The sequence below is a fragment of the Nocardioides okcheonensis genome (assembly GCF_020991065.1).
Classification (GTDB): domain Bacteria; phylum Actinomycetota; class Actinomycetes; order Propionibacteriales; family Nocardioidaceae; genus Nocardioides; species Nocardioides okcheonensis.
In genome coordinates this window covers 3,726,661-3,840,470 of record NZ_CP087710.1, presented here as the reverse complement: position 1 = coordinate 3,840,470, position 113,810 = coordinate 3,726,661, and the positions used below count along the sequence as shown (strand labels likewise).

General features: G+C 73.2%; 108 protein-coding genes and 1 pseudogene (2 of these 109 only partly in view). 63 read left to right on the top strand and 46 right to left on the bottom strand.

Going from position 1 to position 113,810, the window contains the following annotated elements; genetic code table 11:
- A protein-coding gene (locus tag LN652_RS18665; RefSeq protein ID WP_230442085.1) for an acyl-CoA dehydrogenase family protein crosses the window boundary here: on the bottom strand, positions 1-600 show its 5' portion. The gene continues 573 nt to the left of window position 1, outside the view; the window shows 600 of its 1,173 coding nt (coding positions 1-600); it begins with the start codon at positions 598-600; its stop codon lies off the left edge, out of view.
- A gap of 55 nt (positions 601-655) precedes the next feature.
- On the opposite strand from LN652_RS18665, the gene LN652_RS18660 reads away from it, so the two are divergent.
- Complete coding sequence (locus tag LN652_RS18660) at positions 656-1,087, top strand: CoA-binding protein (RefSeq protein WP_230442084.1); 432 nt, start codon at positions 656-658, stop codon at positions 1,085-1,087.
- Position 1,088: 1 nt separating this feature from the next.
- Here LN652_RS18660 and LN652_RS18655 read toward each other — a convergent pair whose 3' ends face one another.
- On the bottom strand, positions 1,089-2,072 hold the full coding sequence (locus LN652_RS18655) for a Gfo/Idh/MocA family protein (RefSeq protein WP_230442083.1): 984 nt from the start codon (positions 2,070-2,072) through the stop codon (positions 1,089-1,091).
- A 26-nt stretch (positions 2,073-2,098) separates the two neighbouring features.
- Here LN652_RS18655 and arfB point away from each other — a divergent pair, with 26 nt between their 5' ends.
- Positions 2,099-2,527 carry an alternative ribosome rescue aminoacyl-tRNA hydrolase ArfB gene (gene arfB / locus LN652_RS18650; protein WP_230442082.1) on the top strand — a complete coding sequence of 143 codons (429 nt, stop codon included), beginning with the start codon at positions 2,099-2,101 and terminating at the stop codon, positions 2,525-2,527.
- On the opposite strand, the gene purE is transcribed toward arfB, so the two are convergent.
- From purE to LN652_RS18630, 4 genes are all read right to left on the bottom strand, one after another.
- On the bottom strand, positions 2,524-3,063 hold the full coding sequence (gene purE / locus LN652_RS18645; RefSeq protein WP_230442081.1) for a 5-(carboxyamino)imidazole ribonucleotide mutase: 540 nt from the start codon (positions 3,061-3,063) through the stop codon (positions 2,524-2,526). The two genes, arfB and purE, sit on opposite strands and share 4 nt — an antisense overlap.
- Before the next feature lie 8 nt (positions 3,064-3,071).
- Positions 3,072-4,175 carry a 5-(carboxyamino)imidazole ribonucleotide synthase gene (locus LN652_RS18640; RefSeq protein ID WP_230444771.1) on the bottom strand — a complete coding sequence of 368 codons (1,104 nt, stop codon included), beginning with the start codon at positions 4,173-4,175 and terminating at the stop codon, positions 3,072-3,074.
- Positions 4,176-4,257: 82 nt separating this feature from the next.
- A complete protein-coding gene (locus LN652_RS18635) occupies positions 4,258-4,575 on the bottom strand; it encodes a winged helix-turn-helix domain-containing protein (protein ID WP_230442080.1) in 318 nt (105 codons plus the stop codon).
- A gap of 88 nt (positions 4,576-4,663) precedes the next feature.
- Positions 4,664-5,461: a MerR family transcriptional regulator gene (locus tag LN652_RS18630; RefSeq protein ID WP_230442079.1), complete on the bottom strand. Its 798-nt coding sequence runs from the start codon at positions 5,459-5,461 to the stop codon at positions 4,664-4,666.
- A gap of 78 nt (positions 5,462-5,539) precedes the next feature.
- On the opposite strand from LN652_RS18630, the gene LN652_RS18625 reads away from it, so the two are divergent.
- The gene (locus LN652_RS18625; protein ID WP_230442078.1) at positions 5,540-5,893 is read left to right on the top strand and encodes a nuclear transport factor 2-like protein; all 354 of its coding nucleotides are present in this window, start codon (positions 5,540-5,542) and stop codon (positions 5,891-5,893) included.
- A gap of 6 nt (positions 5,894-5,899) precedes the next feature.
- Here the strand turns inward: LN652_RS18625 and LN652_RS18620 are convergent, their stop codons facing one another.
- From LN652_RS18620 to LN652_RS18610, 3 genes are read right to left on the bottom strand one after another with little or no spacing between them, the layout of a single operon-like run.
- Complete coding sequence (locus LN652_RS18620; protein WP_230442077.1) at positions 5,900-6,904, bottom strand: adenylate/guanylate cyclase domain-containing protein; 1,005 nt, start codon at positions 6,902-6,904, stop codon at positions 5,900-5,902.
- The gene (locus tag LN652_RS18615; RefSeq protein WP_230442076.1) at positions 6,894-7,397 is read right to left on the bottom strand and encodes a PH domain-containing protein; all 504 of its coding nucleotides are present in this window, start codon (positions 7,395-7,397) and stop codon (positions 6,894-6,896) included. The genes LN652_RS18620 and LN652_RS18615 overlap by 11 nt, the downstream gene beginning before the upstream one ends.
- A gap of 15 nt (positions 7,398-7,412) precedes the next feature.
- Complete coding sequence (locus LN652_RS18610; RefSeq protein WP_230442075.1) at positions 7,413-8,213, bottom strand: biotin--[acetyl-CoA-carboxylase] ligase; 801 nt, start codon at positions 8,211-8,213, stop codon at positions 7,413-7,415.
- 102 nt (positions 8,214-8,315) lie between these two features.
- Between LN652_RS18610 and LN652_RS18605 the strand changes: the two genes are divergently transcribed.
- The 7 genes from LN652_RS18605 (at position 8,316) to LN652_RS18575 (ending at position 14,861) form a co-directional block, all read left to right on the top strand.
- Entirely contained in the window at positions 8,316-9,893 is a 1,578-nt protein-coding gene (locus tag LN652_RS18605; protein WP_230444770.1) for an acyl-CoA carboxylase subunit beta, read from the top strand.
- Between the two features lie 117 nt (positions 9,894-10,010).
- Positions 10,011-10,238, top strand: a complete 228-nt coding sequence (locus tag LN652_RS18600; protein WP_230442074.1) for an acyl-CoA carboxylase subunit epsilon — start codon at positions 10,011-10,013, stop codon at positions 10,236-10,238.
- A gap of 129 nt (positions 10,239-10,367) precedes the next feature.
- Complete coding sequence (locus LN652_RS18595; protein ID WP_230442073.1) at positions 10,368-11,372, top strand: type IV toxin-antitoxin system AbiEi family antitoxin domain-containing protein; 1,005 nt, start codon at positions 10,368-10,370, stop codon at positions 11,370-11,372.
- A 70-nt stretch (positions 11,373-11,442) separates the two neighbouring features.
- On the top strand, positions 11,443-13,128 hold the full coding sequence (locus LN652_RS18590; protein ID WP_230442072.1) for a DUF885 domain-containing protein: 1,686 nt from the start codon (positions 11,443-11,445) through the stop codon (positions 13,126-13,128).
- 8 nt (positions 13,129-13,136) lie between these two features.
- Positions 13,137-13,751: a Maf family protein gene (locus tag LN652_RS18585; protein ID WP_230442071.1), complete on the top strand. Its 615-nt coding sequence runs from the start codon at positions 13,137-13,139 to the stop codon at positions 13,749-13,751.
- Between the two features lie 10 nt (positions 13,752-13,761).
- Positions 13,762-14,403 carry a CDP-alcohol phosphatidyltransferase family protein gene (locus LN652_RS18580; protein WP_230442070.1) on the top strand — a complete coding sequence of 214 codons (642 nt, stop codon included), beginning with the start codon at positions 13,762-13,764 and terminating at the stop codon, positions 14,401-14,403.
- A complete protein-coding gene (locus LN652_RS18575) occupies positions 14,403-14,861 on the top strand; it encodes a VTT domain-containing protein (protein ID WP_230442069.1) in 459 nt (152 codons plus the stop codon). The genes LN652_RS18580 and LN652_RS18575 overlap by 1 nt, the downstream gene beginning before the upstream one ends.
- Before the next feature lie 10 nt (positions 14,862-14,871).
- Here the strand turns inward: LN652_RS18575 and LN652_RS18570 are convergent, their stop codons facing one another.
- The 5 genes from LN652_RS18570 to LN652_RS18550 all read right to left on the bottom strand — a co-directional run bounded on the left by LN652_RS18570 (position 14,872) and on the right by LN652_RS18550 (position 20,346).
- Positions 14,872-16,089: an ABC transporter permease gene (locus LN652_RS18570; protein ID WP_230442068.1), complete on the bottom strand. Its 1,218-nt coding sequence runs from the start codon at positions 16,087-16,089 to the stop codon at positions 14,872-14,874.
- Entirely contained in the window at positions 16,086-16,967 is an 882-nt protein-coding gene (locus LN652_RS18565) for an ABC transporter ATP-binding protein (protein ID WP_230442067.1), read from the bottom strand. Before LN652_RS18565 ends, LN652_RS18570 begins: the two co-directional genes overlap by 4 nt.
- A 55-nt stretch (positions 16,968-17,022) precedes the next feature.
- Positions 17,023-17,694: a response regulator gene (locus LN652_RS18560; protein ID WP_230442066.1), complete on the bottom strand. Its 672-nt coding sequence runs from the start codon at positions 17,692-17,694 to the stop codon at positions 17,023-17,025.
- Positions 17,691-19,037: a sensor histidine kinase gene (locus LN652_RS18555; RefSeq protein WP_230442065.1), complete on the bottom strand. Its 1,347-nt coding sequence runs from the start codon at positions 19,035-19,037 to the stop codon at positions 17,691-17,693. The genes LN652_RS18560 and LN652_RS18555 overlap by 4 nt, the downstream gene beginning before the upstream one ends.
- 112 nt (positions 19,038-19,149) lie before the next feature.
- Positions 19,150-20,346 carry an acyl-CoA dehydrogenase family protein gene (locus LN652_RS18550; RefSeq protein ID WP_230442064.1) on the bottom strand — a complete coding sequence of 399 codons (1,197 nt, stop codon included), beginning with the start codon at positions 20,344-20,346 and terminating at the stop codon, positions 19,150-19,152.
- Between the two features lie 151 nt (positions 20,347-20,497).
- Here LN652_RS18550 and LN652_RS18545 point away from each other — a divergent pair, with 151 nt between their 5' ends.
- The 8 genes and pseudogenes from LN652_RS18545 (at position 20,498) to LN652_RS18510 (ending at position 31,056) form a co-directional block, all read left to right on the top strand.
- A complete protein-coding gene (locus tag LN652_RS18545) occupies positions 20,498-21,526 on the top strand; it encodes an iron ABC transporter substrate-binding protein (protein ID WP_230442063.1) in 1,029 nt (342 codons plus the stop codon).
- Between the two features lie 98 nt (positions 21,527-21,624).
- A complete protein-coding gene (locus LN652_RS18540; protein ID WP_230442062.1) occupies positions 21,625-23,064 on the top strand; it encodes an ABC transporter permease in 1,440 nt (479 codons plus the stop codon).
- Positions 23,061-24,140 (top strand): ABC transporter ATP-binding protein, encoded by a 1,080-nt coding sequence (locus LN652_RS18535; RefSeq protein ID WP_230442061.1) that lies wholly within the window; start codon positions 23,061-23,063, stop codon positions 24,138-24,140. The genes LN652_RS18540 and LN652_RS18535 overlap by 4 nt, the downstream gene beginning before the upstream one ends.
- Positions 24,137-25,633: pseudogene (locus LN652_RS18530) on the top strand (AMP-binding protein); the annotation flags it as partial. The gene LN652_RS18535 and the pseudogene LN652_RS18530, both read left to right, overlap by 4 nt.
- A gap of 194 nt (positions 25,634-25,827) precedes the next feature.
- The gene (locus tag LN652_RS18525) at positions 25,828-26,676 is read left to right on the top strand and encodes an acyltransferase family protein (RefSeq protein WP_329958444.1); all 849 of its coding nucleotides are present in this window, start codon (positions 25,828-25,830) and stop codon (positions 26,674-26,676) included.
- Positions 26,677-26,743: 67 nt separating this feature from the next.
- Positions 26,744-28,522: an acetyl/propionyl/methylcrotonyl-CoA carboxylase subunit alpha gene (locus LN652_RS18520; protein ID WP_230442058.1), complete on the top strand. Its 1,779-nt coding sequence runs from the start codon at positions 26,744-26,746 to the stop codon at positions 28,520-28,522.
- 213 nt (positions 28,523-28,735) lie between these two features.
- The gene (locus LN652_RS18515; RefSeq protein ID WP_230442057.1) at positions 28,736-29,362 is read left to right on the top strand and encodes a TetR/AcrR family transcriptional regulator; all 627 of its coding nucleotides are present in this window, start codon (positions 28,736-28,738) and stop codon (positions 29,360-29,362) included.
- Entirely contained in the window at positions 29,359-31,056 is a 1,698-nt protein-coding gene (locus LN652_RS18510; RefSeq protein WP_230442056.1) for an FAD-binding dehydrogenase, read from the top strand. Before LN652_RS18515 ends, LN652_RS18510 begins: the two co-directional genes overlap by 4 nt.
- Here LN652_RS18510 and LN652_RS18505 read toward each other — a convergent pair.
- The 3 genes from LN652_RS18505 to LN652_RS18495 form a co-directional block, all read right to left on the bottom strand.
- On the bottom strand, positions 31,053-32,288 hold the full coding sequence (locus LN652_RS18505) for a hypothetical protein (protein ID WP_230442055.1): 1,236 nt from the start codon (positions 32,286-32,288) through the stop codon (positions 31,053-31,055). The genes LN652_RS18510 and LN652_RS18505 overlap by 4 nt on opposite strands.
- Positions 32,285-32,779 carry a SigE family RNA polymerase sigma factor gene (locus LN652_RS18500; protein WP_230442054.1) on the bottom strand — a complete coding sequence of 165 codons (495 nt, stop codon included), beginning with the start codon at positions 32,777-32,779 and terminating at the stop codon, positions 32,285-32,287. Before LN652_RS18500 ends, LN652_RS18505 begins: the two co-directional genes overlap by 4 nt.
- 106 nt (positions 32,780-32,885) lie before the next feature.
- A complete protein-coding gene (locus LN652_RS18495; protein WP_230442053.1) occupies positions 32,886-33,584 on the bottom strand; it encodes a TetR/AcrR family transcriptional regulator in 699 nt (232 codons plus the stop codon).
- A gap of 129 nt (positions 33,585-33,713) precedes the next feature.
- On the opposite strand from LN652_RS18495, the gene LN652_RS18490 reads away from it, so the two are divergent.
- The 4 genes from LN652_RS18490 to LN652_RS18475 all read left to right on the top strand — a co-directional run bounded on the left by LN652_RS18490 (position 33,714) and on the right by LN652_RS18475 (position 39,596).
- Positions 33,714-34,652: an NAD-dependent epimerase/dehydratase family protein gene (locus LN652_RS18490; RefSeq protein ID WP_230442052.1), complete on the top strand. Its 939-nt coding sequence runs from the start codon at positions 33,714-33,716 to the stop codon at positions 34,650-34,652.
- 63 nt (positions 34,653-34,715) lie between these two features.
- Positions 34,716-38,099, top strand: a complete 3,384-nt coding sequence (locus LN652_RS18485; RefSeq protein WP_230442051.1) for a pyruvate carboxylase — start codon at positions 34,716-34,718, stop codon at positions 38,097-38,099.
- 106 nt (positions 38,100-38,205) lie between these two features.
- Positions 38,206-39,174, top strand: coding sequence for an RNA polymerase subunit sigma-70 (locus tag LN652_RS18480; protein WP_230442050.1), 969 nt, complete (start codon positions 38,206-38,208; stop codon positions 39,172-39,174).
- Positions 39,171-39,596 carry a DUF6069 family protein gene (locus tag LN652_RS18475; RefSeq protein WP_230442049.1) on the top strand — a complete coding sequence of 142 codons (426 nt, stop codon included), beginning with the start codon at positions 39,171-39,173 and terminating at the stop codon, positions 39,594-39,596. Before LN652_RS18480 ends, LN652_RS18475 begins: the two co-directional genes overlap by 4 nt.
- Here LN652_RS18475 and LN652_RS18470 read toward each other — a convergent pair.
- Together LN652_RS18470 and LN652_RS18465 are read right to left on the bottom strand one after the other, a co-directional pair.
- Positions 39,577-40,521 (bottom strand): SGNH/GDSL hydrolase family protein, encoded by a 945-nt coding sequence (locus LN652_RS18470; RefSeq protein ID WP_230442048.1) that lies wholly within the window; start codon positions 40,519-40,521, stop codon positions 39,577-39,579. The genes LN652_RS18475 and LN652_RS18470 overlap by 20 nt on opposite strands.
- Entirely contained in the window at positions 40,518-41,744 is a 1,227-nt protein-coding gene (locus tag LN652_RS18465) for a SpoIID/LytB domain-containing protein (protein WP_230442047.1), read from the bottom strand. Before LN652_RS18465 ends, LN652_RS18470 begins: the two co-directional genes overlap by 4 nt.
- Before the next feature lie 97 nt (positions 41,745-41,841).
- On the opposite strand from LN652_RS18465, the gene LN652_RS18460 reads away from it, so the two are divergent.
- The 3 genes from LN652_RS18460 to LN652_RS18450 are packed head-to-tail and all read left to right on the top strand — an operon-like array spanning position 41,842 to position 44,266.
- A complete protein-coding gene (locus LN652_RS18460; RefSeq protein WP_230442046.1) occupies positions 41,842-42,642 on the top strand; it encodes a hypothetical protein in 801 nt (266 codons plus the stop codon).
- Between the two features lie 37 nt (positions 42,643-42,679).
- A complete protein-coding gene (locus tag LN652_RS18455; protein WP_230442045.1) occupies positions 42,680-43,333 on the top strand; it encodes a hypothetical protein in 654 nt (217 codons plus the stop codon).
- A gap of 24 nt (positions 43,334-43,357) precedes the next feature.
- Entirely contained in the window at positions 43,358-44,266 is a 909-nt protein-coding gene (locus LN652_RS18450) for a DNA-formamidopyrimidine glycosylase family protein (protein WP_230442044.1), read from the top strand.
- Here LN652_RS18450 and LN652_RS18445 read toward each other — a convergent pair.
- Both LN652_RS18445 and lpdA read right to left on the bottom strand, forming a co-directional pair.
- Positions 44,202-45,593 carry an NAD(P)H-quinone dehydrogenase gene (locus tag LN652_RS18445; protein ID WP_230442043.1) on the bottom strand — a complete coding sequence of 464 codons (1,392 nt, stop codon included), beginning with the start codon at positions 45,591-45,593 and terminating at the stop codon, positions 44,202-44,204. The two genes, LN652_RS18450 and LN652_RS18445, sit on opposite strands and share 65 nt — an antisense overlap.
- Positions 45,593-46,993, bottom strand: coding sequence for a dihydrolipoyl dehydrogenase (gene lpdA, locus LN652_RS18440; protein WP_230442042.1), 1,401 nt, complete (start codon positions 46,991-46,993; stop codon positions 45,593-45,595). Before lpdA ends, LN652_RS18445 begins: the two co-directional genes overlap by 1 nt.
- Positions 46,994-47,061: 68 nt before the next feature.
- Here lpdA and LN652_RS18435 point away from each other — a divergent pair, with 68 nt between their 5' ends.
- From LN652_RS18435 to LN652_RS18415, 5 genes are all read left to right on the top strand, one after another.
- Positions 47,062-47,514, top strand: coding sequence for a gamma-glutamylcyclotransferase (locus LN652_RS18435; RefSeq protein WP_230442041.1), 453 nt, complete (start codon positions 47,062-47,064; stop codon positions 47,512-47,514).
- A 147-nt stretch (positions 47,515-47,661) separates the two neighbouring features.
- Positions 47,662-48,471: a purine-nucleoside phosphorylase gene (locus tag LN652_RS18430; protein WP_230442040.1), complete on the top strand. Its 810-nt coding sequence runs from the start codon at positions 47,662-47,664 to the stop codon at positions 48,469-48,471.
- 1 nt (position 48,472) lies between these two features.
- Positions 48,473-49,270, top strand: coding sequence for an NAD-dependent epimerase/dehydratase family protein (locus LN652_RS18425; RefSeq protein WP_230442039.1), 798 nt, complete (start codon positions 48,473-48,475; stop codon positions 49,268-49,270).
- 56 nt (positions 49,271-49,326) lie between these two features.
- On the top strand, positions 49,327-49,701 hold the full coding sequence (locus LN652_RS18420; protein WP_230442038.1) for a MerR family transcriptional regulator: 375 nt from the start codon (positions 49,327-49,329) through the stop codon (positions 49,699-49,701).
- A gap of 57 nt (positions 49,702-49,758) precedes the next feature.
- Positions 49,759-50,751, top strand: coding sequence for an aldo/keto reductase (locus LN652_RS18415; protein ID WP_230442037.1), 993 nt, complete (start codon positions 49,759-49,761; stop codon positions 50,749-50,751).
- A 21-nt stretch (positions 50,752-50,772) separates the two neighbouring features.
- On the opposite strand, the gene LN652_RS18410 is transcribed toward LN652_RS18415, so the two are convergent.
- Complete coding sequence (locus LN652_RS18410; RefSeq protein ID WP_230442036.1) at positions 50,773-52,092, bottom strand: DUF2252 domain-containing protein; 1,320 nt, start codon at positions 52,090-52,092, stop codon at positions 50,773-50,775.
- Between the two features lie 56 nt (positions 52,093-52,148).
- Here LN652_RS18410 and tpx point away from each other — a divergent pair, with 56 nt between their 5' ends.
- Positions 52,149-52,646: a thiol peroxidase gene (gene tpx, locus LN652_RS18405; protein WP_230442035.1), complete on the top strand. Its 498-nt coding sequence runs from the start codon at positions 52,149-52,151 to the stop codon at positions 52,644-52,646.
- Between the two features lie 40 nt (positions 52,647-52,686).
- On the opposite strand, the gene LN652_RS18400 is transcribed toward tpx, so the two are convergent.
- Both LN652_RS18400 and LN652_RS18395 read right to left on the bottom strand, forming a co-directional pair.
- A complete protein-coding gene (locus LN652_RS18400) occupies positions 52,687-53,331 on the bottom strand; it encodes an MOSC domain-containing protein (RefSeq protein ID WP_230442034.1) in 645 nt (214 codons plus the stop codon).
- On the bottom strand, positions 53,328-53,771 hold the full coding sequence (locus tag LN652_RS18395) for a MarR family winged helix-turn-helix transcriptional regulator (RefSeq protein WP_329958443.1): 444 nt from the start codon (positions 53,769-53,771) through the stop codon (positions 53,328-53,330). Before LN652_RS18395 ends, LN652_RS18400 begins: the two co-directional genes overlap by 4 nt.
- A gap of 90 nt (positions 53,772-53,861) precedes the next feature.
- On the opposite strand from LN652_RS18395, the gene LN652_RS18390 reads away from it, so the two are divergent.
- Both LN652_RS18390 and LN652_RS18385 read left to right on the top strand, forming a co-directional pair.
- Positions 53,862-54,377 (top strand): sigma factor, encoded by a 516-nt coding sequence (locus LN652_RS18390; RefSeq protein WP_230442033.1) that lies wholly within the window; start codon positions 53,862-53,864, stop codon positions 54,375-54,377.
- The gene (locus LN652_RS18385; protein ID WP_230442032.1) at positions 54,374-54,688 is read left to right on the top strand and encodes an ANTAR domain-containing protein; all 315 of its coding nucleotides are present in this window, start codon (positions 54,374-54,376) and stop codon (positions 54,686-54,688) included. Before LN652_RS18390 ends, LN652_RS18385 begins: the two co-directional genes overlap by 4 nt.
- Here LN652_RS18385 and LN652_RS18380 read toward each other — a convergent pair.
- Entirely contained in the window at positions 54,619-54,990 is a 372-nt protein-coding gene (locus LN652_RS18380) for a VOC family protein (RefSeq protein WP_230442031.1), read from the bottom strand. The genes LN652_RS18385 and LN652_RS18380 overlap by 70 nt on opposite strands.
- Before the next feature lie 50 nt (positions 54,991-55,040).
- Between LN652_RS18380 and LN652_RS18375 the strand changes: the two genes are divergently transcribed.
- From LN652_RS18375 to yidC, 5 genes are all read left to right on the top strand, one after another.
- Positions 55,041-56,705 (top strand): phospho-sugar mutase, encoded by a 1,665-nt coding sequence (locus LN652_RS18375; RefSeq protein WP_230442030.1) that lies wholly within the window; start codon positions 55,041-55,043, stop codon positions 56,703-56,705.
- The gene (locus LN652_RS18370) at positions 56,698-57,879 is read left to right on the top strand and encodes a right-handed parallel beta-helix repeat-containing protein (RefSeq protein ID WP_230442029.1); all 1,182 of its coding nucleotides are present in this window, start codon (positions 56,698-56,700) and stop codon (positions 57,877-57,879) included. The genes LN652_RS18375 and LN652_RS18370 overlap by 8 nt, the downstream gene beginning before the upstream one ends.
- 64 nt (positions 57,880-57,943) lie before the next feature.
- Complete coding sequence (locus LN652_RS18365) at positions 57,944-59,920, top strand: CASTOR/POLLUX-related putative ion channel (protein WP_230442028.1); 1,977 nt, start codon at positions 57,944-57,946, stop codon at positions 59,918-59,920.
- Between the two features lie 28 nt (positions 59,921-59,948).
- Positions 59,949-60,239, top strand: a complete 291-nt coding sequence (locus LN652_RS18360) for a hypothetical protein (RefSeq protein WP_230442027.1) — start codon at positions 59,949-59,951, stop codon at positions 60,237-60,239.
- A 54-nt stretch (positions 60,240-60,293) separates the two neighbouring features.
- Positions 60,294-61,094: a membrane protein insertase YidC gene (yidC, locus tag LN652_RS18355; protein WP_230442026.1), complete on the top strand. Its 801-nt coding sequence runs from the start codon at positions 60,294-60,296 to the stop codon at positions 61,092-61,094.
- Here the strand turns inward: yidC and LN652_RS18350 are convergent.
- Positions 61,084-62,025, bottom strand: a complete 942-nt coding sequence (locus LN652_RS18350; protein WP_230442025.1) for an NAD(P)-dependent alcohol dehydrogenase — start codon at positions 62,023-62,025, stop codon at positions 61,084-61,086. The two genes, yidC and LN652_RS18350, sit on opposite strands and share 11 nt — an antisense overlap.
- Positions 62,026-62,107: 82 nt before the next feature.
- On the opposite strand from LN652_RS18350, the gene LN652_RS18345 reads away from it, so the two are divergent.
- Entirely contained in the window at positions 62,108-62,764 is a 657-nt protein-coding gene (locus tag LN652_RS18345; protein ID WP_230442024.1) for a TetR/AcrR family transcriptional regulator, read from the top strand.
- Here the strand turns inward: LN652_RS18345 and LN652_RS18340 are convergent.
- Complete coding sequence (locus LN652_RS18340) at positions 62,748-63,356, bottom strand: hypothetical protein (protein ID WP_230442023.1); 609 nt, start codon at positions 63,354-63,356, stop codon at positions 62,748-62,750. The two genes, LN652_RS18345 and LN652_RS18340, sit on opposite strands and share 17 nt — an antisense overlap.
- 78 nt (positions 63,357-63,434) lie before the next feature.
- On the opposite strand from LN652_RS18340, the gene deoC reads away from it, so the two are divergent.
- The 4 genes from deoC to LN652_RS18320 all read left to right on the top strand — a co-directional run bounded on the left by deoC (position 63,435) and on the right by LN652_RS18320 (position 67,698).
- Positions 63,435-64,412 (top strand): deoxyribose-phosphate aldolase, encoded by a 978-nt coding sequence (deoC, locus tag LN652_RS18335; protein ID WP_230442022.1) that lies wholly within the window; start codon positions 63,435-63,437, stop codon positions 64,410-64,412.
- Positions 64,413-64,417: 5 nt separating this feature from the next.
- Positions 64,418-65,857 carry an aldehyde dehydrogenase family protein gene (locus tag LN652_RS18330; protein ID WP_230442021.1) on the top strand — a complete coding sequence of 480 codons (1,440 nt, stop codon included), beginning with the start codon at positions 64,418-64,420 and terminating at the stop codon, positions 65,855-65,857.
- Positions 65,854-66,714 (top strand): aldehyde dehydrogenase family protein, encoded by an 861-nt coding sequence (locus LN652_RS18325; RefSeq protein WP_230442020.1) that lies wholly within the window; start codon positions 65,854-65,856, stop codon positions 66,712-66,714. Before LN652_RS18330 ends, LN652_RS18325 begins: the two co-directional genes overlap by 4 nt.
- Before the next feature lie 279 nt (positions 66,715-66,993).
- A complete protein-coding gene (locus LN652_RS18320) occupies positions 66,994-67,698 on the top strand; it encodes an alpha/beta fold hydrolase (protein WP_230442019.1) in 705 nt (234 codons plus the stop codon).
- A 76-nt stretch (positions 67,699-67,774) separates the two neighbouring features.
- Here the strand turns inward: LN652_RS18320 and LN652_RS18315 are convergent, their stop codons facing one another.
- A complete protein-coding gene (locus LN652_RS18315) occupies positions 67,775-69,451 on the bottom strand; it encodes a substrate-binding domain-containing protein (RefSeq protein WP_230442018.1) in 1,677 nt (558 codons plus the stop codon).
- Between the two features lie 94 nt (positions 69,452-69,545).
- Here LN652_RS18315 and LN652_RS18310 point away from each other — a divergent pair, with 94 nt between their 5' ends.
- Positions 69,546-70,157: a nucleoside/nucleotide kinase family protein gene (locus LN652_RS18310; RefSeq protein WP_230442017.1), complete on the top strand. Its 612-nt coding sequence runs from the start codon at positions 69,546-69,548 to the stop codon at positions 70,155-70,157.
- On the opposite strand, the gene LN652_RS18305 is transcribed toward LN652_RS18310, so the two are convergent.
- Positions 70,144-71,220: an adenosine deaminase gene (locus LN652_RS18305; RefSeq protein ID WP_230442016.1), complete on the bottom strand. Its 1,077-nt coding sequence runs from the start codon at positions 71,218-71,220 to the stop codon at positions 70,144-70,146. The two genes, LN652_RS18310 and LN652_RS18305, sit on opposite strands and share 14 nt — an antisense overlap.
- Positions 71,221-71,270: 50 nt before the next feature.
- On the opposite strand from LN652_RS18305, the gene LN652_RS18300 reads away from it, so the two are divergent.
- Positions 71,271-71,723: a MaoC family dehydratase gene (locus LN652_RS18300; protein ID WP_230442015.1), complete on the top strand. Its 453-nt coding sequence runs from the start codon at positions 71,271-71,273 to the stop codon at positions 71,721-71,723.
- 14 nt (positions 71,724-71,737) lie between these two features.
- Here LN652_RS18300 and LN652_RS18295 read toward each other — a convergent pair whose 3' ends face one another.
- Positions 71,738-73,021 (bottom strand): thymidine phosphorylase, encoded by a 1,284-nt coding sequence (locus tag LN652_RS18295; protein WP_230442014.1) that lies wholly within the window; start codon positions 73,019-73,021, stop codon positions 71,738-71,740.
- The gene (locus LN652_RS18290) at positions 73,022-73,399 is read right to left on the bottom strand and encodes a cytidine deaminase (protein WP_230444769.1); all 378 of its coding nucleotides are present in this window, start codon (positions 73,397-73,399) and stop codon (positions 73,022-73,024) included. It abuts the gene before it with no gap.
- Between the two features lie 232 nt (positions 73,400-73,631).
- Between LN652_RS18290 and LN652_RS18285 the strand changes: the two genes are divergently transcribed.
- The 5 genes from LN652_RS18285 (at position 73,632) to LN652_RS18265 (ending at position 80,313) form a co-directional block, all read left to right on the top strand.
- Positions 73,632-74,744 carry a BMP family lipoprotein gene (locus LN652_RS18285; protein ID WP_230442013.1) on the top strand — a complete coding sequence of 371 codons (1,113 nt, stop codon included), beginning with the start codon at positions 73,632-73,634 and terminating at the stop codon, positions 74,742-74,744.
- Positions 74,745-74,967: 223 nt separating this feature from the next.
- Positions 74,968-76,491 (top strand): ABC transporter ATP-binding protein, encoded by a 1,524-nt coding sequence (locus tag LN652_RS18280; RefSeq protein WP_230442012.1) that lies wholly within the window; start codon positions 74,968-74,970, stop codon positions 76,489-76,491.
- On the top strand, positions 76,488-77,756 hold the full coding sequence (locus LN652_RS18275; protein WP_230442011.1) for an ABC transporter permease: 1,269 nt from the start codon (positions 76,488-76,490) through the stop codon (positions 77,754-77,756). The genes LN652_RS18280 and LN652_RS18275 overlap by 4 nt, the downstream gene beginning before the upstream one ends.
- Positions 77,753-79,057: an ABC transporter permease gene (locus tag LN652_RS18270; RefSeq protein WP_230442010.1), complete on the top strand. Its 1,305-nt coding sequence runs from the start codon at positions 77,753-77,755 to the stop codon at positions 79,055-79,057. The genes LN652_RS18275 and LN652_RS18270 overlap by 4 nt, the downstream gene beginning before the upstream one ends.
- A gap of 65 nt (positions 79,058-79,122) precedes the next feature.
- Positions 79,123-80,313, top strand: coding sequence for a PAS domain-containing sensor histidine kinase (locus LN652_RS18265; RefSeq protein ID WP_230442009.1), 1,191 nt, complete (start codon positions 79,123-79,125; stop codon positions 80,311-80,313).
- Here the strand turns inward: LN652_RS18265 and LN652_RS18260 are convergent.
- From LN652_RS18260 to LN652_RS18245, 4 genes are read right to left on the bottom strand one after another with little or no spacing between them, the layout of a single operon-like run.
- Entirely contained in the window at positions 80,299-81,489 is a 1,191-nt protein-coding gene (locus LN652_RS18260; protein WP_230442008.1) for an amidohydrolase, read from the bottom strand. The genes LN652_RS18265 and LN652_RS18260 overlap by 15 nt on opposite strands.
- A 56-nt stretch (positions 81,490-81,545) precedes the next feature.
- The gene (meaB, locus tag LN652_RS18255) at positions 81,546-82,547 is read right to left on the bottom strand and encodes a methylmalonyl Co-A mutase-associated GTPase MeaB (RefSeq protein ID WP_230442007.1); all 1,002 of its coding nucleotides are present in this window, start codon (positions 82,545-82,547) and stop codon (positions 81,546-81,548) included.
- A complete protein-coding gene (gene scpA, locus LN652_RS18250; RefSeq protein ID WP_230442006.1) occupies positions 82,547-84,739 on the bottom strand; it encodes a methylmalonyl-CoA mutase in 2,193 nt (730 codons plus the stop codon). Before scpA ends, meaB begins: the two co-directional genes overlap by 1 nt.
- Entirely contained in the window at positions 84,736-86,565 is a 1,830-nt protein-coding gene (locus tag LN652_RS18245; RefSeq protein ID WP_230442005.1) for a methylmalonyl-CoA mutase family protein, read from the bottom strand. Before LN652_RS18245 ends, scpA begins: the two co-directional genes overlap by 4 nt.
- A gap of 261 nt (positions 86,566-86,826) precedes the next feature.
- Here LN652_RS18245 and LN652_RS18240 point away from each other — a divergent pair, with 261 nt between their 5' ends.
- From LN652_RS18240 to LN652_RS18230, 3 genes are read left to right on the top strand one after another with little or no spacing between them, the layout of a single operon-like run.
- Entirely contained in the window at positions 86,827-87,462 is a 636-nt protein-coding gene (locus tag LN652_RS18240; protein WP_230442004.1) for a succinate dehydrogenase cytochrome b subunit, read from the top strand.
- Positions 87,463-87,493: 31 nt separating this feature from the next.
- The gene (locus LN652_RS18235) at positions 87,494-89,491 is read left to right on the top strand and encodes a fumarate reductase/succinate dehydrogenase flavoprotein subunit (RefSeq protein WP_230444768.1); all 1,998 of its coding nucleotides are present in this window, start codon (positions 87,494-87,496) and stop codon (positions 89,489-89,491) included.
- Positions 89,492-89,493: 2 nt separating this feature from the next.
- The gene (locus LN652_RS18230) at positions 89,494-90,237 is read left to right on the top strand and encodes a succinate dehydrogenase/fumarate reductase iron-sulfur subunit (protein ID WP_230442003.1); all 744 of its coding nucleotides are present in this window, start codon (positions 89,494-89,496) and stop codon (positions 90,235-90,237) included.
- Positions 90,238-90,475: 238 nt separating this feature from the next.
- On the opposite strand, the gene LN652_RS18225 is transcribed toward LN652_RS18230, so the two are convergent.
- The 3 genes from LN652_RS18225 to LN652_RS18215 all read right to left on the bottom strand — a co-directional run bounded on the left by LN652_RS18225 (position 90,476) and on the right by LN652_RS18215 (position 93,297).
- Positions 90,476-91,417, bottom strand: coding sequence for a hypothetical protein (locus LN652_RS18225; RefSeq protein ID WP_230442002.1), 942 nt, complete (start codon positions 91,415-91,417; stop codon positions 90,476-90,478).
- A gap of 298 nt (positions 91,418-91,715) precedes the next feature.
- On the bottom strand, positions 91,716-92,783 hold the full coding sequence (locus tag LN652_RS18220) for a YihY/virulence factor BrkB family protein (protein WP_230442001.1): 1,068 nt from the start codon (positions 92,781-92,783) through the stop codon (positions 91,716-91,718).
- 4 nt (positions 92,784-92,787) lie between these two features.
- Entirely contained in the window at positions 92,788-93,297 is a 510-nt protein-coding gene (locus tag LN652_RS18215; RefSeq protein ID WP_230442000.1) for a 2'-5' RNA ligase family protein, read from the bottom strand.
- Between the two features lie 61 nt (positions 93,298-93,358).
- Between LN652_RS18215 and trpS the strand changes: the two genes are divergently transcribed.
- Both trpS and LN652_RS18205 read left to right on the top strand, forming a co-directional pair.
- Positions 93,359-94,405 carry a tryptophan--tRNA ligase gene (gene trpS / locus LN652_RS18210; RefSeq protein ID WP_230441999.1) on the top strand — a complete coding sequence of 349 codons (1,047 nt, stop codon included), beginning with the start codon at positions 93,359-93,361 and terminating at the stop codon, positions 94,403-94,405.
- 153 nt (positions 94,406-94,558) lie between these two features.
- Positions 94,559-95,776, top strand: a complete 1,218-nt coding sequence (locus LN652_RS18205) for a lipase family protein (RefSeq protein WP_230441998.1) — start codon at positions 94,559-94,561, stop codon at positions 95,774-95,776.
- A gap of 26 nt (positions 95,777-95,802) precedes the next feature.
- On the opposite strand, the gene LN652_RS18200 is transcribed toward LN652_RS18205, so the two are convergent.
- On the bottom strand, positions 95,803-97,890 hold the full coding sequence (locus tag LN652_RS18200) for a glycogen debranching N-terminal domain-containing protein (RefSeq protein WP_230441997.1): 2,088 nt from the start codon (positions 97,888-97,890) through the stop codon (positions 95,803-95,805).
- Positions 97,891-97,960: 70 nt separating this feature from the next.
- Here LN652_RS18200 and LN652_RS18195 point away from each other — a divergent pair, with 70 nt between their 5' ends.
- From LN652_RS18195 to LN652_RS18170, 6 genes are all read left to right on the top strand, one after another.
- Positions 97,961-99,136, top strand: a complete 1,176-nt coding sequence (locus LN652_RS18195) for a LacI family DNA-binding transcriptional regulator (protein WP_230441996.1) — start codon at positions 97,961-97,963, stop codon at positions 99,134-99,136.
- On the top strand, positions 99,133-100,389 hold the full coding sequence (locus LN652_RS18190) for a sugar ABC transporter substrate-binding protein (RefSeq protein WP_230441995.1): 1,257 nt from the start codon (positions 99,133-99,135) through the stop codon (positions 100,387-100,389). The genes LN652_RS18195 and LN652_RS18190 overlap by 4 nt, the downstream gene beginning before the upstream one ends.
- On the top strand, positions 100,386-101,399 hold the full coding sequence (locus LN652_RS18185; RefSeq protein ID WP_230441994.1) for a carbohydrate ABC transporter permease: 1,014 nt from the start codon (positions 100,386-100,388) through the stop codon (positions 101,397-101,399). Before LN652_RS18190 ends, LN652_RS18185 begins: the two co-directional genes overlap by 4 nt.
- Positions 101,396-102,223, top strand: a complete 828-nt coding sequence (locus LN652_RS18180; RefSeq protein ID WP_230441993.1) for a carbohydrate ABC transporter permease — start codon at positions 101,396-101,398, stop codon at positions 102,221-102,223. Before LN652_RS18185 ends, LN652_RS18180 begins: the two co-directional genes overlap by 4 nt.
- Before the next feature lie 77 nt (positions 102,224-102,300).
- Positions 102,301-102,804: a sigma-70 family RNA polymerase sigma factor gene (locus tag LN652_RS18175; RefSeq protein WP_230441992.1), complete on the top strand. Its 504-nt coding sequence runs from the start codon at positions 102,301-102,303 to the stop codon at positions 102,802-102,804.
- A gap of 246 nt (positions 102,805-103,050) precedes the next feature.
- On the top strand, positions 103,051-104,019 hold the full coding sequence (locus LN652_RS18170; protein ID WP_230441991.1) for a sialidase family protein: 969 nt from the start codon (positions 103,051-103,053) through the stop codon (positions 104,017-104,019).
- A 30-nt stretch (positions 104,020-104,049) separates the two neighbouring features.
- Here LN652_RS18170 and LN652_RS18165 read toward each other — a convergent pair whose 3' ends face one another.
- From LN652_RS18165 to LN652_RS18155, 3 genes are all read right to left on the bottom strand, one after another.
- Complete coding sequence (locus tag LN652_RS18165) at positions 104,050-104,211, bottom strand: hypothetical protein (protein ID WP_230441990.1); 162 nt, start codon at positions 104,209-104,211, stop codon at positions 104,050-104,052.
- Positions 104,212-104,319: 108 nt separating this feature from the next.
- The gene (locus LN652_RS18160) at positions 104,320-105,555 is read right to left on the bottom strand and encodes an MFS transporter (RefSeq protein ID WP_230441989.1); all 1,236 of its coding nucleotides are present in this window, start codon (positions 105,553-105,555) and stop codon (positions 104,320-104,322) included.
- A gap of 71 nt (positions 105,556-105,626) precedes the next feature.
- Positions 105,627-107,837, bottom strand: a complete 2,211-nt coding sequence (locus LN652_RS18155; RefSeq protein ID WP_230441988.1) for an NADP-dependent isocitrate dehydrogenase — start codon at positions 107,835-107,837, stop codon at positions 105,627-105,629.
- A 185-nt stretch (positions 107,838-108,022) separates the two neighbouring features.
- Here LN652_RS18155 and LN652_RS18150 point away from each other — a divergent pair, with 185 nt between their 5' ends.
- Positions 108,023-109,120 (top strand): MIP family channel protein, encoded by a 1,098-nt coding sequence (locus LN652_RS18150; RefSeq protein ID WP_230441987.1) that lies wholly within the window; start codon positions 108,023-108,025, stop codon positions 109,118-109,120.
- Positions 109,121-109,123: 3 nt separating this feature from the next.
- On the opposite strand, the gene LN652_RS18145 is transcribed toward LN652_RS18150, so the two are convergent.
- Positions 109,124-109,813, bottom strand: a complete 690-nt coding sequence (locus tag LN652_RS18145) for a hypothetical protein (protein WP_230441986.1) — start codon at positions 109,811-109,813, stop codon at positions 109,124-109,126.
- 98 nt (positions 109,814-109,911) lie between these two features.
- Between LN652_RS18145 and LN652_RS18140 the strand changes: the two genes are divergently transcribed.
- Positions 109,912-110,898 carry a malate dehydrogenase gene (locus LN652_RS18140; protein ID WP_230441985.1) on the top strand — a complete coding sequence of 329 codons (987 nt, stop codon included), beginning with the start codon at positions 109,912-109,914 and terminating at the stop codon, positions 110,896-110,898.
- Positions 110,899-110,992: 94 nt separating this feature from the next.
- On the opposite strand, the gene LN652_RS18135 is transcribed toward LN652_RS18140, so the two are convergent.
- The 3 genes from LN652_RS18135 to purH all read right to left on the bottom strand — a co-directional run.
- The gene (locus LN652_RS18135) at positions 110,993-111,373 is read right to left on the bottom strand and encodes a DUF3017 domain-containing protein (RefSeq protein ID WP_230441984.1); all 381 of its coding nucleotides are present in this window, start codon (positions 111,371-111,373) and stop codon (positions 110,993-110,995) included.
- Positions 111,370-112,224, bottom strand: a complete 855-nt coding sequence (locus tag LN652_RS18130; RefSeq protein ID WP_230441983.1) for a bifunctional methylenetetrahydrofolate dehydrogenase/methenyltetrahydrofolate cyclohydrolase — start codon at positions 112,222-112,224, stop codon at positions 111,370-111,372. Before LN652_RS18130 ends, LN652_RS18135 begins: the two co-directional genes overlap by 4 nt.
- A 100-nt stretch (positions 112,225-112,324) precedes the next feature.
- On the bottom strand, positions 112,325-113,810 hold the 3' portion of the coding sequence (gene purH / locus LN652_RS18125; RefSeq protein WP_230441982.1) for a bifunctional phosphoribosylaminoimidazolecarboxamide formyltransferase/IMP cyclohydrolase. It continues 92 nt past the right edge of the window; only the last 1,486 of its 1,578 coding nucleotides appear in the window; its start codon lies off the right edge, out of view — the gene reads right to left on this strand; the stop codon is at positions 112,325-112,327.

The window sequence follows — 113,810 nt, the reverse complement described above, 5'->3', positions numbered from 1 at the left end:
ACCGAAGGAGACGCCCTCGTCGGACTTCTCGACGACGAACGCCGAGATGCCGCCGCGGGTCTTCTTCTCGGGGTCGGTGACGGCCATGACGGTGTAGTACTCCGACTCGCCGGCGTTGGTGATCCAGCGCTTCACGCCGTCGAGCACCCACTCGTCGCCGTCGCGGACCGCGCGGGTCTTCATGCCGCCGGCGTCGGACCCGGCGTCGGGCTCGGAGAGGCAGTAGGAGAAGCCGCCCTCGCCCTTGGCGAGCTTCGTGAGGTAGGTCTGCTTGAGCTCCTCCGAGCCGGCGATCTGCACCGGCAGCGAGCCCAGCTTGTTGACCGCGGGGATCAGCGAGGACGACACGCACGCGCGGGCGACCTCCTCGATCACCAGCACGGTGGCAAGCGCGTCGGCGCCGGCGCCGCCGTACTGCTCGGGCACGTGGGGGGCGTGGAAGTCCGAGGCGAGCAGCGCCTCGGCGGCCTCGTGGGGGTAGCGCGCCTCCTCGTCGACGGCGGCCGCGAACGGCGCGATCTTGGCGTCGCAGAGCGCACGGACGGCCTCGCGGACCGCCTGGTGCTCCTCGGAGAGGGCGTAGAGGGGGAACTCGCTCATGACGACAGATTCTAGGACGTCCATGCATCTACGAGGAGGCGTCTACGGTGTGGTCATGGCCACGTCATGGCAGGACCCAGCGACCGTCGACCGGATGCTCGACGAGCAGCAGACCTGGGCGGTCGTCGGCCTGTCCGGCGACCCGACGCGCACCGCGTACAGCATCGCCTCGCTGCTCCAGCAGCGCGGCAAGCGCATCGTGCCGGTGCACCCGTCGTTCGCCGACCCGGCGACGCCGCCCGTCCTCGGCGAGCAGGGCTACGCGACGCTGGCCGACATCCCGTTCGCGGTCGACGTGGTCGACGTGTTCCGCCGCTCCGAGGCCGCCGGGCAGTTCGCCGACGAGGCGGTCGGGATCGGCGCGGGCGGGGTGTGGTTCCAGCTCGGCGTGGTCGACGAGGACGCGTTCGCCCGCACCCTCGCCGCGGGCGTCCCGATGGTGATGGACACCTGCCCCGCGATCGAGTGGCGCCGCCGGGGCGCCTGACTCACAGCTCGACCGCTGCCTCGGCCATCGGGATGCCGAGCTGGGCGAGGCACTCCTCCAGCACCCACATCACGTCGAGGGTGTCGTCGAGCGGCATCACCGGGCTCTCGGTGAGCCCGGCCGCGAGGCACCGGTGCACCTCGTCGGCCTGGTGGGTGTAGCCACGCCCGGTGGCGGGGTGCTCGAGCGTGCGCGGCTCGTCGTCGCCGCGGCGCACGACGAGGCGCTCGGGGTGGTGGAACGGCGGGCACAGCTCGATCGAGCCCTCGGTGCCGACGACGACCGCCGACCCGGGTGTGGCCGACGCCAGCGAGCAGGACAGGGCGGCCGCCCGCCCGTCGTCGTGGGCGAGGTGGATCGCGGCGGTCGCGTCGGCCCCGTTGGGGAAGCGGGTGCCGGTGGCCACGACCCGGTCGGGGCGCCCGAGGACGTGCTGGGCGAGCGAGATCGGGTAGACGCCGAGGTCGAGGACCGAGCCGCCGCCGAGCGCGAGGTCGAAGAGCCGGCTGGAAGGGTCGTACGCGCGGTGGGCCCCGAAGTCGGCCTGCACGAGGACCGGGTCACCGATCTCGCCCGCCGCGACGAGCTCGCGGGCCGCGACCACGGCCGGCTGGAAGCGGGTCCACATCGCCTCCATGCAGAAGACCCCGGCGTCGCGGGCCGCCGCGACCACCTCGCGCGCACCGGCGAGGGTCGCGGTGAAGGCCTTCTCGACCAGCAGCGGCGTCCCGCGCTCGATCGCGGCGAGGGCGATCGCGTGGTGCTGCGGGTGCGGGGTGGCGACGTAGAGCACGTCGAGCTCGGCGTCGAGCAGGTCGCCGTAGGTGCCGGACCCGGCGGCACCGACCCGGCTGGCGAACTCCGCGGCGCGATCGGCGTCGCGACTGCCGACGAAGGCGATCTCGGCGTCCGGCACCAGGGCGAGGTCCTCGGCGAAGGCGGCGGCCATCCGGCCGGTGGCGGCGATTCCCCAACGTACGGTCATGGGGCCACCCTAGGGACAATGGGGGCGTGCGCGACCTCCACGTCCAGGCCGGCCCCGGGCTCCCCGAGGGCCTGGTCGTGCCTGCCGCCGAGCTGGTCGAGCGGTTCTCCCGCTCCCCCGGGCCCGGCGGCCAGTCGGTCAACACCACCGACTCCCGGGTCGAGCTGGACTACGACGTCGCGTCCTCGACGGCGCTCACCGACACCCAGCGGCGGCGCGCCCTGCGCCGGTGGCCGGCCGGCGTGGTGTCGATCGCCGCGTCCGAGCACCGCTCCCAGCACCGCAACCGCGTCGCGGCGCGCGAGCGGCTCGCGGACCTGCTGCGCGAGGCCCTCGCCCCGCCCCCGCCGCCGCGCCGGCCGACCCGGCCGAGCCGCGGCGCGAAGGAGCGGCGGCTGAAGGCGAAGAAGGAGCGCGGCGCGACCAAGGCGCTGCGCGGGCGGGTCCGGGACTAGAAGCCCACCCGGCGGGTCTCCCCCGCCGCGGCCCGGCGGACGACCTCGCCCTTGGCGTGGGCGGTCTCGGCCAGCGCGGCCTGGTAGTCGACGAGCCGCTGCTGCAGGTCCGGGTCGCTGGTGCCGAGGATGCGCGCCGCCAGGATGCCGGCGTTCTTGGCGTTGCCGATCGCCACGGTCGCGACCGGGATCCCGCCGGGCATCTGCACGATCGAGAGCAGCGAGTCCATGCCGTCGAGGTACTTGAGCGGCACCGGCACCCCGATCACCGGGAGCGGCGTGAGCGACGCCAGCATCCCCGGCAGGTGTGCGGCGCCGCCGGCACCCGCGATCACGACCGACAGCCCGCGGGTGTGGGCCTGCTGGCCCCACGCCACCATCTCGGTCGGCATCCGGTGGGCGGAGACGACGTCGGCCTCCCAGGTGACGCCGAGCTCGGTGAGCACCTCGCCGGCGGCCTGCATGACCGGCCAGTCGGAGTCCGACCCCATCACGATGCCGACCCGCGCGCCCGCGTGCTGCTGCTGCTCGTCCATGGCCGTCCTCACTCGCTCTCGTTGCCCAGGTCGCCGCGGAACCACGCGGCGGCGTGCCGGGCGCGCTCGAGGCAGTCCTCGAGGTCGTCGCCGTAGGCGTTGACGTGACCGACCTTGCGGCCCGGCCGCAGGTCCTTGCCGTAGAGGTGCACCCGCAGCCGCGGGTCGCGCGCCATCGCGTGCGGCAGCCCGTCGTAGAGGTGCCCCGCGTCGGTGGGTCCGCCGAGGATGTTGACCATCACGGTCCAGGCGGCGCGCGGCGCCGGCGAGCCGAGCGGCAGGTCCATCACCGCCCGGAGGTGGTTCTCGAACTGTGACGTGACCGCGCCGTCCTGGGTCCAGTGGCCCGTGTTGTGCGGACGCATGGCGAGCTCGTTGACGAGGATCCGGCCGTCGGTGGTCTCGAAGAGCTCGACGGCGAGGATGCCCGTCACGTCGAGCTCGCCGGCGATCCGCAGCGCGATCTCCTGCGCCTGCCCGGCGAGGCCGGGGTCGAGGTCGGGCGCGGGGGCGACGACCTCGTGGCAGATCCCGTCGAGCTGGGTGGAGGCCACGACCGGGTACGCCGCGGCCTGGCCGCTGGGCGACCGGGCGACCAGCGCGGACAGCTCGCGCCGGAAGTCGACGAGCTCCTCGGCCAGCACCTCGACCCCGGCAGCGGCGGCCGCGTCGAAGGCGACCTGCGCCTCGCCGAGCGCCCGGACGACCCACACGCCCTTGCCGTCGTAGCCGCCGCGGGTCGTCTTGAGCACGCACGGCAGGCCGAACGCCTCGACCTCGGCGGTGGTGGTGACGACGGCGTTGCGCGGGCACGGCACGTCGAGCTCGGCGAGGCGGCGGCGCATGACGGCCTTGTCCTGGGCGTGGACGAGCGCGTCCGGCCCGGGGCGCACGGCGACCCCGTCGGCCTCGAGGGCGTGGAGGTGGTCGGTGGGGACGTGCTCGTGGTCGAAGGTCACCACGGCGGCCCCCGCGGTGACGGCGCGCAGGGCCGCGAGGTCGCGGTGGTCGCCGACGAGGTGGTCGGGGATCACCTGGGCCGCGGAGACGCCCTCGGCCTCGGCGAGCAGGCGCAGCGGCAGGCCCAGGCCGATGGCCGGCTGGGCCATCATCCGGGCGAGCTGCCCACCTCCGATGACGGCGAGCGTGGGGGCACGGTGCGAGCCGGTCGAGGACACGCGAGGGAGTCTAGGGTCAGGCTCCGCGACCGGCCGCGTGGGTCTCGAAGCGCAGCCCGCGACCACGGTGGGTGGTGATGAGCGTCGGGTTGCGCGGGTCGTCGCCGAGCTTGCGGCGCAACCAGCCCAGGTGCACGTCGATGGTCTTGGAGCTGGTGTAGAACGACGTCTGCCAGACCTCCGACATCAGCTCGCCGCGGGTGACGATGTCACCCGGACGTGCCATCAGCGCGCGCAGGAGCTGGAGCTCCTTGCGCGCGAGCCTGATCTCGTCGTCACCACGCCACACCTGACCGGTCTCGGGGTCGAGACGGACGTCCTGCACTGCCAGCACGGGCCCGACGGTAGGGACGAGCGGGCGGCGCGGAGGCCCGTATGGGCGAATTGTGGCGAACTGGTCTGGTCCACCGCGACCGTGGTGCTCACGCGCCGACCCGGAACACCGGCCACCCGATCTCGGTGCGCCAGCGCCGTTCGTCCGGGTCGTCGCGCGGCCCCACGAGGTAGCGCTCGTGGACCGGTCCGTCGACCGCCAGGGCGTTGTCGACGACCCACCTCCCGAGCTCGCCGTAGGTGACGTCGATGTCGTCGTGGGCGCCGACGTGGACCGTGACCGCGAGCTCGACGGCCGGGAGCGTGGCCCTGCGGACGCGTCCGCGCGGCGTCAGGGACGCGGGCGCCGGGACGTGCACCAGGGCACTGCCCCGGCCGGACTCGAACAGCTCGTTGCCGTAGACGCCGCCGACCGGTCCGGCCGGCTCCGGGACCACCGCGTCGAGCTCGGACACGGCCCCGGCGAACCACGACAGCACGTCGTCGAGCCCCACCTCGTCCTGCACGGCCGCGACGTCGCGCGCCGCCAGCGACCGCAGCTCCACGGCGAGCGCGGGTGGTTCGGGGGCCAGCAGCCGCCGCAGCGAGGCGACCGCCGAGCGGGTCCGCTCGAGCTGCGCCTCGAGCTGCTCGAGGTGCCCGCTGACGAGCTCGGCACGGTCGCGGTGGTCGCGTGCGTCGATGATCCGACGGACCTCCGCCAGCGGCACGTCGAGCTCGCGCAGGCGGTGGATGACCTGCGCCGTCGGGATCTGGGACGCCCCGTAGGAGCGGTAGCCGGTGGCGGGGTCGACGTGCTCGGGCACGAGCAGGCCCGCGTCGTGGTGACGGCGCAGCGTCCGCACGCTCAGGTGCGTCAGGCGGGAGAACTCGCCGATGGAGAGCATGCCCGCAGCATGCACCCTCCCCCCGGGGGAAGGTCGAGTGCTTGACCCTCTCCCCGCGGGATGCCCCACTGTCGGTCCATGGACACCTACACCACCGTCGCACCCGACCAGCTCCCCGCCGTCGTCCTCGACTTCCTGACCGCGCACGCCGCGCGGGAGGTGGGCGAGGCGATCGGGGCCTTCACCGCCGACGCCACGGTCACCGACGAGGGACGCACCTACCGCGGGACCTCCGAGGTGCTGGAGTTCCTCGGCTCGGCCGGATCGCAGTTCACCTACACGACGACGCTCGTCGGGGCCGGACGCGCCGACGGGGCCCGCTGGGTCGCGGTCAACCGCCTCGAGGGCGACTTCCCCGGTCGCGTGGCCGAGCTCCGCTACCGGTTCCGGCTCGTCGACGACCTGGTGGACGAGCTCGTGATCGCACCCTGAGCCGGCTCAGCGTCGCCGGACCGCCACCGGCTCGACGAGCCCGAAGCCCCGCACCGGGCGGGCCGGCAGCCGGCGGTGCTCCCACTCGTCGGCGGGCAGCAGGTCGGCGGTGTTCTGGTCGACGATCAGGCGGTTGCGCCGGGCCACCTGGGTGAGCCGGGCGGCCAGGTTGACCGGCGGGCCGAAGATGTCGCCGAGGCGCTGGACCACCGGCCCGCTCGCGAGCCCGAGGCGTACGTCGGGCATCTTCGCGTCCCGACCGATCACGTTGATGATCCCCTCGGCCACCCCCACCGCCTCCTCGGCGGTGTTGGTGACGAAGAGGACGGAGTCGCCGAGGCTCTTGATGATCCGGCCTCCGTAGCGGGCGACGACGTCCTGGCAGCGGCTCTCGAAGACCTCGACGAGGTCGCCGATCTCGTCGCGGTCGAGGGTGTTGGACAGGGCGGTGAAGGACACCAGGTCGGCGAAGCCCACCGACACGTCGATGGTGTGCAGGTCCTCGTCCTTGGCGCCCATCGCCTCGATCCGGCCGACGGCGGCGGCGAGGTGGCGGCGCCAGGCGTAGACCAGGAGGCGCTCGAAGGGCGGGTTGACCTCGTTGATGAGGCGCATCGCCGAGCCGATCCGGGACCCGGTCGCCTCGTCGCCGGACTCGAGCTCCTCGACCCGGCTCACCAGGGTCGAGACCTCCCAGTCGGCCAGGCGCGCCATCGTCTGCCCCACGCCGCGGGTCAGGTTGACGGCCATGTCGAAGTCGACGGCGCCGGCGTCGACGAAGCCCATGAGCGTCGCGACGGCCTCGACGTCGGCCGCGGTGTAGGCCTTCTCCCCCACGAACTCGGGGAACCCGAGCGCGCGCCACAGGCGTCGGGTCTGCTCGACGGTCAGGCCGGTCTCGGCGGCCACCTCGAGGGCGTTGAACTCCGGTGCGGCGCGCAGGATCGCGTCGTCGAGCCGTTCGCCGGGCGCGCGACCTGACGAGCCGCGCGCGGCGCGGTCAGGAGCCATCGTCGTGGCGGTCACCGCCGGAGAGCCGGTGCAGCTCGTCCGACACCTTGAGCTGGACCTGCTCCACGGCGGGGATGTCGGAGAGCTCGACCCGTCCCTCGGTGCTGGCGTCGGAGACCACGAGGGTGCCGCAGCCGAAGATCCGGTCGATCACGCCGATCTCGAAGTCGACGCCGCTGATCCGGTTGAGCGGGATCGTGCGGCCCTCCTTCGCGATGAACCCCGAGCGCTTGATGAAGCGGCGGTTGGTGAACGTGTAGGTCGTGGTGAACCAGCGCAGGAACGGTCCGGCGAGGAACCACACCACCGCGAGCGCGGCGACCACGCCGCAGACGACGCCGAGGGCCGTCGAGTCGGTCGTCGTGCTCAGCGCGATGACCGCGGCCGCGACGACGACCAGCACCAGGCCGGGCAGGATCAGCGCCTTGGGGTGCGTCCGGGTGGAGACGACGACGTGCTCACCCTCGTTGAGGAGCTTGCTGGGGAACGCCACGCGCCGATCATGTCACTACGCGGGCCGCACGTGCACGACATCGCCCGCGGCGACGGAGAAGGCGCCGTCGGCGGTGCCGACGACCAGCGCGCCCGAGGCGTCGACGTCGAGGGCCTCGCCGCGCCGCACCTCGCCGCCGGGCAGGTGCACGTCGACCGTGCGTCCGACCGTCACGCACACGTCGGCGTACGCCCGGCGCAGCGCCTCGGTGTCGTCGAGCAGGCCCATCAACCCGTGCAGCGAGCCCAGCACCTGGCTGAGCAGGCCGGTGCGCTCGACCGGCTCGCCGGTCTCCAGCGACACCGAGGTGGCGAGCGCGACCGGCAGCTCGTCGAGGGTCTGGTCGACGTTGATGCCGACCCCGACGACCGCGACCGGCCCGAGGTCGGTCTCGATCCGCTCGACCAGGATGCCGGCGACCTTGCGCCCGGCGCCGGTCTCGCCGACGTCGACCAGGACGTCGTTGGGCCACTTGAGCCCGATGTCGGGGAGCCGGTCGGCGAGCGCGGCCTGGACGGCGTAGCCGGTGAGCAGCGGCAGCCACGGCCACGCGTCGGCCGGCAGGTCGGGGCGCAGCAGCACCGAGAAGGTCAGCGACGAGCGCGGCGGCGTCTCCCACACCCGGTCGAGGCGGCCGCGGCCCGACGTCTGGTGCTCGGTGACCAGCACCAGGCCGGGCTCCTCGCCCGCCCGGGCGCGCGCGGCGAGCGCCGCGTTGGTCGAGGGCGTGGCCTCCTCGACCTCGACCCGCCAGCCCGCCGGGGCGGTGATCCGGTCGACGTCGAGGGGTGGGCGAGGTGGGAGCGCGGCGGTCATGGGCACTAGATTGCCGGACGGACCAGATTCGACCGACCAGGAGGCCACCGCGTGAGTGCACAGCCGGGTGAGGGCACCGACGTCCCCTCGCAGGACACAGGCATCGACATCCGCACGACCGCCGGCAAGCTCGCCGACCTCGAGCGCCGGCTGGACGAGGCCGTGCACGCGGGCTCCGAGAAGGCGATCGAGAAGCAGCACGCCAAGGGCCGCCGCACCGCCCGGGAGCGGATCGAGATGCTGTTCGACGAGGGCACCTTCGTCGAGCTCGACGAGCTCGCCCGGCACCGCTCCACCGCGTTCGGGCTGGAGAAGAACCGCCCCTACGGCGACGGCGTGGTGACCGGCTACGGCGAGGTCAACGGCCGGATGGTCTGCGTGTTCAGCCAGGACTTCACCGTCTTCGGCGGCTCGCTGGGCGAGGTCTACGGCGAGAAGATCACCAAGGTCATGGACCTCGCGATCAAGACCGGCTGCCCGATCATCGGCATCAACGAGGGCGCCGGCGCCCGCATCCAGGAGGGCGTGGTCTCCCTCGGCCTCTACGGCGAGATCTTCCGCCGCAACGTCCACGCCTCCGGCGTGATCCCGCAGATCAGCCTGATCATGGGCAACTGCGCCGGCGGCCACGTCTACTCCCCCGCCGTCACCGACTTCACCGTGATGGTCGACCAGACCTCCGCGATGTTCATCACCGGCCCCGACGTGATCAAGACCGTCACCGGCGAGGACGTCACGATGGAGGACCTCGGCGGCGCGCGCACCCACAACACCAAGTCCGGCAACGCCCACTACATGGCCAGCGACGAGGAGGACGCGATCGAGTACGTCAAGTCGATGCTGTCGTTCCTTCCCCAGAACAACCTGGACCCGGCGCCGACCTACGACGAGGCGCCGGACATGGAGGTCACCGACCTCGACCGCACGCTCGACGCGCTGATCCCGGACTCCCCGAACCAGCCCTACGACATGCACGACGTCATCACCGCCGTGCTCGACGACGAGGAGTTCCTCGAGGTCCAGGAGCTGTTCGCGCCCAACATCCTCATCGGCTTCGGCCGCGTCGAGGGCCAGTCGGTCGGCGTGGTCGCCAACCAGCCGATGCAGTTCGCCGGCACCCTCGACATCGACGCCAGCGAGAAGGCCGCCCGCTTCGTGCGGTTCTGCGACGCCTTCAACCTGCCGGTCCTGACCTTCGTCGACGTCCCCGGCTTCCTGCCCGGCACCGACCAGGAGTGGGACGGCATCATCCGCCGCGGCGCCAAGCTGATCTACGCCTACGCCGAGGCCACCGTCCCGCTGGTCACCACCATCACCCGCAAGGCCTACGGCGGCGCCTACGACGTGATGGGCTCCAAGCACCTCGGCGCCGACATCAACATCGCCTGGCCCACCGCCCAGATCGCCGTGATGGGCGCCCAGGGCGCGGCCAACATCCTGCACCGCAAGACCCTGAAGAAGGTCGCGGACGCCGGCGGCGACGTCGAGGCGAAGCGGGCCGAGCTCATCGAGGAGTACGAGACCACCCTCGCCAACCCCTACATCGCGGCCGAGCGCGGCTACGTCGACGCCGTGATCTCCCCCCACGAGACCCGCCTCGAGATCGTCCGCGCGCTGCGCCTGCTGCGCACCAAGCGGGAGACCCTCCCGCCCAAGAAGCACGGGAACATCCCGCTGTGATCAAGCGACTCGGGGCTCGCGACGCAGGAGCGAGCACCGAACGGAGACGAGGTTGAGCAAGCGGCCCCGGCTGAGCCTGCGAAGCCGGGCCCGCGCGACGAAACCCACGAGGTGAGCATGAACGCAGACATCGACCAGAACCAGCCACCCCTCCTCCGCGTCGTCAACCCCGACGCCACACCGGAGGAGGTCGCCGCGCTGGTCGCGGTCTTCTCGGCGCTGGGGTCGGCGGGCGGCGAGCCGCCGAGGAAGCCGCGCCCGTCGTGGAACCTCCCCGCCCGCGGCGTACGCCAGACCCACCGCCCCGGAGCGGGCGCCTGGCGCGCGAGCGGCCTGCCGCACTGAGGGACGACCTGACCGACGGTGGAGCGACGGGCCCGACCTAGCGGCCGCACGCTCCACCGTCGCCGGGACCGTCCACAGATCGGTCGCGCCCCGTGGTGTCCGGGGCGCCGCCGGGGCGATCGTCGGAGGATGCCGAAGCGCTCGACGAGCTCCCTGGACCAGGACCGCCTCGCACGCCTGCTCCGGGCGCAGGACGGCGTGGTCTCCCGGTCGCAGCTCGTCGAGCTGGGTGCCTCGCGCGCGGACGTACGCCGCCTGGTCGCGCGGCGCGAGCTGTTCGTCGTCCACCCGGGCGTCTACGTCGACCACGGCGCACGCCCCACCCGCGCCCAGCGCCGCTGGGCGGCCGTGCTCGCGTGTGCGCCGGCCGCACTCCACCGGGAGTCGGCCCTCGACGCGCACGGCATGACCCGCGACCGGCGGGCCGGCGGCACGGGGACCGAACCGGTCCGGCTGGTCGTGGGTCACGACCGACGGATCCGTCCGCCCGAGGGCGTCGTGGTCGAGCGGGTGGCGGAGCACGAGCAGTGGGTGCAGCCGAACCGGCGCCCACCGCGCGTGGCCGTCGAGCTCGCCCTCCTCAAGGCCGCGGCCGACCGGGACCCGGCCGGCGCCGTCGCGCTGCTCTCCGACGCGGTCCACCAAGGACTGACGACGGCCGAGCGGCTGGCGCAGACCGTCGGCCGGCTGCCCCGACTGCCACGGCGGGCGTTCCTGGGCGAGGTCCTGGCGGACGTGGCCTCGGGCGCCAGGTCCGTGCTGGAGCAGCGCTACCTGCGCGACGTCGAGCGCGCCCACGGCCTGCCGCTCGGTGAGCGCCAGCTGCGGCAGGACACCGCGTCCGGCGTCGTGCACCGCGACGTGCGGTACGCACCCGAGCGGGTCCTCGTCGAGCTCGACGGGGCCTTCGGGCACCGTGATGCGGTGGACCGGTGGTCCGACCTGCAGCGCGACCTCGACGCGTCGGTCGACGACCACCTCACCCTGCGCCCCGGCTGGGCGCAGGTCCTCGAGCCGTGCCGCCTGGCCGCGATCGTCGCGCAGGTGCTCCGGCGACGAGGGTGGGTCGGTGTGCCTCGACCGTGCGGCCCGGCCTGCGCGCTCGGCGACGGTGGAGCGACGGGCCCGACCTAGCGGCCGTCGGCTCCACCGTCGGCGACGAAACCGGCTGACCGACGTCCGAGCCTCGGCATAGGGTCGCCCCGTGACCCGGACCATCGATGCCCTCTGTGACGCCTTCGTCGAGGACTACTGCGCCCTCGACCCGCTGACCGCGACCTCCATCGGGGTCGCCGGCCACGAGCACGAGATGACCGACTTCTCGCCCGCCGGCTTCGACGCCCGCCTGAAGCTGGCGCGCCGCGTGGTCGCCGCCGTGGAGGCGGCCACCCCGGTCGACGACCGCGAGGCGGCGGCCCAGGACGCGTTCCTCGAGCGCACCCGGCTCGAGATCGAGCTCGAGGAGGCGGGCGTCAACCGGTCGCGGATGTCGGTGCTGTGGAGCCCGCTGCACGAGATCCGCGGCGTGTTCGACCTGATGCCGACCGAGGGCGACGAGGCCGTCGCCGCCATCGCGGCCAGGCTGGAGGCGGTCCCCGCCGCGCTGGAGGGGCTGCGGGTGACGCTGTCCGACGAGGCCCGCAAGGGCAACGTCGTCGCCGCCCGGCAGTACGCAGAGGTGGCCGAGCAGGTGCGCCGCTGGACCGGCCAGGCCGGCGACGCCGGCGACTTCTACCTCGGACTCGTCGAGCGCCTCGGCCGCGCCGACGACAGCGCGCTGCGCGCCGCCGCGGGTGCGGCGAGCGCCGCCACCGCCGCGTTCGGCCTCTTCCTCAGCGACGAGCTCGAGCCGCAGGGGCGCGAGAAGGAGGGCGTCGGCCGCGAGGCGTACGCGCTGGCCAGCCGCTACTTCCTCGGCGCCGAGGTCGACCTCGACGAGACCTACGCCTGGGGCTGGACCGAGCTGCAGCGCCTGTCCGACCTGATGCACGCGACCGCCGACCGGATCCTGCCGGGCGCCGACGTCGACGGTGCGGTGGCCCACCTCGACGCCGACCCCGCGCGGGTCGTCCACGGCCGCGAGGAGTTCCGCCAGTGGATGCAGCGGCTCGCCGACCGGACCCTCGAGGAGATGGCGGGGGTCCACTTCGACATCCCCGAGCCGGTCCGCCGGATCGAGTGCATGCTGGCGCCCACCAACGACGGCGGCATCTACTACACCGGCCCCTCGGAGGACTTCGAGCGGCCTGGCCGGATGTGGTGGTCAGTGCCCGACGGCATCGAGGACTTCCACCCCTGGCGCGAGGTGACGACCGTCTACCACGAGGGCGTCCCGGGCCACCACCTCCAGGTCGCCCAGACCGCCTACCGCAGCGACACCCTCAACCGCTGGCAGCGGCTGATGTGCTGGTGCAGCGGCCACGGCGAGGGCTGGGCCCTCTACGCCGAGCGGCTGATGGAGGACCTCGGCTTCCTCGACGACCCGGCCGACCTGCTCGGCATGCTCGACGGCCAGTCGCTGCGCGCGGCGCGGGTCATCGTCGACATCGGCATGCACCTCGAGCTCACCATCCCCGAGGACAACCGGCTCGGCGCCGGCGGCACGGCCTTCCACCCCGGCGAGACCTGGACCCCGGAGCTGGGCCTGGAGTTCATGCGGCTGCACTGCCGGATGGACGACGAGTTCATCCAGTTCGAGGTCAAGCGCTACCTCGGCCTCCCCGGTCAGGCCCCGTCCTACAAGGTCGGCGAGCGGATCTGGCTCGAGGCCCGCGACGAGGTCCGGCGGCGCCAGGGCGACGACTTCGACCTCAAGGCGTTCCACCGCGCCGCCCTCGACCTCGGCTCGCTGGGCCTCGACCCGCTGCGCACCGCGCTGGAGCGGCTGTGACGGCTCGGGTGCCCCTGGTCCTCGCCTCCGCCTCCCCCGCCCGGCTCGCCACGCTGCGGGCGGCCGGGGTCGACCCGACCGTCGTGGTCAGCGGCGTCGACGAGACGCAGGTCGCCGGCCTGCCGCCGGCCGAGCTCGCGCTCCAGCTCGCGGAGCTGAAGTGCGCGGCGGTCGCGGCGCGGCCGGACGTGCCCGTCGACGCCCTGGTGCTGGGCTGCGACTCGGTGCTCGAGCTCGACGGCGAGGCGCTCGGCAAGCCCTACGAGCCCGACGAGGCACGAGCGCGCTGGCGCACCATGCGTGGCCGGTCCGGCGTGCTCCACACCGGGCACTGCCTCCGCGAGGCGTCCTCGGGGCGCGTGGCAGCGGCCACCGGGTCCACCGTGGTCCGCTTCGCCGACGTCACCGACGACGAGATCGACGCCTACGTCGCCACCGGCGAGCCGCTGCAGGTCGCCGGTGCCTTCACGATCGACGGCCTGGGAGCGGCCTTCGTGACGGGCATCGACGGCGACCACAGCAACGTCGTCGGCGTCAGCCTGCCCCTCCTGCGCGAGCTCGTGCAGGAGCTGGGGCACGCCTGGCCCGACCTGTGGAGCGGGTCGGCCAGCGCCACCCGATAGCATCACGGACGTGGGGAACGTGCTGCTGGGAGGGGTGCAGGCGCAGCCTGTCAGCGACCCCGACGACCGGTACGGCGTCCGCGAGGAGCGACTGCTGACCGGCGCCACCGTGATCACGGCGGTCCGCACCGTCGCCTCCGTCGTGCTGGCCGCCGTCGCCGCCCACCAGCAGAGCCTGACGCTGCTCGTCGTGGCGCTGGTCGTCTACTGGGTCGGCGACATGCTGGACGGCTTCTACGCACGGGTGCGCGACTGCGAGACCCGCATCGGCGCCGTCCTCGACATCATGTGCGACCGGCTCAACGCCGCTGCCTTCTACGTCGGCCTCGCGTGGCTCCAGCCGGACCTCTCCCCCGCGATCTTCGTCTACCTCGCCGAGTTCATGGTCGTCGACTGCTTCCTGTCGATCGCCTTCCTGGCCTGGCCGGTGCGCAGCCCCAACTACTTCTTCGTGGTCGACCGTCCGACCTGGCTGTGGAACTGGTCGAAGCCCGCCAAGGCCGTCAACAGCGCGCTCTTCGCGGTGCTGCTGCTGGTCACCGGCTGGATGTGGGTCGGCCTGGTGATCGCCTCGGCCCTGCTGGTGCTCAAGTGCGTCTCGCTGCACCGCCTGGTCCGCATCGGGCTCCCGGTCCCGGGGACCCCGGCCTGATGCTCTTCTGGAGCGTGCTGGGCGTCTCCATCGCCTCCGCCCTCGTTCCCCTGATCAACATCGAGCTGTTCCTCGGTGGTGCGATCACCCAGGCTCCGACCCACTTCTGGGGGCTCGTCGTCGCGGCGACGATCGGGCAGATGATCGGGAAGATCCTCTGGTACTGGGGCGGCATGCACGTCGACCGCGCCCCGTGGGTGCACCGCCAGCTGCAGAAGCCGAAGGCGCAGGCGTCCCTGGACAAGTGGCACGCACGCGCAGAAGGCCGGCCGTGGTTCACGGCCGGCCTTCTGCTGTTCTCGGCGGCGACGGGCTTCCCGCCCTACGCCGTCACCGCGGTCCTCGCCGGGACCCTGCGGGTCAACTTCTGGATCTTCATCGCCACCGGCCTGATCGGTCGGGGCGTGCGGTTCTGGGCCGTCGTGGCCGGGACCTCGTCGCTGCTGCACCTCTGGTGAGGTGCGCGGGTCACTCCGCGGCGGACCACGCCTGGCGCAGGGTGACCCGGCCACCGGTCTGCAGCAGCGCCCGGCGGTAGAGCCGCTCGCCCGCCCAGACGGTGACCGCCGCGAACGCGGCCAGCAGCCCCAGCGCGAGCAGCGGCTCCCACCACTCGACGCCACCGGCGAGGATCCGCTTGGGCATCACGACCGCGGACACCGGCGGGACGTACGACGCGATCACCTGGGCGCGGCCCTCCAGCGACAGGCCGCCGAAGAACATCACCAGCATCAGCATCGTCAGGGGCGTCGAGGTCGCCTGCAGGTCCTCGGTGCGCGAGGCCAGCGACCCGGCGACCGCCCAGAGGCAGGCCAGCGCCACGAACCCGGCCAGGAAGAACGCGATGAACCACGCGGCCGGCCCGGAGAGGTCGGGGACGAAGGACTTGTAGGACGTGAACGACATGCCGATCAGTCCGACGACGGCGTAGACGAGGACCTGGATCAGGGCCAGGGCGGTGTTGCCGAGCACCTTGCCGGCGAGCAGCTGCCGCAGCGGGATGGCGGCGGCGATGATCTCCACGATCCGGCTCTGCTTCTCCTCGATCACCGAGTTGGCCAGCTGCATGCCGAAGACGAGCGCGGCGAAGTAGAAGAGGAAGACGAAGACGAAGCCGACCACCTCGGCCACCGCCGCCTTCTCCGCGTCGCCGCGCACGAAGTCGGTGCTGACGGTGCTGCCCGCCTCGAGCTGGTCGAGGGTCACGCCGGTCCCGGCGGCGTTGTCGGCCAGCACCTGCTGGCGCACCACGGCGGTCACCACGTCGGTGAGCGAGCCGTCCTCGCTCGACTCGGTGGTCAGCTCCCACCCGTCGTCGACGGGGTGCAGCCAGGCGTCGGCCTCGCCCTCGGTGAGCAGCGCCTCGGCGGCGTCCGCGTCGTCGACGTCGACGAGGGTCACGTCGACCTTCTCGTCGACGTCAGGGCCGAGGTCGACCACGGCCTCGCCCATCGCGACGGCGTCGGGGGTGACCGCGAGGGTGACCTCGTTGGTGCGCCCGTCCTGCCAGGCGGTGAACCCGAGGACGCCGACGATCATCGCGACCATGAGGACGGTGCCGATGACGAACGACTTGTCGGTGATGCGCGAGACGACCTCGCGCTTGGTGACGAGGAGCCAGGCGGGCTCGTCGCTGCGTGCGGCGGCCGGACGTGCCTCGTGCTGGTCGTGCGGTGCGGTGCTCATGCGGTGGCCTCCCGGTAGATCTCGCTGAGCGCCGGGCGGACCCGGACGAACTCGTGGACGGCGCCCCTGCGGGTCGCCTCGGTGATCAGCTGCTGCTCGGCGCCCTCGTGGTGGACCTCGACCAGCGCGGTGCTGCCGTCGAGGTCGAGGACGTCGAGGCCGGTGTGGTCGCGGACCCAACCGGCGTCGCCGCCGAGGACGAGCCGGAAGCGCGGCACCCCCGCGTCGCGCAGCTCCGACACCGTCCCGGCGGCGACCCGGCGTCCCTGGGCCAGCACGACCAGCCGGTCGCACAGGCGCTCGACGAGGTCGAGCTGGTGGCTGGAGAACAGCACGGGCACGCCGTCGCGGGTGTACTCGCGCAGCAGGTCGACCATCGAGTCGACGGCCACCGGGTCGAGGCCGGAGAACGGCTCGTCGAGCACCAGCGCCGCGGGGCGCGGCAGCACCGACGCGATGATCTGGACCCGCTGCTGGTTGCCCAGCGACAGCTTCTCCAGGTGGTCCTTGGCGCGCTCGCCCAGGCCGAACCGCTCGAGCAGGTCGGTGACCTCCGCGCGGGCGGCGGTGCGCGCCATGCCCTTGAGCTGGGCGACGTAGACGAGCTGGTCGAGGATCGGTTGCTTGGGGTAGAGGCCGCGCTCCTCCGGCATGTAGCCGATCGAGCGGCGGTCGAGCCGCGTGATCGGACGGCCCTGCCACAGCACCTCGCCCTCGTCGATGCCGAGCACGCCCATGACCATCCGCATGGTCGTGGTCTTGCCCGCGCCGTTGGCGCCGACGAAGCCGGTCATCTGACCGGCCGGCACCTCGAAGGACACGTGGTCGACTGCCGTGGCGTCGCCGAACCGCCTGGTGAGCTCCCTGATCTCCAACATGACGACGACGCTAGGCGCGCGCGCCGTCCGCGGGATCCCCCGCGCGACGGAACCGTCAGTCCGTCGGGTGGATGAGGCCGGCCTCGTAGGCGAAGACGACGGCCTGCACCCGGTCGCGCAGGTGCAGCTTGGCGAGCACGTTCGACACGTGCGTCTTGACCGTCGCCTCGCCCAGCACGAGCTCGGCCGCCACCTCGCCGTTGGACAGCCCGCGGCCGAGGAGCACGAGCACCTCCCGCTCGCGCGCGGTGAGCCGGGCGAGCTCCGCCGGCTCGGGGCGCTCCGCGCCGGTCCCCGACCGCGCGGCGGCCATCTTGCCGATCACCCGACGGGTCACCTCCGGCGCGAGGAGCGCGTGGCCGCGCCCGGCCGCGCGGACGGCGTCGAGCAGCTGCTCCGGGCCGGCGTTCTTGAGCAGGAACCCGCTCGCGCCCGCCTCGAGGGCTGCGAAGAGGTAGTCGTCGCGGTCGAAGGTGGTGACGATGACGACGCGGCCGAGGTCCTCGGCGACCAGGTGACCGGTGGCCTCGATCCCGTCCATCCGCGGCATCTGGACGTCCATGAGCACCACGTCGGGTCGTGCCTCACGGGCCCGCTCCAGCGCCTGGAGCCCGTCGGCCGCCTCGCCCACCACCTCGATGTCGTCCTCGACCGACAGCACCATCGCGAAGCCGGAGCGCACCATGGCGTGGTCGTCGACGAGCAGGACCTTCAGCGGCTCGGTCACCGGCCCTCCAGCGGGTAGCGCACCCGGACGCGGTAGCCGCCGGTGACGCGCGGCCCGATCTCGACGTGCCCCCCGTGGGTCGCGGCGCGCTCGCGGATGCCGAGCTGCCCCAGGCCGCTGCCCGAGGTGCCGTGTCGCGAGCGCCCGTTGTCGACCACCTCCACCTCGGCGTAGGAGCCCTCCGCGTCGACCCGCACCACCACCGAGACGGCGTCGGCGGTGGAGTGACGGCGCACGTTGGCGAGCGCCTCCTGCACGGTGCGGTAGACCGCGAGCCCGACGCCGCGCGGCACGCGTTCGGCGACGACCTCGCAGTCGGGCACCACGTCGAGGCTGACCGACAGGCCCTCCCCCGATACGGCGGCGACCAGCGACGGGAGGTCGGCGACGGTCGCCCCGGGCGCCCGCGCGGCGTCGTCGGCGGGGGCGTCGGCCCGGTCACCGACGCCCTCGCGCAGCGTGCCGAGCAGCAGCCGCATCTGGGTCACGGCGTCCCGGGAGGCGTCCTCGACGTTCGCGAGCGCCCGGCGAGCGGCGTCGGGGTCGCGGTCGAGGACGCGGCGGGCGGCGCCGGCCTGGATGCCCATCGCGGACACCCCGTGCGCGACCACGTCGTGGAGCTCGCGGGCGATCCTGAGCCGCTCGTCGACGACGGCCTGCTCGCGCAGCCGTCCGGCCTGGGCGGCGATGGTGCTGGCCTGCTCCTGGAGCCGGTGGCGCTGGCGCGCGGCCCGCCAGGACACGCCGCCGCCGACGATCGCGCCGCCGAAGTAGATGACGTTGATCAGCAAGGTGATGGCGATCGCGGCCGGGATCGGGGGGAACACCCCGATCTGCTCGCTCAGGTCCTCGTCGTCGAGCCACTCCTGGATCGAGGAGCCGAGGGCGAACTGCCACCCGATCCAGGCGAACATGAACAGCACGATGGTGCCGACGACGACCACCATCGCCCGGCGGTCGCGGGCCCACGCGACCCCGGACAGCAGGGCGACGAAGTAGACGATCTGCAGCGAGAGCTGACCCATCACCTCGGGCATCGTGACGCCCGCGACGAACATGTGCGCGGCCGCCAGGAGCGCCACCGTGAGCGGCCAGCGCCGGCGACCGAGCAGCAGCGCGGCGCCGCTGGAGACCGCCAGCCACTGCGCCCAGACCGGGACGTCGGTGTGCTCGAAGCCGCCGGAGCTGCGGACCAGCTCGAGCGCGAGCAGGCTCACCGACTCCACCGTGAGGGCGAGCACCGCGTCCGGGCGCCCGACCGGCGGGCGCGGTCGCTCCCACGCGTCGTCCACGCCGAACCAGTCGAGCAGGCGCTGGCTCAGGCGCTGGCTCAGGCGGGGCATGGGGGCGAGGGTACGACGCCCGCGCCCCGCCGGGATCCGTCGGGAGGGGGAGATCAGTGGAGCCCGCGGCCGCTAGGTCCGGCCGGGTGCTCCACCGTCGCGGGGAGTCCCCTCACTCGACCGGCAGGCCGAGCCCCCGGGCGATGAGCATCCGCTGGACCTCGGAGGTGCCCTCGCCGATCTCGAGCACCTTGGCGTCGCGGTAGAACCGGACGACCGGGTACTCCTCCATGAAGCCGTAGCCGCCGAAGACCTGGGTGGCGATGCGGGTCGCGGTCACGGCCGACTCGGTGGTGTAGAGCTTGGCGACGGCGGCAGCCTGCTTGAAGGCGGCCATCGAGACGTCCTTGCCGGCGTCCATCGCGTCCTTCATGGCAGCCGCCTTGTAGGTCAGCAGGCGCGAGGCGTCGAGCATGACCTGCAGGTCGGAGACCTGGAAGGCGAGGCCCTGCTTGCGACCGATCGGGCCGCCGAAGGTCTGCCGCTCGCCGGCGTACTGCAGCGACAGGTCGAGGCAGGCCTGGATGCAGCCGACCGCGAGCGCGGCGATCGCGACGCGGCCGTCGTCGAGGGTGGCGAGGAACTGGGCGTAGCCGCGACCGCGCTCGCCGAGCAGGTTCGACTCCGGCACGCGGGCGTCGGAGAAGGACAGCGGGTGGGTGTCGGAGGCGTGCCAGCCGAGCTTGTCGTAGGCCTTCTCGGCGGTGAAGCCGGGCGTCCCGGACGGGACGATGATCGTCGAGATCTCCGGGCGGCCGTCGGCGCGCTCGCCGGTGCGGGCGGTGACCGTCACGACCGACGTGATCGAGGAGCCGGAGTTGGTGATGAACTGCTTGGCCCCGTTGACGACCCACTCGCCGTCCTCGAGGACCGCCTTGGTGCGGGTCGCCCCGGCGTCGGAGCCGGCACCGGGCTCGGTGAGGCCGAAGCCGGCCAGCTTCTCGCCGGCGACGAGGTCGGGCAGCCAGGTCTTCTTCTGCTCGTCGGTGCCGTAGGTGAGGATCGGGTTGATGCCCAGCCCGACCGCGGCCTCGAGCGTGATGCCCATCGACTGGTCGACCCGCCCGATCTCCTCGATCGCCAGGCACAGCGAGGTGAAGCCGCCGTCCTCCCCGGCCATCCCGGCGCCGCCGAACTCCTCCGGCGCGGTGAGGCCCATCAGCCCGAGCGCGCCCATCTTCTGCACGACGTCGGTCGGGAAGTGGTGGTCGCGGTCCCACTGGGCGGCGTGCGGGGCGATCTCGGCCTCGGCGAAGTCGCGGACGCTGCGGCGGAACTGCTCGTGCTCGGGGGACAGCTCGAAGGTCATGACCGCGAGGATACCGGCCGAGGTTAGCGATCGCTAACCCTCGGTGTGACCCAGCCCATGCCGTGGCCGTCCGGGCGGGCGGGCCCGATTCCGTCCCGCACGGTGCGCGGCGCTAGAGTTAGGTGAGCCTAAGCAAACAAAAGGATCCCTCGTGTCGTCTTCCTCGCGTCCGACCCTGCGCCGCGCCGCCGTCTCGCTGGCCGCGGTCACCCTGACCGCCTCCACCCTGACCGGGTGCGGCCTGTTCAGCTCCCCCGATCTGGTCGTCTACAACGCCCAGCACGAGCAGCTGCTCGACGAGCTGGTGCCGCTGTTCGAGGAGGAGTCGGGCCTCGACGTCGAGCTGCGCAACGGCAAGGACCTCGAGATGGCCAACCAGATCGTCGAGGAGGGCGAGGACTCCCCCGCCGACGTGTTCCTCACCGAGAACTCCCCGGCCATGAGCATCGTCGACAACGCCGGCCTGTTCGCCGAGCTGCCCGACAGCGCGACCGCGACGATCCCCGACCAGTACGTCCCGGCCGACCGGACGTGGACCGGCTTCCTCGCCCGCTCGACCGTCGCGATGTACAACACGGACTCGATGACCGAGGCCGACATGCCCGCCTCGATCCTGGACTTCGCGAAGCCCGAGTGGAAGGGCCGCGTCGCCTTCTCGCCGACGGGTGCCGACTTCCAGGCGATCGTCTCCGCCGTCCTCGAGCTCGAGGGCGAGCAGGCCACGGCCGACTGGCTGGCCGGGCTGAAGGAGAACGGCGAGATCGTCCAGAACAACCTCGTCGTCATGCAGTCCGTCGACTCCGGCGAGGTCGACGCCGGCATCGCCTACCACTACTACTGGTACCGCGACCGAGAGGAGAACGGCTCGGACTCCGACAGCTCCGCGCTCCACTTCTTCGGCAACCAGGACCCCGGCGCGTTCGTGAGCATCTCCGGCGCCGGCATGCTCGCCAGCAGCGAGCACCAGGACGCCGCCGAGGAGTTCATCACCTGGCTCACCGGCACCGAGGCCCAGCAGGCGATGGCCGAGTCGTACGCCCTGGAGTACCCGCTCAACCCCGACGCGAGCCTCAACCCCGACGTGAAGCCGTTCGACGAGCTCGACCCGCCGCAGGTCGACGTGGCGAGCCTCAACGGCCCGCAGGTCACCGACCTGATGACCGAGGCCGGACTGCTCTGAGCGCCACCGAGCGCCGCACACCGCCCCTGCTGCTGGCAGCGGGGGCGGTCGTCGCGCTGCTCGCGCTCGTCCCGCTGGGCTACGTCGCGACCTACGTCGTGGTGATCGGCCCCGTCGACCTCTGGCAGCTCCTGGCCCGCCCGCGGATCGGCGAGCTGCTGCGCAACACCCTCACCCTCGCCGGGGCCTGCATGGCCGCGACCGCCGCCCTCGGCGTCGTGCTGGCGGTCCTCGTCGAGCGCACCGACCTGCCGGGGCGGCGCGCCTGGCACGGCCTGCTCGTCGCACCGCTCGCGGTCCCGGCGTTCGTCAACGGCTACGCCTGGGTCTCGCTCGACCGCAGCGTCCACGGCTTCGGCGGGGCGTTCCTGGTCGTGACGCTGTCCTACTACCCGCTCGTCTACCTGCCCGTGGTCGCGATGCTGCGCCGGCTCGACCCGGCGCTGGAGGAGTCGGCGTGGTCGCTCGGGCACTCCCGCGCCCGCACGCTGGCGACCGTCGTGCTGCCTCAGCTGCGCCCGGCGCTGCTGGGCGGTGCGCTGCTGGTCGGCCTCCACCTCCTGGCGGAGTTCGGTGCGCTGTCGCTGCTGCGCTTCCCGACCTTCACGACCGCGATCTACGACCAGTACGGCTCGACCTTCAACGGCGCCGCCGCGACCGCGATGGCCGGCGTGCTGGTCCTGCTCTGCCTCGTCCTGCTGCTCGCCGAGCTGCGGCTGCGCGGCGACCGTCGGTACGCCCGGGTCGGACGCGGCGCGGCCCGGAGCAGCGTGCCGCTGTCCCTCGGGGCGTGGCGCTGGCCGACGCTCGGGGTCCTCGCCGGCGTGGTGGCGCTGGCGGTCGGCGTCCCGGCCTGGTCCCTCGTGCGCTGGCTCGTGGTGGGCACCTCGACCGAGTTCCCGCTCGCCGACCTCACCGAGGCCCTGGTCGCCACCGTCGTCCTCGCGCTCGCCGGCGCGATCGCGGCGACCGTGGCCGCCGTGCCGGTCGTCTGGCTCGCGGTGCGCCACCGCGGACGGGTCTCCACCCTGATCGAGCGCAGCACCTACGTCGCCAACGCCCTGCCCGGCATCGTCGTAGGCCTGGCCCTCGTGGTCGCGTCGCTGCGCCTCGTGCCGCCGGTCTACCAGACCGCCGCGCTGCTCGTGGCGGCCTACGTCATCCTCTTCCTCCCACGTGCGGTCGTCACCGTCCGCGCCGGGCTGGAGCAGGCCCCGGCGGTGCTCGACGACGTCGCCCACAGCCTCGGCACCGGGCCGCTCGCCACCGCGCGCCGGGTCACCCTGCCGCTCATCGCCCCCAGCCTCGGCGCCGGCGCCGCACTGGTGTTCCTCGCCATCTCCACCGAGCTGACCGCCACGCTGATGCTTTCCCCGATCGGCACCCGGACCCTGGCCACCGAGTTCTGGTCGGCGTCCTCCGAGCTCCGCTACGGAGCAGCCGCCCCCTACGCCCTCCTGCTGGTGCTCGTCTCGATCCCCGCGACGGTGCTGCTCATGCGGCAGGAGCGACTCTCCCTCCAGGAGGCCACCCCATGAGCTCCCTGACGATCACCGGCGTCACCAAGACGTTCGCGGCGGGCGGCCCCGGCCGTACGTCCACGCGTGCCGTCGACGAGGTGTCGCTGCAGGTCCCGCACGGGTCGTTCACGACCGTCCTCGGCCCGTCCGGCTGCGGCAAGACGACCCTGCTGCGCCTGATCGCGGGCTTCCTGCTGCCCGACGCCGGCACCATCGCGTTCGGCGACACCGTCGTCGCCGGCGACGGCGTGAAGCCGATGCCGCCGCAGGTGCGCCGGGTGGGCTACGTCCCGCAGGAGGGCGCGCTGTTCCCCCACCTCGACGTCGCCGCCAACATCGCCTTCGGCCTGCCGCGCGAGGAGCGCGGGCGCGAGCGCGACGACCGCGTCGCGGAGATGCTCGACCTCGTCGAGCTCCCCGCCGACTTCCGGCACCGTCGCCCCGACGAGCTCTCCGGAGGCCAGCAGCAGCGGGTCGCCCTCGCCCGGTCGCTCGCCCCCAAGCCCGCGGTGGTGCTGCTGGACGAACCGTTCTCCTCCCTCGACGCCAGCCTGCGCGGCACCACCTCCCTGGCCGTGCGCCGCGCCCTCGCGGCGAGCAACACGACCGCGCTGCTCGTCACCCACGACCAGAACGAGGCGCTGTCCCTCGCCGACCAGGTCGCGGTGATGCGCTCGGGCCGGCTGGTGCAGTCGGCGAGCCCGAGCGAGGTCTACCTCTCCCCCTCCGACCCGCAGGTCGCGGAGTTCGTCGGCCGCGCCGTGGTCCTCCCCGGCACCGCCACCGCGAGCCGCGCGCAGTGCGCGCTCGGCGAGGTGGTCCTCACCGAGCCCGGCTCCGGACCGGTGTCGCTGATGATCCGCCCCGAGCAGATCTACGTCGACCTCGCCCACGCCGAGGGCGTCCGCGGCACGGTCGAGGAGCTCAGCTACTACGGCCACGACTGCGCCGTGCAGGTCCGTCTCGACGACGGCACGTCGGTCCTCGCCCGCATGGCGGGCGTACGCCACCCGGCCACCGGCGACACCGTGCACCTCCGCGTGACCGGCCTGGTCCGCGCCTACCGCCCCGCCGCTCCCCCCGCGCTGACGTGACGCTCACGCCCACCCGGCCGTCGGCGCGGCCGGTGCTCGACCACGCCCCCGCCGGCAACGCACCGGCGGTGGTCGTCGGCGACCGCACCCTCAGCCACGCAGACCTGGCCCGACGGGTCGCCGACCGCGCGCGGGCCTGGGGTCCGGCGCGACGGCTCGTGCTGGTGGAGGGCGCCAACCGGCTCGACGCCCTGGTCGCCTACCTCGCCGCGCTCCAGCACGGCCACGTCGCCCTCGTCGTGCCCGACGCCCGCCCCGCCCAGCGCGACGCGGTGGTCGCGGCCTACGACCCCGACGTGGTCTGCGTGTCCGGGGAGCCCGACGACGTGCGCCGCGCGACCAGCGCGCACGACCTGCACCCCGACCTCGCGCTGCTGCTCAGCACGTCCGGCACCACCGGCTCGCCCAAGCTGGTGCGGCTCTCGCGCGACAACGTCGCCAGCAACGCCGCCGCGATCGCCGACTACCTCCGTCTCGGCCCCGACGACCGCGCGATCACCGCGCTCCCGCTGCACTACTGCTACGGCCTCTCGGTCCTGCACTCCCACCTCGTCGCCGGCGCCAGCGTGGTGCTGACCGACCTGAGCGTGGTCGACGAGTGCTTCTGGGACCTCTTCGCCCGCAGCGGTGCCACCAGCCTCGCCGGCGTCCCGCACACCTTCGACCTGCTCGACGCGAGCGGGTTCGCCGACCGCGACCTCCCGACGCTGCGGCAGGTCACCCAGGCGGGCGGACGGCTCGCGCCCGAGGCCGTACGCCACTGGAGCCGCACCGGCCGCGAGCGCGGCTGGGACCTCGTCGTGATGTACGGCGCCACCGAGGCGACCGCCCGGATGGCGTGGCTGCCGCCCGACCTGGCCGAGGACCACCCCGGCGCGATCGGCGTCGCCGTGCCCGGCGGCCGGCTCTGGCTCGACGAGTCGGTCGACGAGCGCCCCGGGGTCGGCGAGCTCTGCTACTCCGGGCCCAACGTGATGCTCGGCTACGCGCACGCCCCCGCCGACCTGGCCCGCGGCCGCGAGGTCGAGGACCTGCGCACCGGGGACCTCGCGCGCGAGGTCGACGGGCTGTTCGAGGTCGTCGGCCGGCGCAACCGCTACGGCAAGGTCTTCGGCCTGCGCCTCGACCTCGACGCCGTCGAGCGCCACCTCGCCGCCGAGGTCGACCGCCACGCCCGGGTGGTCGCGACCGACCGCGCCGTGCACGTGTTCCTGCGCCACGGGCGGCACCGCGGCGCCGCCCGCACCCTCGTCACCGACCAGTGCGGCGTGCCGGCCCACGCCGTCGTCGTGCACCTGCTCGCCGAGGATCCGCTCACCGCCAGCGGCAAGGTCGACCGCGCCGCGCTGCTCGGGCTCGCCGCGACCGAGGAGGCCGCGACCCGCGGGCCGGCCGCGGACCGCGCGACCCGGGACGTACGGGCCGACTTCGCGCGCGTGCTGGGCCGCCCGGACGCCGGCCCCGACGACTCGTTCGTCGCCCTCGGCGGCGACTCGCTGTCCTACGTCGAGCTCGCCACGCGCCTCGCCGACCACCTCCCCGGCGGCCTCCCGGCCGGCTGGCACACCCGCACCGTGGGCGAGCTCCAGCGGCTGGCCGACGAGGCGGGCGCGGCCGGGTCCGCTCCCGCCGGCGCTGGGCCCGCCTCGACACGACGGTCGCCCTGCGGGCACTGGCGATCCTCTTCGTGGTCGCCAGCCACGTCGACCTGGTCCGCCTCGAGGGCGGCGCCCACCTGCTGCTGGCCCTCGCCGGCTTCAACTTCGCCCGCTTCCAGCTCTCCGCCGCCGGTGGCGCCGGCGTCCGGCTGCGCCACGGCCTCGCCGGGCTGTCGCAGCTGGTCGTGCCGTCGGTGCTGTGGGTCGGGACCGTCGCGCTCGTCCTCGGCAGCTATGACTGGGCCACCACGTTCTTCGTGCGCGAGCTGGTGAGCTCCTCGGAGTGGGACGACCGGTGGCAGCTGTGGTTCCTCGAGTCGCTCGTCTGGCTCACCGTCGGCGCGCTCGCGCTCACCTGCGTGCCGGCCCTGCACCGCCTCGAGCGGCGCGACCCGTTCCGCTTCGCGCTCGCCGTGCTCGCGCTCGCCGCGCTCGCGCGATTCGCCGAGGTCGGCCTGCGCGCGGGCCACACCGAGCGCTACACCACGCTCGTGGTGGCCTTCTTCTTCGCGCTCGGCTGGGCGGGCGCCCGGGCTGACAGCACCCGGCGCCGCCTGCTCGTGTCCGCGCTGGCGACCGCGCTGACCGTCGGGTTCTTCGGCCAGCCGCACCGCGAGGCGATCGTGCTGGGCGGCTTCCTGCTGATGCTGTGGCTGCCGCACGTGCCGGTGCCCGCGCGGCTGGCGCGGGCTGCGGGCGTGCTCGCGGGCGCGAGCCTGTTCATCTACCTCACCCACTGGCAGGTCTACCCCGCACTCGAGGACGCCGGCCACCCGTGGCTCGCGCTGGGGGCCTCGCTGGCCGTCGGCATCGCCTTCGGACGCGTCGTACGTCCGTTGCACCATGCTGTCGGTCGGGCCGTGCTCGGGTCGCGGTAGCCTGCCCAGCGGTACGCCACCCCGGCCACCCGGCCGCCCCATCCCGTGTCACCGCCAGGAGTCCCGCGTGAGCTTGAAGAAGGTCCTCATCGCCAACCGCGGCGAGATCGCCGTCCGCGTCATCCGCGCCTGCAAGGACGCCGGCATCGGCTCCGTGGCGGTCTACGCCGAGCCCGACCGCGACGCGCTCCACGTGCGGCTCGCCGACGAGGCCCACTCCCTCGGCGGCGCGACGCCGGCCGACTCCTACCTCGACATCGCCAAGATCATCAAGGTCGCCACCGACTCCGGCGCTGATTCTGTGCACCCCGGCTACGGCTTCCTCGCCGAGAACGCCGACTTCGCCCAGGCCGTCATCGACGCCGGGCTCGTCTGGATCGGCCCTCCGCCCGCCGCGATCGAGGCGCTGGGCGACAAGGCGAAGGCCAAGCACATCGCCGACCGCGCCAACGCCCCGCTCGCCCCCGGCACCAAGGACCCCGTCGCCGACGCCGACGAGGTCGTCGAGTTCGCGAAGGCCAACGGCCTGCCGGTGGCGATCAAGGCCGTCTTCGGCGGCGGCGGGCGCGGCCTCAAGGTCGCCCGCACGCTCGAGGAGATCCCCGACGCCTACGAGTCCGCGGTCCGCGAGGCCGTGACGGCGTTCGGTCGCGGCGAGTGCCTGGTCGAGAAGTTCCTCGACAAGCCGCGCCACGTCGAGACCCAGTGCCTGGCCGACCAGCACGGCAACGTCGTCGTCGTCTCCACCCGCGACTGCTCCCTGCAGCGGCGCAACCAGAAGCTGGTCGAGGAGGCGCCCGCGCCGTTCCTCACCGACGCCCAGCTCGCCGAGCTCTACGACTCCTCCAAGCGGATCCTCAAGGAGGCCGGCTACCACGGCGCCGGCACGTGCGAGTTCCTCGTCGCGCAGGACGGCACCATCTCGTTCCTCGAGGTCAACACCCGCCTCCAGGTCGAGCACTGCGTCTCCGAGGAGGTCACCGGCATCGACCTGGTCCGCGAGATGTTCCGCATCGCGGCCGGCGAGGAGCTCGGCTACGACGACCCCGAGATCCGCGGCCACTCCATCGAGTTCCGCATCAACGCCGAGGACGGCGGCCGCAACTTCATGCCCGCACCCGGCACCCTCTCGGCGTGGTCGCCGCCGTCGGGTCCGGGCGTACGCCTCGACGGCGGCTACGAGAACGGCGAGACCGTCCCCGGCTCGTTCGACTCCCTCATCGCCAAACTCATCGTCACCGGCACCACCCGCACCCAGGCGCTCGAGCGCTCGCGCCGCGCCCTCGACGAGTTCGTCGTCGACGGCATGCCGACCGTGATCCCGTTCCACCGAGCCGTGGTCTCCGACCCGGCCTACGTCGGCGCGTCGACCCCGTCCGGCGAGGGCGAGTTCACCGTCTACACGCAGTGGATCGAGACCGAGTTCGACAACCAGCTCGAGCCCTACTCCGGCGACGTCGCCGAGGGCGAGGAGGCCGGCGAGCGGCAGAAGGTCACCGTCGAGGTCGGCGGCCGCCGCCTCGAGGTCGTCCTCCCGGCCGGGCTCGGCGGACTGGCGGTCGGCGGCGCCGGCGGCGGTGCGAAGAAGGCCGGCAAGCGCTCGGCGAAGAAGGCCGGCGCCGCGGCCTCCGGCGACGCCGTCACCTCCCCCATGCAGGGCACCATCGTCAAGGTCGCGGTCGACGAGGGCGCCACCGTCGCCGAGGGCGACGTCATCGTGGTCATGGAGGCGATGAAGATGGAGCAGCCCCTCAAGGCCCACAAGGCCGGCACCGTCACCGGCCTCCAGGCCGAGGTCGGCGCCACCGTCACCAACGGCGCGGTCATCTGCGAGATCAAGGACTGACGTCCGCCGCCCGCCTGTTCTCCCCGCCGAGCGGTGTCCCACCCACACTCCGTCGTCCGAGAGTGTGGCTGGGGCACCGCTCGTGGCGTACCTGACCGTGGCGCACCCCCGAGCGGTGTGCCACCGACATTCCGTTGCCCGAAAAGGTGGCTGGGACACCGCCCCGGCAAACATTAGATAGCGAGCACTCGCTTTCTATGTGACACTGGGCGCATGACCACCGCGCCCGTCCGTCGTACGCAGGCCGAGCGCCGCGCCGGCACCATCGCCGCGCTCCTCGACGCGACGGCGGCGTGCCTGGCCGAGAGCGGGTACGCCGCCACGTCCACCGCGGCCGTCTGCGCGCGCGCCGGAGTCAGCCAGGGCGCGCTGTTCCGCCACTTCCCCACCCGCCAGGCGCTGCTGGTGGCGACCGCCGAGCACGTCGCGCGGCGCAACGTCGAGGAGTTCCGCACGACGGTCGGCTCCGACGTGGCGAGCGTCGACGCGGTCACGGACGTCCTCGCCCACCTGCGCACCGCCGTGCTCTCCCCCGCCAACCAGACCTGGCGCGAGCTGCTGGTGGCCGCCCGCGCCGACGCCGACCTCCGCGACGCGCTGGTCCCGGCGCGCGAGTCGCTGCAGGAGCGGATGCTCGCCGTCGCCGGCGACCTCTGGGCCGCCCGGCTGCCGGCCGACGACCTCGCCCCGGTGCTGAGCATCGTCGTCAACTTCCTCGACGGGCTGGCCTTCTCCGCCCTGGACCCCGACCCCGCGGCACCACCGGGCCGCACGGTGGAGCGGGCGCTGCGCCTGCTCGCCGAGATGATCGTCAGCCGCTACGAGCAGGAGACCCGATGAACGACTTCACCCCCGACGCGATCGTCGTCGGCGCCGGGCTGGCCGGCCTCGTCGCCACCCACGAGCTGGCGCTGGCCGGCAAGCGGGTCCTGGTGCTCGACCAGGAGAACCGCGCCAACCTCGGCGGGCAGGCGTGGTGGTCGCTCGGCGGGCTGTTCTTCGTCGACAGCCCCGAGCAGCGCCGGATGGGCATCACGGACTCCCCCGAGCTGGCCTGGCAGGACTGGCAGGGCTCGGCGCAGTTCGACCGGCTCGGCGACGGCACCGACGGCCCCGGCCGCGGCGAGGACCTCTGGCCGCAGCGGTGGGCCGAGGCGTACGTCCGGTTCGCCCACGAGGAGAAGCGCGACTATCTCCGCGCCCTCGGCCTGCGCTCGCTCCCGTTCGTCGGCTGGGCCGAGCGCGGGGACGGCCGGGCGCTCGGCCACGGCAACTCCGTGCCGCGCTTCCACCTCACCTGGGGCACCGGCCCCGAGGTGGTGCGGATCTTCGCCGAGCCGGTGCAGCGCGCCGAGGAGGCCGGGCTGGTGCGCTTCGCGTTCCGCCACCGCGCCGACGAGCTGGTGGTGGAGGACGGCGCGGTCGTCGGCGTCCGCGGCGCGGTGCTGGCCGAGGACGACGCGGCCCGCGGCGTACGGTCGAACCGCGACGTGGTGGGCGACTTCGACCTCCGTGCCCCCGCCGTCGTGGTGACCTCCGGCGGCATCGGCCACAACCACGAGCTGATGCGCCGCAACTGGCCCACCGACCGCGTCGGCCCGGCCCCCGACCACCTGATCTCCGGCGTCCCGGCCCACGTCGACGGACGGATGCAGGGCATCGCGGAGGCGGCCGGCGCGACGATGGTCAACAAGGACCGGATGTGGGCCTACGTCGAGGGCATCCACAACTGGGACCCGGTCTGGCCCGACCACGCGATCCGCATCCTGCCCGGCCCGTCGTCGATGTGGTTCGACGCCACCGGCAGGCGGCTCGAGGGGATGTCCGGTGTGCCGGGCGCGGACTCGATCGGCGCGATGAAGCAGATCCTCGCCGCCGGTCACGACTACTCGTGGTTCGTGCTGACCCAGTCGATCATCGAGAAGGAGTTCGCCCTGTCGGGCTCGGAGCAGAACCCCGACATCACCGGCAAGGACCTCAGGTTCCTCGCGCAGAGCCGGCTCGCCAAGGGCGCGCCCGGACCGGTCGAGGCGTTCAAGGAGCACGGCGTCGACTTCGTCGTGGCCGACTCGCTGGACGAGCTGGTGACCGGCATGAACGAGCTGGCGCGGGGGCCGAAGCTCGACGCCGAGTCCCTGGAGCGCGAGATCGTCGCCCGGGACCGCGAGGTGGCCAACGACTTCAGCAAGGACGTGCAGGTGATGGCGATCCACAACGCCCGCCGCAGCCGCACCGACAAGCTGATCCGGGTGGCGAAGCCCCACCGGATCCTCGACCCCGCCCACGGCCCGCTCATCGCCGTGCGCCTCAACATCCTGTCCCGCAAGACCCTCGGCGGCCTGGAGACCGACCTCGACGGCCGCTGCCTGGCCGCCGACGGCACCCCCGTCCCGGGGCTGTACGCGGCGGGCGAGGTCGCCGGGTTCGGCGGCGGCGGGGTGCACGGCTACAACGCGCTCGAGGGCACCTTTCTCGGCGGCTGCATCTTCTCGGGGCGGGCGGTCGGGCGGGCGCTGGGCGGGTCCCGGGCCTAGCCGGACGCGCGGAGCGCGCCGGTGGCGTAGACGAGGAGCGCCTCCACCGTCAGGTCGGTGGTGCTCACGACCGACAGCTCGCCGGTGCTGGGTCGCCAGGCGACCACGCGCGAACCGTGCCCGCCGGACCGGTCGATCTTCGCCACGCGCAGCAGGACGGTGCCGTCGTCGGTGAGGGCGAGGGTGCTGAGGCCCCAGTTGCTGTAGTTGGCCTCCGGGTCGAGCACGGGCAACCGGTGCTGTGGGGTCAGGGTCTCGCGGTCCGCGACCACCACGCTGTACTGCTGGTCGTCGTAGGTCGTCCCCACCACCGTGTCCGCGTTGGCCTGCAGGCGCGACAGCCGTCCGGTGAGGTCCATGCTCACCTCGCGCGGGGCGCCTCCCGCGTAGTCGGTGAGGACGTTGGGCTGGTCGAAGTCGGCGCTGGTCAGCCAGGCGCCGTCGGGGTCCAGGGTCGACTCGATCCCGCTCGGGGCGAACGTCTCCGAGGTCTCCCCGGAGGCGGCGTCGACGGCGTACGCCCGGGCGCCGGTGACCAGCAGCAGGGTGTCGTCGTCGCGGAACGACCAGCCGGTGTCGTCGCGCGGGACGAAGCCGTCCGGGACGGGGACGTACGCAGCACTGCCGCTGGCGAGGTCGTAGGTCGTGACGCCGTAGTCGTGGCCGGACGGGTCCCCGTCGGGGTAGTAGGAGATCGCCAGCCGGGTGCCGCTCGGGCTGAGCGCGAGGACGGGGTGCCGGCCGGCGACCGGCACGGTCCGCCACTCACCCCCGCTGCCGAGCACCTGCGCGACGCCGTCCTGCTCCACCGCGACGACCGCGGCGTCGATCGGGGCGTCGGCGAGCGGCGGGGACGACGCGGGGGGCGCGATCGTGCGCGGGAGCGCGGGGGCCACCCGGTCGGGTGCGGCCGGCAGCCGGTCGACCTCGCGGGGATCCCACTCCGGCCAGACCTTCGCGACGTCGTCGTCACGGACGGACGGGCTCGGCGCGGGGGTGGGGTCGGTGTGGGCGCCGTGCGCGTGGGGGGCGGCCGGCTGGGGCGAGCCGACGCGACCCACGCCCTGGACGCCGACGACGACCGCCACGGCCAGGGCGGACGCGGCCGCCGCCGCGGCGGCACCTCGCCGGCGCGTGCGCCGACGCCGCGCGACCCGGAGCGCCGCGTGCTCGAGGCGAGGGTTCTCGACGCGATCGGTCGCGCCGGCCAGCAGGTCGTGCAGCTCGTTCATGGGTGCCCTCCGGTGAGGTCGAGCAGTTCCGGGGCGCCGGTCCGCAGCCGCGCGAGGGCGGCGGCGTTCTGGCTCTTGACCGTCCCGATGCTGACGCCGAGGATCTCGGCGGTCTCGCGCTCGGAGAGGTCGTCGAGGTGCCTCAGGACGACGACCGCCCGCTGGGCGGCGGTGAGCCGCATCAGGGCCTGCCGCACCACCAGCGCGGCGGCGGGATCGCTGCTCGCTCCGTCGCCCACGGCGAGGTCGGCGTCGGTGCCGACGGTCTCCCGACGACGCCTCCACCAGCTCACGTTGTCGCGCACGACGATCCGGCGGGCGTACGAGGTGGGGTCCTGGTCGCGGAGCCGGTGCCAGCGCAGCGCGACCTTGACGAGCGCCTCCTGCACCAGGTCCTGCGCACGGTGCAGGTCGCCGGTGAGCAGGTAGGCCGACCGCAGCAGGGACTGCTGGCAGCCCGCTGCCCAGTCGGTGAACCCCTCGTCGTCCACTCCCCGGTCCCCCCGCTGGTGATGTCGTGCTGCAACCTCTCACAGGGAGAACGCTCCAGCGCCCCGTAGAGGTTGGCGCGACTTCGCCTCGCCCGACCTGGCGCCGCTAGCCGAGGCCGACCGTCGCCACCAGCACGTCGAGGTGGTGCTCGAAGATGTCCTTCGGGTCGGTGAAGGTGTCCGCGCCGTACTGCCCGAAGACCTCGAAGCTCACGCAGCCGAACAGCGCCGCCCACGCCAGCATGCCCCGCGCGACCAGCTCGTCGGGGGCGGTGAGGGCGAGGTCCCGGCGGAGCCGGGCGAGGTCGCGCGCGAGCCGCCGCGGCGCCACCCCGGCCCCGGGAGCGGGTGCGACTCCGGCCGCCCAGGCGTCCTCCCACACCGCGACGAGCCGGAGGATCACCCGCGTGCCCGGCACCACGGTGCGCTCGGCCGGCGCCTCGTAGCCCGGGACCGGGCTGCCGAAGAGCAGGGCGTACGTCGCCGGCTCGGCGACGGCCCACGCGCGCACGGCGCGGCCGATCGCCCGCATCCGGCCGGCGTGGTCGGCGCGGGCGACCTTCGCCTCGGCGGCGTCGACGGCGTCGCCGAGCTCGTCGTAGCCGTCGACGACGAGCAGGGTCAGCAGCTCGTCCCGGCTCGCGACGTAGCGGTAGACCGCGGACGACACGATGCCGAGGTCACGCGCCACCGCCCGCAGGGACAGGGCGGCTGCGCCGTCCGTGGCGAGGTGGGCCCGGCCGATCCGGACGATGTCGCGCATGGTCTGCTCGCGCGCCCGGGCGCGGGGCGAGGTCTCCGACATGCCGCCCAGTGTGCCACAGGAGCGAGCGGTGTTATCTGAAGAGAGCACCGCTCTTGCTTTCGCCCTTCCATCGATGCATGCTTGCTTCACCGAGAGCACCGCTCTCTCTTTGGATCCCGAGGAGCACCCATGTCCGTCCACGTCGTCACCGGAGCCGGTCCCGTCGGCTCGACCGTCGCCCTCCAGCTCGCCGAGGCCGGCGAGCAGGTCCGCCTGCTGACCCGCTCGGGCTCCGGGCCCGAGCACGCGGGCATCGAGCGGAGGAGGGTCGACGTGTCGCGTCCCGACCACCTCGACGAGGCCCTCGCCGGCGCGGTCGCGGTGCACCACTGCATCCACGGCTCGCGCTACGACGCCCGCACCTGGCGCGCCGAGCTGCCGCTGGCCGAGAAGGTCGTCCTCGAGGCCGCCGGCCGCGCGGGCGCCGTCGTGGTGTTCCCGGAGAGCCTCTACTCCTACGGCCCGGTGGACGGGCCGATCACCGAGGACCTCCCCCGCGCGGCGTCCGGCGGCAAGCTCGGCGTCCGTACCGACCTGCTCGCCCAGCGCGACGCCTCCCCCACGCCCACCGTCAGCGTCGCGGCGTCCGACTTCTACGGCCCGCTGGTCCGCAACGCCCACGCGGGCGAGCGCATGGTGCCGACCGTCCTGGCCGGGCGCACGATGCGCGTGGCCGGCAGCCTGCACCAGCCCCACTCGTTCACCTTCGTGCCCGACCTCGCCGCCGCGATGGTCCGCGCGGCGGCCCGCGAGGACCTGTGGAACTCGTTCCTGCACGCCCCGACCGCGCCGGCGCTCACCCAGCAGCAGCTCGTGGAGATGGTCGCGGCCGCCGGGGGCGTCCCGGTCCCGCGGACGTCCTCGATCCCGGGCGCGCTGATGACGGCGGTCGGCCTGGTCTCGCGCGACATGCGCGAGCTGGCGGAGACGTCGTACATGTTCACCGCGCCGTTCGTGCTCGACTCCAGCCGCAGCGAGGAGCGGCTCGGCCTCGCGCCCACCCCGCTCGCCGACGGGCTCGCGGCGACCGTCGCGTGGTGGCGCGCCCAGGTGCCGGCGGCGGCCTGAGCGGCCAGCCACGGTACGGACGAGTAACCCACGTCACACGCGTACCTCGGTAGGTTGCGCCCCATGTTCTCCAAGGTGCTCGTCGCCAACCGTGGCGAGATCGCAGTCCGGGCCTTCCGAGCGGCGCGCGAGATCGGCGTGCGCACGGTGGCCGTCTTCCCGCACGAGGACCGGGGCTCCGAGCACCGGATGCGCGCGGAGGAGGCCTACCAGATCGGCGAGGTCGGCCACCCCGTCCGCGCCTACCTCGACCCCGAGGCCATCGTGCGGGTCGCCGTCGACTGCGGCGCCGACGCGGTCTACCCCGGCTACGGCTTCCTGTCGGAGAACCCCGCCCTGGCCGAGGCGTGCGCGGCCGCCGGCATCACCTTCATCGGCCCCAGCGCCGAGGTCCTGACCCTCACCGGCAACAAGGCCCGCGCCATCGCCGCGGCGAAGGCCGCGGGCGTCCCGGTGCTGGAGTCGGTGCCTCCGTCGACCGACGTCGACGCGCTGGTCGCGGCGGCCGAGCGGATCGAGGCCCCGCTCTTCGTCAAGGCCGTCGCCGGCGGCGGCGGGCGTGGCATGCGCCGCGTCGACGACCGTGCCGACCTGCGCGAGGCGATCGAGACCTGCATGCGCGAGGCCGAGGGCGCCTTCGGCGACCCGACCGTCTTCATCGAGCAGGCGGTCGTCGACCCGCGCCACATCGAGGTGCAGATCCTCTCCGACGGGACCGGCTCCGAGGGCGGCGTGATCCACCTCTACGAGCGGGACTGCTCGGTGCAGCGCCGCCACCAGAAGGTCGTCGAGATCGCCCCGGCCCCGAGCCTCGACCCCGACCTCCGGGACCGGATCTGCGCCGACGCGGTCCGCTTCGCCCGCGAGATCGGCTACCGGAACGCCGGCACCGTCGAGTTCCTCCTCGACCCGTCCGGGAAGTACGTCTTCATCGAGATGAACCCCCGCATCCAGGTCGAGCACACCGTGACCGAGGAGGTCACCGGCGTGGACCTCGTGCAGGCGCAGATGCGGATCGCCGCCGGCGCCACGCTCGCGGACCTCGGCCTCACCCAGGACTCGGTCGCGCCCCGGGGCTTCGCGCTGCAGTGCCGGATCACGACCGAGGACCCGGCCAACGGCTTCCGCCCCGACACCGGCCGGATCACGATGTACCGCTCCCCCGGCGGCCCCGGCGTACGCCTCGACGGCGGCACGACCTACACCGGCGCCGAGGTCAGCCCCCACTTCGACTCGATGCTCGCCAAGCTCACCTGCCGCGGCCGCACCTTCGAGGCCGCCGTGCAGAAGGCCCGGCGCGCCCTGCTGGAGTTCCGCATCCGCGGCGTCTCGACCAACGTCGGCTTCCTGCAGGCCGTCCTCGCCGACCCCGACTTCGCCGCCGGCGGCGTCACCACCTCCTTCATCGAGGACCACCCGCAGCTGCTCAAGGCCCAGGTCGGCGGCGACCGCGCCACCCGGCTGCTGGAGTTCCTCGCCGACGTCACCGTCAACCAGCCCCACGGCGCGGCCCCGGTCACCGTCGACCCGGTCAGCAAGCTCGCCCGGCTCGACCGGTCGCAGCCGGTGCCGGACGGCACCCGCCAGCTGCTGCGCGCGGTCGGCCCGGAGGAGTTCGCCCGACGGCTGCGCGCGCAGACCACCGTCGCGGTCACCGACACCACCTTCCGCGACGCCCACCAGTCGCTGCTCGCGACCCGCGTCCGCACCCGCGACCTGCTCGCCGTCGCCGACCACGTCGCCCGCACCACGCCGCAGCTGTGGTCGGTCGAGTGCTGGGGCGGCGCGACCTACGACGTCGCACTGCGCTTCCTCAACGAGGACCCGTGGGAGCGGCTCGCCGCGCTGCGCGAGGCGATCCCCAACATCGGCCTGCAGATGCTGCTGCGCGGACGCAACACGGTCGGCTACACGCCGTACCCCACCGAGGTCACCGAGGCCTTCGTCCAGGAGGCGGCGGAGACCGGGATCGACGTGTTCCGGATCTTCGACGCCCTCAACGACGTGTCCCAGATGCGCCCGGCGATCGACGCCGTCCGGGCCACCGGCACCTCGGTCGCCGAGGTCGCGCTGTGCTACACCGGCGACCTCTCCTCCCCGGACGAGAAGCTCTACACGCTCGACTACTACCTCCGGCTCGCCGAGTCGATCGTCGAGGCGGGCGCCCACGTGCTGGCGATCAAGGACATGGCCGGCCTGCTCCGCGCGCCCGCCGCACGGACCCTGGTGACGGCGCTGCGCGAGCGGTTCGACCTGCCCGTGCACCTGCACACCCACGACACCCCCGGCGGCCAGCTCGCCACGCTGCTCGCCGCGATCGACGCCGGCGTCGACGCCGTCGACGGCGCCGCGGCCTCGATGGCCGGCGGCACCTCCCAGCCCGCCCTGTCCGCGCTCGTCTCCGCGACCGACCACTCCCCCCGCGAGACCGGCCTCTCGCTCGCGGCGGTCAACGCGATGGAGCCCTACTGGGAGGCCGTGCGCCGCGTCTACGCGCCGTTCGAGTCCGGGCTGCCCGCCCCGACCGGACGTGTCTACCGCCACGAGATCCCCGGCGGCCAGCTCTCCAACCTGCGCCAGCAGGCGATCGCGCTGGGCCTCGGCGAGAAGTTCGAGCAGGTCGAGGACATGTACGCCGCCGCCAACGACATCCTCGGCAACGTGGTCAAGGTGACCCCGTCGTCCAAGGTCGTCGGCGACCTCGCCCTCGCCCTCGTCGCCGCGGGCGCGGACCCGGCGGAGTTCGAGGCCGACCCGGCGTCCTACGACGTCCCGGACTCGGTGGTCGGCTTCCTCAGCGGCGAGCTGGGCGACCCGCCCGGCGGCTGGCCGGAGCCGTTCCGGAGCAAGGCGCTGGCCGGCCGGACCTGGAAGCAGCCCGCCGAGACGCTCACCGACGAGCAGCGCGCCAGCCTGTCGTCCGAGCGCCGCGCGACGCTCAACGAGCTGCTCTTCCCCGGTCCGACGGCGGCCTTCCACGAGTCGCGCGAGACCTACGGCGACCTCGGCGGCGTCTCGACCATCGACTACCTCTACGGCCTGCGCCGCGGCGAGGAGCACCGCGTCCGGGTCCGCGAGGGCCGCGAGATGCTGTTCGGCCTCGAGGCGATCAGCGAGGCCGACGAGCGCGGCCTGCGCACGGTGATGGCCACCGTCGACGGCCAGCTGCGGCCCGTGCAGGTGCGCGACCGGAGCGTCTCGGCCGACGTCGCCTCCGCGGAGCGGGCCGACGGCTCGGCGGGCCAGGTCGCGGCCCCCTACGACGGCGCCGTCACGGTGACGGTCGCCGAGGGCGACACCGTCGAGGCCGGCCAGACCGTCGCGACCATCGAGGCGATGAAGATGGAGGCCTCCATCACCGCCCCCGTCGCCGGCACCGTCCAGCGGGTGGTGATCGCTGCCACCAAGGCCGCCGAGGGCGGCGACCTGGTGCTGGTGATCGGCTGATCCACCCCCAGGCGATGAGTTCCGGCGCCCCGGACCGTCATACCCGTGACACCGACGTCACGAGAGGATGGCGAGAGCCGTGGAGACACTGGAACGGGAGCCGGTCGTGGACGACCTGACGGAGATCGACGAGGAGGCCTTCACCGCGCACGCGATGCGGCACCGCCGCGAGCTGCACGTGCACTGCTACCGCATGCTCGGGTCGTTCGAGGATGCCGAGGACGCCGTGCAGGAGACGTTCCTGCGGGGATGGCGACGCCGCGACACCTACGCCGGGCGCTCGACCTTCCGGGCGTGGCTCTACCGGATCGCGACCAACACCTGCCTCGATGCCCTGGCCGCGCGTCGGCCCGCCCCCGCGACCGGCGGCGAGGTGCCGTGGCTGCAGCCCTACCCCGACCGCCTGCTCGACGAGCTTCCCGCGCACGACGCGGACGGACCGGAGGCCAGCGCGCTCGCCCGCGAGACCGTCGAGCTCGCCTACCTGGTCGCCCTGCAGCACCTCGCCCCGCGCCAGCGCGCCGCGCTGCTGCTCCGCGACGTGCTGGGCTGGCCCGCGAAGGACGTGTCCGACCTGCTCGGCGACTCCGTGGCGTCGGTCAACAGCGCGCTGCAGCGGGCGCGCGCCGCGATGCGCGAGCGCCTCCCGCGCGAGCGCCAGGACTGGGCCGGGGCCGCCACCGACGGGGCCACCGTCGACCTGGTCCGCCGGTTCACCGACGCGAGCGTGGCCGCCGACGTCGCCACGATCGCCACCATGCTGCGCGAGGACGTGAGGTTCGCGATGCCGCCCACCGAGGGCCTGGTCGTCGGCCGCGAGGCGGTCGTCGCGACCTGGGTCGCGGACGGCTACGAGGGCATGACCGGGCTCCGGCCGCTGCCCACCGCGGTCAACCGGCAGCCCGCCGTCGCGTACTACCTGCGCGACGACGCCGCCGACGCGTGGCTGCCGCTCACCCTCGACGTGCTGCGGGTCTCCGGCGGTGCCGTCACCGAGGTGACCACCTTCGGGGCCGAGCAGTTCCCCCACCTCGGGCTCCCCGAGCGCCTCACCGACGGCGCGGTGACCCCGTGAGCGCGTCGACCCGCGCCCCGGTCCGCGCACCGAGCCGGCTGCTCCTCCCGGGCCTCCTCGCCGCGGCCGCGGCGAGCACCGTCACCGCGGCTGCTGCCGCGCTGCTGCGGGCAGCGGGGACCGACTACGTGGTGCAGGGCGGCGAGGTCGTCCCCGTCTCCGGCATCGCCGTCGTCACCGGGGTGTCGTGCCTCGCCGGGCTCGCCCTGGCCGGCCTCCTGTCGCGGTGGGTGTCGCGGCCGGCCGACCGGTTCCTCCAGGTGGCGACGGCCCTGACCGCGCTCTCGCTCGTCCCACCGGTCGTGTGGGCGGACGACGTCGCCACCGGGGCCGCCCTGGTGGGGCTGCACCTGCTGGCCGCGGCCGTGATGGTGCCGGTGCTGGTCAGGAGCCTCCGGGCGCTCAGCCCTCGGGCTCGTTGAGCACGACCACGTCGGGGTCGGGCTCGGCGTACTCGGTGACCTCCGGCTCCTCGCCGGTGACCGCGCGGTAGACCTCGGTCGCGACGGCCCGCATCCCGTTGATCTTGGGGTGGAACGGCGCGGCGACCCCGGCGCGGAAGCGCGGGCCGTTGACCCAGGCGCGCCCCTTGGCGCACACGTCGTGTCCCTCGGAGACCGCCTCCATGTCGACGTACTGCGCCCCTCCGCGGCGCGCGCCGCGCGCGAGGGCGTCGTTGAGCAGGCCGGCCACCTCGGCGACCGGGCCGAGCGTCGCGGCGTCGACGCCCACGGCGCCGCACGTGCCCTCGGTCGGCAGGATGTCGGGGTAGCCGACGACGTAGACGGTCGCGTCGGGCGCCCGGCGGCCGATCCGGCGGACCGCCTGCTGGACGTTGTCGGCGACCTTCGCGGTGTCGGCCCGGAGCCGGTCGACGGGGCACGCGGCGGCCGGACCCTCCTGGCAGCCGATGAGCGCGTCGTAGATGCCGAAGTCGTTGCCACCCATTCCCAGGGTGACCAGGTCCGTCCCGCGGGTCACCGCGTCGAGCTGCGGGCCGGTGGTGTTGCCGTCGAACATCGTCATCGTGCCGGTGAGGTCGGCCGTGGTGGCGGCGGAGCAGGTGACGTCGGTGTAGGAGGCGACGTCGAGCCAGTCGGCGAGGAACGCGGGGTAGTTGTCGTGCGAGCGCGCGCACCCGGTCGGGTCGGTGCGCATGGTGCCGATGAACGGTCCGGCCGAGAACGAGTCGCCGAGGGCGACGTAGTCGACGTCGGAGGTCACCTCGGTGTCGACCACGGGGTCGGGCAGCGGGTCGTCGTCCCCCGCGGCCTCCCCCGCCTGGCACCCGGCGGTGCCGAGGACGAGGACGGCGAGCAGTGCGGCGACCCGGCGCACCCGCCTCACGGGCGCGCCCGGCCGCTCTGCCGCGGCGTCACCGCGAAGGTGAACCAGTCCGAGGCCAGGCCGAACGCCGTGCGCACCGTGTCACCGTCGACCCGGACGGTGCCGGTGGTGCCGACGAACGCCATGTCACCCACCCGGCCGCCCCAGTCGCCGTTGCCGTCGCGGGTGGTGACCTCGATGCCGGTCAGGTCGCCGATCGCGGGCCACTGCGCCTCGACCTGCGTGTCGTCGATCGTCGTGGTCCACGTGGACCACTTCGGGTTGTCGACGCCGTCGTAGGGGTCGGGCTGGGCCACCAGGTAGGGCATCGAGCCGGCCGAGGAGAAGCCACCGTTGCTGGCGGAGAACTGGGTGAACGCCGGCCGTCCCTCGTAGGTCAGCCCCTGCTTCGCCGTGGCCTGGATCGCCGCGGTGGCGGCGGGGTGCTCGACGTCGACGCCGCCGTAGACCTGGCACTGCGAGGTGTCGCACAGGTCGTAGTGCCCGGCCGACGGGTGCGAGCGCTCGAACGCGGCGTAGGTCCGGGCTGCGACCGACTGGGCGCTCACCGCGGCGGGCTGCCACAGCGCCGGCACCTCCTGCGGGACCACGCCGCGCAGGTAGGCCTCCATGCCGAGCCGGTTGACGGTCTGCCGCTTGCCCTGCCGCGGCGCGACCGACTGCAGCGAGCCCCGGTAGTCGCGGCGCCCGGTGGGCGTGACGAGGGTCAGCGGCCCGCTGCGCGAGGAGAGCTCGGCCTCGCCGGGGACCCGCTTCCAGGTCCGCCAGCGCGAGCCGGTGGTGCGCTGGACGAGGGTGTCACCGCCCTTCGCGACCAGGCGCCACTTGCGTGCCGGGAGCGACGGGAGCCGCCAGGAGCGGTCGCGGGCGAGGCTGGTCACCTTGATGCCGGGGCGTGCGACGACCTGCACGTCGCGACCGGTGTCGGCGGTGATCAGCACCCGCACCTTGCCGCGCACCTCGCCCCACGTCGTGCCGGGGTAGTAGAACTCGACGATCTGCTGCCAGGTCAGCCCCTGGAGGGCGGCGCCCTGCGCGCCGTACTGCGAGAGCCCGTGGCCGTGGCCGTAGCCGTGCCCGGTGATCGTGATCGCCGTGCTGCCCGGGGTCGTCCAGGTCTCGACCTGACGGCGCTGCTGCTCGCCGGCGGCGGCCGGGGTGGCGAGCGCGGGCAGGAGCAGCGCGCTCGTGGCGAACGCCAGTGCGGTGCGGGTGAGCGTCATGTCGGCTCCTCCCCCGGGGGTCGGCAACAGAACCACCGAGCGTACAGGCGGTTGCTGAGAGCCCGCAGGGGGTCGGCGGAGGTGGGAGACTGGGCCGATGATGGGTCGGCGCCGTCGGGACAGGCGCGAGCGCGAGCTCGCCGAGCTGGACGCGTTCCGCCTGGTGCGCCGGGCCGCGGACGAGGACGTCACCCGCTTCGGCGAGGAGCTCACCGGCCTCCACCTCGACACCCTCGGCGCCGACCTGGACGACCGGGCCAGGGCCGACTACCAGCACGCCCTCGACGACTACGAGCAGGCCAAGGCCGTGCTCGCCCGCGCCTCCTCGACCGCCGACGTCGCGGGAGTGACCAGCACCCTGGCCGACGGACGGTTCCACCACGCCTGCGTGCTCGCGGCGCAGGCGGGCGACCCGCGACCGACCCGTCGACCGCCGTGCTTCTTCGACCCCGCCCACGGCCCGGCAGCCCGGGACGTCGAGTGGGCTCCGACCGGAGGGGTCGCCCGCAGCATCCCGGTGTGCTTCCGCGACGCCGAGAGGCTGGTCGCGGGCGAGCAGCCGGACGTCCGCCTGGTCCGCCTCGGCGACCGCCGCGTGGCGTGGTTCGCCTCCGGTCCTCGCTACGCCGCGTGGGCCGGCGGGTGGTACGCCGAGCTGGTCGCCGAGGGCCGGTTCGAGGCCGAGCGGCTCACCATGGCGTACGTCGGCAGGGCCCCCGGGCAGGCCGGTGCGCAGCTGCCTGCCGCGGCGGCGTGGAGCGACCCCGGCGCCTGGACCGACGGCGGGATGATCGGCGGCCACGACTACTCGGGCTGGGGTGACGGCGGCGGGGTCGGTGGCGACGGCGGCTTCGACGGAGGCGGGGGTGACGGCGGAGGCGGTGGAGGCGGCGACTGACCGGGCGCCGGCTGCCGCCCGTGGCAGACTGCCGGTCATGTTCGGGGGACGGCGCCGCAGGCGCGAGGAGGAGCTGGCCGCCACGGATCGCTGGCGGGTGGCGCGGCGGATCATGGACGAGGACGTCACGGTGCTGGGCGAGCAGGTCGCCGGGCTCCACGTCGACACCCTCGCCGACGACCTCGACCCCGCCGCGCGCGACCACTACCGCCGCGCGCTCGAGCACTACGACCAGGCCAAGGCCCGGCTCGCCGCCAGCACCACGGTCGAGGACGTCGTCGCCGTCGAGCAGCTCGCCGCGGACGCGCGCTTCCACCGCGCCGCCGTGCTCGCGCTGCGCGACGGCGAGCCGCTCCCCCAGCGCCGCGAGCCCTGCTTCTTCGACCCGCGCCACGGACCCGCCGTGCAGGACGTCGAGTGGGCGCCGCCGGGCGGTGTCGCCCGCACCGTCGCCGTGTGCGCCGCCGACGCCCGACGCCTCGCCGGCGACGAGCAGCCCGAGGTCCGGATGGTCCGCGTCGGCGACCGCTGGGTGCCGTGGCACGAGTCGGGCGGCGTCGCCGAGGTGTCGCGCCGCGCGCTCACCGCGGTCGGTCGCGGCCGGCACGGCGACGGAGCACGCCGCGTCGTCGACCAGGCCGCCGTGGAGATCAGCGCGCGCAGCGCCGGCGGCGGCGGCTTCGGGACCTGACCTCCCGCCTGTGACACTGGACGGGTGCCCGAGGGAGACAGCGTCTGGAAGCTCGCCCGCCGGCTGGACCGCCAGCTCGCCGGTCGCACGGTCGTGCGCTCGGACTTCCGCACTCCCCGCCTGGCCACCCGCGACGTCGCCGGCCGCACGGTGCTGGGCCACGACACCCACGGCAAGCACCTGCTGACCCGCCTGTCGGCCACGGACGGCTCCCCCGCGGCCACGCTCCACAGCCACCTCCGGATGGACGGCTCCTGGTCGACGCTCGCCGCCGGCAAGCGCCTGCCCGGTCGGGTCCAGCCTCACGTGCGGCTGGTGCTGACCCTCGACGACGACCGCACCGTCCACGGCGTGCGGCTCCACGACCTCGACCTGGTGCCGACCGACCGCGAGCACGACCTCGTCGGACACCTCGGTCCCGACCCGCTGCGGGAGGACTGGGACGCCGAGGAGGCGGTGCGCCGCGTCGGGTCCGACCCGGCCCTGCCGCTGGTGAGCGCGCTGCTCGACCAGCGCCGGATGGCCGGCCTCGGCAACCTGTGGGCCAACGAGCTGGCGTTCCTCACCGGTGTCAGCCCCTGGACGCCGGTGGGCGACGTCGACGTCGAGCGGCTGGTGGGGCGCGCCGCGACCATGCTGCGCCACTCGGCCACCGTCGAGGGTGCCTACCAGGTGACGACCGGGTCCTCGGCGAAGGGCGACGACCACTGGGTCGTCGGGCGGCAGCGGCGCGGCTGCCGCCGGTGCGGCGGGCCGGTCAGCACGGCCGAGGAGGTCGCCGGCGACGCCGCCAACCGCTGGTCGTGGTGGTGCCCGGCCTGCCAGCCCGGTCCGGGCCCCGAGGCCCGGGTCCGGTCCGGCTCCGGTGTCAGACCCGGTGCAGCCGGCGCGCGGCCTCGGCGATCGACCCGCTCATCGAGGGGTAGACGGTGAAGGCCTGCGCCAGCTGGTCGGCGGTCAGCGACTCGGCGACCGCGATGGAGACCGGGTGGATCAGCTCGGAGGCTCGCGGGCCGACCACGACGCCGCCCACCACGATGCCCGTGCCGGGGCGGCAGAACAGCTTGACGAAGCCGTCGCGCACGCCCTGCATCTTGGCCCGGGCGTTGCCCGCGAGCGGCAGGGTGACCACCTCGGCGGTGATCTCGCCGGCGTCGACCGCCTGCTGCGACCAGCCGACGGTGGCGATCTCGGGCGAGGTGAAGACGTTGCTGGAGACCTTCTTGAGGTCCAGCGGCGCGACCGCGTCGCCGAGGAAGTGCCACATCGCGATCCGGCCCTGCATCGCGGCCACCGAGGCGAGCATCAGCACGCCGGTGCAGTCACCGGCGGCGTAGACCCCGCGGGCAGTGGTGCGCGAGACCCGGTCGACGGTGATGAAGCCGCCCTCGTCGGTGGCGACGCCCGCCTCCTCGAGCCCGAGGTCGGCCGTGTTCGGGACCGAGCCGAGGGCCAGGATGCAGTGGCTGCCGGTCACCGTGCGGCCGTCGGTGAGGGTGACGGTGACCTCGTCGCCGTCGCGGGTCACCGACTGCATGCGGGACTTCCCGAGCACGTTCATCCCGCGCCGGGTCAGCACCTCCTCCAGCACGAGGGAGGCGTCCGCGTCCTCGCCGGGCAGGACCCGGTCGCGGCTGCTGACGAGGGTGACGTCGATGCCGAGGGAGAGGTAGGCGCTGGCGAACTCCGCGCCCGTGACGCCGGAGCCGACCACGATCAGCTTCTCCGGGACCTCGGTCAGGTCGTAGACCTGCTCCCAGGTGAGGATCCGCTCGCCGTCGGGCTGCGCGCTGGGCAGCGTGCGCGGCGCCGCGCCCGTCGCGACGATGATCGCGTCGGCCCGCAGCACCTCCTCGCCGTCCGCGGTCGTCGCGGTGACGGTGAGGTCGGGACCGAGCCGGCCGCGACCGGTCACGACGCGTACGCCGTCGCGCTCGAGGCGCGCGGCGATGTCGGCCGACTGGTCGGCGGCGAGCTGCTTGACGCGGGCGTTGACCCGGCCGAGGTCGACCGCGATCGACGTCGCCGCGTCACCCTCGTGGTCGCGGAAGTTCACCCCCAGCTCCCGCGCCCCGGCCAGGTCGGCCATGAGCTCGGAGGTGGCGATCAGCGTCTTGCTCGGCACGCAGTCGGTGAGGACCGCGGAGCCGCCGACGCCGTCGGTGTCGACGACGGTCACCTCGGCGCCGAGCTGGGCGGCGACGTGGGCGGCCTCGTAGCCGCCCGGACCGCCACCGACGATGACGATGTGGTCGGCCATCAGAAGTTGATCATGTGGCCGGCGATGCCGTGGACGGCCTCCTTGACGGCCTCGCCCAGGGTCGGGTGCGCGAAGACGTTGCGGGCCACCTCGTCGGCCGTGAGGTCCCACTGCTGGGCCATGGTGAGCACCGGGAGCAGCTCGGTCACGTTGGGGCCGATCATGTGGGCGCCGATGATCTCGTTGTGCTCGGCGTCGGCGACGACCTTGACGAAGCCGATCGGCTCGCCGAGGCCCATGGCCTTGCCGTTGGCGGTGAAGGGGAAGGACGCGGTCTTGACGTCGTAGCCCTTCTCCTTGGCCTGCGCCTCGCTGTAGCCGAAGGACGCGATCTGCGGGTTGCAGTAGGTCGCGCGCGGGACGAAGTCGAAGGCGACCGGCATGGTCTCGGCGCCGTTGATCGTCTCGGCGGCCACGATGCCCATCGCCTCGGCGACGTGGGCCAGCATCATCTTGCCGGTGCAGTCGCCGATCGCGTAGACGTTCTCGACGTTGGTGCGGCCGAAGTCGTCGATCTCGATCGCGCCGCGCTCGGTGACGGTGACGCCGGTGTTCTCCAGGCCGTAGCCCTTGACCCGCGGCGCGAAGCCGAAGGCCGCGAGGAACTTGCCGGCCTCGAGCACCTGCTCGTCGCCGCCCGCGGCCGGGGCGACGGTGACCTTCACGCCGGAGCCGGTGTCCTCGACGTTCTTGACGGCGGTGGAGGTCAGCACCTTCACGCCGAGCTTCTTGTAGTGCTTGGCGAGCTCCTTGGAGATGTCGGCGTCCTCGGTCGGCACCATCCGGTCGAGGAACTCCACGATCGTCACGTCGACGCCGAAGTTGGCCATGACGTAGGCGAACTCGACGCCGATCGCGCCGGAACCGCCGATGATGATCGACTCGGGGAGCTGGTCGGTGAGGATCTGCTCCTCGTAGGTGACGACGTTCTCGCTGAGCTCGACGCCCGGCACCAGGCGCACGGTCGCGCCCGCGGCGATGATCAGGTTGTCGAAGGTGTAACCGGTCTTCTGGCCGTCCTTCTCCACGTCGATCCCGGTCGCGCTGGTCAGCGTGCCCCAGCCGTCGATCTCGGTGATCTTGTTCTTCTTCATCAGGAAGTGGACGCCCTTGACGATGCCGGCGCTCACGTCGCGGCTGCGCTTGTGGGTCGGCCCGAACGCCATGGTGGCGTCGCCCTCGATGCCGAACTTCGCCTTCTCGTGCTGGAGCGTGTGCGCGAGCTCGGCGTTCTTCAGCAGCGCCTTGGAGGGGATGCAGCCGACGTTGAGGCAGACACCTCCCCAGTACTTCTCCTCCACCACGGCCACCTTCTGGCCGAGCTGGGCTGCGCGGATCGCGGCGACGTAGCCACCGGGGCCGGCGCCGAGGACGAGGGTGTCGAAGTGCGTGTCGGTCACACCCCCAGCCTAGTTGTCCGCCCCCGCGACGGCACACCGGGAGGCGACGGCTCGGTAGCCTTCATCCCGTGACGCTCTACGCCGCCTACGGGACGAACCTCGATCCCGCCCGGATGGGCGAGCGCTGCCCGCACTCGATCCTCCACTCCACCGGCTGGCTGACCGGCTGGCGACTGACCTTCGGGGGCGAGGAGCACGGCTGGGACGGCGCCCTGTCCACGATCGTCCAGGACCCGTTCGAGCAGGTCTTCGTGGCCGTCTACGACGTCACGCCCGAGGACGAGAAGGCCCTCGACGGCTGGGAGGCGGCCGACACCGGCCTCTACCGCAAGACCAAGGTGCGGGTGCAGACGATGACCGGCCCGCTCGTGGTCTGGGCCTACGTCCTCGACGCCTACGAGGGCGGCCTGCCCTCCGCGTCCTACCTCGGCGTGCTCGCCGACTCCGCCGAGGCCGCCGGGGCGCCCGAGGACTACGTCGCGGCGCTGCGCCGCCGCGCGTGCCGCTCGACCGGCCTCTGACCCGGCCCGGACGCGGCGCCGCGCCCGCCCCCGTGTGACCTTCCGCGCGGTCCCGCGTTGGACCTGCAGGGGCACCGTGTGCCGGCGGCGCCCGCTGCCGTGCAGGGGACGGCGGCGGGCGCCGTCGCACCGTCTAGAGTTCGCCGCGTGAACAGCGCTGACGCCCGCTCCCCGTACGACCTCGCCTCCGACGCCGCCGTGAAGCTCGCCGAGCTGACCGGCGTCGAGCGCCACGACATCGCCCTCGTGCTGGGCTCCGGGTGGCTGCCGGCCGTCGACGCGCTCGGCGAGGCCACCGCCGAGATCGACACCACCGACCTGCCCGGCTTCAGCGCCGCGGCCGTCGCCGGCCACAGCGGCAAGATCCGCTCGATCCGCAACGGCGACAAGAACCTGCTGGTCTTCCTCTCGCGCACCCACTTCTACGAGGGCAAGGGCGTCGCGGCGGTCGTCCACCCGATCCGCACGGCCGCGGCCGCGGGCTGCTCGACGATCGTCCTCACCAACGGGTGCGGCGGGCTCAAGCAGGGGTGGCAGCCCGGCCAGCCGGTGCTGATCTCCGACCACATCAACCTCACCGGCACCAGCCCGATCGTCGGCGCGAACTTCGTCGACCTCACCGACCTCTACAGCCCGCGCCTGCGGGCGATGTGCCGGGAGGTCGACTCCTCGCTCGACGAGGGCGTCTACGTGCAGTTCCCCGGCCCGCACTACGAGACCCCCGCGGAGGTCCGGATGGCCGGGATCCTGGGCGGCCACCTGGTCGGCATGAGCACCACCCTCGAGGCGATCGCGGCCCGCGAGGCCGGCATGGAGGTCCTCGGCATCAGCCTGGTCACCAACCTCGCCGCGGGCCTGAGCGGCGAGCCGCTCAACCACGAGGAGGTCCTCGAGGCCGGCAAGGCCGCCGCGAGCCGGATGGGCGGCCTGCTCAGCCAGGTCGTCACCCGGATCTGACGTGCGCGTCCTCGTCACCGGCGCCGCCGGCAGCCTCGGCCGCACCGTCTGCCCCGGCCTCGTCGCGGCCGGGCACGAGGTCGTCGGCCTCGACCTGGTGCCGGCGCCCGACGGCACCACCTTCGCGTGGCACGAGGCCGACTGCGCCGACGCCGACGCGGTCGAGGCCGTGCTCGCCGCCGAGCACCTCGACGCCGTGGTCCACCTCGCCGGGTTCCCCGACGAGGCGTCGCTGCCGACCGAGCTCACCTCCCACGTGGTGACCACCGCGGCGCTGCTCGACGCGATGCTCGCGCACCGCGTCCCGCGCATGGTCTACGCCTCCTCCAACCACGCCGTGGGCCGCACCCCGCGCGCCGACGGCGAGCTCACCGAGCACGCCCTGCCCCGCCCCGACACCTACTACGGCGTCGCCAAGGTGGCCGCGGAGGCGCTGCTGCAGCTGTTCGTCGACCGCCACGGCATCGACGCGGTGGCCTGCCGGATCGGCTCGTTCCTCGAGCAGCCCGGCACGGTGCGCGCCCTGTCGACCTGGCTCTCGCCCGGCGACGCCGTGCGGATGGTGCTCGCGGCGCTCACGGCCCCCTCCCCCGGCTATGCGGTCCTCCACGGCATCAGTGCCAACACGCGCGGCTGGTGGGACCTCGAGCCGGGGCGCCGGCTCGGCTACGAGCCGCAGGACGACGCCGAGGCGTACGCCGCCGAGGTGGTCGCGCGCGCCGAGGACGAGGACGAGGCTCGCTTCGTCGGAGGGCCGTTCGCGCTCGAGCGGTTCCACCGCCCCGCGCTCGGCGGCTGACCGTCCCGCACCGGCACGCTTGACTTGGAGCGCACTCCAGGTCGGACACTGGTGCGGTGACCAGCCTGAGCATCGCCGAGGCCGCCGAGCAGACCGGGCTGACCGCCCACACCCTGCGCTACTACGAGCGCGACGGCCTGCTCCTGCACTCCGTCGACCGTGCGCCGTCGGGCCACCGGCGCTACACCGACGAGGACCTGCGCTGGATCCAGATGGTCACCCGGCTGCGCTCGACCGGCATGCCGATCCGCGACGTGCGGCGCTACGCCGCGCTGGTCCGCGAGGGGGCCGGCAACGAGGACGAACGCCTGGCCCTCCTGCTCGCGCACCGCGAGACCGTCGAGCAGCAGCTCGCCGAGGTGACGTCGCACCTGCGCGCGATCGACCACAAGATCGCGATCTACGAGAACGCGGTGCGCCCGTCGGCGTGACGCACGCCGCCGACGGGGGTTGACTTGGAGCGCGCTCGAAGGCGTTGGGTGGAGGACATGACCCTCCAGAAGCGCACGCTCGGCACCACCTCCCCGCTCACCGTCAGCGCCCTCGGCCTCGGCTGCATGGGCATGTCGGAGTTCTACGGCACCCCCGACGAGCAGTCCGGCATCGACACCATCCACCGCGCGCTCGACCTCGGGGTGGGCTTCCTCGACACCGCCGACATGTACGGCCCGTTCACCAACGAGCGGCTCGTCGGCCGCGCGATCAAGGACCGCCGCGACGAGGTCCAGCTCGCCACCAAGTTCGGCAACGAGCGCAACCCCGACGGCTCGTGGGTGGGCATCAACGGCACCCCGGAGTACGTCCGGGCGGCCTGCGACGCGTCGCTCGGGCGGCTCGGCGTCGACCACATCGACCTCTACTACCAGCACCGCGTCGACAAGTCGGTCCCGATCGAGGAGACCGTCGGCGCGATGAAGGAGCTGGTCGAGGCCGGCAAGGTCCGCCACCTCGGCCTGTCCGAGGCGTCGGCCGCGACCATCCGCCGGGCGCACGCGGTGCACCCCATCACGGCGCTGCAAAGCGAGTACTCCCTCTTCACCCGCGACCTCGAGGACGAGGTGCTCCCCACGGTCCGCGAGCTCGGCATCGGGCTGGTGCCCTACTCCCCGCTGGGACGCGGCATCCTGACCGGCGCCGTGACACGCGAGTCGCTCGAGTCCGGCGACTCCCGCGCCGCCGGTCGCTTCCCGCGCTTCGAGGGCGACGCCCTCGACGCCAACCTCGCGCTGGTCGCCCAGGTCGAGCGGCTGGCCTCCGACAAGGGCTGCACGCCCGGCCAGCTCGCGCTCGCGTGGGTGCTCGCCCAGGGCGAGGACGTCGCCCCGATCCCCGGCACCAAGCGCGTGCGCTACCTCGAGGAGAACGTCGCGGCCGCCGACGTCGAGCTGAGCGCCGACGACCTCGCCTCGCTCGAGCAGGCGGTCCCCCGGGGCGCCGTGGCCGGCGAGCGCTACGGCGACATGTCGAGCATCGACGCCTGACGAGGGACCGCCCCGCGGGGGTCAGGTCGCGGCGATCCCGACCCGGCCCTCGCGGAAGGCGTCGACGAACAGCGCGTGGTCCTCGCGGACCCGCTCGGCGTAGGCGATGCCCCAGTCGCACAGCCAGCTGACGTAGTCCTTGCGGCGACCCTCGAGCGACTTCGCGATCGCCTCCTCGACCTGGAAGTCGACCAGGTCCTGCTGGCTGTCCTCGTCGGAGGCGCAGTGGATCTTCGCGGTCGCGCGTCCGAGCAGCTCGACGACGGCGCGCATGTCGGCGGGCTCGTTGATCTCGTCCCAGTCGAGGTCGACCTCGTAGGGCGAGACCTCCGCGACGACGAAGCCGACCCCGTCGATGCTGGTGTGCCCGAGCAGCGGGTCGGTGTGGACCTGGAGGGCCCGCTGGCTCACGACCGTGCGGTGGCCCTCGTGGCCGAAGTACGACTCCACCTCCCCGGTGTCGACGAACCGGCTCACCGCGGGGACGTTGGCCTGCTTCATGCTCAGCACCACGTCGTTGTCGAGGGCCTGGCTGTAGCCCTCGACGAGCACGTTGTAGGCCGGCAGCCCCGCGCTGCCGATGCCGAAGCCGGACTTGCCGACGACGTCGCGCAGCTCGTAGAAGAGCGCCCGGTCGAAGCGCTTGGACTGCGGGATCGTCTCCAGGTAGGCCTTGAACGCGGCCACGACCTTGCTGCGCTCCTCGCGGCCGAGCCGGCGCACCGAGGCGTCCTCGGCGAAGCGCCGGACGCCCTTCGTCATCACCGTCATGCCGTCGAGCAGCTCGGCCCGGCGCATCGCCCGGGCCTCCTCGAGCGCGATGAGCACCGGCCCGTGGGCGGTGCCGAGGGTGATCTCGAAGTCGTCGTCGGTGTCGGACTCGACGTAGTGGTTGACCTGGGCGAGGTAGGAGCGGGCGTAGTGGGCGATCAGCTTGCGGATCGCGTCCTCCGGCAGCGCCTTCTGCCACGCCAGCAGCGCCAGGCTCGCCGCGAAGCGCTGGAGGTCCCAGGTGAAGCGCCCGAGGTAGGCCTCGTCGAAGTCGTTGATGTCGAAGACGAGCCGGCCGTCGGAGTTGAGGTAGGTCCCGAAGTTCTCCACGTGCAGGTCGCCGTGGATCCAGATCCGCTCCGCGCCGTGGCGCGACCAGTCGTCGGGCTCGGCGGTGACGTCGTTGTAGAACAGGCAGGCGGTGCCGCGGTAGAAGGCGTGCGGGTCGCGCGCCATCTTGCGGTACTTCGCGCGGAACGCCGCGGGGTCGGCCCGCATGAGCGGGGCGAAGGCGTCGCGGAGCACCTCGACGATGACGGCGGTGCGGTCCTGCTTCTCGTCACGGGTCACGTCCGCACTGTAGGGCGGCGCGCAAGAGCCGTGCACTGCTGCGGCAGGATGGGCCCATGGCAACCACACAACTGGGTGACACCACCGTCAGCACCGTCGGCGAGCTGCCCGCGGTCGGCGCCAAGGCGCCGGGCTTCGAGCTGGTCGACGCGAAGTTCCAGCCGCTCACCGACTCCTCGGTGGCCGGCAAGCGCGTCGTGCTCAACATCTTCCCGAGCATCGACACCGGCGTGTGCCAGGCGAGCGTGAAGAAGTTCAACGAGCTCGCCGCCGGCCTCGACAACACGGCCGTCGTCTGCGTCTCGCGAGACCTGCCCTTCGCCCAGGCCCGCTTCTGCGGCGCCGAGGGCATCGAGGACGTCCTCGTCGGCTCGGCGTTCCGCTCCTCGTTCGGCCAGGACTACGGCGTCGCCATCGACGGCGGCGGCTGGGACCAGCTCTTCGCCCGCGCGGTCGTCGTCCTCGACACCGACGGCACGGTGCTGCACGCGCAGCTCACCGACGCGATCGGGCACGAGCCCGACTACGACGCCGCGGTCGCCGCGCTGTCCTGATCCACGGCGGTCCGTCCCCGGCTCCGGCCGGGGGCGGGCCTCACACCCGCGAGGCGAGCCAGTCGTGCTCGACCTGCGGCAGCACGCCGGCCTCCAGCAGCACCCGCGCCAGGTCGCGGTCGCCCATGCTGGCCCGGAAGAACATCGGCACCGTGAGCCCGTGGCCGGGTCGGTGCACGACCTCGATCGGGTCGTCGCGCTCGACGACCCCCGCCTCGCGGACGGCGAGGTAGGCGCCGGTGCGGCCACGCTCGGTGAAGCGCCGCACCCACCGCGGCTCGGCCATGTGGGCGGCGAAGGTCGCGCACGGGATGCGCGGGCCGCACACCTCGAGCAGCACGGCCCCGACGCGCCACCGCTCGCCGATCTCGGCGTCGTCGACCTCGTGGCCGCTGGTCGTCAGGTTCTCGCCGAACATCCCGTCGGCGAGGTCCCGGCCGGTCGCACGGCCCCACCAGTCGAGCTCCTCGCGGGCGACGGCGTAGACCGCCTGCGTCTCGCCGCCGTGGTGCTTGCGGCTGCCGATCTCGTCCCCGACGACCCCGCTGCCGAGGCCGCCGTGCTTCGGCCCGGGGTCGCGCACGGTGATCCGGTCGACGGGGTGCTTGCGGATGCCGCTGGGTCGGCGCAGGCCGGCGACCGGGGCCAGCGCCCCGGCGTTGACCGACAGGACGGTGGCGCTCACGACGTCGGGGACGAGACCCGGGCGGTCAGGGTGCGCAGGGTGTCCTGCAGCTCCTCGAACTCCGCCGGGGCGAGGCCGAGCTGGTCGACCATGTCGCAGTGGATCGCCTTGGCGTGGCGGCGCAGCGCCTCCCCCTTGCCCGCCAGCGACACGACGACCAGGCGCTCGTCGGTGTGGTCCCGGCGACGCTCGACCAGGCCCGCCGCCTCCATCCGCTTGAGCAGCGGCGTGAGGGTCCCGTGGTCCAGCCGGAGTCGCGCGGCCAGGTCGCGCACCGTGCGGCTCTGGTGCTCCCAGAGCACGATCAGGACCAGGTACTGCGGGTAGGTGATCCCGAGCTGGTCGAGGACGGGGCGATAGGCAGCCGTCACCGCGCGGGACGCGGCGTAGAGGTCGAAGCAGAGCTGGTCATCCAGCGGCGGCGCCTTGGTCGTCCTCATGCGCACAGTCTGCCCTACGCCGTATACCTTGTGCACCAGTGGTTTGTGCACAAGGCATGATGCCGCAGCAGGAAGTCTGGGAGGGCACCTGTGGCCGTTGGAGCTACACCCCACGTCGGTGACGGGCGGCCCCCGTCCCTCGACGAGCTGCTCGTCAGGTCGGGCCGGGGGGACCGCTCGGCCTTCACCGATCTCTACGACCGGCTCGCCCCTCGCGTGTTCGGCCTGGTCTCGTGCCTGGTGCGCGACCCCGGCGAGGCGGAGCGGATCTCCTGCGACGCCTTCCTCGAGGTGTGGCGCCGTGCGGCGACCTACGACCCCGCCAGCTCGGGCGCCGCGGCCTGGGTCCTCGGCACCGCGCGCCGGCTCGCCGTGCCGGCGAGCCGGCTCGCCCACCGCTCCCCCGGCGCGCCCGTCATGAGCCAGGTGCACGACCCGTTCCTGCGTGCGTCCGGCCTCACCCGCCCGCAGGCCCGCGCCGTGCACCTCGCGTGGTTCGACGGACTCGACCACCGGCGCATCGAGGCGGAGATGGGGTCGGGGGAACCGGCGGCTGCCCTGATCACGGGGGCGCTGAGGACGCTGGCACCGGCCGGTCCCCGATGACCGCGCCCGCCAGTGACGCGCAGGGTGCAGCGCAGACGGAGATCGAGCAGCTGCGCGCCGCGCTGGAGAGCCGGCTGGTCATCGGCCAGGCCCAGGGCGTCCTGATGGAGCGGCTCGACATCGATCCCCGCCAGGCCATGGACTACCTCAGGCGGGCGTCGAACGAGCTCAACCGCAAGCTGGCGCTGGTCGCCGCGGACATCGTCCGCACCCGCGAGCTGCCCACCCGCCTGCCGGGCGGTCAGGAGTCGCCGGAGTGGCAGACGGCCTCGACGTTGTTGCCCTCGGTGTCGCGGACGAACGCCCCGTAGTAACCGGGGTGGTACTCCGGCCACAGGCGCGGCTCGTGCAGCGACTCCGCCCCGGCGGCGACCGCCTCGGCGTGGAAGGCCCGCACCGTCGCGGCGTCGGGGGCGGTGAAGGCGACGTGGACCTCGCGGTTCGGGCCGACTCCGTCGAAGGTGCTGATCCAGAAGTCGGGGCCCTCGGTGCCGTAGCCGATGGCGACCTCGACGTCCATCACGCGCCGGTGGCCGAGCACGCCCAGGACCCGGTCGTAGAACGTCGCCGCGCGGGCGAGGTCGGTGCAGTTGATGCCCAGGTGATCGATCATCGTGACAGCGTGGCAGCACCGACCGACAGCGGTGGGGATACGGTGCCGCCATGACCGCACCGACCGAGCTGATCGAGCACGCCCGCGCATGGGCCGCCGAGGACCCCGACGACCAGACCCGAGCCGAGCTCGAGGCCGTCGTCGCCGCCGCCGAGCGCGGCGAGGACACCGACCTCGCCGACCGGTTCGCCGGCACCCTCGAGTTCGGCACGGCCGGCCTGCGCGGCGCGCTCGGTGCCGGCCCGAACCGGATGAACCGCGTGGTGGTCACCCGCGCCGCCGCGGGCCTCGCGGCCTACCTCCGCGACACCGGCCACGCCGGCGGCTCGGTCGTCATCGGCTTCGACGCCCGGCACAACTCCGACGTCTTCGCGCGCGACACCGCCGAGATCATGACCGGCGCCGGCTTCAAGGCGCTCGTCATGCCCCGGACGCTGCCCACCCCGCTGCTGGCCTTCGCCATCCGCGAGCTCGGCTGCGCCGCCGGCGTGATGGTCACCGCCAGCCACAACCCGCCGCAGGACAACGGCTACAAGGTCTACCTCGGCGACGGCAGCCAGATCGTGCCGCCCGCCGACAGCGGCATCGCCGAGCGGATCGCCGCCGTGGGCGCCCTCGCGGACCTGCCGCGCGGCAACGGCGGCACGCTGGTGTCCGAGGAGATCGTCGACCGCTACCTCGACACCGTCGCAGGCCTGGCCGAGGACGGCCCCCGCGACCTGTCCGTGGTCTACACCCCCCTGCACGGCGTGGGCGGCACCACCGTCGCCCAGGTGCTGGAGACCGCCGGCTTCGACGCGCCCCACGTGGTCGAGGAGCAGGAGCACCCGGACCCGGAGTTCTCGACCGTCTCCTTCCCCAACCCCGAGGAGCCGGGGGCGATGGACCTCGCCCTCGCGCTGGCCGCCGCGAAGCGGGCCGACCTCGTCGTGGCCAACGACCCCGACGCCGACCGCTGCGCGGTCGCGGTGCCCGACGCCCACGGCTGGCGGATGCTGCGCGGCGACGAGGTCGGCGCGCTGCTGGCCCACCACCTGATCGCCCGGGGCCGCACCGGCACCTTCGCCAACTCGATCGTGTCCTCGAGCCTGCTGGGCAAGATGGCCGCAGCCGCCGGGCAGCCGCACGAGGAGACCCTCACCGGCTTCAAGTGGATCGGCCGCGTCGAGGGCCTCGCCTTCGGCTACGAGGAGGCGCTCGGCTACTGCTGCGACCCCGAGCACGTGAAGGACAAGGACGGCGTGTCCGCGCTGCTGCTGGTCTGCGAGCTCGCCGCGCAGGCCAAGGCCGACGGCCGGACCCTCGTCGACCTGCTCGACGACATCGCCCGCGAGCACGGCCTGCACGCCACCGACCAGCTGTCGGTGCGCTTCGAGGACCTCGCCGACATCCCGGCCACGATGGACCGGCTCCGGTCCGCGCCGCCGCAGGAGCTCGGCGGGCTGGCGGTCGAGCGGGCCGAGGACCTGTCCCAGGGCACCGACCTGCTGCCGCCCACCGACGGCCTGCGGTATTCGCTCGCCGAGGGCGCCCGGGTCATCGTCCGTCCGAGCGGCACCGAGCCCAAGGTCAAGTGCTACCTCGAGGTGGTCGTCCCGGTCGAGGCCGGCGCCGACGACGGCGTCGACGCGGCACGCATCTCGGCCGCGGGACGCCTCGACGCGATCAAGGCCGACCTGCGCGGCGTCGCGTTCGGGCAGCCCCTCGGTGGCTGAGGTGCGGGCACAGCGGGCCTCCGCCACCACCGCCCTGGCCCTGGCCCTCACGTCGGGGCTGCTCGCCACCTCCCCCGCCCCTGCGGCCGTGCCCTCGGCGGCGGCCGAGCGGGCACCGCGGACCTGGTACGTCGGACCCGGCCGCGACCTCGCCACGCCGAGCGCCGCAGCCGCGGTGGCCGGCGACGGCGACACCGTGCTGATCGACGCCGGGACCTACTCCGGCGACGTCGCGACCTGGACCCAGGACGACCTCACGCTGCGCGGGGTCGGCGGACGCGCCCACCTGCGCGCCGACGGCAACGACGCCCAGGGCAAGGCGATCTGGGTGATCGCCGGCGACCGCACCCGGGTCGACCGCGTCGAGATGAGCGGCGCGGAGGTGCCGGACCAGAACGGCGCAGGGATCCGGCAGGAGGGCACCGACCTCACCGTCACCCGCAGCTGGTTCCACGACAACCAGGACGGCATCCTCACCGGCGCCGACCCGGCCAGCGACATCGTCATCCGCCGCTCGCGCTTCTTCCGCAACGGGGGCGGTGACGGCTACACCCACAACCTCTACGTCGGCGCCGTGCGCTCGCTCACCGTCACCGGCAGCTGGTTCTGGGGTGCGGACGTCGGCCACGAGCTCAAGTCGCGGGCCGCCCGCACCACCGTCGTCGGCAACCTCTTCGACGACGCGGACGCGACCGCGAGCTACTCCATCGACCTGCCGAACGGCGGCCGGTCGCTCGTGGCCGGCAACGTGGTCGTCCAGGGCCCGCGGTCGGAGAACTCCACCCTCGTCTCCTACGGCGCCGAGGGGTTGACGAACCCGTCGCACCGGATCGTCGTCGTGCACAACACCTTCGTGAACCGGCGCTCCAGCGGCACCTTCCTGTCGCTGGCCATCGGCAGCCGGGCGGTCCTGCGCAACAACCTGCTCGTCGGTCCCGGTGACCTGACCGCGGGCGAGGGCGCGGACGCCCGGGCCAACCGCCGCGTCCGGCGTGGCGCGTTCGTCGACCCCGCGTCGGGCGACTACCGCCTGGTCGCCTCCTCCCCCGCCGTCGACCGGGGCGTCCGCGTGCCGGCCCGCTGGCGCCCGCGGCTGGAGTACGTCCACCCGGCCGGCTCGACCCGCCGACCCGTCCGCGGTCGACCCGACCTCGGGGCGTACGAGCTGCGCTAGACGGATCTGCCCCATTCCGCGGAACGGCCTGCACGGCACGGGCCGCTGCCCCACCATGAGCGCCATGGGACAGACCGGTCGCCAGCTCCGCACGCGCACCACCCGCGCGATGGGTGAGCGCGCCTCCTCCAGCAGCGCCTCCACCAGCGCCACCGCCTCCACCGGCCGACGGGCGGTCCCCGCGCCGAGCTGGCGCGACCGGGCGCGCTACCTCTTCGACAACTCGATGTCGCGGGGGACGCCCGCCCTCATCGCCTGGCTCACTGCCCTGACCCTGGTGCTCATCGTCGTCTTCGCGCTGCTGACCATCGGCCTCGGCCTGCGCGGCGACGCGGGCGGGAGCCTCGGCGACGAGGTCTTCAACGCGCTCCTGCACGCCCTCGACCCGGGCACGGTGGCCGGCGACGCCGGCAGCCCGTGGCGCTACGTCCTCACCATGCTGGTGCTCACCGTCGGCGGCCTGTTCATCGTCAGCGCGCTGATCGGCGTCATCGCCGCCGGCATCGACGCCCGGATCGCCGAGCTCCAGCGCGGGCGCTCCCTGGTCCTGGAGCGCGACCACACCGTCATCCTCGGCTGGTCGGAGTCGATCTTCACGATCCTGCGCGAGCTCGCGATCGCCAACGAGAGCCGGCGACGCCCGGTGGTCGTGGTCCTCGCCGACCGCGACAAGGTCGAGATGGAGGAGGAGATCCGCGCCAAGGTGCCCGACCCGCGCGGCACCCGGATCGTGTGCCGCAGCGGGTCGCCGATGGACGTCGACGACCTCGCCGTCTCGGGCCACCACGCGGCCCGCTCGGTCATCCTGCTGGCGCCGTCGGGCTCGGAGGACCCCGACGCCGAGGTGATCAAGACGCTGCTCGCGCTCACCCACGAGGGTGGCGACGGGCCGCGGATCGTCGCCGAGATCCGCAACCCGACGAACCTGGAGGCGGCGCGGCTGGTCGGTGCGGAGCGCACCACCCTGCTCGACATCCGCGAGACCGTCGCCAAGCTGGTCGTCCAGACCTCGCGCCAGTCGGGTGCGTCGGCGGTCTACGTCGAGCTCTTCGACTACGACGGCGACGAGATCTACTTCCTCGCCGACCACGAGCTGGACGGGCTGACCTTCGGCGCGGCCCAGCACCGCTTCGAGAGCGCCTCGCTGATCGGGCTGGTGGGCCCCGGGGGCAGCCGCCTCTGCCCGCCGCCCGACACCGTGATCGCCGGGCACGCCCTCGTCCTGGTGGCCGAGGACGACTCCGTGCTGGACGCCGCCGGCGCCGCCCTGGCACCGCCGGTCGAGGCACACCTCGGGGAGACCACGGCGGTCGACCAGCACCCCGGCCGCGCGGTGATGATCGGCTGGAACGAGCGTGCCCCGCTGATGCTGCGCGAGCTCGACCGGTATGCCGCGCCGGGCTCGACGATCACCGTGCTCACCTCCCACGGCGAGCCTCGCGTCCCGCCGCTGGAGCACCTCGCGGTCGAGGTGGTGCGCGGGGTGACGACCGACCGCGCCACCCTCGACGAGCACGTCGTCGCCGGCCTCGACCAGGTCATCGTGCTGTGCTACTCCGACGACCTCGCGCCGCAGGCGGCCGACGCGCGCACCCTCGTCACCCTGCTGCACGTCCGCGACATCCTGGCCCGGCTCGACGGCGAGACCGCGGTGGTCAGCGAGATGATGGACGACCGCAACCGGGTGCTCGCCCAGGTCGCCGACATCGACGACGTCGTGGTCAGCGGCGAGTTCGTCAGCCTCATCGTCACCCAGCTCTCGGAGGACGCCCGGCTCGAGGCGGTCTTCGCCGAGCTCCTCGGTGCCGACGGCGCCGAGATCTACCTGCGGCCGGCCGAGTGGTACGTCCGTCCCGGCGTCGAGGTCGCGTGGGCCACCGTCGTCGAGGGCGCCGTCCGCCGCGGCGAGGTCGCGATCGGCTGGAAGTCCGACTCGCTGTCGGAGACCGGCGCGGAGTTCGGGGTCCGGGTCAACCCGTCCAAGTCGACGACCCTCACGACCGGGCCGGGCGACCGCGTCGTCGTGCTCGCCCAGGACTGACCGTCCGCGCACCGGCTAGGCTCGCGACGTGGTGAGGACCTGTCTCGACGTGGCGACGGCGCTCGTGCTGTCCGTCGTGGCCGGCGCGTCCCTCGCCCCGGCGATGCCCGAGCTGGCCGCGCAGGCGGTCGTGCTGCTGGCGGTCCTCGTCGCAGCCGCCGCACCGATCGGCCACGGCGCGCTGCGCGCCGTGCCGGCAGCAGGCGTCCACGCGCTCCGGCCACGCCGCCGCGCGGCGTCGGTGCCGCTCGTGCTGGCCGGCCGCACCACCGACGTGGTGCACCACCCGCTGCGTCCGCGCGCTCCTGGACTGGTCTGACCCGTCGCCCCGGCGACGTCCGCAGACCCCGTCCCTCCCGTCCCAGGAGCCCTCATGTCCCTGCTCGAACCCGTCAAGCACGCCCTCGCCGCGGTCCTCGCGACCGCCCACGACGCCCTCACCTCGCTCGGCGCGGACCCCGCGTCCGCGGTCACCTGGCTGGCCTGCGTCGCCGTGGTCGTCGTCCTCGTCCGCACCGCGATGCTGCCCTTCGTCGTGCACGGCGTGCGCCAGGCCCACGCCGGCGCCCGCGCCCGGCCGCACCTGCGCGAGCTCGCGGAGCGCTACCGCGGCCGGACCGACGCGGACAGCCTCCGCGCCATGGTCGAGGAGCGGCGCGCCCTCTCGGCCGAGCACGGCGTGAGCCGGCTCGGCTGCCTGCCGCTGCTCGTCCAGCTGCCCGTGTGGATCGGCCTCTACCACCTGCTGTCCGAGGTCGCGTCCGGCTCCGCGGTGGGGGCGATGACGCCCTCGCTGGTGTCGTCGCTCGGCACCGCCTCCGTGCTCGGCGTCTCGCTCGCCACCCACGGCTACCTCGGCTCGGGCGCCGCCCACCTCGTGGTCGTCGTGGCGCTGGCCGCCACGGCGGCCGCGCTGTCCTTCGCCACCCAGCACTTCTTCGTGCTGCCCAACACCGTCACCGACGGCCTGCCGGAGGCGATGGCCACCGCCCAGCGGCTGATGCCGACCCTGTCGGCCCTCGGCGTGCTGCTGTCGGCGGGGGTGGTGCCGGTCGCGCTGCTGGGCTACTGGGTGATGAGCTCGACGTGGACGCTGGCCCAGTCCGCCGTGGTCGCGCGCTGGTTCCCCACGCCCGGGACGGAGGCCGCCCGCCGGGCCGCGCTCAGGGCGTGAGGACCAGGCTCCCGACCTTGCGGCCCGAGTCGACCACGCGGTGCGCCTCGACGACCTCGTCGAGCGGCAGCGTGCGGGAGACCACCGGGTCGAGGTCGCCGGCGGCCACGAGGGCGAGCAGGCGGTCGAACACGGCGGGGTCCTCGGCGCTCGTGCCCGCCCGGACGTCACCGCGGGCCAGCACCACGTCGGTGAGGCCCGCGACCGCCAGGAGCACCACGCCGCCCGGCGCCAGCAGGCGTCGTCCGCTGTGCCGGTCGAGGTTCCCGACCGTGTCCAGGACCACGTCGTGGGTGGCGGGCAGGTCGAGCACCGACGTCGTGGTGTGGTCGACGACCTCGTCGGCGCCCAGCGACCGCACCAGGTCGGCGTTGCGGCCGCTGCACACGGCCGTGACGTGGGCGCCCGCGTTCCGGGCGAGCTGGACGGCTGCCGTGCCGATCGCCCCCGAGGCACCGTTGACCAGCACCCGCTGGCCCGGCCGCACCCGGTCACCCAGGAAGTGCAGGGCGGTGGCACCGCCGAACAGCACGCCGGCGGCGTCCTCGTGCGAGACGCCGGCGGGCTTGCGCGAGGTCTTCGCGGCGGGGACGCAGACCAGCTCGGCGTGGCCGCCGAACGAGACACCGGTCATGCCGCAGACCTCGTCGCCGACGCTGAAGCCGCTCACGCCGGGACCGACCTCCTCGACCACCCCCGAGAAGACACCGCCGAGCACGGTGCGCCGCGGTCGTCGTACGCCGAAGGCGAGCCGCGCGAACGGGCCGAACCCGCGCGGGAACCGGGCCGCCCGGATCCGGCCGTCGGCCGAGGTCACCGCCGTGGCGCGCACGCGCACCAGCAGCCGCCCGCGGCGCACGTCCGGCGCGGGGACGTCGCGCACCTGCACCACCTCGGGCGGTCCGTACCGCTCCACCACCGCTGCCCTCATCGCCACTCTCCCTTACACCCGTAAGCCTGGTGGCACCAGAGTAGCCTTACGGCCGTAAGTCACGCCACCCGAGGAGCACCACGTGTCCAGACCACCCCTCACCCACCAGCGCGTCGTCGAGGCGGCGGGCCGGGTCGCCGACGCCGCCGGCCTCGGCGGGGTGAGCATGCGCAGCGTCGGGCGCGAGCTCGGGGTCGAGGCGATGTCGCTCTACCACCACGTCGCCAGCAAGGACGCCCTGCTCGACGGCCTGGCCGACTGGCTCTTCGCCCAGATCGCGACGCCGACCGCGGGACTCCCCTGGCGCGCGGAGATGGAGACCCGCGCCCACTCCGCACGGCGCGTCCTCGCCGCGCACCCGTGGGGGCTCGGCCTCATCGAGTCGCGCCGCTCCCCCGGCCCTGCGTCGTTGCGCCACCACGACTCCGTGCTCGGCTGCCTGCGCACCGCGGGATTCACGGTGGCCCTGGCGGCGCACGCCTTCTCGGTGCTCGACGCCTACACCTACGGCTTCGTGCTCACCGAGGTGAACCTGCCCTTCGAGCCCGGCGAGTCCACCGAGGAGTTCCTGGCCGGGATCGCGGGGGCGCTGGTCGACCACCCGCACCTGGCCGAGATGGTCGCCGAGCAGGTGTCGGGGCGCGACTACGCCTACGGCAACGAGTTCGACCACGGCCTGGCGCTGGTCCTCGACGGCCTCGAGGCCCGGCACGACGCCGAGGTCAGAGCACGAACGTGAGCACCAGCACCACGACGGACGCGCCGATCAGCGCGAGCGGCAGGGCGTCGCGCCGACGCCGCACCGCGTCGGGCAGCGCGAGCTGCTCCGGCGACCCCGGCCGGACCCCGGCGGCGGTGCGGGCCTGGTCGACGAGCTCGTGGAGGCGGTGCTCGACGAAGTCGGCGTAGGCCATGCCCTCCGTGGGCTCCGCCCCCGCCCCCGGGCCGCTCCCCGAGCGGATGGCCTTGCGCCACGAGCGGCCGACGACGGTGGAGACCCAGCGCCGGTCGTCGGCGCGGACCGCGAGGACCTGGCGCACGGCCATCTCCTCGACGGCCGCGAGCCGGATGTGGACGGTCTCGGCGAGGTTGCGCATGACGAGGTGGTCGCCGGTCGCCCAGAGCGCCGGGCGCAGCATCGCGGCCCACGCGAGCACGCCGCCGAGCAGCGCGACGCCGATCACCCACGCCGGGAAGCCGTCGTCGAGGTAGACCACGCCGGCCACGACCACGATCGCGGCCAGGACCAGCGCCATCCAGCCGGTCACCCGGCCGCTGGTGGCGTGGAACCGCTCCACGACCGGGTCCTGGTCCTGCTGCACGCGTGACATGGAAGAGCCTCCGATTTGGGCAGACCTTGGCCCTCCGCGGATTGTCGGGCCGTTCGCGGCCAACTCTATGCTGGGTCGGTGACACCCACTCCCAGCTCAACGGCGAGCGCCCCCTCGACCCACGGTGCCTTCGACGACATCGTGCGGTCCGACTCCTCGCTCCGCCGCTTCCTCCACGGCCTCCCGGGGGTCGACCAGGTCGGGTGCGAGGCCCGCGCCGCCGGTCTGGCCACCCGTTCCATCAAGACCACGGCGAAGGCGTACGCCATCGACCTGGCCATCCGCATGGTCGACCTGACCACGCTCGAGGGCCAGGACACGCACGGCAAGGTCCGCGCGCTCGCCTCGAAGGCGATGCGTCCCGACCCCGCCGACCCGACCTGCCCGGCCACCGCGGCGGTCTGCGTCTACCCCGACCTGGTCGCCACCGCCAAGCAGACCCTCGGCGACAGCGGCGTCCACGTCGCGGCCGTCGCGACGGCGTTCCCGAGCGGTCGGGCGGCGATGGACATCAAGCTCGCCGACACCCGCGACGCCGTCGAGGCCGGCGCCGACGAGATCGACATGGTCATCGACCGTGGCGCCTTCCTCTCTGGCCGCTACCTCGAGGTCTTCGAGGAGATCGCCCAGGTCAAGGAGGCCTGTGGCGACGCGCACCTCAAGGTGATCTTCGAGACCGGCGAGCTCCAGACCTACGACAACGTCCGCCGCGCGAGCTGGCTGGCGATGATGGCCGGCGGCCACTTCATCAAGACCTCCACCGGCAAGGTGCAGCCCGCCGCCACCCTCCCGGTGACCCTGATCATGCTCGAGGCGGTCCGCGACTTCCGCGAGCAGACCGGCCAGATGGTCGGCGTGAAGCCCGCCGGTGGCATCAAGACCACCAAGGACGCCATCAAGTACCTCGTGATGGTCAACGAGGTCGCCGGGCAGGACTGGCTCGACCCCGACTGGTTCCGCTTCGGCGCCTCCACGCTGCTCAACGACCTGCTGATGCAGCGCACCAAGATGACGACCGGTCGCTACTCCGGTCCCGACTACTTCACGCTGGACTGAGGCCGATGAGCACCCCCTTCGAGTACGCCCCCGCCCCCGAGTCGCGCGCCGTCGTCGACATCAAGCCGTCCTACGGCCTGTTCATCAACGGCGAGTTCGTCGACGGCCACGGCAAGGCGTTCAAGACCGTCAACCCCGCCACCGAGGAGGTCCTGGCCGAGGTCGCCGAGGCCACCGACGCCGACGTCGACGAGGCCGTGAAGGCCGCCCGTCGCGCGTACACCCGTGTCTGGTCGCGGATGTCGGGCGCCGAGCGCGCCAAGTACCTCTACCGGATCGCCCGGATCATCCAGGAGCGCGGCCGCGAGCTCGCCGTCCTGGAGTCGATCGACAACGGCAAGCCGATCAAGGAGTCGCGCGACGTCGACATCCCCGTCGTCGCCGCCCACTTCTTCTACTACGCCGGCTGGGCCGACAAGCTGGAGTACTCCGGCTACGGCTCCACCCCGCTCGGCGTGGCCGGCCAGGTCATCCCGTGGAACTTCCCGCTGCTGATGCTGGCGTGGAAGATCGCCCCGGCCCTCGCGTGCGGCAACACCGTCGTGCTGAAGCCGGCCGAGACCACCCCGCTGACCGCGCTGCTGTTCGCGGAGATCTGCCAGCAGGCCGACCTCCCGCCGGGCGTCGTCAACATCGTCACCGGCGCCGGCGACACCGGCCGCGCGATCGTGGCGCACCCCGACGTCGACAAGGTCGCGTTCACCGGCTCGACCGAGGTCGGCAAGGCCATCGCGCGTGCCGTCGCCGGCACCGAGAAGAAGGTCACCCTCGAGCTCGGCGGCAAGGCTGCCAACATCGTCTTCGACGACGCCCCGCTCGACCAGGCCGTCGAGGGCATCGTCAACGGCATCTTCTTCAACCAGGGCCACGTGTGCTGCGCCGGCTCGCGCCTGCTCGTGCAGGAGTCCGTGGCCGACGAGGTCATGGAGCGGCTCAAGCGCCGCATGGCGACGCTGCGCGTGGGCGACCCGCTCGACAAGAACACCGACGTCGGCGCGATCAACTCCGCCGAGCAGCTCGCCAAGATCCGCGAGCTGTCCGACATCGGCGAGGCCGAGGGCGCCGAGCGCTGGTCGGCCCCGTGCGACCTGCCCGCCAACGGCTACTGGTTCGCCCCGACCGTCTTCACCGGCGTCTCGCAGGCCCACCGGATCGCCCGCGAGGAGATCTTCGGCCCGGTCCTGTCCGTGCTGACCTTCCGCACGCCCTCCGAGGCGGTCGAGAAGGCCAACAACACCCCGTTCGGCCTGTCGGCCGGCGTGTGGACCGACAAGGGCTCGCGGATCCTCTCCATGGCCAACCGGCTGCGCGCCGGCGTGGTGTGGGCCAACACGTTCAACAAGTTCGACCCGACCTCGCCGTTCGGCGGCTACAAGGAGTCCGGCTACGGCCGCGAGGGTGGCCGCCACGGTCTCGAGGCCTACCTGAAGGGAGCGGACGCGTGAGCCGCATCGACGTGCGCAAGACGTACAAGCTCTACATCGGCGGGCAGTTCCCCCGCTCCGAGTCCGGACGGTCCTACATCGTGAACGACGCCAAGGGCCGCCTGATGGCCAACGCCTCCCAGGCCTCCCGCAAGGATGCCCGCGACGCCGTCGTCGCCGCCCGCGCCGCGTTCGGCGGCTGGTCGGGGCGGACCGCCTACAACCGCGCGCAGGTCGTCTACCGCATCGCCGAGGTGCTGGAGGGCCGCCGCGAGCAGTTCGAGGCCGAGCTGCGCGCCGCCGAGGGCATCTCGCCCGCGAAGGCCCGCGCCGCCGTCGACGCCGCGATCGACCGTCTGGTCTGGTACGCCGGGTGGGCCGACAAGCTCACCCAGGTCGTCGGCAACGCCAACCCGGTCGCCGGGCCGTACTTCAACCTGTCGACGCCCGAGCCCAGCGGCGTGATCGCCGTGGTCGCGCCCCGCAGCCCGCTCCTGGGGCTGGTCAGCGTCGTCGCGCCGCTCATCGTCACCGGCAACACCGTCGTCGTGGTCGCGAGCGAGCCGCACCCGCTCACCGCCGTCACGCTCGGCGAGGTGATGGCCACCAGCGACCTGCCCGGCGGCGTCGTCAACGTGCTCACCGGCTCGCAGGCCGAGATCGCGCCCTGGCTGGCCTCCCACATGGACGTCAACGGCATCGACCTGACCGGCGTGGAGGACGAGGCGCTCGCCACCGACCTCGAGGTGGCGGCGGCCGACAACCTCAAGCGCGTGCGCCGCCCCGAGCCCGACACCGACTGGCTCGCCGAGCCCGGCCTCGACCGGATGACGCGGTTCCAGGAGACCAAGACGATCTGGCACCCGATCGGCGTCTGAGACGCCTCACCGCCAGCGACGGCCCCCGGAGTGATCTCCGGGGGCCTTCTGCTGCGTCACCCGCGCACCATGCAGGCAGTTCGCAGTCGTCAGAGCGGAGCGGAGCGTGGGAACCACCGGTCCTGCCCCGAACTGCCTTCATGGTGTCGGCACGCGCGTCCCACGCCCCTGGACCGACGGAAGTAGGCAGTTCGACGGCGCCGGTCGCACATCGAGCGTGGACCTCGACGGTCGACCGCCGAGCTGCCTACGTGGCGCGGGGGTCGGTAGCCTCGCGCGGTGGAGTCACGGTGGGTGGACGTGGACGGTGTCGTCCTGCACGTCGGGGTGACGGGCAGCGGGCCCGACGTGGTCGTGCTGACAGGCGGCCCGGGCTGTGTCCAGTACCTCGAGCGGGACGAGCTGGCCGTGCCGGGTCACCGGTGCTGGTTCCCCGAACCGCGCGGCGTCGGTCGGTCCGGGGGCGGCGCCCACGACATGCAGCGTGCGATCGCCGACCTCGAGGCCGTACGTCGCGAGGCTGGTGTCGAGACGTGGACCGTGCTCGGGCATTCGTGGGGCAGTGACCTCGCGGTCCGCTACGCGCTGGACCACCCGGAGTCGATCGCCCGGGTCATCGGCATCGCGGGACGCGGGCCGCAGCGCGACCGCACGTGGTCGGAGGCGTACGAGGCCGGTGCGCCCCTCGAGCCGGACGTGCCGATTGAGGTCGCCGCTGACGTGTGGAGCTCGCTCAGCGCGTCCTTCACCGACTGGATCCATCGGCCAGACCTGTGGCGGCGGCTGGCCGACTGCACGGTGCCGGTCAACCTCGTCGCAGCCGGAGCCGACGTACGTCCGTCATGGCCGCTGCAGCAGCTCGCGGAACTGCTGCCGAACGGGCGCTTCTCCGTCGTGCCGGACGCTCCCCACGACTTCTGGGCGACCCACCCAGAGCTGTGGGTGGACGTGGTCGGCCGCGCCTGCACGCCCCCTGTGGCGTGACACCCCGGCCAACAGCAGGCCCCGAGCACGACGAAGGCCCCCACGCGATGCGTGGGGGCCTTCGTCGTGTGCCGGGTCAGCGGTTGAGCAGCGCCTGGGCGAGCACCCCGAGGATCTCGTTGGGGTTGTTCACCAGGTAGTTCTGACCACCGGTCGCCGCGGCGATCTGGTCGAGCTCACCGGTGTCGGAGTCCTGCGAGATGCCGATGATGATCACCTTGACCGGCTTGGCCGGGTCGCGGACCGACTTGAGCTGGTTGACGAGCGACTCCAGCGACAGCGAGCTGGAGTCGTCGCTGGCGCCGTCGGTGAAGATCACCACGGAGTTGAACCACGCCGGGTCCCACTTCTCCTGCGCGTACTTGTACGCCGCGAGGGTGGTGTCCATCAGGCCGGTCGCGCCGCGGACCCGGCCGACGAGGGCGTCGGCCTCCTTGCGCACCACCTCGCCGTGGGTGCCGGCGGCGCCGGCGTCGGCGTCGAGCCGGTCGAGGGTGGCGTACTCCTGGTAGGAGACCCCGCCCTCGCCGCGGTTCTTCGAGAAGCCCCAGATGCCGATCCGGGCCTGGGCCGGGAACGCGTCGAGCGCCACCTGCGAGGCCTGCACCGCGAGCTGGATGCGGGTCGTGTCGCCGATCGCGGTCTTCATCGACCCGGAGAGGTCGACCACCGCGAGGATGCTGGACGGGACCGAGAGCACGCGCCACTGGCGCAGCGTGTCGTCGGTGGTCTTCTGCGCCACCTTCGCCAGCACGCGGGAGTCGCCGAGCCCGATGCCGTTGGGCAGCGGGGCGCCGTCGGGGCCGCGCAGCTCGGCGGCGGCGATGGCGTCGACGCCGGCGCCGGAGGTGAACCAGCGCCCGATCGCGCGGGCCACCCGGGCCGAGAGGTCACCGCCGGACGCCATCACGTCCAGGTTGCCCCGGTTCACGTCGACCAGCGGGTACTGCAGCATCGGCACGCCCGTCTGGGGCGCCACCAGGGTGAGCTGGTCGTTGCTGCGGCGGGCCGCGAGGTAGGCCTGCTCGGTCGCCGGGACGAGCTGGGTGCTGGACGCGGCGATCGTCGACAGGTCGGCCTCGGTGGAGGCGCCCTCGACGGCGCGCTCGCCGAAGGTCTGCGCGACCGGGACGGTCTTCTCCTCGATCGTCAGGGCGGTCTCACCGGTGGCCTTCATCTCGGCGTACGGCGCGAGCAGCGCGAGCGCGGAGGCACCCTGCGCGCTCGGATCGGACATCGCGAGCGAGCCCCCGTCGAGCGCAGCGGCCCACGAGGCGGGCGCCTTGGCGGCCGGGCCGCCGACCAGGCCGACGGGCGTCTGGGCGAGCACCTCGGCGACCGGCGTGCCGGTCCAGCCGGCGGAGGTGAGCTGGCCCTTCCAGGTCGGGCTGTCCGGGATCCAGATCTCGGGGAGCTCGGCGTTGGGGTCGGCCAGCAGCGCGACCACGTCCTTGACGGTGCCGGCGGTGACGACGATGTCGATGCACGGCTCGTCGGCGTTGACGTCCTTGACGGCCTGGTGGACCAGGTCCTCCATGACGGGCGCAGTCGTCAGGGTGACCTTCTCGGACACGCAGTCGGAGGCCTCGGCACCCTTGTCACCGCCCAGCGCGAAGAAGCCGGCCACGCCGACGACCAGCAGCAGGGCGAGGCCGCCCAGCAGCAGGGTGCGGCCGCCGGGACCGGCAGGCCGGTGCCGACCGCCGGTGGTGTCCGCGCCTTCGGGCGCGGTCGTCGAGTCGTCCAGACTCATGAGGTCCTCCCACAAGAACATCGATCCGGGGTCTGGGCGAGACTAGTCCTCGGCCACAGCCCCCGTGGGCGAACGAGGAAATGAGTACGTGAGCATGAGCACAGCCCAGGTGATCGTCCTGGCCGGGCCGAGCGGCGCCGGGAAGTCCCGCCTCGCCGAGCGGCTCGGCCTGCCGGTCCTCCGCCTCGACGACTTCTACAAGGACGGCGACGACCCGACCCTCCCCCGCATCGACCACGGCGCCAACGCCGGCCTGGTCGACTGGGACGACCCGGCGTCGTGGCACCGCGACGACGCGCTGGCGGCGCTGCGCGAGCTGTGCGCCACCGGTCGCAGCGAGGTGCCCGTCTACGAGATCGCGCAGAACGGCCGGTGCGGCTCCCGCACCGTCGACCTCGGGGGTGCCGACCGGTTCGTGGCGGAGGGGATCTTCGCGCCCGACGTGGTGGCCGCGTGCCGTGAGGAGGGCATGCTGGCGGCGGCGTACTGCATCACCCAGCACCCGGCGGTCACCTTCTGGCGCCGCCTGACCCGCGACCTGCGCGAGCACCGCAAGCCGCCGCTCGTGCTCGTCCGGCGCGGGCTGGCGCTCATGCGCGACCAGCAGCGCGTGGTCGCCCACGCCCTCCGCGCGGGCTGCCGCCGAGCGACCGGTGACCAGGCCTACGCCGAGCTGACCGCCGGTTCCTCGGCTACTCGCCGCTGAGCGCGGCGTAGCCCGGCTTGATGACGTCCTCGATGATCGCCAGCCGCTCGTCGAAGGGCAGGAAGGCCGACTTCATCGCGTTGATGGTGAACCACCGCAGGTCCTCGAGCGTGTAGTCGAAGGCCTCGACCAGCCCGAACATCTCCCGGGTCATCGACGTGCCGCTCATCAGCCGGTTGTCGGTGTTGACCGTCACCCGGAACCGGAGCTTGGTCAGCAGCCCGATCGGGTGCTGGTCGAACGACTCGGCGGCGCCGGTCTGGATGTTGGAGCTGGGGCACATCTCCAGCGGGATCCGCTTGTCCCGGACGTAGGCCGCCAGCCGACCGAGCTCGACCGAGCCGTCGTCGCCCACGGTGATGTCGTCGATGATCCGTACGCCGTGGCCGAGCCGGTCGGCACCGCACCACTGGATCGCCTCCCAGATCGACGGCAGCCCGAAGGCCTCGCCGGCGTGGATGGTGAAGTGGGCGTTCTCGCGCTGGAGGTACTCGAAGGCGTCGAGGTGGCGGGTGGGCGGGAACCCCGCCTCCGCGCCGGCGATGTCGAAGCCGGCGACCCCGCGGTCGCGCCACGCGATCGCCAGCTCGGCGATCTCCATCGAGCGGGCCTGGTGGCGCATCGCGGTCAGCAGCTGGCGCACCACGATCCGGCCGCCCGCCGCCGCCATGCCCGCGTCGAAGCCCTCCTGGACGGCGGCGACGACCTCGTCGAGGGTCATCCCGGCCGACACGTGCTGCTCCGGCGCGTAGCGCACCTCGGCGTAGACCACGCCGTCGGCGGCGAGGTCCTCGACGCACTCGCGGGCCACCCGCGCGATCGCCGGGCCGTGCTGCATCACCGCCACGGTGTGGTCGAAGGTCTCGAGGTAGCGCACCAGCGAGCCCGAGTCGGCGGACTCGGTGAACCAGCGACCGAGCGACTCCGCGTCGGGAGCCGGGAGCTCGTGGCCGATCTCGGCGGCGAGCTCCACGATGGTCTGCGGACGCAGCCCGCCGTCGAGGTGGTCGTGCAGCAGGACCTTGGGGGCGGCCAGCACCTGGTCGCGCGTGGGAGTGCTCATCCGCACATCCAACCAGTGCCCGTCATCGGGCGCGCACTATGTTCGTGCCCATGCGCACCTTCACCACGCTCGAGGACGTCGCGGCCGCCTCCGGGTCGGAGATCGGCACCAGCGAGTGGCTCACGGTCGACCAGTCCCGCATCGACGCGTTCGCCGACGCCACCCTGGACCACCAGTGGATCCACGTCGACGCCGAGGCCGCCGCGGCCGGCCCGTTCGGCACCACGATCGCGCACGGCTTCCTCACCCTCAGCCTGCTGCCCCACTTCGCCTCGCAGGTGTTCCGCCTCGAGACGCCGGGCGCGCGGCTGAACTACGGGATGGAGAAGGTGCGCTTCCCCTCCCCCGTCCCGGTCGACAGCCGGCTGCGCTCGCACGTCCGCTTCGGCGAGGTCCGCGACCTGCCCGCGGGCAAGCAGCTCGTCGTCGAACACACCGTGGAGATCGAGGGCCAGGCCAAGCCGGCCTGCGTCGCGCAGCACGTGGTGCTGCTGCTGGCCTGAGGGCGTACGCCCGGTCAGCCGATCCGGTCGAGGACGATCGGGCCGGGCGTGAAGGACGCGCCGTCCTCGATGTCGTAGCCGCCCTCGAGCGAGGCCAGCGCGCGGCCGAAGCGGTCCGCCTCGTCGGTGTGCAGGGTGAACAGCGGGTCGCCCTGGGTGACGGTGTCGCCCGGGCGCGCGTGCCAGACCACGCCGGCGCCGGCCTGCACCGGGTCCTCCTTGCGGGCACGACCGGCGCCGAGGCGCCAGGCGGCCATCCCGACCGCCATCGCGTCGAGGCGGGTGAGGGTTCCGGAGGACGGCGCGTGGACGACGTGGCTCTCGCGGGCCTGCGGGAGCGGGGCGTCGGGGTCACCGCCCTGCGCGCGGACCATCGCCTTCCAGGCGTCCATCGCCGAGCCGTCGGCCAGCTTGTCGGCCGGGTCGACGTCGCCACGCCCGGCGCCGGCGAGCATCTCGCGCGCCAGCGCGAGGGTCAGCTCGACCACGTCGGCGGGACCGCCGCCGGCGAGCACCTCGACGGACTCCGCGACCTCGACCGCGTTGCCGGCGGTGCGGCCCAGCGGGGTCGCCATGTCGGTGAGCAGCGCGACGGTGTGCACGCCGGCGTCGGTGCCGAGCGCGACCATCGTCTCGGCCAGCTCGCGCGCGGAGCCGAGCTCCTTCATGAACGCGCCGCTGCCGACCTTGACGTCGAGCACCAGCGCCCCGGTGCCCTCCGCGATCTTCTTGCTCATGATCGAGCTGGCGATGAGCGGGATCGCCTCGACCGTGCCGGTGACGTCACGCAGGGCGTAGAGCTTCTTGTCGGCCGGGGCCAGGCCGTCGCCGGCCGCGCAGATGACCGCGCCGACGTCCTCGAGGATCGAGAACATCTCCTCGTTGCTCAGCGCCGCGCGCCAGCCGGGGATCGACTCGAGCTTGTCGAGGGTGCCGCCGGTGTGGCCGAGGCCGCGACCGGAGAGCTGCGGGACGGCCACGCCGCAGGCCGCGACGAGCGGGGCGAGCGGCAGGGTGATCTTGTCGCCGACGCCGCCGGTGGAGTGCTTGTCGGCGGTCGGGCGGGAGAGGGAGGAGAAGTCCATCCGCTCGCCGGAGGCGATCATCGCCGCCGTCCAGCGGGCGATCTCGGTGCGGTTCATGCCGTTGAGCAGGATCGCCATCGCGAGCGACGACATCTGCTCGTCGGCGACCTCGCCGCGGGTGTAGGCGTCGATCACCCAGTCGATCTGGCTGTCGGAGAGCTCCTGCTTGTCGCGCTTGGCGAGGATCACCTCGACGGCGTCGTGTGCGGCCACTTAGCTGGTTCCTTCTTCTGTCGTCGTGCTGGTCGTGTGGGCGAGGTCGTCGGGCCCGAAGGCGTCGGGCAGCACCTCGGACATGGGCCGGACGCCGGTCACGGTCCAGACCATCAGGTCCCGGCCGCCGTGCTCGAAGAGCAGCTGGCGGCACCGGCCGCACGGCATGATCACCTCGCCGTCGCGGTTGACGCACACGAAGTGGGTGAGCCGGCCCCCGCCGGTGGCGTGGAGCTGCGACACCAGACCGCACTCCGCGCACAGCACGACGCCGTAGGCCGCGTTCTCCACGTTGCAGCCCACGACCGTGCGACCGTCGTCGACCCGCGCGGCGGCGCCCACGAGGTACTGCGAGTACGGCGCGTACGCGTGCCGCATCACGTCGGTCGCGGCTGCCCGCAGCTGGTCCCAGTCCGTCTGTTCCACGCGCACAGTGTGGCGCATACGCCGAAGCCACGGTCATCGGCAGGTTCCGCCGAAAGATGTCCGGCCGGTTTTAGGTCTCAAACGGATTTCGGAAGTCCCGGATCGCGTGACCTACACCTCCCCGCCCGGCATCATGACGCCCGAACGCTGACCCCACCCCGGGGTGCATGAATTTGGAGGCATTGTGACCAAGACGAGGAAGGTCGTCGCGAACGGCCTCGTGGCGCTGCTCGCGGGCGCCAGCCTGGCTGCGTGCGGCGACGCGCCCGCCGAGGACGGCAACGGCGACACCGGCAGCAACGCCGAGGCGAGCGACTTCCAGCCCTGCATCGTGTCCGACGCGGGTGGCTTCGACGACAAGTCGTTCAACCAGCTCGGCTTCGAGGGCGCCAAGCAGGCCGCCGACGAGTTCGGCGTGGAGCTGAAGGCGGTCGAGTCCAACAGCGAGAACGACTTCGCCCCCAACCTCGAGAGCCTCGTCGGCCAGGGCTGCGACGTCATCGTCACGGTCGGCTTCGCCCTCGCCTCGGCGACCAAGGAGTCCGCCAAGGCCAACCCCGACATCGAGTACGTCCTGATCGACGACTCCGCCGACGGCGGCGACGACGGCGCGACCTTCGACGGCAAGGCCGACGTCGAGAACATCAAGCCGCTGCTCTACGACACCGCGCAGGCGGCGTTCCTGGCCGGCTACGCGGCCGCCGACTACACCAAGACCGGCAAGGTCGGCACCTACGGCGGCATGCCCTTCCCGACCGTCACCATCTTCATGGACGGCTTCAAGCAGGGCGCGGAGTACTACGCCGAGGAGAACGGCAAGGACGTCGAGGTCGTCGGCTGGGACGGCAAGAACGGTTCCTTCACCGGTGGCTTCGAGGCCAACGAGGCCGCGACCAGCACCGCCAAGCAGGTCCTCGACCAGGACGTCGACGTGATCCTCCCGGTCGGCGGCCCGATCTACCAGGGCGCCATCACCGCCATCGAGGACTCCGGCAAGGACATCGCGATGATCGGTGTCGACGCCGACCTCTACGAGACCGACCCGTCCACCCAGGACTACGTCATGACCTCGATCCTCAAGGGCATGAAGGTCTCGACCTACGAGGCCGTCAAGGCCGCGGGCGACGACGAGTTCGACTTCGCGCCCTACATCGGCACCCTCGAGAACGACGGCGTGGGCATCGCGCCGTTCCACAACTTCGAGGACAAGGTCGACGCCGGCCTGGCCGACAAGCTGGAGACCGTGAGGGCCGGCATCATCGACGGCTCGATCAAGGTGAACTCCTACCTGGGCTGATCGCCCGCACACCTGCTCCACCACGGGGGAGGCCGACGCACGCGTCGGCCTCCCTCGTGCGTGTCACGGACCTGCCAGAGAACGCCGCACACCTTTGGCACATCTGCGGCACGAGCCGCGGGGGGCGCGGCGGTTACCCTTCTCCGCGCCCTCGCGGGCCCCTCCCCCGTACCAGACCCCGGAGATCATGTCCGGGACGTTCCGACCCCTAGGATGCGATGCCATGAGACTCGTCCTGCGAGGCATCACCAAACGCTTCGGCAGCGTGGTGGCCAACGACTCGATCTCCCTGACCGTCGAGCCCGGCGAGATCCACTGCCTGCTCGGTGAGAACGGCGCCGGCAAGTCGACGCTGATGAACGTCCTCTACGGCCTCTACAAGGCGGACGAGGGCGAGATCGAGCTCGACGGCGAGGTCCAGCACTTCACCGGCCCCGGTGACGCGATGGCCGCCGGCATCGGCATGGTCCACCAGCACTTCATGCTGATCCCGGTCTTCACCGTCGCCGAGAACGTGATGCTCGGCAACGAGTCCACCGGGTTCGCCGGCACCCTCGACGTCGAGGCCGCCCGCGCCCGCGTCACGGAGATCTCCGACCGCTTCGGCTTCCACGTCTCCCCCGACGCCGTCGTCGAGGACCTCCCCGTCGGCGTCCAGCAGCGGGTCGAGATCATCAAGGCGCTCTCCCGCGACGCCGAGCTGCTCGTCTTCGACGAGCCGACCGCGGTGCTCACGCCCCAGGAGACCGACGAGCTGATGGACATCATGCGCCAGCTCCGCGAGGCCGGGAAGGCCATCGTCTTCATCACCCACAAGCTGCGCGAGGTCCGCGCGGTCGCCGACCGGATCACGGTCATCCGCCACGGCAAGGTCGTCGGCGAGGCCGACCCCAAGGCCAGCAACGCCGAGCTCGCCTCGATGATGGTCGGCCGCCCCGTCGAGCTGGTGGTCCACAAGGACGCGCCTACGCTCGGCGCGGACGCGCTGGTCGTGAAGGACCTCCGCGTCGTCGACGCGGCCGGTCACGTCCAGGTCGACGGCATCACCTTCACCATCCGCGCCGGCGAGGTGCTGGCGGTCGCCGGCGTGCAGGGCAACGGCCAGACCGAGCTCACCGAGGCGCTCCTCGGCCTCCAGGACGACGTGTCCGGGTCGATCACCCTCGACGGCCACGAGCTGGTCGGCCGCAGCACCCGCAAGATCCTCGACGCCGGCGTCGGGTTCATCCCCGAGGACCGGCAGGTCGACGGCCTGGTGCCGAACTTCACCATCGCCGAGAACCTCATGCTCAACCGGAGCTTCAAGTCCCCCTTCGTCCGCAACGGCTCGCTGCGCATCTCGGCGCTGCGCGCGTTCGCGGAGAAGAAGCTCAAGGAGTACGACGTCCGCGCCCGCGACATCGACTCCCTGGCCGCCAACCTCTCCGGCGGCAACCAGCAGAAGGTCGTCGTCGCCCGTGAGCTCTCGCGCGACCTGCGCCTGCTGGTCGCCGCGCAGCCGACCCGCGGCGTCGACGTCGGCTCGATCGAGTTCATCCACAAGCAGGTCGTCGCGACCCGCGACAGCGGCATCCCGGTCCTCGTGGTCTCCACCGAGCTCGACGAGGTGGTGGCCCTGGCCGACCGCATCATGGTGCTCTACCGCGGCCACGTCGTGGGCATCGTGCCCGCCGACACCCCCCGCGAGACCCTCGGCCTCATGATGACCGGCGAACGCCCGAAGGACCTGAAGGACGTGGTCGCGTGACCGACACCGACAAGCCCCAGCCCGACCCGACCCCCGAGCCCGGCACCCCCGAGCCCGGAGACACGAAGGTCGACGCGGCCGAGGACGCCAGCGCCGCGCCCCGCGAGCGCTCCAGCAGCGTGCTGCGCGAGATCGCGTCCGGCGACGCGCTGTCCGGCGTGCTCGCGGTCCTCCTCGCCTTCCTCGTCGGCTCGGTGATGATCGCCAGCACCGACGCGAACGTGCGCGAGACGATCGGCTACGTCACCGCCCGGCCGAGCGACTTCTTCAGCGCCGTCTGGGACGCCGTCTCCGGCGCCTACAGCGCGATGTTCCGCGGCGCGGTCTTCAACAACCTCGTCGACGACCCGGCCCAGCAGTGGCGTCCGCTCACCGAGACGCTGAAGTTCGCCGGACCGCTGATCCTCGGCGGCCTCGGCGTCGGCATCGCGTTCCGCGCCGCGCTGTTCAACATCGGTGGCCGCGGCCAGATGCTGCTCGGCGGCGGCGCCGCGGCGTGGGTGGGCTTCCAGCTCGACCTGCCGATGATCGTCCACCTGCCGCTCGCCATCCTCGTCGGCATGGTCGTCGGCGGCCTGTGGGGCGGCCTGGCCGGACTGCTGAAGGCCCGCACCGGCGCACACGAGGTGATCGTCACGATCATGCTCAACTACGTCGCCTACTACCTGCTGTTCTGGGCGCTCACCAAGGAGTGGCTGCTCGCCACCCCGGGGTCGGTCAACCCGAAGTCGCCGCCCATGAAGGAGTCGGCGATCCTCCCCAAGGTGCTGGGCGACCGGTTCAACCTGCACCTCGGCTTCGTGCTGGCGCTCGTCGCCGTGCTCGTCGTGTGGTGGCTGCTCTCCCGCTCCACCCTCGGCTACCGCATCCGCGCCGTCGGCGAGAACCCGAACGCCGCGCGCGCGTCGGGCATCAACGTCGGGCGCACCTACGTCGTCGTGATGATGATCGCGGGCTCGCTCCTCGGCCTCGCGGGCGTCAACCAGGTGCTCGGCACCGTCACCAGCGGCGTCTCGACCGACATCGACGCGGGCATCGGCTTCGACGCCATCACCGTGGCGCTGCTCGGTCGCTCGCGCCCGCTCGGCATCCTCGCCGCGGGCATCCTGTTCGGCGCGTTCAAGGCGGGCGGCTTCACCATGCAGGCCTCCGAGAACATCTCGGTCGACCTGGTCCTGGTCGTCCAGTCGCTGATCGTCCTCTTCCTCGCCGCGCCGCCCCTGGTGCGCGCCATCTTCCGGCTCCCCGCCCAGGAGGCCAAGTGAGCACCGTGACCGAGCAGCCGACGCCCGAGAGCGGCGGCCTCGCCCCCGACCCCGCCGTCACGCCCGTCCGCACCGCCGGCACCCGCAAGCTGCCGGTCGTGCTGGGCGCGATCACCGTGCTCCTCGCGCTCCGGTTGCTGCTGACCTCCCGCTCGGGCGACACGACGTTCCGGCTGGCGACCGACAGCGACTTCGTGACGCTGCCCGACATCGTCGTCCCGGCCGTCGCCACCGCCTGGGTGATGCTGGTGGTGTGCCTGGCGCTCACCGCGGAGGCCGTGCGCCGGATGCTCGCCCACGTCCGCCAGCCGATGTGGCTGCCGATCGCCTTCGCGGTGGCCTGGATGGTCGGCTTCCTCGGCTGGGAAGCCGCGGGCAGCCGGATCCAGGTCGTCAGCCTCCTCGGCGGCGCCATCTCGCTGGCGATCCCGCTCGTGTTCGGCGCCCTCGGCGGCGTGCTCGGTGAGCGCGCCGGCGTCGTCAACATCGCCATCGACGGCCAGCTGCTGTTCGGCGCCTTCGCCGCGGCGGTCACCGCGTCCCTCACCGGGTCGTTGTGGGCCGGCCTGGTGGCCGCGATGGTCGCCGGCGCCCTGATCGCGCTGGTCCTCGGGCTCTTCGCGATCACCTACTTCGTCGACCAGGTCATCGTCGGCGTCGTGCTCAACGTGCTGGTCGTCGGCATGACGAACTTCCTGTTCCGCCAGGTCCTGACGCCCAACGCCGACTCGCTCAACTCCCCCGAGCGGTTCCGCGCGGTGCCGCTGCCGGTGCTCGGCGACATCCCGCTCATCGGTCCGATCCTGTTCCGCCAGACCGCGCTGGTCTACGTGCTCTACGCCGTGGTCGCGCTGGTCGCCTTCGCCCTCTACCGCACCCGGTGGGGCCTGCGCGTCCGCGCCGTCGGCGAGCACCCGAAGGCCGCCGACACGGTGGGCATCAAGGTCAACCGGACCCGCTACCGCACGATCCTGCTCGCCGGCGCGATCGCGGGCATGGGCGGCGCGTACTTCAGCCTCGTCTCGGTCGCCGGCTTCAACCGCGAGATGACCGGCGGCGCCGGCTACATCGCGCTCGCCGCCGTGATCTTCGGCAAGTGGGACCCGATCCGCGCCACGCTGGCGGCGCTGCTGTTCGGCTTCGCGTCCAACCTGCAGGGCGTGCTGTCGGCGATCGGCTCCGACATCCCGAGCCAGTTCATGCTGATGCTCCCCTACCTCGTCACCATCTTCGCGGTGGCGGGCCTGGTAGGCCGGTCGCGGCCGCCCGCGGCCGACGGGGTGCCCTACAAGTCGCAGTAGCGTCCCCGTTCCTCCGTCGTGGTTGACTGGGCCGGTCGGCTCGGCGGCACACGACGGAGGAACGGATGGCGGATCGACGGCGCCCGCTCGGGGAGCGGGACTCGCTCGGCGAGAGCGCGTTGGCCCAGGGCAGCGCGCGCTACGCGTCGATGGTCGCCCACCACCCGCACGCGGTGTTCTCGGTCGACCGCGACGGCTTCTACACCGAGGCCAACGCGCACGCCTGCGCGATGACCGGCCTGAGCCTGGAGCAGATGCGGCGGACGCACTTCGCCGACACGATCCACCCCGCCGACCACGCGGTGATGCAGGACGCCTTCGAGCACGTCATGACCGGTGAGCCGGTCGTGGTCGAGGCGCGCGTCGTGCGGGTCGACGGCGCCGTCGTCGACTTCCGCTGCACCGGCATCCCGATCCTCGAGGGCGGGGAGGTGGTCGGCGTCCACGGCGTCACCGAGGACATCACCCGGGAGAAGCAGGTGCTGCGCGAGCTCGAGGAGGCCAACGCCGCCAAGACGCTGTTCCTCGCGACCGTCAGCCACGAGCTGCGCACCCCGCTGGCCGCCCTCGTCGGCGCCACCGACCTGCTGGTCCACGCCGACTCCCCCGCCGGGTCGGGCCACTACCTCGACATGGTCCAGCGCGCCAGCCACCAGCTGATGCACCTGGTCGACGAGCTGCTGGAGTTCTCCGGGCTGCAGACCCACCAGACCGTGCTCGACGTACGCCCCTTCGAGCCGCGCGCGGTCGTCGACGCGGTCGCCGCGTGGGCGGTCCCGCTCGCCCGGGAGCGCGGGCTCGACCTCGTGCTGTCGGTCGACGACGCGGTGCCGGCGAACGCTGCCGGTGACGTGCGCCGGGTGCGGCAGGTCGTGGCCAACCTGGTGCGCAACGCGCTGACCTTCACCGCGACCGGACGGGTCGAGGTGCGGGTCCGGACCCGCCCGCACTCCCTCGACCCCGGCGACGTCCACGCCGCCGACGAGTGGGTCGAGTTCATTGTCACCGACACCGGTCCCGGCATCGACGAGGAGCACCTCCGCACGCTCTTCGCGCCGTTCGCCCGCTCGACGGCCCGCGACGCCCGCCCCGGGGCCGGGATCGGGCTGGGGCTGGCGATCTGCCGTGCGCTCGCGGACCTGATGGACGGGTGCCTGCAGGTGGCGTCGACGCCCGGCGAGGGCAGCACCTTCACCTTCGGCGTGCCGCTCGGCCGGTGCGCGCCGTCGCGCACGGAGGCGTCAGCCGGCGGCTGACAGGGCGGTGACCGCCGCCTCGGCCAGCACGCGCGCCGCGATGCCGGTCGCGGCCTCGTCGACGCGCAGGTTGCCCTGGTGCAGGTCGTAGGTGGGGCCGCCTGGCGTGCGGGTGCCGAGGCGCGCCATCGCGCCGGGCAGCGAGTCGAGGTACCAGCCGAAGTCCTCCCCGCCGAGGCTCTGGGCGGTGGACACGTGGCCGTGGCGGCCCAGCACGGCGTCGACGGCGGTGCCGAGCATGGCGGTCGAGACCGGGTGGTTGACGACCGGCGGCACGCCGCGCTGGTAGGTGACCTCGGCGGCGACGCCGTAGGGAGCGATGATCGTGGTGATCAGCTGGCGGATGAGGTGCTCGGCGTCGGCCCACGCGACCGCGTCGAGCATCCGCACGGTGCCGGCGACGACACCGGTGTGCGGGATGACGTTGTGGGCCTGCCCGGCGCGCACGGCTCCCCACACCACGCTGACCCCGGCGCGCGGGTCGAGGCGGCGGCTGAGGATCGCGGGCAGCTCGGTGATGACCTTCCCGAGCGCGAAGGTGAGGTCCTCGGTGAGGTGCGGGCGCGACGTGTGCCCGCCCTTCCCGGTGAGCTTGACGGTCAGCGCGTCGGCGGCGCCGGTGAGCGGACCCTCACGCAGCCCGACGCGTCCGACGTCGAGGCTGGGGTCGCAGTGCAGGCCGAAGATGTGGTCGACCCCGGCCAGCGCCCCGCTGCTGATCAGGTGCAGCGCGCCGCCGGGCATGACCTCCTCGGCAGGCTGGAAGACCAGCCGCACCCGACCCGGCAGCAGCCCCCGCGCGGCGACCTCGGCCAGCGCGAGGCCGGCCCCGACCAGGCCGGTCGTGTGCACGTCGTGGCCGCACGCGTGGGCCACGCCCGGCACGGTGCTCTTCCACGGGTCGGAGGTGAGGTCGTCGACGGGCAGGGCGTCGAGGTCGGCCCGCAGCGCCACCAGCCCGCCGCCGCTGCCGATCTCGGCGAGCACTCCCCCGCCGTCGGGGCGGGTGACGGTCCAGCCGCAGCCCTCGAGGGCGGACTCGACGACGTCGGAGGTGCGGGACTCGGTCCAGCTGAGCTCGGGGTGGGCGTGCAGGTCGCGACGCATCGCGAGCAGGTCGTCGGCGTACTTGTCGACGGTCTCGGCGATGACGAGCGTGGAGGGGGAATCGGCCATGACCTTCCCAGAGTAGCGACTGGCCCGGGCACGCCGGACCGGACCTGGACAACCGGTCAGCGGGGATCGGCGTCGTAGGCCGCGAGCAGCCGGTCCGCCGCGAGGGGCGCAGGGAGCTCACCGGCGAGCACCGCGCGGCGTACGTCGTCGCGCACCGCGGCGACCCCCGCGGAGGAGCGCAGCCGCTGGTCGAGCTCGTCGCGGACCAGCGCCCAGGTGAACTCCAGCTGCTGCTCGGCGCGCTTGCGGGCCAGCCCGTCGGCGCCGAGGTGGTCGCGGTGCTGGCCGATACGGTCCCAGACGTCGTCGACGCCGTCGCCGGTGAGTCCGGAGCAGGTCACCACGGGCGGCGCCCACTCGTCGTGGCCGCGGACCAGCCGCAGCGCGCCCGCCAGCTCGCGGGCGGCGACCCGGGCGTCCGCCGCGTGGTCCTGCCCGCCCTGGGCGTCGGCCTTGTTGACCGCCACCACGTCGACGATCTCGAGGATGCCCTTCTTGATGCCCTGGAGCTGGTCGCCGGTGCGGGCGAGGGTGAGGAACAAGAAGGTGTCGACCATCCGCGACACGGTGACCTCGGACTGGCCGACGCCGACGGTCTCGACGAGCACGACGTCGTGGCCGGCCGCCTCCAGGACCAGCATCGCCTGGGCGGTCGCGCGGGCGACGCCGCCCAGCGTGCCGGCCGACGGCGAGGGCCGGATGAAGGCCCGGGGGTCGACCGCCAGCGTCGACATGCGGGTCTTGTCGCCGAGCACCGAGCCGCCGGTGCGCACCGAGGACGGGTCGACCGCCAGCACGCCGACCCGGTGGCCGGCCGCCGTCAACCGTCCGCCGAGGGACTCGATGAAGGTGGACTTGCCGACCCCGGGGACGCCGGAGATCCCGACGCGCACCGCCGGCGGACGCTCGACCTCGGCCAGCGCGGTCAGCAGCTCGCGGGCCGCGAGCCGGTGCTCGGCGCGCGAGGACTCCACCACGGTGATGGCGCGCGAGACGGCGGCACGCTGCCCGTCCCGCACCCCCGCGACGAGGGCGTCGACGTCGACCGGACGGGGCATCAGGCTCCCGGGCCGGCCCCGTGCTGCTCGCGCAGCCGGGCGATCAGGTCGAGGGCCGACTCGGCGATGACGGTGCCGGGGAGGAAGACCGCGGCGGCGCCCATCTCCCGGAGCGTCTCGACGTCGTCGGGCGGGATCACGCCGCCGATGACGACCATGATGTCCGGACGCCCCTGCTCGGCCAGCGCCTGCTTGAGCGCCGGCAGCAGGGTGAGGTGGCCGGCCGCCAGCGAGGAGACGCCCACGACGTGCACGTCGGCGTCGACCGCCTGCTGGGCGACCTCCTCGGGCGTGGAGAACAGCGGCCCCACGTCGACGTCGAAGCCGAGGTCGGCGAACGCGGTCACCACGACCTTCTGACCGCGGTCGTGGCCGTCCTGGCCCATCTTGGCGACCAGGATGCGGGGGCGGCGGCCCTCCTCGGCCTCGAACTCCTCCGTGGCGGCGATGACCTCGGCGACCTTGCCGCCGGGGGCGGTGCCTGCCTCGTCGCGGTACACGCCGCTGATCGTACGGATCACCGCCTGGTGGCGGCCGTAGACCTTCTCCAGCGCGTCGGAGATCTCCCCGACCGTGGCCTTGGCGCGCGCCGCGTCGACGGCGAGCGCGAGCAGGTTGCCGTCGAGCGAGCCGTCCCCGGCCGGACCGCGCTCGGCGCTCGCCGTGATCGCGTCCAGGGTGCGGCGCACGTCGTCGTCGTCGCGCTCGGCGCGCAGCCGCTCGAGCTTGGCGACCTGCTGGCGGTAGACGTCGTCGTTGTCGACGCGGAGCACGTCGAGCTTGTCCTCGGCGGCGAGGCGGTAGGTGTTGACGCCGATCACCTTCTGGTGGCCGGCGTCGATCCGCGCCTGGGTGCGGGCGGCGGCCTCCTCGATGCGCATCTTGGGGATGCCCTGCTCGATCGCCTTCGCCATGCCGCCGGCGCGCTCGGCCTCCTGGATGTGCCCCCACGCGCGCTCGGCGAGGTCGTGGGTGAGCTTCTCGACGTAGTAGGAGCCCGCCCACGGGTCGACGACCTGGGTGGTGCCGGACTCCTGCTGCAGCAGGAGCTGGGTGTTGCGCGCGATGCGTGCCGAGAAGTCGGTGGGCAGCGCGATCGCCTCGTCGAGGGCGTTGGTGTGCAGCGACTGGGTGTGGCCCTGGGTCGCGGCCATCGCCTCGATGCAGGTGCGCCCGACGTTGTTGAAGACGTCCTGCGCGGTCAGCGACCAGCCGGAGGTCTGGCTGTGGGTGCGCAGCGAGCGCGACTTGGGGTTCTGCGGGTCGAAGTCGTCGACCAGCCGCGCCCACAGCGCCCGGGCCGCCCGCATCTTGGCGACCTCCATGAAGAAGTTCATCCCGATCGCCCAGAAGAACGACAGCCGCGGCGCGAACTGGTCGATCGTCATCCCGGTGCCGAGGCCGGCGCGGATGTACTCGACGCCGTCGGCCAGCGTGTAGGCCAGCTCGAGGTCGGCCGTCGCCCCGGCCTCCTGGATGTGGTAGCCGGAGATCGAGATCGAGTTGAAGCGCGGCATCCGCTGCGAGGTGAAGGCGAAGATGTCGCTGATGATCCGCATGCTCGGGGCCGGCGGGTAGATGTAGGTGTTGCGGACCATGAACTCCTTGAGGATGTCGTTCTGGATGGTCCCCGCGAGCTGCTCCGGCTTGACCCCCTGCTCCTCCGCCGCCGCGATGTAGAGCGCGAGCACGGGCAGCACGGCGCCGTTCATCGTCATCGACACCGACATCTCGTCGAGCGGGATGCCGTCGAAGAGGGTGCGGGTGTCGTAGATCGAGTCGATCGCCACGCCCGCCATGCCGACGTCGCCGCGCACCCGCGGGTGGTCGGAGTCGTAGCCGCGGTGGGTGGCGAGGTCGAAGGCGACCGAGAGCCCCTTCTGCCCGGCCGCGAGGTTGCGGCGGTAGAAGGCGTTGGACTCCTCGGCGGTGGAGAAGCCGGCGTACTGCCGGATCGTCCACGGCTGGGTGGTGTACATCGTCGGGTAGGGCCCGCGCAGGAACGGCGCGAGGCCCGGCCAGGTGTCGAGGCCGTCGAGGCCCTCGAGGTGCTCGGGACCGTAGACCGGGAGGATGTCGATCCCCTCCGGGCTGGCCCAGGACTCGCCAGCGCTCTCGGTGGTTGAGGTGCGAGCGGAGCGAGCCTCGAAACCTCCGAGGGCGACGTCGGCGAAGTTCTTCGGGATGCTCACTTCGAGAGCTCCTCTCGGATCCGGCCGAGGAAGCCGAGCGCGTCGACCCCCAGGGCGCACGAGTCGTCGACGTCGGTCACGGTCCGCTCGCCCGGCTTGCCGGCGAGCACCACGTAGGACGCCCCGGCCGCCCGCAGCGCGGCGACGAGGTCGCCTCCCCACTCGGCGTAGGCCGCGTCGGTGCCGGCGAGCACGGCGACCGGCTGACCGGCGTAGGCCGCCGTCACGTCGTCCACGGACGCGGTGGCGCCGGCCGCCTCGACGGCGACGCCGCCGGCGGCGAGCAGGTTGGTGGCGAAGGTGGCTCGCGCGGTGTGGGCGGCGACCGGGCCCATCGTGGCGAGGAAGGCCGGGCGCTCGGCGGGCTCGCTCCGCATGTCCTGGAACGCCCAGTCGTAGTGGCGGGCGTGGCGGAACGGGACGGGGTCCCGCTCGGGCAGCACCTCGCCGAGGTTCGGGAACTCCGAGACGCCGGTGATCGGGCGCGAGCGGTCGGCGACCTGGGCGTCGCGCGCCGCGCGGACCGCGCGGTAGCGCTCCTTCACCCCCGCGCGGGCCTCGTCGGCGAACGCCCCGCCCGCTGCCTCGATCCGGCCGAGCTCGGCCCAGGCGGCGACCGCGAGGTCGTCGGTCAGCCGCTCCACGGCGTAGGACCCACCGGCGGGGTCGGTGACCGCGGCGACGTGGGACTCCTCGATCAGCAGGGAGGAGGTGTTGCGGGCGATCCGGCGACCGAACGCGTCGGGCATGCCCAGCCGCTCGTCGAAGGGGACGACCGTGACCGCGTCGGCGCCGCCGACACCGGCCGCGAACGCGGCGACGGTGCCGCGCAGCATGTTGACCCACGGGTCCTGCTTGCTGGTCATCGGGCGGCTGGTCACGGCGTGCAGCGACACCGCGCCGTCGGCGCCCGCCACTCCACTCGCCTCCAGCACCCGCGCCCAGACGCGCCGGGCCGCGCGGAGCTTGGCGATCGTGGGGAACTGCTCGTCGGTCGCGGCCAGGCGGAGCTCGACGAACCGCGCGGCGTGCTCGGCGGAGAAGCCCTCGTCGGCGAGCAGGCGGAGGTACGCGACGCCGGTCGCGGCGGTCCAGCCGAGCTCCTGCGCGTCGCTCGCGCCCTGGTCGTGGAGCGCGGTGCCGTCGACCACGAGCGCCCGGACGCCGAGCTGCATCGCGCGGCGCACGACGGGGACGAGCAGGCTGCGACCCGTCACGCCGTCCTCGCGCACCGGGTGCGGCAGCATCTCGAGCGTCTGCGGGTCGAGGGACAGGTTGGTGGCCGGGTGCAGCGCACCCTCCACGCCCTCCAGGAAGGCGGCGAACGACTCGACCTGGGCGAGCGACGGGCGGTCGAGCACGACGGGCGCGAGGTCGAGCAGCACCCCGTCGAGCACGGCGGCCCAGTCGGGGGCGTCGTCGCCGTCGAGGTGCAGCAGCACGGAGGTGGCGCCGTTCTCGAGGTCCTGGAGGATGGCCTCGTTGGTGGCGCGGGCGTCGACGACCTCGACCTGGGTGCGGACGTCCCAGGGGCCGGAGCGGGTCGGGCGACCGGCGGTCGTGCGCCCCTCGAGGTCGGACGGCTGGCCGATCGGGGGCACCTCGATGCCGTCGAGCGTGGTGCGGGTCAGCGCGCCCCACACGTCGGCGTCGGGCGCGTCCTCACCGAGCCGGCGGGCCTTGCGCAGCACCGCAGCGGTGGCGGCCTCCCAGGCGTGGACGTCGTAGGCGTCGCCGTCGCCCACCAGCCGGAGCGAGCCCTCCTCGGGCTGCAGCTCCTCGGGCTCGTCGAGCCCGCCGTCCAGGCCGCGATCGGGGTCTGTCATGAGCGCAGGATAGGACGCTCGTCACCCGACGGACACCGCCCGCACCTATGGGATAGGTCTCACCGGCGCCCCGCCCGGCCCGTGGCGTACGTCACACCCGACGCGCGCACGAAAACCTCACACCGACTCGGCGCGTCGCGAGGGCGGAGGCCGCGATACCGTGAACATGTGGCAACCCAAATCAACGGCCCCCGAACCCAGGGTCCGACTCTCGTCAAGGGTGCGCGGGCTTCTCGCACCACCATCGCCCTGAAGCTCGGGATGGCGGTGAGCGGCGTCGTCTTCATCGGCTTCGTCCTCGCGCACATGTACGGCAACCTCAAGGCGTTCGCCGGGCACGACGCGTTCAACGACTACGCCGAGCACCTGCGCGAGATCGGCGAGCCGATGCTCCCCCACAGCGGGGTGCTGTGGATCCTGCGCGTCGGGCTGATCGCGGCGCTGGTCGTGCACGTCTACTGCGCCGTGACGCTGTGGCGTCGCGCCAGCAGCGCGCGCTCGACGAAGTACGTCGTGAAGAAGAACCCGGGCGCCAGCCGCTCGAGCCTGATGATGCGCTGGGGTGGCGTGACCATCCTGGTCTTCCTCGTCTGGCACCTGCTCAACTTCACCATCGGCAAGGTCAACCCGCAGGGCGGCGCCACGAACGACCCGTACAACCTGCTCGTCGACACCTTCGACGTCTGGTGGCTGACCGTGATCTACCTCGTCGCGATGGTCGCGCTCGGCCTGCACCTGCACCACGGGGTCTGGAGCGCCGCGCAGACGCTCGGCTGGACCGGCAACGCCGCCAAGCGCCAGCGCGCCAAGGCCGCCGGCCTCGTCGTCGCGCTGGTCATCTCGATCGGCTTCTCCCTCGTCCCGCTCGGTGTCCTCGCGGGCATCATCACCAAGTAAGGGGTCCGTGCTCGTGAGCAACGACATCGACATGAAGGTCACCACCGGCCCGTCCGGCGAGTCCTACGACGACGCCGCCGGCTACTACACCCCCGGTGAGCCGATCGTCGACACCAAGGCGCCCGCCGGCCCGATCGCCGAGCGCTGGCAGACGCGCCAGTTCGAGGCCCGCCTGGTCAACCCGGCCAACCGCCGCAAGCTCGACGTGATCATCGTCGGCACCGGTCTGGCCGGCGCGTCCGCCGCCGCCACCATGGGCGAGGCCGGCTACAACGTGAAGTCCTTCTGCTACCAGGACTCCCCGCGCCGGGCGCACTCGATCGCCGCGCAGGGCGGCATCAACGCCGCCAAGAACTACAAGGAGGACGGCGACTCGGTCCACCGCCTCTTCTACGACACCGTCAAGGGCGGTGACTACCGCTCGCGCGAGTCGAACGTCCACCGCCTCGCCGAGGTCAGCGCCAGCATCATCGACCAGTGCGTCGCGCAGGGCGTCCCGTTCGCCCGCGAGTACGGCGGCCTGCTCGACAACCGCTCCTTCGGCGGCGTGCAGGTCTCCCGCACGTTCTACGCCCGCGGCCAGACCGGCCAGCAGCTGCTGATCGGCGCGTACCAGGCCCTCGAGCGCCAGATCTCGGCCGGCACGGTCTCGATGTACTCGCGCCACGAGATGCTCGAGCTGATCGTCGCCGACGGCAAGGCCCGCGGCATCATCGCCCGCGACATGGTCACTGGCGAGGTCGAGACCCACCTCGCCGACGTCGTCGTCCTCGCCTCCGGCGGCTACGGCAACGTGTTCTACCTGTCCACCAACGCGATGGGCTCCAACGTCACCGCCGCGTGGCGCGCGCACCGCAAGGGCGCCTACATGGCCAACCCCTGCTACACGCAGATCCACCCGACCTGCATCCCGGTCTCGGGCTCGCACCAGTCGAAGCTGACCCTGATGTCGGAGTCGCTGCGCAACGACGGCCGGATCTGGGTGCCGAAGAACCAGGCCGACTGCGACAAGGACCCGCGCGACATCCCCGAGGAGGACCGCGACTACTACCTGGAGCGGATCTACCCCTCGTTCGGCAACCTGGTCCCCCGCGACATCGCGTCGCGCGCGGCCAAGAACGTCTGCGACGAGGGCCGCGGCGTCGGCCCCGAGGTCGACGGCGTGCGCCGCGGCGTCTACCTCGACTTCGCCGACGCCACCCAGCGCCTGGGCAAGGACGCGGTCGCCTCGAAGTACGGCAACCTGTTCGACATGTACGCCCGGATCACCGGCGAGGACCCGTACTCGGTGCCGATGCGCATCTACCCCGCGGTCCACTACGTCATGGGCGGGCTGTGGGTCGACTACGACCTGCAGTCGACGATCCCGGGCCTGTTCGTCACCGGTGAGGCCAACTTCTCCGACCACGGCGCCAACCGCCTCGGCGCCTCCGCGCTGATGCAGGGCCTGGCCGACGGCTACTTCGTGCTGCCGCACACGATCCGCGACTACCTCGCCGACGGCCCGTTCGAGCCGATCGCCGAGGACCACCCCGCGGTCGTCGAGGCGCGCGAGTCGGTGCAGTCGCGCATCGACCACTTCCTGTCGGTCAACGGCACCCGCAGCGTCGACTCGTACCACCGCGAGCTCGGCAACATCATGTGGGAGTACTGCGGCATGGAGCGGTCCGAGGACGGGCTGAAGAAGGCGATCGACCTGATCCGCACCCTCAAGGACGACTTCTACCGCAACGTGAAGGTCCTCGGTGCCGCCGAGACCATGAACCAGTCGCTCGAGAAGGCCGGCCGCGTGGCCGACTTCATCGAGCTCGGCGAGCTGATGTGCATCGACGCCCTCAACCGGCGCGAGTCCTGCGGCGGGCACTTCCGTGCCGAGTCGCAGACCGAGGACGGCGAGGCGCTGCGCCACGACGACGAGTACGCCTACGTCGCCGCGTGGGAATGGGCCGGCGCCGACGCCGCGCCCGTCCTGCACAAGGAAGACCTCGTCTACACCGCCATCGAGATGAAGCAGCGGAGCTACAAGTGAGCATGAACCTGACCCTGAAGATCTGGCGCCAGCCGGACGCTGCGTCCACCGGCGCGATCCACACCTACCAGCTCGCCGACGTGTCGCCCGACATGTCGTTCCTCGAGATGCTGGACGTGCTCAACGAGCAGCTCAACGAGCAGGGCGAGGAGCCCGTCGCGTTCGAGCACGACTGCCGCGAGGGCATCTGCGGCTCGTGCGGGCTGATGATCAACGGCGAGGCGCACGGCCCGGAGGTCACCACGACCTGCCAGCTGCACATGCGCTCGTTCTCCGACGGCGACACGATCACCATCGAGCCGTGGCGCTCGGACGCCTTCCCGGTCATCAAGGACCTCGTCGTCGACCGCAGCGCCTTCGACCGGATCATCCAGCAGGGTGGCTACGTCTCGGTCAACACCGGCGCGGCCCCCGAGGCGCACTCGGTGCCGGTCCCCAAGGACGACGCCGACCGCGCGTTCAACGTCGCGACCTGCATCGGCTGCGGCGCCTGCGTCGCGGCCTGCCCGAACGGCTCCGCGTCGCTCTTCATGGGCGCCAAGATCACCCACCTCGGCCTGCTCCCCCAGGGCCAGCCCGAGCGCGACACCCGCGTGGTCAACATGGTGGCCCAGCACGACGCCGAGGGCTTCGGCGGCTGCACCAACATCGGCGCCTGCACCGCGTCCTGCCCCAAGGAGATCCCGCTCGACGTGATCTCCCAGCTCAACAAGGACCTGCGCACCGCGATCCGCCACGGCCACTGAGCCGTACGCTCCACCGCACGAGGGCCGGGGGGTCTCCCCCGGCCCTCGTCGCGTCTCCGTCCGCCCGCTCCCTCGGCCCGAGCGGTGCGCCACCCGCCCGAGCGGTGTCCCACCCACACTTTCGTGCTCCCGATTGTGGGTCGGCCACCGCTCGTCGGCGCGCCCCGTACGACACGCGGGCAGGGCGGTGCGCCACCCACATTCCCGATCGCCCGACTGTGGCTGGGACACCGCCCGATCACGCGATGCGCACCCGGCGGACGATCTCGGACAGGGGACGGAACAGGTCGAGCCACAGGCCGTCGAAGTCCGGCGGCGGACCGTCGTACCCCCGCGCGACGAGCGCTGCGTGGATCCGCCGGACGGTGGCCCTCGGTGCGCGCATCAGCTCCTTGGTCACCTGCTCGTACGCCGTGGAGGTGCGGCGGTAGGCGGCGTACCGGTCGATGTCGGCGAGGTACTGCGGCCGGTCGTCCTGGTGGTGACCGCCCTCGTACTCGACCGCGAGCTGCTGCGCCGCGAACCACAGGTCGGGCGTCAGCACGGTGCCGTCGGGGAGCTCGACCTCCTGGTTGACGTCCGGCATCGCGATGCCGGAGAAGGTGACGTAGGCCAAAAGCTCGGCCTCGGGGATCGAGCGCGGCCGGTCGTCGAGGAACGGGCCGACGTACGACGCCTCGCGGGCGCCGGCGCGCCACGGCTCCGCGTCCAGCAGCCGCTCGAGGAGGGTCCCGTCGAGGTGGTGCTTGTTCAGCAGGAAGCAACCGAGACCGATCGCGTCGATCAGCCTGGCCTCGGCGCAGAACGCCACGAAGGCCGCCTCGATGCTGACCCCGGACTCGTCGTGCGGCGGCATCTTCACCGTGCGGTGGAGGAAGACGCCGTCGAGGACGAGGTGCAGGTCGCCCTCGACCACGAAGTGCAGCGGGAACGGCGCGCCGACCCCGAGCCCCAGCTGGCGGAGTCGGGTGGTCCCGGTCGTGCGGGCACCGTCCGGCAGGGCGAGCTGCGCGGCCTGCACGTGGTCGGCCCAGGACATCTCGTGGTCGCGGTGGACGTAGACGCCCTGGTGGATCCGGTGGAACCGCGTGCCCTCGAGCACGCGCGCCGGCACACCGGCGTCGAGCGCCGCCGAGCGGGTGACCGGACCGTGGAGGACGAGATCGGGGAGTCGGAGCATCCGCTGATTCCGCCACCCCGGAGCCGGGCGCGCACCCGGCCGCCGGGCACCCTGGGGACGACCGGCTCGTACGCGCCCCTGTGGACGGCCAGCGGCCCACGTACGTCCGTCCCCCAGCGGTGCGCCACCCACACTTCGGCCCCCGGAAATGTGGCTGGGACACCGCTCAGGCGGGCGGCACGGTGGACAGGCCGAAGGGGCGGTGGCTGACCCACACTTCGGCCCCCGGAAATGTGGCTGGGACACCGCTCAGGCGTGCGGCGGCCCCAGCGGCAGGCAGGCGAGGCCGGGGGCAACCTCAGCGGCGGCGGCGCACCAGCGCGACCAGGCCGAGCATCGAGGCGGCACCGGCGGCGAAGGCGGCCTTCGAGGAGCGGTGGTCCGCGGCGGGCGCGGAGGGGCGTACGCCGCCGGCCGCTGCTGCGGCGACGTCGATCTGCGGACCCTCCGCGCGCCCCGCGGCGGCGGCCTGCGCGGCGCGGCGCTCGCGCGACTCCACCGAGGTGTGGGCCCACGCGGCGGCGAAGAGGACGACGCGAGAGAAGTAGTTGATCCAGATCAGCAGCACCAGGGCGATGCCGAAGACCGCGAACGCGGGCTGGCCCTGCGTGGAGGCCAGGAGGAAGGCCGCAGCCTGCTTGAGCAGCTCGAAGGCGACCGCGCCGAGCAGGGCGCCGCTCCACAGCGAGCGGTCGGGGGTGTCGTGGTCGGCGAGCACCTTGAAGATGGCGAAGAACAGCAGCGAGTTGGCCGCGAGGCCGACCGCGACCCCGATGAGCCCCACCAGCGGCGCCAGCTCCTGGTCGAGCCCGATCCAGGAGAGGATCTCGCCCGAGAGCCAGTTGACCGCGGCGGACACCGCGACGGCGACCATCAGCACCACGCCGACCAGCACCAGCGCGAGCAGGTCCTTGAGCTTGCCGCCCACGAAGCCGGGCTGCTCGCGCCGCGGCGTCTCGAAGACCGCCTGGAGCGCGGTGCGCAGGCCGGACACCCAGCCGAGCCCGGAGTAGAGCAGACCGACCACGCCGAGCCCGGCCGCGGCGCCGGCGCCGGTCTGGAAGGCCTCGATGGAGATCTCCCCGGGCTTCGGGTCGTCCTCCACGACCATCGGCAGGACCGACTGGATGGCGTCCACCAGCTGGCCCTGCGCGTCGGGATAGACCCGCGCGGCCCAGCCGACCACCGCGAAGCCGAGCGCGAGGATCGGGAAGAACGAGAGGAAGCCGAAGAACGTCACGGCGCCCGCGAGGGCGCTGCCGTTGACGAAGCCGTAGTGCTCGACCATCCGGACGAGGTGGTCGATGAAGGGGCGGCGCTCGCGAACCTCCGCGACGCGCTGCTTGACGGTGTCGAGGAGCGGCATCAGGTCACCCGAGGTCGTAGTGGGAGGTGGGCTGCCAGCCCGCCTCGTCGTCGTGGACGTAGAGGCTGAAGGAGTCGACGGCGAAGCGGCACTCGAAGTCGGCGAGCTCGTCGAAGGCGCGGTCGAGGGCGGGGTCGTCGAGGTGGTGGGCGACCGTGACGTGCGGGTGGTACGGGAACTCCAGGTCGACCGCCAGCGGCCCGCTGCGGACCGCGTCGGCGAGCAGCTCGCACGAGGAGATGCCCTCCGCGAGGGTCACGAAGACGACCGGCGAGACGGGGCGGAAGGTGCCGGTGCCGCGCAGGTGGATGTCGAAGGGCTCGACGGCGCCCGCGGCGCAGGCCAGGTGCCGGGTCACCGACGCCAGCTCCTCGTCGGAGACGCGCGCGGGCGGGACGAGGGTGATGTGGGTCGGGATCTGGGTCGCGGTGGTGTCCCCGACGGAGGTCCGGTAGTCCTGGAGCTCGCTCCCCCACGGCTCGGGGATCGCGATGGCTACTCCGATGGTCGGCACCCCACCGACCCTACATAACCGGTTCGCCGGGCCCGACGGCCGCTTAGTAGGCTCGTGCGTCGTGAGTGACACCTTCCGCGCCGCCCAGTCCCGCAGCGAGGCGATCGAGCAGCAGATGGCCACCGACCCGGCCTCGCTGCGGATGCTGACCGGGGACCGTCCGACCGGAGCGCTGCACGTCGGCCACTACTTCGGCTCGATCCGCAACCGCCTCCGCCTCCAGGACAGCGGCGCGGAGATCTGGCAGCTGATCGCCGACTACCAGGTGATCACCGACCGCGAGGTCGCCGGTGACATCGCGGGCAACGTGCGCAACCTGCTGCTCGACAACATCGCCGCCGGGCTCGACCCCGAGAAGGCGACGATCTTCACCCACTCGTCGGTCCCCGCGCTCAACCAGCTGATGCTGCCGTTCCTGAGCCTGGTCAGCGTCGCCGAGCTGCAGCGCAACCCCACGGTCAAGGACGAGGCGAAGTCGGCCGGGATCACCTCGATCGGCGGGCTGCTGCTCACCTACCCGGTCCACCAGGCCGCCGACATCCTGTTCTGCAAGGCCAACGTGGTGCCGGTCGGGCGCGACCAGCTCCCCCACCTCGAGCAGACCCGCGTGATCGCGCGGCGCTTCAACGACCGCTACGCCCCGGTGTTCCCCGAGCCGGGCGCGCTGCTGTCCGAGGCACCGCTGATCCTCGGCACCGACGGCACCAAGATGAGCAAGTCCAAGGGCAACGTGGTCGAGCTGCGGATGAGCGCCGACGAGACCGCGAAGAAGCTCAAGGGCGCCAGGACTGACAGCGACCGGGTCATCACCTACGACCCCGACGCGCGCCCCGAGGTCGCCAACCTGCTGACCCTCATCGGGCTGTGCGAGGGCCTCGACCCGGCCGTCGTCGCCGAGGAGATCGGTGACGGCGGCGGCGGCGCGCTCAAGGCCCGGCTGACCGACGCGATCAACACCGAGCTCGCCCCGCTGCGCGCCCGACGCGCCGAGCTCGAGGCCGACCCGGGCCACCTCGAGGACGTCCTGCGCCGCGGCAACGAGCGGGCCAACGAGGTCGCCGAGGCCACACTGGCCGAGGTCCGCGAGGCGATGGGCATGGTCTACTGACGCACTGCAACGTGACGGACGTCACACTGCGGTGTGATGTGACTCACCAGTAGGTTCCGAGCGTCGGTCGGGTGGTCCGGCCGAGGAGGGAACCCATCCATGGCAGTCGCTGCATCTCGTCGTCGTACCCGCTCTCGGGGTCGGACGGCCCGCGTGATCGCGTCACTCGTCACCCTGCTCACCACCACGCTCGCCTTCGGCGCGCTCGGCACGACGTCGGCCGGCGCCGTCGTCCCCGAGCCACCCCGCCCGGCGTTCTACGAGGCCCCGGCCACCCTGCCCGCGACCAACGGGGCGGTGATCCGCAGCGAGAAGATGACCTTCCTGCTCGACCCGCTCGACGCGACGAGCCTGGTCCGCAACGCCAACCGGGTGCTCTACCGCACCACCAACCGCGCGGGCCGGCCGATCGCCGCCTCCGGCACGGTGCTGGTGCCGACCACGCCGTGGATCGGCGTCGGGTCGCGGCCGGTCATCGGCTACGCCCCCGGCACCCAGGGGCTGGCCGACCGCTGCGCGCCGTCGCGGCTGTTCTCCGAGGGCATCGAGTACGAGGGCATCGGCATCGAGGCGCTGCTGCTGCGCGGCTACGCCGTCGCGATGCCCGACTACGAGGGCCTCGGCACCGCCGGCGTGCACACCTACATGGACCGGGTCTCCCAGGGACGCGCGACCCTCGACGCCGTCCGGGCCGCCCAGCGGCTCCCCGGCACCGGCCTGAGCAGCAGCAGCCCGGTGGGGATCATGGGCTACTCCCAGGGCGGCGGCGCGGCCGCGTCGGCCGTCGAGCTCGCCTCGACCTACGCCCCCGACCTCAGGGTCAGGGGTGCGGTCGTCGGCGCTGTCCCCGCCGACCTGGCGACGGTCGCCACCACGCTCGACGGCGGGCTCTACTCCGCGTTCGCGTTCTTCGCGCTGCGCGGGCTGTCCGCGAGCTACGACGTCGACCTCGGCCCGTACCTCAACGCCCGCGGCCGCGCGGTGAGCGACCAGATCGAGCAGGAGTGCGTGTTCGACCTGCTCAACCACGCGTTCGTGAAGTCGTCGACGCTCAGCGCGAGCGGCAAGCCGATGTCGACGCTGATCCAGCAGGAGCCGTTCAGGTCGATCGTCGAGGCGCAGCGGATCGGCACCATCAGGCCGACCGTGCCGGTGCTGGTCACCCACTCCGCCCTCGACGACGTCATCCCGTACGCCGTGGGCAAGCAGCTGGCCCGGTCGTGGTGCGGCAAGGGGGCCAACGTGCGCTTCTCCACCAACCTCGCACCGCTCCACGTCGGCGGGATCGTGCCGCAGACCGCCGAGGCGCTGCCGTTCTTCGAGGCGCGCTTCGCCGGCCTGCCCCAGCTGAGCAACTGCTGGGCGATCTGACCGCGGGCTGAGGGGCCCGAGCGGCCTCAGGCGTCGTCGGCCCGCTGCTCGACCACGAGCGGGCTGCCCGGCGGCAGGGTGATCCCCACCCTGCCGTCGGGGTCGACCGACAGGTCGAACGCGTCGGGCCCGAGCCGCAGGCCGCGCAGCGTCCAGCCGCCCAGGGCCCCGGTGGTCCGTGCCGGGTGGCTGAGCGTGCGCGTCGCCGGATCGGTCCGCAGGCCGCTGAGCGCGACCAGGCAGGCGACCGGCGCGGCCGCCGCCCACGCCTGCGGTCGGCACGCGGCGGGGTACGCCGTCGGCTGGGCCACATCGGCCGCCGCGTCGCCGCCGTAGAGCTCGGGCAGGCGGTGGTCGACGAACTCCGAGGCGCGCACGATCCCGGCCGCCAGCGCGCCGGCCTCGTCGTAGCGGCCCTCCGCGGCGAGCCCGCGCACGGCGATGGCGGTGTCGTGGGGCCAGACCGTGCCACCGTGGTAGCTGAGCGGGGAGAACCGCGGCGACCGCGACGTCAGCGTGCGCAGGCCGAAGCCCGAGTCGAGCACCGGGTCGGCGAGCAGCGCGGCGACGCGTGCGGTGGCGTCCGGTGCCAGCAGCCCGGTGCCGAGCAGGTGCCCCATGTTGGACGCGACCGAGTCGACGCGCTCGCCGTCACGGTCGAGCGCGACCGCGACGTGACCGCCGTCGTCGGAGTCCACCCAGAAGTCCCGGGCGAACCGGGACCGGAGGTCGGCGGCCCACGCGTCGAGGCCCGGCACCGGCTCGGCGCCGAGCTCGGCGAGCAGCGCCGCGCCCCGCACCGCCGCCTCGTGGGCGTAGGCCTGGACCTCGCTCAGCGAGATCGGAGCCTCCGCCAGCCGCCCGTCGGCGAACTGGATGCTGTCGTGGCTGTCCTTCCAGCCCTGGTTGGAGAGCCCCTCCCCCGTGTGGTCGACGTAGGTGAGCCACCCGGACTCGCGGGCCTGGGCGAGCACCCACTCCAGGCAGGCGCGCGCCGCCGGCACGAGGGCGCGCACCTCGTCGCGGTCGGCGCCCCACTCCAGCGCGTCGGCCAGCACGCACACGAAGAGCGGGGTGGCGTCGACGGAGCCGTAGTAGAGCGGGGGCAGCCGCTGCTCGCCGAGGTCGAGGACCTGCCCGCGGACCTCGTGGAGGATCTTCCCCGGCTGCTCCTCGGTGGCCGGGTCGTCGACCCGGCCCTGGCGTCGGGCCAGCACCCGCAGCGTGGACAGCGCGAGACCCGTGTCGAGGGGCAGCAGCATCCGCGCGGCCCACAGCGAGTCACGGCCGAAGAGGGTGAGGAACCACGGGCTGCCGGCGGCCAGGAAGGCGTCGCCGTCGTCGTCGAGGAGCAGCCCGGCGAGGTCGGCGAGCCCCTGCTGCACGACCCGCTCGAGGCGTACGTCGCCGGCCTCCACCGCGGTCGCCCACGGCGCCGGTCGCCCGCTGCCGAAGAGGGCGGGCACGGTGGTCGTCGCGCGGAGCCGGACCACCTGCGGCACGCCCCGCTCGAGCACCAGCCGCCAGGCCAGCCGGCCCGCGCCGGGGTCGACCTGCGGGGGCTGGCCGTCCGCCACCACCCGCACCGACCCGTCGGGCCCGTCCCACGCCAGGCCGTCGTCGGTGGCGGCGGCCGTGCGGGGCTCGGTCGCGTGCCCCTGCTTGACGTGGGGCATCGGGGCGAGGTCGGTGCCGAGGTCGACCCGGAGCTCGACCGCGACCGGCTCGGGCGCCGTCGAGAGCAGCGTCAGCTCCTCGCGGACCTCGTCGGCCGCGAGGACGCGGACCCGGTCGATCCGCACGGTCGGGTCGGCGATCGCGAGGTCGCCCAGCGAGCGGGCGAGGTAGGTGAAGGCGTGCCGCTCGGCCCCGCGGTTCTCCGCCCGCACCACGTCGAGGTCGGACCCCGCGACCGACACCTCCCAGCGGTCCAGCAGGCGGGTGTCGGCGACGTACCAGCCGCTCACCCCACCACGCCGCAGCTGCCCGTCGAGCGCCGTCAGCAGCACCCCCGGCGCGGCCACGCAGGACGCCAGGTCGTGCAGCAGCGGCTGCAGGGAAGGCGCTCCCGAGGGGGTTGTCGTGGGCGCGATGTCGTGTGTAGCCTCCGTCACATCCGCGATTTTATCGCTAAACATCCATCGCACCGCAACCCCTGCCCCGACCCGGACGAGAGGAGGCACCGTGTCCGCACCCGACGACCGCCCCGACGAGCAGCCGACGGCGGACGCCCGCCCCCACGGCCGCGGACCGGTCCCCCACGGCCACGTCACGCTCAGCGACGTCGCCCGCTTCGTCGGGGTGTCGGCGCAGTCGGTGTCGAACGCGCTCAACAACCCCGCCCGGGTCGCACCCGAGACCCGCGCGAGGATCCTCGCCGCCGTCGAGCAGCTCGGCTACCGCCCCAACCGGTCGGCGCGCGCCCTGCGCAACCAGCGCTCGCGGCTGATCGGCATCCGGGTCGAGCCGTCGCGCGACGACCGCGCGGCCCTGCTGTTCGACCAGTTCCTGCACGCCCTCGCCGAGTCGGCCGCCGCGACCGGCTGCCACCTGATCCTGTGCCAGGCCGACGGCGAGGACAACGAGGTCGCGGCCTACCGCGAGCTGCTCAGCACCACCTCGGTCGACGCCTTCGTGCTCACCGGGGCCCATCGGGGGGACTCCCGCGTCGCCGCCCTGCGCGACGTCGGCGTGCCCTTCGCCATGTTCGGTCGCTCCTGGGACGGCGATGCCGACCTCGCCTGGGCAGACGTCGACGGACGGGCGGGGCTGCACGCCGCCACCGCCCACGTCGCCGCCCAGGGGCACCGGCGCATCGCCCACGTCGGCTGGCCCGAGGAGTCCGACACCGGTCGCGACCGTCGGGCCGGCTGGCGTGGCGCCTGTGCCGAGCTCGGCCTCGCCGACGACCTGCTCGAGGAGGTCGCCGACGACTTCGACCAGGGCCGCGCCGCCGCCCACCGGCTGCTCGACCGGACCGATCCCGCGACGGCGATCACCTGCTCGTCCGACACCCTCGCCCTCGGCGTGCTGCGCGCGCTCGCCGACCGCGGGCTGCGCCCCGGCGGCGACGTCGCCGTCACCGGCTTCGACAACTCCCCCGCCGCCGCCCTCACCACCCCCGGCCTGACCAGCCTGCGCCAGCCGCTCGAGCAGGTGGCCCAGGACCTCGTCACCGCGATCGAGGAGATGGTCCGCGGCGCGGACCAGCCCCCGCAGACGCTGCTCCAGCCCGAGCTCGTCGTCCGCGAGTCGAGCCTGCGCGGGCCGTCCGGCAGCGGCACCCACCCGTCCCCCACGCCACCCCCCACCCCATCCCCCACCCCATCCCCCACCCGACCCTCGGAGGAGACACCATGAAGCGCCTGCCCGGCCACCGCGCCGTACCCGCCCTCGCCCTGGCCCTCGCCACCTCGCTCACCCTCGCGGCGTGCGGAGGCAGCGGCTTCGACGACGGCGGCGGGTCGTCCTCCGACGGCGGCGGTGACGGCGGCCCGCTGAAGGTCCTCATCGGCTCCTCCGGCGAGGCCGAGACGGCCGCGGTGAAGGAGGCCGTCGCCGCCTGGGCCGAGGAGAGCGGCACCGACGCGACCGTGCAGGCCGCGACCGACCTGCCCCAGGAACTGAGCCAGGGCTTCACGTCCAACAACCCGCCCGACGTCTTCTACGTCTCGACAGACACCCTGGCCGGCTTCGCCGCCAACGGCTCGCTGCTGGCCTACGGCGACCAGCTCGACAACGCCGACGACTTCTACCCCACCCTCGTCGACGCCTTCACCGTCGACGGCGACTTCTACTGCGCGCCCAAGGACTTCTCCACCCTCGGCCTGGTCATCAACACCCGGCTCTGGAAGGACGCGGGCCTCACCGACGCCGACGTGCCGACCACCTGGGACGAGCTCGCCGCCGTCGCGAAGACCCTGACCAAGGGCGACACCGTCGGCCTGGCCTTCGGCCCGGAGTACCAGCGCGTCGGCTCCTTCTTCCCGCAGGCCGGCGGCGCGATGGTCAACGACGACGGCACCGAGGCCACGGTCGACAGCCCGGAGAACCTCGAGGCCCTCGAGTTCGTGCAGTCGATGATGCAGGACGGCGTCGCCGCGTACTCCTCCACCCTCGGGGCCGGCTGGGGCGGCGAGGCGTTCGGCAAGGAGCTCGCCGCGATGACGATCGAGGGCAACTGGATCGCCGGAGCCATGGAGAACGACTTCCCGAAGATCGGCTACACGGTGGCCGAGCTGCCGGAGGGCCCGGCCGGCAAGGGCACGCTCGCCTTCACCAACTGCTGGGGCATCGCCGCGCAGAGCGGCAGCACCGACGACGCGGTCTCGCTCGTCGAGCACCTCACGTCCGTCGACCAGCAGCTGGCCTTCGCCGACGCGTTCGGCGTGATCCCGTCGGTGCAGAGCGCGGCCGAGCAGTACGCCGCCGACCGGCCCGGCTTCGAGCCGTTCGTGGCGGGCGCCGAGTACGCCCAGAACCCGCCCGCGCAGGAGGGTGCGGCCGACGTCATCGGCGACTTCAACGCCCAGCTCGAGGGCCTGCAGGACGGCGACCCGCAGGCCATCTTGGAGTCGGTCCAGCAGTCCATGCAGGCCGTCGTCGGGCAGTGAGCGCCTCGTCGATCCGCCGGGGGCAGACGCGGGACGGCTGGCTCTTCGTCTCCCCGGCGATGCTGCTCCTGGCGGTCTTCCTCGCCTTCCCCGTCCTCATGGCGCTCTGGGTGAGCGTCTCGGACTGGCGCGGCGTGGGCAGCCCGTTCTCCTCCGACGTCGGGTTCGTCGGCACCGACAACTACGCCAACATCCTCAGCGGCGGGAGCCTGCAGCAGCGTGACTTCGGCACCGCGATGCGCAACAACGTCTACTACGTGCTGTTCGTCGTGCCGCTGCAGACCGCGGTCGCGCTCGGTCTGGCGGTGCTGGTGCACCACAAGGCGCTGAAGGGACGCGGCTTCTTCCGCACCGCGTTCTACTTCCCGTCGGTCACCAGCGCGGTCGCCATCACCGTGCTCTGGCTGTTCCTCTTCAACAGCACCGGCGTGGTCAACGCGATGCTGGGCTGGGTCGGCATCGACGGCCCGAACTGGTTCGGCGACGCCCGCGGCGTCTTCCACACCGTGCTCGGCGCCGTCGGGGTCGACGCACCGGCCTTCCTGACCGACCACCGGGCCCTCGGGATCAGCTGGTGGGACTGGCTGGCCGGACCCTCGTTCGCGATGTCGGCGTTCATCCTGCTGGCCGTCTTCACCACCTCGGGCACCTTCATGCTGTTGTTCATCGCGGCCCTCAACAACATCGGCGACGAGATCGAGGAGGCCGGCATGGTCGACGGCGCCAGCGGCTGGCAGCGGTTCCGGCACCTGACCGTGCCGATGCTGCGACCGACGATGTTCACCGTCCTCACCCTCGGGCTGATCGGGACCTGGCAGGTCTTCGACCAGATCTACACCGGCACGCAGGGCGGGCCCGCGAAGACGACGCTCACCCCGGCGTACCTGTCCTTCTCCACCTCGTTCAACTCCCAGCGGTGGGGCGAGGGCGCGGCGATCGCCTTCATCCTCTTCGCGATCATCGTCGTCCTCACGCTGTTCCAGCGGTGGGCACTGAGGGAGAAGTCATGACGACCCGGCGTCCCGTGTGGTGGTTCTACGCCGTCCTGGTGCTGCTCGCCGTCGTCTACGTCGCGCCGTTCCTGATCCAGGTCGCCACCTCGTTCAAGACCGAGCCCGAGGCGGCGGCGAGCCCGATCTCGCTGCTGCCCGAGACGTTCACGACCGCGGCCTACCGCGAGCTGTTCACGCAGTCGGACTTCCCGCTGTGGTTCCGCAACTCGGTGGTCGTCACCCTCGTCGTCACCGCCGGTCGCGTGCTCTTCGACTCGATGGCCGGCTACGCCCTGGCCCGGATCCACTTCCGGGGCCGCACCGTGATGTTCGCGGTCCTGGTCGGGGTGATGGCGGTGCCCAACGTGGTGCTGCTGATCCCGAAGTTCCTGGTCATCAACCAGCTGGGGATCTTCAACTCGATGACCGGGCTGGTCGTGCCGCTGCTGGTCGACGCCGCCGGGATCTTCATCATGAAGAACTTCTTCGAGTCGATCCCCGTGTCGGTCGAGGAGCAGGCCCGCATCGACGGCGCGAGCACCTTCCGGCTGTTCTGGTCGGTGGTGCTCCCGATGGCCCGTCCCGCGCTGGTCACCATCGTGATCCTCTCCTTCCAGGGCTCGTGGAACGAGCTGAGCCACTTCATCGTCGCGGCCAACGACCCCGAGCTGACCAACCTCACCAAGGGCGTCGCCCAGCTGGCCTCCAACCAGCTCGGCCAGGGCACCAAGTACCCGCTCAAGCTCGCCGCGGCCGCCCTGATGACCATCCCGGTCGCGATCGTCTTCCTCCTCGCCCAGAAGCGGATCATGAACACCAGCACCGGTGCCGTGAAGGGCTGAGCCGACCGGGACGCAACCGGGACGCCTCCCCACGGGTCGTCATGGCAGGGACGGACGACGCGGTGGGAGGGTGGGCCATGGCCCGGACGAGCGGGGTGGACCGCGTGCAGGAGGTGTACGCCACCTCCTACCGGCGCCTGGTCGGCCAGCTCACCGGCGTCACGGGCGACCCGGTCGAGGCCGAGGACGTGGTGATGGAGGCGTTCGTCCGCGCGGTCGGCTCGCGCTCCTTCCTCGCCGCCGACAACCCCGAGGCGTGGCTGCGGACCGTGGCGGTCAACGTCTCGCGCACCCGCTGGCGGCGCAGCCGGTTCTTCCGCGACGTCAGCCACCGCCTGGTCGCCGAGGAGGCCTACGCCGACCTGCCGGAGGACCGCCTGGTGCTGCTGGCCGCGCTGCGCCGCCTCCCGGCCGCCCAGCGCGAGGCGATCGCCCTGCACCACCTCGCCGACCTGCCGGTCCACGAGGTGGCCGAGGCGGTCGGCGCGCCCGTCGGGACCGTCAAGGCGCGCCTGGCCCGCGGACGCACGGCTCTGGCGGCGCTGCTCGCCGAGACCGACACCGAGAGGAGCACCCGATGAGCCTGCCCACCGACCTGCCGCACGCCGTCGCCGAGCGGGCGCCGCAGCCCGGCTTCGAGGAGGTCCTCGACCGGGCCCGCACGGCCCGGCGCCGCCGTCGTCGGGCCGCGGGGGTCCGCGCGGCCGCGGCCGTCGCGCTCGGGCGGTGTCACGGCGGTGGTGCTGCTGCCCGCGCGCTGCGGTCCACCCGCGCCGGCCCGGCGCCACCGCCCCTGACCGGAGGTCGACGACCGGCTGCCGGAGGCGGTGCGGAGCCTCGTGGCGGCGGGCCGCGCGGACGTCTTCGCCGTGTCGGCGTCCGCCGACGCCGTCGCGGCGCTGTGGGTCGACTGCACCGGCGAGGCCGGCGCCAGCGGATGCCGCTCGGCGGTCGTCGTGCGCGAGGGCCCGGACGTCGTCGGCACGCTGCTCGACGGGGACGTCCGCTCCCTCCAGCCCGTGCCGGGCGGCTGGCTCGTGGAGCAGGCGACGGGCCCGGTCGTCGTCGGTCCCGATGCCAGCCTCCAGCCGGTGGTCGACACCGGGCCGGGCAACCCCGGCACCGCCGTGTCCGCGCGGGGCGACACCGCCGTCACTGTCGGCGGCGCCGTCCGGCTGCTGCGCGGGACGAAGCTGGTCGACGTCCCGGTCCCGGCCGGCACGACCCGGCTCTGGGGCGCGCACGTCACCTCCACCGGACGCCTGGCCGTCGTGGTCGACCTCGAGGACGGCCGCTCCGAGGTCGCCGTGTCCGACGACTCCGGGCGGACCTGGACCCCCGGCACCGCCGACCGTGCCGACGCGACGACCGGGCGGTTGCTCGCCGGCGACGGCGACCGGCTCGTCCTGGTCGACCTCGGCGACGACCGTGACACCGGCGAGGTGCCGCTGCTGGCGGTCCGGACGTCCCGCGACGGCGGCGCGACCTGGCAGGCGGCGCGCGGCCTCGGGTGGGGCGAGGGACCCCGGCGGGCCTGGCAGCTCCCGCGCGACCTCTCGGGCGTCGCGGTCGCCCCCGACGGCACCTCCTGGCTGACCACCGCCTCGCACCACCTGGTGCGGATCGACCCCGACGGCAGCGCGATGCCCACCCAGCTGTCGTCCTACGACCGCGGCGTGGTCGAGACCTCCGACGGGACCTGCGTCCTCACCGAGCGCGGCAGGCGCGACGACCTGGCCTGCTCCGACGACGGCGGTACCACGTGGTCCTCGCGCCCCCTCCCCGGCTTCCGCTGAGTCGGGGGCGCGAGCCGCCCGGTCGAGGAGTCAGACGACCCAGCCGACGTTGTCGGCGACCAGGTCGGCCGCGGGGTAGACCCCCCGCAGCTCGCGGCGTCGCTCGAGCAGGCTGACCACGTCCCCGACGTTGCGGTCGGCGAGCTGGCGGCGGCGCTCCATCTCCTCGGCGATCTTGTCCTCGTCCACCATGGCGGTCCCCTTCGTGCGTCCCCGGGGCGACTGTTCCGCCCCCCACTGATTGGATCGTTCCAAGGCCGGGCTACGCAAGGGTTCCGGGAGTGTTAACTCCACGAAAATTCAGATCACGTGCGAGGCCTGCGCGCGCACGTGCAGCCGCGCCGACACGAGCAGGATCGCCACGCCGGCCAGCGACAGCGCCAGCCCCACCAGCGCCGGGGCGCGCAGGCCCCACCCGGCGGCGATCACCACGCCGCCGAGCCAGGCGCCCAGCGCGTTGGCGATGTTGAGCGAGGCGTGGTTCATCGCCGCACCCAGGGTCTGGGCCTCGCCCGCGACGTCCATCAGCCGCAGCTGGAGGTTGACGACCAGCACGGAGCCGAGCGTGGTGATGAGGAAGACGACGGGCAGCGCGGCCCAGCCGTGCGGTGCGGTGAGCCAGAACGCGAGCATCGTGCCGGCCATGCCGGTGCCGCCGATGATGAGCGAGCGGAAGATCGACCAGTCGGCCATGATCCCGGCCAGCCAGGTGCCGGCGACCATGCCGAGGCCGAAGGACAGCAGGAAGACCGGCACCGACCGCTCCCCCAGCCCGGCCACGTCGGTCACGACCGGGGCGATGTAGGAGTACACGGCGAACATGCCGCCGAAGCCGACCGCTCCCGCCAGCAGGGTCAGCCACACCTGCGGGACCTTGAACGCCGCCAGCTCGCGGCGTCCGCTCGCGTCCGCGTCGCCCGGGACGGACGGCACGAACCACACGACCAGGGCGAGGGTGACGAGCGCCAGGCCCGCGGCGGCCCAGAAGGCGGCCCGCCAGCCGAGCTCCTGGCCCAGGACCGTGGCGGCCGGGACGCCGATGACGTTGGCGACCGAGAGGCCGAGCATCACCTGCGCGACCGCGCGGCCCTTGCGCGAGGGGCGGGCCATGCTGGCCGCGACCAGCGAGGCGACGCCGAAGTAGGCGCCGTGCGGCAGGCCGGCTGCGAACCGGGCGACCATCAGCTGCTCGTAGGACGTGGCGAGCGCGCTCAGCCCGTTGCCGACGGCGAAGGCCGCCATCAGCGCGACCAGCAGCGCACGCCGCGGCAGCCGGGCACCGAGGAAGGCCAGCACGGGCGCACCGACCACGACGCCGACGGCGTAGGCCGAGATGACGTGGCCGCCGGTCGGGATCGACACGTCGACGCCGCCCGCGATCTGCGGGAGCAGGCCCATCGTGACGAACTCGGTGGTGCCGATCGCGAAGCCGCCCATCGCCAGCGCGAGGACCGCGAGGGCGAAGTGGCGCGCGGTCACCGAGGGGACGTCGAGGTCGTCGGCGGTCGGGTCGGCGGCAGGCGCAGTCGTGGTCATCACCTCCGACAAGGACGGGCCCCCGGGGATTGTTCCCCGGGAGCCCGTCGTGTGACGCGGGTCGCGCTCGGTCAGAGGGTGGCGAGCGCGGCGTTGAAGGTGGCCGAGGGGCGCATGACCTCGGCGGCCTTCTCCGGGTCGGGGCGGAAGTAGCCGCCGATGTCGGCCGGCTTGCCCTGCACCGCGAGCAGCTCGTCGACGATGGTCTGCTCGTCGGCGCGCAGCGAGCCCGCGAACTCGGCGAACGCCGCGGCGAGCTCGGCGTCGTCGGTCTGCTTCGCCAGCTCCTCGGCCCAGTAGAGGGCGAGGTAGAAGTGCGAGCCGCGGTTGTCGATCGTGCCGAGCCGGCGACCGGGCGAGCGGTCCTCGTTGAGGAACGTCTCCGTCGCCTTGTCGAGGGTCTCCCCGAGGATCTTCGCGCGCTGGTTGTCGGCGTAGCCCGCGAGGTGCTCGAGCGAGGCGGCCAGGGCGAAGAACTCACCGAGGCTGTCCCAGCGCAGGTAGTCCTCCTTGACCAGCTGCTGCACGTGCTTGGGCGCCGAGCCGCCGGCGCCGGTCTCGAACAGGCCGCCACCGTTCATCAGCGGCACGATCGACAGCATCTTCGCGCTGGTGCCGAGCTCGAGGATCGGGAACAGGTCGGTGTTGTAGTCGCGCAGCACGTTGCCGGTCACCGAGATGGTGTCCTCGCCGCGGCGGATCCGCTCGAGCGAGAACGTCGTCGCCTCGGCCGGCGCCATCACCGAGATGTCGAGGCCGTCGGTGTCGTGCTCCTTCAGGTACTCGGTGACGAGCGCGATCAGGTTGGCGTCGTGGGCGCGGGTCTCGTCGAGCCAGAACACGGCCGGCGTCTCGGAGGCGCGGGCGCGGGTCACGGCGAGCTTGACCCAGTCACGGATCGAGGCGTCCTTGGTCTGGCAGGCACGCCAGATGTCGCCGGCCTCGACGGCGTGCGACATCAGCACGTCGCCGGCGGCGTTGCGGACCTCGACGGTGCCGGCGGCCGGGACCTCGAAGGTCTTGTCGTGCGAGCCGTACTCCTCGGCCGCCTTGGCCATCAGGCCGACGTTGGGCACCGAGCCCATCGTCGAGGGGTCGAGGGCACCGTGGGCCTTGCAGTCGTCGATCGCGGCCTGGTAGACGCCGGCGTAGGAGGAGTCCGGGATCACCGCGAGGGTGTCCTGCTGCTCGCCGTCGGCGTTCCACATCTGGCCCGACGTGCGGATCATCGCGGGCATGGACGCGTCGATGATGACGTCGGAGGGCACGTGCAGGTTGGTGATGCCGCGGTCGGAGTCGACCATCGCCAGCGCCGGGCCCTCGGCCAGGCCCTTCTCGAAGGCGGCCTTGATCTCCGCGCCGCCCTCGACCGAGTCGAGGCCGGACAGGATCGCGCCCAGGCCGTCGTTGGCGGACAGGCCGGCCGCGGCGAGCCGCTCGCCGTGCTGGGCGAAGACGTCGGCGAAGTAGGCGCGCACGACGTGGCCGAAGATGATCGGGTCGGAGACCTTCATCATCGTGGCCTTGAGGTGGGCGGAGAAGAGCACGCCGTCGGCCTTGGCCCGCGCGACCTGCTGCTCGAGGAACTCGTCGAGGTGGGCGGCGCTCATGAAGGTGGCGTCGACGACCTCGCCCTGCAGGACCGCCAGGCCCTCCTTGAGCACGGTCTCGGTGCCGTCGGAGCCGACGTGCACGATCGCGAGGGTGTCGTCGCCCTCGAGGACGACCGACTGCTCGTTGCTGCGGAAGTCGTCGTGGCCCATGGTGGCGACCGACGTCCTCGAGTCGCTGCTCCAGGCGCCCATCGAGTGCGGGTGCGACTTCGCGTAGTTCTTGACCGAGGCGGGGGCGCGGCGGTCGGAGTTGCCCTCGCGCAGCACCGGGTTGACCGCGGAGCCCTTGACCTTGTCGTAGCGGGCGCGGACCTCGCGCTCCTCGTCGGTCTGCGGGTTCTCGGGGTAGGCCGGGAGGTCGTAGCCCTGCGACTGCAGCTCGGCGATGGTCGCCTTGAGCTGCGGGATCGAGGCGGAGATGTTGGGCAGCTTGATGATGTTGGCCTCGGGCTTCGTGGCCAGCTCGCCGAGCTCGGCGAGGGCGTCGTCGAGGCGCTGCTCCTCGGTGAGCCGGTCGGGGAACTGCGCGATCACGCGGCCGGCCAGGGAGATGTCACGGGTCTCGACGTCGACACCGGCGGTCTTCGCGTAGGCCGCGATGATCGGGAGGAACGAGTACGTCGCGAGCAGCGGCGCCTCGTCGGTGTGCGTGTAGATGATCTTGGCCATGGGGTACGACAGCTCCTCAGGTGTTCGGGTGAACTGACCGGGACGGGGCAGAACTCTCGACGTCAAGATACCTGACGCCGGGGCGCGAGGCGACTCGCCTACCCTCGCACCCGCCGTCCGGCGCGGCTAGGCTTCGCGTGGCCTACGCGGGGTAGGGCCTACGGACTTGGAGGAGCAGCTTCGCCATGAGCGACATCGTGGAAGACACACCCACCACCGGTCAGAAGTTCACCGCCGAGCTGCTGGGCACCTTCGTGCTCGTCTTCTTCGGCTGTGGCGCGGCCCTCATCAGCGGCGGCGACTACGTCGCCACCGGCCTGACCTTCGGCCTCACCGTCGTGGTGATGGCCTACGCCGTCGGCCGGATCTCCGGCGGCCACTTCAACCCCGCCGTCACGCTGGGTGCGGTGCTCGGCGGTCGCCTCCCGTGGAACCAGATCGGCATCTACGTCGCGGCCCAGCTCGTCGGCGGCCTGCTGGCCGGCGCGGTCCTCTTCGGCCTGATGCACGGCTTCGAGGGCTTCGACGCCGAGGGGCGGATGGCCCAGAACGCCTTCGGCGACGCCGGCTCGGGCTACGCCTGGTGGGCCGCGCTGCTGCTCGAGGTGGTGCTGACCGCGGTGTTCCTCTGGGTGATCCTCGCGGTGACCGACGAGCGCAACGCCGTCAACGCCGTCATGGGCCCGCTGACCATCGGCCTCGCGCTGGCGATGATCCACTTCGCCTCGATGGGCGCCACCGGCACCTCGGTCAACCCCGCGCGCTCGATCGGCGTCGGCGTCTTCGCCGGCATGGACGCGATCGTCCAGCTGTGGCTGTTCGTCGTGGCCCCGCTGCTCGGCGCGGCCGTCGCCGGCCTCACCTATCCCCTCCTGTTCGGCCACGGCGCCGCGCCGGTGGCGGGCTCCGGCCTCAGCTTCGGCGGCGGCCGCAAGGGCCAGCCCGTGCCGGGCAGCTACGAGGCGCAGTGGAACCAGGGCCAGCAGGGCGGCTGGGGCCAGCCCGGCTCCGCGTGGGGCGCTCCCCCGCAGCAGCAGTGGGGCCAGCCGGACCCCTACCAGCAGCCGCAGCAGCCCGCACAGCAGCAGCCGAACCCCTACGCCGCGCCGCCCGCGCAGCAGAGCCAGCCCGGCCAGTGGGGCCAGCCGCAGCAGCAGCCCCCGGCCCAGCCCGGCCAGTGGGGCGCTGCCCCGGCCCAGCCCGGCCAGCCGGGCGCCCCGGGACACTGGGGCAACCCCGAGGGCGACGACGACGGCCGGACCCAGGTCCGCCGCCCCGACTGAGCGCTAGTCCCCCGGCGCGGCCGTCCAGCCCGCGTCGAGGTCGGTGACGCCGACGAGGCCGACACCCTTCTCGTACACGCTGCGGGTCGTGGTGCCGGCCTCGTCGCGCACCTGCAGCAGCGCGCTCGTCTGCTCCTCGATGGTCCGGCTCGCCCGCGCCCGGCCGGGGACGTCGCGGGTGAGCCACCCGTCGCCGAGCCGCGGGTCGGCCGGCATCGCCAGCCCGGCCTCGGCGCCGTCCTCCCCCGCCCGCCAGTCACCGCCACCGGAGGCGTCGTCGTCCGCGCCGACGAGCCAGACGTTGCCGTCGGTGTCCTGCGCGTACCAGCTGGTCGACGTCGAGCGGGCGCCGCCGAGGTCGGTGACCGTGGTGACGCCGGTCGCCTCCAGGCCGCCGACGTCCTGCGTCGCGTCCAGCACCGTGGTCTCGACGGAGCCGACGGCGGCGCCGTCGCGGGTCACCTCGAGGGCCTGCGTGGCGCCCAGCTCAAGCGGGAACCACGGGTTGTCGATGCCCACCACGAAGTCGTCGGGGTCGGGCGTCGGGGTCGGGACGACGAGCCCGTTGATGCCCGGGGAGTCGTAGGGCGCCGGCTGCCCGATCCCCGCGCAGCCGGACAGTGCGAGCGGCAGCGCGCCCGCGACGACCACGGCCGCGGCGAGGCGGCGTACGGCGCGGGTCCCCCTCGTCATGGGCGTCAGCATGCCAGCCGCACACCAGCGGACGACGGCCGATCCGGCGCTGCTAGCGTCAGCAGGACAACCGAGACCATCCTCACGAGGAGTACGACGTGACCTCCGAACCTCTCAAGGTGGCCGTGACCGGCGCCGCCGGCCAGATCGGCTACAGCCTGCTCTTCCGCCTCGCCAGCGGTGCCCTCGCAGCCGACCGCCCGATCGAGCTGCGGCTGCTCGAGATCGAGCCGGCCCTCAAGGCGCTCGAGGGCGTCGTGATGGAGCTCGACGACTGCGCGTTCCCGAACCTCGCCGGCGTCGAGATCGGCGCGGACGCCGAGAAGATCTTCGACGGCGTCAACCTCGCCCTGCTCGTCGGCGCCCGCCCGCGCGGCCCCGGCATGGAGCGCGGCGACCTCCTCTCGGCCAACGGCGCGATCTTCACCGCGCAGGGCAAGGCCCTCAACGCGGTGGCGGCCGACGACGTGCGCATCGGCGTCACCGGCAACCCGGCCAACACCAACGCCCTCATCGCGATGAGCAACGCCCCCGACATCCCGCGCGAGCGGTTCTCGGCGCTCACCCGCCTCGACCACAACCGCGCGATCTCGCAGCTGGCCGCCAAGACCGGCGCTGCGGTGACCGACATCAAGAAGATGACGATCTGGGGCAACCACTCCGCCACCCAGTACCCCGACCTGTTCCACGCCGAGGTCAAGGGCCAGAACGCCGCCGAGGTCGTCGGCGACCAGGCCTGGCTGGAGAACGACTTCATCCCGACCGTCGCCAAGCGCGGTGCCGCGATCATCGACGCCCGCGGCTCGTCCTCGGCCGCCTCGGCCGCGTCGGCCACCATCGACGCCGCCCGCGACTGGCTGTTCGGCTCGCCCGCCGACGACTGGGTCTCGATGGCCGTCGTGTCGCAGGGCGAGTACGGCGTCCCCGAGGGCCTGATCTCCTCGTTCCCCGTCACCACCTCCGGCGGCGACTGGACGATCGTCGAGGGCCTCGAGATCGACGACTTCTCCCGCGCCCGGATCGACGCCTCGACCGCCGAGCTGGCCGACGAGCGCCAGGCCGTCACGGAGCTCGGCCTCATCTGAGCCGAGTCGGCATCAGCTCACGCACCACCCGGCCGAGTCGGCGCGCACGTCGCGCCGGCTCGGTCGCATCTCACGCCACCGTCGGCCGCCTCGGTCAGAACCCGCCGGGCTGGTCCGGGATCGAGCCGGCGAGGAACACCAGCGCCCCGCCGAGGGCGGCGAGGACGACCGCGTCGAGCACCTTGTGGCGTACGGCGAGCATGCCGGCGTCGCGGCCGCGCAGCACCAGCCGGACCAGCGCGGCGAACACCAGCGCCCCGCCCATCAGCCGGATGCCGGCGCGCCAGTCGCCGAGCCCCACCACGACCAGCGCGGCGCCGACGACGCCGAGGACGAGCAGGTAGAACGCGCCCCCGATGGTCGAGGGGTAGCGGCGCGGGTCCTCGGGGTCGACCGGCTCGGCGGAGACCGGCTCCACGGACTCCGGCGGCTCGATCTGGGGCTCGGCCGGGCCGCTCGGGTCGCGGTCGGTCATCCGGACGACCGGGCGGACTTCTCGGCGATCTCGACGATGTTGGACAGCAGCATCGCGCGGGTCATCGGCCCGACGCCCTTGGGGTTCGGGGAGACCCAGCCCGCGACGTCCCAGACGTCGGGCGCGACGTCGCCGGTGACCTTGCCGTCGACGCGCGAGACCCCGACGTCGAGGACGGCCGCGCCGGGCTTGACCATGTCGGCAGTGATGATGCCCGGCACGCCGGCGGCGGCGACGACGATGTCGGCGTCGCGCACGTGGGCGGCCAGGTCGCGGGTGCCGGTGTGGCACAGGGTGACGGTGGCGTTCTCCGAGCGGCGGGTGAGCAGCAGCCCGAGCGGGCGGCCCACGGTGATGCCGCGCCCGACGACCACGACCTCGGCGCCGGCGATCTCCACGCCGTGGCGGCGCAGCAGCTCGATCGAGCCGACCGGCGTGCACGGCAGCGGACCGGGCTCGCCGAGCACCAGCTTGCCGAGGTTGGTCGGGTGGAGGCCGTCGACGTCCTTGTCGGGGTCGACGCGGGAGAGCAGCGCGAACTCGTCGAGCCCGGTGGGCTGCTGGACGATGAAGCCGGTGCAGGCGTCGTCGGCGTTGAGCTCGTCGATGACGGCCTCGACCTCGGCCTGGGTGGCGGTCGCGGGCAGGTCGCGGCGGATCGAGGTGATGCCGATCTCCGCGCAGTCCTTGTGCTTCGCACCGACGTACCAGTGCGAGCCGGGATCGTCGCCGACGAGCACGGTGCCGAGCCCGGGGACCACCCCCTGCTCCTTCAGCGCGGCGACCCGCTGGGCGAGCTCTGCCTTGATGGTCCGCAGGGTGGCTGCGCCGTCGAGGGTCTGTGCCGTCACCCGAGGCAGTCTAGGGCCGCCCGACCCCCACGCGGCGAGCGGTGTCCCACCCACGGTCCACGCGTCCGGACTGTGGGGTGGGGCACCGCTCCGGCAGCGCTCAGTGGAAGAAGTGCCGCGCGCCGGTGAGGTACATCGTCACGCCGGCCGCCTCGCACGCCGCGACCACCTCGGCGTCGCGCACCGAGCCACCGGGCTGGACGATCGCCTTCACGCCGGCGTCGATGAGGATCTGCGGACCGTCGGCGAAGGGGAAGAACGCGTCGGACGCGGCCACGGCGGACGCGGCCCGCTCCCCCGCCCGCTCGACCGCGAGGCGGCACGAGTCGACCCGGTTGACCTGACCCATGCCGACGCCGACCGAGGCACCGTCGGCCGCGAGCAGGATCGCGTTGGACTTCACCGCGCGGCAGGCACGCCACGCGAAGGCGAGGTCGGCGAGCACCTCATCCGAGGCGGCCTCGCCGGTGGCGAGGGTCCAGGTCGACGGGTCGTCGCCCTCCGCGGAGATCACGTCGCGCTGCTGCAGCAGCAGGCCGCCCGAGATCGCGCGCATCTCGCTGCCGCCGCCGGCGGGCGCCGGGCACTCCAGGATGCGGATGTTCTTCTTCGCCTGCAGCGCTTCGATCGCCCCGTCCTCGTAGCCCGGGGCCACGATCACCTCGGTGAAGATCTCCGCGACCTGCTCGGCCATCGCGACCGTCACCGGCACGTTGGTGGCGATCACGCCGCCGAAGGCGCTCACCGGGTCGCACTCGTGGGCCTTGCGGTGGGCGCTCGCCACGTCGTCCGCGACGGCGATGCCGCACGGGTTGGCGTGCTTGATGATCGCGACGGCCGGCCGGTCGAAGTCGTACGCGGCGCGGTGGGCGGCGTCGGCGTCGACGTAGTTGTTGTAGGACATCTCCTTGCCGTGGTGCTGCGTCGCCTGGGCGAGGCCGGGGCCGCCGGGCAGGAAGCCGCTGGCGTAGAGCGCGGCGGACTGGTGGGGGTTCTCGCCGTAGCGCAGCACCGCGAGCTTGTCCCAGGTCGCGCCCATCCAGGCGGGGAAGCCGGTGCCGGCGCTGGTGTCGGTGAGCGCGTTGCCCATCCAGGACGCGACGTGCACGTCGTAGGTCGCCGTGTGCACGAACGCCTCCGCGGCCAGGCGCTGGCGCTCGGCGAGGGTGAAGCCCCCGGCCGCGACCGCGGCGAGGACGTCGGCGTACGCCGCGGGCGAGGTCACGATCGCGACGCTGGGGTGGTTCTTCGCGGCGGCGCGCACCATCGACGGGCCGCCGATGTCGATCTGCTCGACGCACTCGTCGGGGCTCGCGCCCGACATCACCGTCTGGGTGAACGGGTAGAGGTTGCTCACCACGAGGTCGAACGGCTCCACCCCGAGCTCCTCGAGCTGGGCGACGTGGGAGTCGAGGCGACGGTCGGCGAGGATGCCGGCGTGCACCCGGGGGTGCAGCGTCTTGACCCGGCCGTCGAGGCACTCGGGGAAGCCGGTGAGGTCCTCGACCTTCGTCACCGGCAGGCCGAGCGACTCGATGAGGGCGGCCGAGCCGCCGGTGGAGACCAGCTCGACGCCGGCCTCGTGC

Coding starts and splice junctions, on each gene's coding strand:
- LN652_RS18660 (WP_230442084.1), top strand. CDS start 656: ATGGCCACGTCATGGCAGGACCCAGCGACCGTCGACCGGATGCTCGAC.
- LN652_RS18655 (WP_230442083.1), bottom strand. CDS start 2,072: ATGACCGTACGTTGGGGAATCGCCGCCACCGGCCGGATGGCCGCCGCC.
- purE (WP_230442081.1), bottom strand. CDS start 3,063: ATGGACGAGCAGCAGCAGCACGCGGGCGCGCGGGTCGGCATCGTGATG.
- LN652_RS18640 (WP_230444771.1), bottom strand. CDS start 4,175: ATGATGGCCCAGCCGGCCATCGGCCTGGGCCTGCCGCTGCGCCTGCTC.
- LN652_RS18630 (WP_230442079.1), bottom strand. CDS start 5,461: ATGCTCTCCATCGGCGAGTTCTCCCGCCTGACGCACCTGAGCGTGCGG.
- LN652_RS18625 (WP_230442078.1), top strand. CDS start 5,540: ATGGACACCTACACCACCGTCGCACCCGACCAGCTCCCCGCCGTCGTC.
- LN652_RS18620 (WP_230442077.1), bottom strand. CDS start 6,904: ATGGCTCCTGACCGCGCCGCGCGCGGCTCGTCAGGTCGCGCGCCCGGC.
- LN652_RS18610 (WP_230442075.1), bottom strand. CDS start 8,213: ATGACCGCCGCGCTCCCACCTCGCCCACCCCTCGACGTCGACCGGATC.
- LN652_RS18600 (WP_230442074.1), top strand. CDS start 10,011: ATGAACGCAGACATCGACCAGAACCAGCCACCCCTCCTCCGCGTCGTC.
- LN652_RS18595 (WP_230442073.1), top strand. CDS start 10,368: ATGCCGAAGCGCTCGACGAGCTCCCTGGACCAGGACCGCCTCGCACGC.
- LN652_RS18575 (WP_230442069.1), top strand. CDS start 14,403: ATGCTCTTCTGGAGCGTGCTGGGCGTCTCCATCGCCTCCGCCCTCGTT.
- LN652_RS18570 (WP_230442068.1), bottom strand. CDS start 16,089: ATGAGCACCGCACCGCACGACCAGCACGAGGCACGTCCGGCCGCCGCA.
- LN652_RS18565 (WP_230442067.1), bottom strand. CDS start 16,967: ATGTTGGAGATCAGGGAGCTCACCAGGCGGTTCGGCGACGCCACGGCA.
- LN652_RS18555 (WP_230442065.1), bottom strand. CDS start 19,037: ATGCCCCGCCTGAGCCAGCGCCTGAGCCAGCGCCTGCTCGACTGGTTC.
- LN652_RS18550 (WP_230442064.1), bottom strand. CDS start 20,346: ATGACCTTCGAGCTGTCCCCCGAGCACGAGCAGTTCCGCCGCAGCGTC.
- LN652_RS18535 (WP_230442061.1), top strand. CDS start 23,061: ATGAGCTCCCTGACGATCACCGGCGTCACCAAGACGTTCGCGGCGGGC.
- LN652_RS18515 (WP_230442057.1), top strand. CDS start 28,736: ATGACCACCGCGCCCGTCCGTCGTACGCAGGCCGAGCGCCGCGCCGGC.
- LN652_RS18510 (WP_230442056.1), top strand. CDS start 29,359: ATGAACGACTTCACCCCCGACGCGATCGTCGTCGGCGCCGGGCTGGCC.
- LN652_RS18505 (WP_230442055.1), bottom strand. CDS start 32,288: ATGAACGAGCTGCACGACCTGCTGGCCGGCGCGACCGATCGCGTCGAG.
- LN652_RS18495 (WP_230442053.1), bottom strand. CDS start 33,584: ATGTCGGAGACCTCGCCCCGCGCCCGGGCGCGCGAGCAGACCATGCGC.
- LN652_RS18490 (WP_230442052.1), top strand. CDS start 33,714: ATGTCCGTCCACGTCGTCACCGGAGCCGGTCCCGTCGGCTCGACCGTC.
- LN652_RS18485 (WP_230442051.1), top strand. CDS start 34,716: ATGTTCTCCAAGGTGCTCGTCGCCAACCGTGGCGAGATCGCAGTCCGG.
- LN652_RS18465 (WP_230442047.1), bottom strand. CDS start 41,744: ATGACGCTCACCCGCACCGCACTGGCGTTCGCCACGAGCGCGCTGCTC.
- LN652_RS18460 (WP_230442046.1), top strand. CDS start 41,842: ATGATGGGTCGGCGCCGTCGGGACAGGCGCGAGCGCGAGCTCGCCGAG.
- LN652_RS18455 (WP_230442045.1), top strand. CDS start 42,680: ATGTTCGGGGGACGGCGCCGCAGGCGCGAGGAGGAGCTGGCCGCCACG.
- LN652_RS18445 (WP_230442043.1), bottom strand. CDS start 45,593: ATGGCCGACCACATCGTCATCGTCGGTGGCGGTCCGGGCGGCTACGAG.
- LN652_RS18415 (WP_230442037.1), top strand. CDS start 49,759: ATGACCCTCCAGAAGCGCACGCTCGGCACCACCTCCCCGCTCACCGTC.
- tpx (WP_230442035.1), top strand. CDS start 52,149: ATGGCAACCACACAACTGGGTGACACCACCGTCAGCACCGTCGGCGAG.
- LN652_RS18395 (WP_329958443.1), bottom strand. CDS start 53,771: ATGAGGACGACCAAGGCGCCGCCGCTGGATGACCAGCTCTGCTTCGAC.
- LN652_RS18385 (WP_230442032.1), top strand. CDS start 54,374: ATGACCGCGCCCGCCAGTGACGCGCAGGGTGCAGCGCAGACGGAGATC.
- LN652_RS18380 (WP_230442031.1), bottom strand. CDS start 54,990: ATGATCGATCACCTGGGCATCAACTGCACCGACCTCGCCCGCGCGGCG.
- LN652_RS18375 (WP_230442030.1), top strand. CDS start 55,041: ATGACCGCACCGACCGAGCTGATCGAGCACGCCCGCGCATGGGCCGCC.
- LN652_RS18365 (WP_230442028.1), top strand. CDS start 57,944: ATGGGACAGACCGGTCGCCAGCTCCGCACGCGCACCACCCGCGCGATG.
- yidC (WP_230442026.1), top strand. CDS start 60,294: ATGTCCCTGCTCGAACCCGTCAAGCACGCCCTCGCCGCGGTCCTCGCG.
- LN652_RS18350 (WP_230442025.1), bottom strand. CDS start 62,025: ATGAGGGCAGCGGTGGTGGAGCGGTACGGACCGCCCGAGGTGGTGCAG.
- LN652_RS18340 (WP_230442023.1), bottom strand. CDS start 63,356: ATGTCACGCGTGCAGCAGGACCAGGACCCGGTCGTGGAGCGGTTCCAC.
- LN652_RS18330 (WP_230442021.1), top strand. CDS start 64,418: ATGAGCACCCCCTTCGAGTACGCCCCCGCCCCCGAGTCGCGCGCCGTC.
- LN652_RS18315 (WP_230442018.1), bottom strand. CDS start 69,451: ATGAGTCTGGACGACTCGACGACCGCGCCCGAAGGCGCGGACACCACC.
- LN652_RS18310 (WP_230442017.1), top strand. CDS start 69,546: ATGAGCACAGCCCAGGTGATCGTCCTGGCCGGGCCGAGCGGCGCCGGG.
- LN652_RS18305 (WP_230442016.1), bottom strand. CDS start 71,220: ATGAGCACTCCCACGCGCGACCAGGTGCTGGCCGCCCCCAAGGTCCTG.
- LN652_RS18300 (WP_230442015.1), top strand. CDS start 71,271: ATGCGCACCTTCACCACGCTCGAGGACGTCGCGGCCGCCTCCGGGTCG.
- LN652_RS18290 (WP_230444769.1), bottom strand. CDS start 73,399: ATGCGGCACGCGTACGCGCCGTACTCGCAGTACCTCGTGGGCGCCGCC.
- LN652_RS18280 (WP_230442012.1), top strand. CDS start 74,968: ATGAGACTCGTCCTGCGAGGCATCACCAAACGCTTCGGCAGCGTGGTG.
- LN652_RS18265 (WP_230442009.1), top strand. CDS start 79,123: ATGGCGGATCGACGGCGCCCGCTCGGGGAGCGGGACTCGCTCGGCGAG.
- LN652_RS18260 (WP_230442008.1), bottom strand. CDS start 81,489: ATGGCCGATTCCCCCTCCACGCTCGTCATCGCCGAGACCGTCGACAAG.
- meaB (WP_230442007.1), bottom strand. CDS start 82,547: ATGCCCCGTCCGGTCGACGTCGACGCCCTCGTCGCGGGGGTGCGGGAC.
- LN652_RS18245 (WP_230442005.1), bottom strand. CDS start 86,565: ATGACAGACCCCGATCGCGGCCTGGACGGCGGGCTCGACGAGCCCGAG.
- LN652_RS18240 (WP_230442004.1), top strand. CDS start 86,827: ATGGCGGTGAGCGGCGTCGTCTTCATCGGCTTCGTCCTCGCGCACATG.
- LN652_RS18235 (WP_230444768.1), top strand. CDS start 87,494: ATGAAGGTCACCACCGGCCCGTCCGGCGAGTCCTACGACGACGCCGCC.
- LN652_RS18230 (WP_230442003.1), top strand. CDS start 89,494: ATGAACCTGACCCTGAAGATCTGGCGCCAGCCGGACGCTGCGTCCACC.
- LN652_RS18225 (WP_230442002.1), bottom strand. CDS start 91,417: ATGCTCCGACTCCCCGATCTCGTCCTCCACGGTCCGGTCACCCGCTCG.
- LN652_RS18220 (WP_230442001.1), bottom strand. CDS start 92,783: ATGCCGCTCCTCGACACCGTCAAGCAGCGCGTCGCGGAGGTTCGCGAG.
- LN652_RS18190 (WP_230441995.1), top strand. CDS start 99,133: ATGAAGCGCCTGCCCGGCCACCGCGCCGTACCCGCCCTCGCCCTGGCC.
- LN652_RS18180 (WP_230441993.1), top strand. CDS start 101,396: ATGACGACCCGGCGTCCCGTGTGGTGGTTCTACGCCGTCCTGGTGCTG.
- LN652_RS18175 (WP_230441992.1), top strand. CDS start 102,301: ATGGCCCGGACGAGCGGGGTGGACCGCGTGCAGGAGGTGTACGCCACC.
- LN652_RS18165 (WP_230441990.1), bottom strand. CDS start 104,211: ATGGTGGACGAGGACAAGATCGCCGAGGAGATGGAGCGCCGCCGCCAG.
- LN652_RS18160 (WP_230441989.1), bottom strand. CDS start 105,555: ATGACCACGACTGCGCCTGCCGCCGACCCGACCGCCGACGACCTCGAC.
- LN652_RS18155 (WP_230441988.1), bottom strand. CDS start 107,837: ATGGCCAAGATCATCTACACGCACACCGACGAGGCGCCGCTGCTCGCG.
- LN652_RS18150 (WP_230441987.1), top strand. CDS start 108,023: ATGAGCGACATCGTGGAAGACACACCCACCACCGGTCAGAAGTTCACC.
- LN652_RS18145 (WP_230441986.1), bottom strand. CDS start 109,813: ATGACGAGGGGGACCCGCGCCGTACGCCGCCTCGCCGCGGCCGTGGTC.
- LN652_RS18135 (WP_230441984.1), bottom strand. CDS start 111,373: ATGACCGACCGCGACCCGAGCGGCCCGGCCGAGCCCCAGATCGAGCCG.